Below are 115343 nucleotides of genomic sequence, written 5' to 3'. Positions count from 1 at the left end.
GGCTATAGCATTATCTGATATCGGAAACGATATTTGCTTTTTCACAGATTCAATTTTATCTATCGTTGAAAGTCCAGGAATTCGACTGATCTGTTGTGCAGTGGAATAGATAGTATATAACTCATTTAAAATCCGTTGCGTACCCTGAGTATCTTCAACCAGAATCAATGGTAGCTGCGGGTATAGTTCTGCTCGCTTCCGGTTCGTTTCTTCTTGGTCGACAACCGATAACGAAAATGGCGCCCGAATATCCTTTTCCGGAATCATATTTAATTCTGTTGGATACGGAACAAATAAGAAATCCGGAATTAAAAGGAATAAGAGCGCTAAAAAAGAACCGACTAAAACTGCGACGATTTTTGCTTTGAGCGAAAAGTGCTGCTGCTGATTCTTACTATCGTCTTCGCTCGAATAACTCCTAGTTTTTTTAATAAATCCGCGTAATATCGGTTTTCGCGGTCGAACTTGTTTTTCCCGTTTCAGTTTAATTTTCTTCATACGATTGCCGATAACGGTAACTTTCTGATTAAATGGTTATCCCCCATTTTTTACCTGGTGGGTTGCATATGCTTTAATTATCTCTTGAACCAATTCGTGGCGAACAACATCTTCGCCGCTAAAATATACAAACGATATTCCAGAAATATGTTTAAGAATCGTTTCCGCTTGAACTAAACCCGACCCCTTACCACTCGGTAAATCAATTTGGGTTATATCGCCCGTTATAACCGTTTTCGAATCAAATCCTAACCGAGTCAAAAACATTTTCATCTGTTCACTGGTTGTATTCTGCGCTTCGTCTAGGATAATAAACGAATCGTTTAACGTTCTGCCTCGCATATACGCTAACGGTGCAACTTCAATTATCCCTCGTTCAATAAACTCCTGAACTTTTCGCGGGTCCATCATATCGTATAACGCATCATATAATGGCCGGAGATATGGTGATACCTTCTCATGGATATCTCCAGGAAGAAACCCTAATTTTTCTCCCGCTTCTACCGCAGGTCGAACGAGAATAATCCGTCCGACTTTATCGGTGGTTAACGCTTCAACTGCCATTGCCATTGCTAGATAGGTTTTGCCGGTTCCTGCTGGACCAATAGCAAAAACAATATCATGGTTCCGAATCGATTGGAGATATCGTTTCTGCCCGGGGGTACGTGGATAAATCCGGCCGCGCTTAGATGGAACAACAACATATTCAGTGGTAGATTCATCGGAATTAGTTACGTGCTCTATTTTCGATTTACCGGAACTTTTTACCCGTTGTTCTTCTTCTAATTCTTGTCGAGTCGTGCGGATAATAAACTTTATATCCTGGAGACTGAATGGATGGCGTTCTCGAATTAAGGTGAGAATCTCATCTAATACTTCCGCAACCAGAGAACTATTCGGACTATCTGCTCGAAATCGAACTTCATTCCCACGAACATAAATAGGAATTGAAAATGCCGATTCGATGAGTTTGAGATATTCATTCCGCGGTCCGCACAACCGCATTATCTCTTCGTCTTTAAGGGTGAGTATCCGAAACTCAGTGGTTTTCGAAGTATCCATCTAAATCAAATTCCAAATCTCAGGTTCCAAATTCCTAACCCATGCACAACAATACATACTCTACTGCTAATATTGTCATTCCTATAAAAAACTTCTCGTTGATATTAAAGTTTGAGATTTTGGTTTAAATATAGTATAGCATACGATAAAAAGAATAACAAACAAGCAAAAAAGACAAAATATATTAAGGATACACATATAAATTAAATCATTGATTTTATTATGGTTAACCAAATTCCGGAGTCTGGAATTTGATTTTTTCTCGGCAGTAAAAAATCACAATAAGTAATGGTTAAGTTTCTTCCCAGAATTCAAGTTGGATAGATTGTTCGGTAGGTTTGATTGGCTTAACAATGGCGGCAACAATTCCCGCAAAACTCTGTCGGTTAATTTTTTTACCGTTAACCAGCAAGAAATTTTGTGCGCGTTTGGTGACTACTCCAATTTCCTTTAACTGCGAGATGTCGGTAAAGCGAACGGTTTTCCGTAAATTAACGATCCGTTTTGCTGACTGTGGTCCAATTCCTGGAACACGCAATAATATTTCATAGTCCGCTTGATTGACTTCAACTGGGAAAAAAGCTGGATGGTTAATCGCCCAGACATATTTCGGGTCAGCATCAAGCGGGAGATTCTGCGATTTATCGAAAGTTAATTCCTCTAATCTAAACTTATACTGTCTCAACAAATAATCCGCTTGATATAATCGGAGTTCACGAGTCGGAGAAGTACTCGCTACTTTTTCTAACGGAGTATCTGAAATCGGTTGGAATCCGCTGAAATATGTTCTCCGCAGTTTTTTGGTCTTATACAACCAGTCAGTTGTTTTTAATAATTCTAAATCCGTTTCATTTGCTGCACCAACCACAAACTGGGTGGTTATTCCGGCGTGTAATCTGCCCTGCTCTACAAACGATTGCAACCAATTGATTCGGGTTAATAAATCGTGGTGAAAATCTTTATTACTAGCAATCTGGTTTAACCGATTCGAATTTGGCGCTTCTAAATTAATTGACGACCGACTAGCTAATCTTGTTGCAACATCTACTAATGCATAACTTGTCCCTGGAAGAATTTTTAAATGAATGTACCCGTTAAATTGCTTTTTATTCCGCAGTATATCCGCTGTTTTTATCATTTGCTCCATAGCGCTATCTGCAGTCGGATATACTCCGGAACTCAAAAATAATCCTTTAACCAGTCCAAGTCGATAATATTGCAGAAATATGTCCGCTAATTCTTCTGGTTGGAACGTTATCCGTGGGATATCGCGCGATTTCCGGTTAACACAATAGAAACAATCTTTATTGCAAAAGTTAGTTTGTAGAACCTTAAATAGCGGGATACATCTGCCATCGGACAAGAACGCGGGATATATCATACTATTTGGTAATCCCGTTGACCGACGACGAGCTTGATGATAACTTGGTTTCCCTTGATATGTTCTAGATGAAGAACAACAGATGTCATATTTCGCTGAAGAACCGAGCAGTTCGAGTTTTTGGAAAGTATCCATTTTAAAAAGCAAATCTCAAGTTCAACATCCCAATGTCAAATCAACGTCTTAATCACTCGATATTTAAAATAAATTCTCTTTGAGTATTTAGGATTAAGATTAAATTTGACATTTGGATTTGGGATTTAATTTAGGAACCGGTATACCGCAATTACTTTGCCTTGTATTTGCACTTCTTCAGGAGAAACATATAACGGACCGAGTGTATCATTCGCTGGTTGAAGTCGTATTTGACCATTATCGTGATAGAAATATTTTACCGTTGCTTCATTTTCAATTAATGCAACCACAATATCTCCGTTATTCGCGGTATTCTGAACCCGAGCGATAACATAATCACCGTCATATATCCCGGCATCAATCATACTATCCCCTTTAACTCGCAACGCAAAACAATCCGCTCCACCAGCGACATTCTGTGGTATCGGTAAATACCCGGTAATATTCTGTTCCGCTAGTAACGGACTCCCAGCCGATATCGTTCCAAGAACAGCAACTTGTTTTACAGAATCGAGCATACTTGAACTAGTTTTCCCGACAATAGTTATACCGCGAGAAATATTCGGTATTCGTTTTATATACCCTTTTCGTTCGATAGCAGTTAAATGGTCAACAACTCCTTTCGGCGACTTGATATGAAACTTCTGGCTAATTTCGCTTATTGATGGCGGATATCCTGTTTGGTTTAAAAAATTGGTGATAAAATCTAATATTTGTTTTTGTTTATCAGTTAACTTTTTAGACCGCATAAAAACTTTCCCTCCTTAATATATATGTTCTACATATATTTATACTATATATTTGCGCTGATGTCAAGTAAAATTAATAAATTCCTTACTTTATAATTTATTTTTTGGGAATAATATGGTATGCTATTAGCTATGAAATTATTAAATATCATCATTCAACCCGAAAATTTTAATGCAGAAAAATCTTTAGAACCATCGCCGCTCCCGAATATTGCGGTACAATATAACCATAAACTCATTGACCTACGAGCAGCGTTCGATGTTTATTCAACGGTAGAAGATTTAGAAAAAGAATATCCGTTTTATTTCACTGACCAACTGTTTAATGGAACAATACCATTCTCTGAGCTTATCATTGAGTTTCAGGAGATGCTTGAATTCCTCGAAAAGCATAAGCTCGTTGACCATTTTACCATCACGCAACCGTATCAATATCTCCCGCCGATATTACATCCACGGAAAATAGTTGCGTTAGGCAGGAACTATGCGGCGCATGCGATTGAACATGCCGGAGTTATCCCAACTGAACCGATTATTTTCGCGAAAGCAACCTCATCAATTATCGCTCATGAAGAACCGGTTATCTATAAGAAATATCTAACTCGAGTTGACCCAGAAGCAGAATTAGCGGTTATCATTAGCAAACAAGCGAAAGATGTTTCGGAAGAAAATGCGATGGAGTATGTTGCCGGATATACCTGCTTGAATGATGTTACGGCACGGGATATTCAGTATCAGGATATTGAAAAGAAACATCCGTGGTTCAGGTCGAAAAGTATTGATACCTTTTGCCCAGTTGGCCCCTATTTAGTTACTGCAGATGAAATCAACGGTCAGCCGGAACTCGATATCGAACTGAAAGTTAATGGGGAGACGCGGCAGAAAGATAATACCCGTAGTATGCTATTCAAAATCCCGAAATTGATTTCGTTTATCTCGCAGTATATGACGCTTGAACCTGGCGATATTATTGCTACTGGAACTCCGGAAGGAATGAAACCAGTCAAACCTGGGGATGTTATGGAAGTAACCATCGATCAACTCGGAACGTTACGCAATCCAGTAGTAGCAGAATAATGATAAGCGAATTTCCCGAATGGTCGAAAATGAATCGAATAGGTTTATTCACCGTATCCGATTACGATGGAAAGACTTGCCGAACCGTTTTACCGTCTGGGGTAACAATAAGTAACCGGTTGTTCTTCATCCTAAGATAATTTCCATCAGGCAGAAGGATATCCCCATATTCCCACGATACGGTATCATCAATTTTTTTAGATTCAATATCAATTGCTTTCCACTGGCTACCATAGCGTTTTTCGCGTTCACTATATTCAGCAAACATAATCTTTTTACTATCCGGAGACCATCCTTTAAGTTCCGCATCAAATTTCGGAATCAGTTTTATTTTCTGCATCGTTTCCAAATTCACTAACCATAACTCATAAATATTGCGCGTAGTAGTTCTACCGGTTGTTGGTTCGGTTTGAACCAATTTTTGTCCTTTCTGCAATTGCGTTATTGCGGATATCGCTAACCATTTTTCATCCGGTGACCGAGACCGTGACTTGAACATTAATCCTTCAAAAATCAGTGTGGTTTCTAAAGTATGCAAGTTCAGGAGATACAATTTTTTAGTCTCGCTCGTATCTGTAGCATTTTGTCCTAATAAAATCCACGTTCTATTTTTCGCCATGTTAGGAATCCAGAATTCATCATTTTGAGTGTGTTCCCATAATATATTTCCGTTTAGGGCAATGTGATGAAGAGTCCAAAACTTTTTATCTTTTACTTCATCTAGACTAAGAAGATAAATGGAGTTCCCATCAGGTGCCCAGCGGGGATATGTCCACCAATTAAGCGGTTTTTTGAATTTAATCTCTTCGGTTTTTCCAGTATATATATCAAGGTAATATAGTCTACCTCGAGAATCGAATAGTGAACGGATTGCATACAAAACCTTTCTACTATCAGGTGACCAGTCATGAAAATTTACATAGGTAAAAATCCCGCTTTGTTTAATATAGAATTGCTTAATTTTATATGTTTTGGTATCGAAAATGCCTAGTCTAGTTTTAACCAATCGTGATTCAACTAGATTAAATATCCCACGGTTACCCCCGATAATAAGATATTTTTTATCCGGCGAGACAGGTTCTTTGACGTAGAATAATTCATATCCTTTGCCTGGATATTTCTTATATGAACCGTCCTTTAATGAAATTAACCAATACCGTCCATTAGTAGCATATCTATATTCATTCTTTTTGATGATTCTGCAAATAACGGTATTATTATCAGGTAAGAGTTGAACATTAGATATTTCTGCAACCTGCTCTAATGTAACGGAATCCCAGTTCGATTGAATCAAAATGAGAATGCAAGATACAATTATCAACGTTATCGACAAGAAGGACAACCCGCGGGTAACCCGGTTTTTTACTAATACTAAATCTAACGATTGAAAGATATACCAACTGCTGCAAATAAGTATGATTATTGGAATAAATAATCCGCCATACCATTTATCGGAAAGATAAAATACTTCCGTGGTTATGAACCAAATCAACAAGAAAAACATCGTAAATACCAACGCGCTACCGCCAGCGGCTATGGTATTACTGGTAACGAGTACGGAACAGAATAACGCTACAGCGTAAAATAGGAAACCGACACTAATAAAATCGTTCAATTCCGTTCCCGTGAAATTGAAAAAAGTATCTAAGGAAACCGGTTTAGGTGTTAAATGAGATGTCAATACAATACTACCGATTGTTCCACAAACTAAAATAATACTCAATAATAATCCGATAACCGCCTTATATATCCATAGCCTATTGCGTGAGATAGGCAATATCAGCAAGAACGGTAACGTTTTATGCGCAAATTCTGTAGCAAAGATATTCGCAATCAGCATTGAAATAAATAACGGAACGATGACCAACAAATATTTCGGGTCACTTGCCATACCCACTAATTCGCGGTTGGTGAATGTAATAAAATTAACAAATCCGGCGAATATGATTCCGACGAGAACAATCGGCCAATTTTCTCTAAATTCCTTCCAAAAGAATAATCTCATAATCCAATGGTGCGAATGACAACGATTCAGTTAAATTTGTTTATTCGCATTATTCGCTATCATTAGCATTACTCGTGGTTAATTTAATCTCTGAAATTATTTCTCTAATAAAAAAGGTATCCAGCTTATTAAGAATGTCGGGAGTGCAATCCAAGCGATTTTCTTATACCATTCTTTTCGAAACGGTTGATACCAATAATCCGGAAAACAGAACACTACATGCGATATAATGATGAAAACGACCGATATTGGCATCAACAGGGGAAGGATATATCGCCAATCAAGTTTACCGTAATATTGAAATCCGAAATATAATATTACCAGAACCAGAACCGTCGCAATTTGGGAAGTAACACTGTTTTCGATTGCGGTTCCCATAAATATACTGATTGCAAAACCAGCTAGCGATATATAGAACGCATAGGGAACTACCCTAACTATATCCGCTTCGTTCCAGACCCAATATGCTCCTACTAGCCGATGGAATACGGCTACGATACAGAACGCTCCTGCTATTACTAGGAAACTATACCATACTTTAGCAAACCAGATTCGTGTTCGAGTTGTGGGATGAATAAAAAGAAACTGTAACGTTTTTTTCGCTCGTTCTTCAGAAAATAAAGAACCCATGGTGGCAGATACTATTCCACAAAACCAATAATACCATAATATCCGGATGGCATTATCATATACAACCCAATCTGATTTATTTGGTAAATTGCTCATAATTCTCGTATAAAGAAAAATCCGAAATAACCAGATTAATGCAAAATATCCAGCACAAAACAAAGCTATACCTAAGATAGATAATCGACTTTGCCGCCATTCTTTCCAAAGAAGTGCTGTAAGCATATCGAATAAATCGAATGTCAGCGAATGCATCGAATATGTCATTCGGAATATTCGCTATCATTCGGGTAGATTCGTGGCTGATTAGTTTCTCTTTCGGCAATATTCAACAAAGATATCTTCTAAATTCATATCAATGACTTCAGCGGATTTCGCTCGGAACCGGTTCTGTAACTCCGCAAGTTTCCGGTCATTAAAATCGGCAATGGTTAAAATCAATTCATGTGCGCTTTTTTCAACTCGCAATAGATTAGGAACTGAACCGAGTTCCGGCGGATTCGATTCAAAAATCAATCGCAGTTTTTTCGTCTGTTGTTTCAGCTGTTCCAGTTCGGTTTCGATAACCAATTTCCCGTTATGGATGATACCGATATAATCTGCAACGCGTTCAACTTCGTTGATGATATGCGATGAGAAGAAAACCGTTCTCCCTTCCTGTTCAATCAAATCAACGATACTTTCTAAGAATTCCCGGCGAACGATAGCGTCAAGCCCTGAGGTCGGGTCATCCAGTATCAAGAGTTCCGGTTCATGCGCTAATGCGAGGGTTAACATCACTTTCGCTTGCATCCCGCGAGATAACGTTTTTATCTTTTTCGATTTCGGCAGGTCGAACCGAGTTAGTAAATCTTCAGCGAGTTTGTTATTCCACGTCGGATAGAAACTACCGGTGAACTTGCAGATTTCAGTAACCGTCATCCAACTATACATCGTCTGGTCTTCCGGAACATACCCTACCCGCTTCTTAATCGCAACACTATCTTTGAGCGGATTATATCCCAACACTTCGACCGTTCCATCAGTCGGTTTCAGCAGACCAAGCATCATTTTAATCGTCGTGGTTTTCCCAGCGCCATTTTCGCCGAGAAAACCATAGATACTCCCTTTTTTAACCTGTAAACTGATATGGTCAACCGCAACCGTTTTCCCGAACTTGCGAACTAAATTCTGTGTCTGAATTATATTATCCATAAAAACTCCTTAAATAAAATTAATGGTATAATAAAATCTTCAACCACTAAGACACCGAGATACTAAAAGAATTATTTTATGTTACCTTGGTGTTTTGATGACTTGGTGGTTATCATAAATTAATTTTTTCTTTTTCTTTATCAAATATTTTTTGAATTTCATCTCCTGATAACTTAAAATGATACGCTTGAACCAGAGCACGGTTCAGCATATCAGCGATAATTTTCTCTTTTTCCTCTTCGCTTATCGAAACGTTAATATCGGAAACGAACGTTCCTTCCCCACGTTTCGTGAAGACGATTCTTTCCCGTTCGAGTTCGGTATAAGCTTTTGCAACGGTATTCGGGTTAACGCGAAGTTGGCTAGCGAGTTCGCGAACTGATGGTAATTGGTCACCAGGTCTAACAGCTTCCATCGCAATCGAGTATTTTATCTGATTGATAATTTGCAAATAGATGGGCAATCCACTCGATGGATCGATATTAATATACATAAATTTCACCTAACCTAAAGACGAACAAAACATAGCAATAGTTCACTTTACTACTGTATTATATCACTAATACAGTTGGATGTCAAGCGGAAAATTGATAATTTCATCTTTTATCGCTCGCTATTTTTCAGAGATTCACACTGGAGTTACTACGAACGAGATATTATCTCGTTCGTAGTAACTCCGTATATCATCCGGATACAAATAGGTTGAATTAAATGTAGGATAAAAAGTATTAGATTAACCGAATCAAGTTCAAAACTGTAATCAGCAAAAATGTAGTTGACATTAAATGACTTGATATGCTATGTTATTTCACGAAGTAACCTGAAGTGACATATTTTGCCCTTTAATTGCAGATAACAACAAGTGATAACCGGCTAAGGACTAAACTATGAAACCGTCCCGATATATAGTTTTCGTTCCTGTTGAAGACGGTTATTTAGCGTATAATACGCTCACCCNATCACTTGTATATCTCAATCAGCAGACTAAAGATGTTCTCACCCAATTTCCTGATTCAATTCAAGCTGATGATTCATTAACTCCGCTTATTGAAGAAAAATTCTTAATCCCTGATACCATTGACGAAACTGAAACCATCAGTACTTGGTTAGCTGATATTCGAAATAATAATCACACGTTAAATTTAACGATTTTAACTACCTACGCCTGTAATCTCGCTTGTGTGTATTGCGTTGAAGAAGGAGTAATTCAACCGATATTTATGGATGCGGAAACGCAGAATCGGGTAATTCAGTGGATTCAACAGCAGATATCTGAAAAGCAAATTCGCCAGGTGAGAATTTGCTTTTACGGCGGAGAACCTTTATTAAACCAGCAAGCGATAACAAAAATTAGTTCAACGATATGCGCGTTTTGCGACACCAAGAATATAACTTATCATGCAGAACTCATTTCAAATGGTGTGCTCCTATATAAATCGACAGCAAGAAAACTGGCTGATTGCCGAATAACCCAAGTTAAAGTCACAATCGACGGGAATCGCGAGTTCCATAATCGAAAGCGACCGAGTAAAACCCAGATTGATTCGTATCAAGCGATTTTTGATAATCTTTTAACGTTACCGGAGGAAATTAACCTGATAGTATCCGGAAACTACGATGCGGAAAATATCGCGAGTTTTTCGGAAATGCTCGATGAATTAAAAGAACTGGGATTGACCGACCGCATTAAACATATTTCATTTAAACCGATTCTGAATACAAACCAAAAAACTTCAGCGGTTGCAGCGCAATGCGCGAGTATCTCTTTTGCCGAATCGGATTTATCTGCGATGTTGCATCTTCGGAATGAAGCTAAATCACGCGGATTCTCGGTTCCGGATTATCTGGTTCTCGGTCCTTGCGAATTCAATTTCGATAATAGTCTGGTAATTGACCCGGTTGGGAACTTTTATAAATGCGCAGGGTTCGTTGGAAGACCAGAATTTATCATCGGTGATATCCGCACGGGGTTTAATCAGCGGTATTCAGATTTTATCAATGTTAATGCCCCAAAAGAATGTCTCGATTGTATCTATTTCCCGATTTGCGGCGCTGGATGCCGGTATTGTGCGCAGGTTAAGTTTGGTGATTATACTCAAGTCGTTTGTGAAAAATCTTATTTCGATTCAGTTGGACTAGCCGTATTAAAATCGGATTATGCAACGGTTAGTGTTAACGAAGGGAGTAGTAAATTATGAATGAATAACACCACCGAACTCTGAATTGGGCGTCAGAGTTCAGGTGGGTATATACATCCATCTTCACTCTAGAGCTTTGAGTGAAGAGATAAAACCGAAATTACGGAGAGAGGAGGGAGGTAGGCGTGAAGGTCATAGTCCTTAAAAAAGGCGTAAAACCAGAAAAAGTATGTGCCTGGTTCAAATATTAATACGCCTTTAGCAGATTATTGCTGATATATCTGCAATAATGGGTTGGGAGATGGTATTGGGCGATACCATCTCCTTTTTTTATGCCTTCGGATTACTCCCTCCACTTTCCGTAATTTTAAACATAAAATGTAACCGCGAACACAATTTTGTAACTAATAATACTAGCAGGTGACATAAAATTACATCATTCAAACCCTTGATTTTTCAAGGGGCGCTTTCCTCTAAGTTTATTTCCGAAAATTTTATTTTCTTTTGATTTAATTAAAGTTAAATTCATTCTCGTCATATCAGAACTCTAATTTTATCGCTAAAAAGCATATCAAATCACTCTATGTATTGAATTGGCATATTACGTGCCAATTTTATTTGGTGCATAGTTGTGTTATATGTGGCAATTATGAAAGGCAACATTAACGTATGAAACAAAAAACTACACCGTATCACTTATTTGCATTGAGCAATCATAAAAATCATCAGGCATTTTTAATTTTAACCGGATTTACGCTCATTGAATTATTAATCGTTGTAGCGATTATCGCTATTCTAGCGGCAATAGCGATTCCAAACTTTCTCGCTGCGCAAATGCGTTCGAAAGTTACTCGGGTTAAATCGGAATTACGGTCATTAGCAACCGCTATCGAAGCATATCATGTTGATAATACTGCATATCCGCCATTTGGAGTTCCGCCGGACGATTTAATGTCATACGATATGTGGGTAGTTCAGAGCAGATTAACTACACCAGTAGCGTATATTCGTTCAATTCCATTAGATATATTCCATTATACAAGCGCTTATGATGGAACACGAATACTAACCCCATATGTGTATGTTCAATCGGACGAAGGTTTTCCTGACGAATCCGACCCGATGGATCCAGGGTTATGGCATTATGAATGGAAATGGTTCTTAATGAGTAATGGTCCGGATATGGATAATGACCATGAAGGGATGAACCCAACACCAAGTCAATACGACCCAACGAACGGTGTGGTTAGCGACGGTGATATCTATCGGTATGGTCCATAATTAAAAAGCAAAATTCAAATATCTACTATGCCCCCGTGTATAGCCGAGGTAGTTATAGCCATTTAGGATGATGAAAGTTTATGAAATATTACTACCGAATATTCATTGCAATAACATCAATTGGGATTGCTATATTCCTCGGTTGTTCGTTTATTCAAAATAAGCCGAAACTGAAAACGGTGGTAATTGGCGGCGTGCTCGGAGATAAAATAAATCCAATTCTGGTTGCGGAATCAACCTTAACTGCAATTGAAACAAACATATTTGATGGATTAATTCAAATGAATGACCAGCTTGAGCTCATCCCACATCTTGCGCAACGCTGGCAATATAGTCCCGACCGGAAAGAGTTAACCATTCATCTTCGGGCTGGTGTGAAGTTTCACGATGGAGTGGAACTCACCGCTGATGATGTTAAATTCACCTACGATGCGATTATGCATCCGAAAATAGCCAGTTATTTAGCGAGTGAATTTAATTCCGTTGACCATATCGAAGTTCTCGGTCGGTATCAGCTACGGATAGTTTTTAAAGAACCGAACACAAACTTTCTATACACGATGCGAATCGCTATACTTCCCAAACATCGGCTGACGATAACCGATTTACAGAATCCGAACTTAGCATTTAATCGTCATCCGATTGGTACCGGCCCATTCAAAGTTGAACAATGGATTGATGAAACCTTAATCCTGACCGCTAATCCCGATTATTTTCTTGGAAAACCGAATCTCGACCGAATTATTGTTCGCTCGTTACCGAATCAAACTGTCACCTGGTCGCAGTTGATGACAGAACAAATTGATGTCGCTGAAGGGGTTCTTCCGGAAGATTACAAAGTGCTATTAACTAATCCGAAAATTCAAGGGTATAAAACGCCTGCCCGTTATTATTATATGGTAATACTGAATAATCGCTCACCGTTATTTGCAGATGTTCGTATTCGGAAAGCGCTCAATTATGCGGTGGATAAACAAGCAATGATTGATGAAGTTCTGCTCGGAGAAGGAAGTATTGCTAGGAGTATTTTTCCGCCAGATAGTTCTTTATATAACCGGACGACTCCATCGTTTCAATATCAGCCACGAACCGCACTTAAACTACTTAACGATGCCGGCTGGTCTATTGACAAAAAAACACGACAGCTAAAAAAACAAGGAGTTCCATTTGAATTTACGCTCCTGATTGATGAAGATAACACGCTCAAGCGACAACTAGCACTTATTCTCGACCAGCAACTACAGGAGCTCGGAATTAATCTATATCTGAAATCTTTACCGGTATCTCAGCTGATAAATGAGTATCTACTTCCGAAAAAATTCGATGCCGCGATTGCCGAAATGGACTCACTATATGAAACCAATTTCGGGTATGCCTTCTTCCATTCAGACCAAATCCAAAATGGATTGAACGCGTTTTCATATACTAACAATGCTTTAGATAAAATATATGACCAATTGCAGGTTACGGTTGACCCAGACTTGCGGAAAGATCTAATCGACCAGATTCAATATGAACTAGCGGTAAATCCACCCGGGATATTGTTATTTTTTCCATATAAATTATCCGGTGCGAATACCCGAATTGCTTATATTCATCCACGCAGTAGCGATAATATCTACTGGAATCTAAAAGATTGGGATATTAAATTATAAAACCAAAATCAAATGCGGAAATTCACTGTTCAACATTTATATAACGGAATGCCAAATCCTTGAATGTTGTGGGAGCGTTTTGTGGTTGAATTAAACGCAGATGATGACAGCAAATAACCCCGATTGTAAACGTTGGGAAAGATAACGATAAAATTGGGGATATTAACCCCGAAAAAATGAAATCAATTATGGTTACAAAATTATTCAATCGAATGCGTGAACATCTTATTATTAAAGAATTGCTATTGATAATCCCAGCGGTAGTATTACCCATAATCGGCACAGGATATCTACTCGTTAAAACGAGTCAAACAGCAATACGGCATGCCGTTACTGAATATAACCGGAACGTCACCAACCAAACCGCAAACGAGATCCAACTGTATGTGAGTAATGCAATAAATTTAGTTAAATCTACTGCGGAACTCATCGGAGTTGCACATATGGATAACTGGCAACAGGAAACAATCATTCGAAATATTTCACGCCGATTTAAAGAATTTGAATCGCTCTATATAACTGATACATACGGAAAAGAAATTGTACATAGTTCGCTTGAACAACCATTGTCGAACCTAGCCAATGCTGTTGCGGTACAAAAAGCGCTCGCCGGAAACCTCTATGTTTCTGAAGTATATATTTCTCCCACAACCCATCTACCATATATTCAAATCGCAGCGCCAATTAAACAATACGGAGAAATTTCAGGGGCGCTGGTTGCGGAAGTTAACCTTCGTGGAATCTGGGATTTAGTTGACTCTATTCGACTTGGGAAAACCGGAAAAGCATATTTAACTTCAGCTTACGGTCGGCTGATTGCCCATCCGCGGAAATCATTGGTATTAACCGGCAGGAGTATGATAAATATTCCGATTATTCGATCGGCAACGCTTGGGAAAAATGCTGACGCTGAATATATTTCCGCTGAAGGGATACGAAGTTTGGGAACCAGCGCAATTGTGCCTAGACTAGGTTGGATTTTAGCGATCGAACAAACTACTGCAGAAGCTTTTGCTGGCGCAGCGAAAATGAAACAACAGATTATCGGATTGGTGATTATTTGTACGATTTTAGCCACACTTATCGGATTTATCTCTGCACAACGATTGGTTCATCCGATACAACAGTTGAGTTTCGGCGCACAACAGGTTGCCGCAGGGAACCTCGATTGGCGAACGAAATCCGGACTAAACCGACGGGATGAACTAGGAAAACTTGCATATTCGTTTAATGTTATGACTCAGGAGCTTATTCGTCAGCAAGAAACAATTCGACAAAATGAACGGCTGGTTGTTCTCGGCAAAATGGCGTCGGTTATCGCCCACGAAATTAAGAACCCGATCCAATCGTTGCTCGGATTTACGGAAATGATGAATCAACCGGAAAAATATAATCAACCGGAGTTCCGCGCAAAAATGCAACAAGCATTTTCTCGGGAACTAACTCGATTAAATAATGTACTCAATGAACTTTTAGATTTTGCACGACCACATCCGCTATCGTTCCAGAAAGTGCAGGTTAATAGTATTTTGAACCGAATAATCTATTTAGTCCAGGAACAAGCGAAAAAAACCCAGGTTAATCTGGTGGCACAATTTGATTATTCCTTGCCAATGATTATGGCAGATGAACAAAAACTTGAACAAGTATTTCTCAATATTGTTCTCAATGCGATTGAAGCGATGGCGCTCCAAAAAACTGGACAACGAACGTTAACCATTGCCACCCGTACGTTCACCAAACATACGATTGAATACGTTGAAATTTCTTTTGAAGATACGGGACCGGGCATTGTTGCGAAAGACTTAGATAAAATTTTTACGCCATTTTTTACTACCAAAATGCGGGGTAGCGGACTCGGGTTATCAGTTGCACAACGGATTATTAACGAACATCATGGGATTATCACCGTAGAAAGTCAGCCGGAAGTTAAAACGAAATTCGTTATCCAACTTCCGGTTAAAAATGGTGTTCAGCAATATGCCAAATCGATAAACCCTGATACTAATCAGCATATGAACCTTGCGAAAGGAAATTAAGGTTATGCGATATAACATTCTCGTTGTCGATGATGAAGAAAGTATTCTTGATGCTCTGTATTTCGGATTATCTGATTCAGAATGTGAAGTAAAAGTTTCGCGGAATCCGCAAGAAGCTTTGCAAGTTATTGACAATTCGCATGTTGATTTAACCGTTACAGATATTCGGATGCCGGAAATGGATGGGTTAACTCTGTTAAAAGAAATCAAAAAACGTCATCCGGAAACGGCAGTAATTATTCTCACGGCATTCGGCGCTATTGATTCCGCAGTTGAAGCGATGCGTGCCGGGGCAACATATTATTTTACTAAACCGGTCAATATCAATCAATTACGATTATTTGTTCACCAGATTCTGAAACAGCGCACTCAAATTATTGATGAACTCGGTCGGCATTTTTTAGCGACGATTGAAACGTTAATTACCGCCATTGATGCACGCGACCATCATACGAGCGGTCATTCACAACGAGTAAGTAAAGTTGTAGAAATATTGGCGCGCAAAATTGGATTAACTGGGAAGGAAATTATTTCGTTGCGCCAAGCCGCTTTACTGCACGACATAGGCAAAATTGGTATTAGCGATGCGATTCTTAAGAAAACAACGCCGTTGTCCAAGGAAGAATATGAAATCTGTAAGTTACATCCAGTTATTGGAGCATATATTTTAAAACCAATTGAATTTTTACACGACCGTATTCCGGTTATCTTCTACCATCAAGAACGAGTCGATGGTAAAGGATATCCGCAAGGACTTACCGGAGAACAAATTCCGCTTGGTGCTCGTATCGTTAGTATTGCTGATAGCTATGATGCAATGATTTCTGGACGACCCTATCGTGCTCCGTTAAGTAAATCGGAGTTGATTGCAGAATTTACTCGCTGTGCTGGAACTCAATTTGACCTTCAATTAACCGAGGTATTCCTTAAAATCATCTCTGAAGATAACCATCCGCTTCTCCTGCGAGAATCGCCATCATTGATCAATGGATTGGACTGGAGCTTATTATCTCATATCCGGCTGGAAGAACTGATGCAACAACCTTTCCCTTTCGACCACCTAACGAATTAATGCTGATTTAGTATTATTTTCGTAAAAATCTACAACAACTTGATGCTTAATATTGGTGCATAATCTAGGAGATAGGAACCTCCCATTTTTCAATGATGTATGTTTTGACATTTTTATTTTTTTTATGGTAAACTGAAATAGAACATGGGTATCAAGTTAGACTGCGGTATGAAATACAGCAAAACACATCATTTATTATTGGAAAAATATAAACTCGGGTATGTCTTGATAGTTTTTATCATACTCGGTTCTCTGGCCGTTTGGGCAGACCAAATCCAGCTTCAATCCGGTCAGATTCTTGATGCGGTAATTCTAACCGAACAAGACTCCGGATTACGAGTTCAAACTACAGTAGGGGTTCTCTCTATTCCCCGAAACCAGATTAATTCGATTCGACACGAATCACCAGCAATTGGGTATCTCCGCCTTGCGGAAACGGTAGCTAACGAGCAACAATATGCTACGGCAATTCCATTTTATTTAAAGTCGTTACAATACGACCCTAATAATATTGCTGTCCAAGAAAAAGTTCGCAAATTCCAATTCCTACAACTTCGAAAAACAGAATTGGCTGAGATTGATTCTTTACTAAACGAGCAGAAATATGAAGCGGCAATCAATTTATACCGACACGTTTTACAGGTTCATAATGATAAACCATATTCGACAGAAATGAAAGCTGAACTAGCCAAAATTTATGTTATGTATGCAAAATATTATTATAACCGTTATTTTACTGAAGGGGTGCTAAAAAATCTACGAGAAGCATACCGATTAGATGCGCAGTGTAAAGAGGTTCATCAAATGCTTGCGATAATGCAACGGGATGAAGGTTTAGAAACCTTATCGAATTGGGAACAGGAAAAAAGTTATGAACTCGCGCTCGCGCAAACTGAACAAGAAAAAATTATTGCTGAAACACTTTCCACCGCAATTTCTGATACCGGTCCGGATATTCCCAGTTCTGCGTATTGGGAAGAATTAAACCGACTCGCCTCACTAGAACCGGTTAGACCCGAGCTGGTTAAGCGTCCTACCCTGAATGAAACAGGGTATCCTAGCAAAATTGCGAAATGGTTACATTTGGTGTTACAAGCGTATAATGCGGGACCAAAAGCGGTTGTAGTCTATGATGGTAATGTTCCTTATCAGGAAACTAAAGATTATGTAGTTCGAGTACACCAGTGGTTGAACCAATCGCTCAATGATAATGGGTTTGATGAACTCATTCACCGCTATGCAAAAGCCTATGGATTAGAACCGGAATTGGTTAAGGCAATTATTAAAGTAGAATCGGATTTTAATCCGAAAGCCCGGTCAAATAAAAATGCACGTGGATTAATGCAACTCACACAACATGCTTGGAACGATATGGTTGCATTGCTCGGGGTAAATTGGAATTTTCATCAATCAGCGTATGAACCGGAAAAAAATATTGCCGTGGGTTGCCGGTACCTAGCGTGGCTGAAAACGCAATTCCTGCCAAAATATTTTGATATCTCTAGTTAAATCTCTGTGCTCACAGGAATAGAGTCCGACGTTTAGATTTCTTCAACAGTGATTTTGGTGTTGGTATAAACACAGATGTTCCCAGCGATATTTAACGCTTCAACTGCGATTTCTTTTGCCGATAGGTTGGTATATTTCAATAATGCACGAGCAGCGGCTAACGCATACGCTCCACCGGAACCAATAGCAACTATACCATCATCTGGCTCGATGATTTCTCCATTCCCACTGATAACCAATAAATCCGGTTCGGTGACCTTCCCGGCAACAACTAACATCGCTTCTAACCGGCGTAGCATCCTATCCGTTCGCCAATCTTTTGCTAGTTCAACGGCAGCGCGGCGAATATTCTGATGATATTCAGTAATTTTTGATTCAAACCGGTCGAGTAAAGTAAATGCATCCGCAGCGGCACCAGCAAACCCCACGACGACTTTTCCATCAGCTAATTTCCGTATTTTTTGTGCGTGATGCTTGACCACAGTTTCACCAAGAGTAACTTGGCCATCAGCAGCAATTGCAATCCGGTCATCTTTTTTAACGGCAAGGATGGTAGTGCTATGCCAAGCTAAATGATGCTGCATAAAATTCAACTCCTTTTTTATAAATTTAATTCCTATCGCTTATCCATACGAAATCGACAATGGTATGCTAAGGGATGGCTATCAATAAGAAAAAAGTATTTTTTGCTTGTTAAATTTGTTAAGATATTTTAAGATATTTTGTGTAATTAATGGAATTATATCATTTTTTATTTGACAAGCGTGGTATCTAGTGGTAAATTCATTATATATAGTATAATATAAATATGGAATAATATTAAGGTCATATAATATTCTGCAACTTTAAATAAGTGAATAAAGTGGAGGTATGGTATGAAGATTAACACTGAAAAAACAAAGTTACTTATTATGTTGGCATTAATTTATGTGAGTTGTATTGTATTTAGTAATCTTGCGCTTGCTCAAGAAGAAGGTGTTAGTCCGGGTTTCGTAGGTATAGAACGGGCACGCGCCGTTACTGGCGATAAAATTAAATGTCCACAATGTGGAACCTTGAACGACCCAACTAACACCAATTGTGTTAATTGTGGATATGCATTAAAATCTGGCGGTGGTGCTCCAAGTCCAGCGGTTCCTGCAGAAGAATATCGACGTTTTGAAGCTGCTGCTCCGCAGATTGGTCCTGAAGGAGGAGCTCCAGGTACCCAACCTCAACCGAAAGAAGAAAAACGATATACGGTTAAAGAAGGTGTCCATGAAGTCTGTGTGAAATGTAATAAAGAATTACGGCAACCTAAAAAACGTGAAATCTCCGAATCAGAATTATCCGGTTTTTACGATGACGGTACGCATGGTGACGAAGTTGCTGGCGACGGAATATATAGTAATATAACGGAACAAAAAGACCGACTTTGTGAACAATGCTGGGGACAACTGCAATCGCTGCGTCGTCTGGTTGATTTTGCTAAAAATGATAGTCCGATAGAATTTTATATGGTATATGTAGCGAGTGAAGACCCAGTAACCAATCCGCCGTCACCAATTCCGACCTATGGATATTGGGCATCACGACGTGATGGTACCGACGGTTTTTTTGCTGATTTTACCACCCGAATATTTGCACCATTCAAAGACCCGATTACAAAAGAATTCTATAAACAGTTCCAATGGAGCGCTGAAGAATTAGCGGCTATGGCAGCCGAAAAGAAACGACAACAAATGGAAAGAATGCGCCAGCAAGGAATGCAACCCGGTCAGTATCGAGGAATGGGACCGGAAGGAAACATCCCCATGTATGGAGAAGGTCAGCCGGAACAATATCGAAGTAGTTATTTTGGTGAACGGCACGCTGGGCCAGAATCATTTATTGAAAAATAAGGATTAATGTTTTCAGGAAAGCTGACGGTATTTGGTTGCGATCTTTTTCATAACATAAATGGAAGCGATTGAACGACTCGAAGAAATTATTAAAGAACTAGCGACGATTCGCGAGCTTATCCGCCAGGTAGCATATAGAATTCCGATTGAAGCGGAACAGGAACGAACATTGCTTATTAGTAAGGGTAATATCGCACGGCATATCCAGCCGGTGATAGCGGATTTAGGAAATCGCGATAGCGTTCGTTCAAACTTAATTAAATTATTGCGACAAATAGTTTCGTTAAATCAATTAGCGAATATGGCGGATATGGAACTGCGCACCATAGAAAAATCGCTACATCGTCAGCAATTGTTTCTGTATAAATGGCTTGGAGAACTCCGAGCATAATATAATAACAACTAAAATATAAAAACCGGTGGTACAACAATACATCGGCTGTATGACCGGTATTATGTATTTTCCTATTCGAAATAAATTGCTTTTAATCTTGTTAAAAAATATAAACAAAGATAAAAGGAGATATAAACGTGAGAACTTATCCTAAAACGAATTTACAACCATTAAATATAATAAAAATATTGGTAATATTCGGTTTCGTTATCGGTTGTTTAACCGGTTGTTTGGATAAACAATTTGCAAAATGGCAAATCGGTACGGTAGAAAAATTGGTTCTTAAAGCGAAGGATTATCAAGCAGATATCCATGCTCCAAATAAACTAAAACAAACGGAAGATTCATTAGCTCGGGCAAAACAACTCTATGATGCCGGAAATTATAAAGAATCAAGAACTACGATAAAAACCGCATTGACCCTAGCCAAAGATTTATTTGAAACCACTCGGCAAAAAAAAGCTGAAGCGGATTTCGAACTTGCGGAACGTAAATTTCGAATTGCTACAGAAAATGAAGGTCGTAAAACTGACCCGCAGTTATATGATAAACTCGAAAAAACTCGGGATAAAATGAGAAACGCTCATACCAAAAAGAATTATGATAAAACTATCCAACTCGCTAACGAGGTAACGTCTGGAGTAGGAACATTATTAAAAAATGTTATTGAAGCAGCTAATAAATATGTAAACGATGCAAAGGCGAAACTCGAAGAAGCTCGGTTTAATGAAGCGGAAATCCGGGTTCCGGATGCTTGGACAAAAGCAAAAGATGCAGTTACAGAAGCAGAAAATTTATTGAAGCAAGAGAAATATCTCCTAGCAATAGATAAGGGGAAAAGTGCATTAATTTTAGCGGAAACCGCGGATAATGGCGCTTTAGAGAGCCTAGCGCGGGATGCGGTTGCTAAAGCAGAAAAATTAATGCTTGCGCTCGAGGAAGCTAACGCGAAAAAATATGTGCCAATAGAATATAATTCGATAAAAGGACGTTTTGCGACCGCTTGGAGTCAATTCAATGCGAAAGATTACAAAATTGCTGTATCGGTAGCGAAAATGGTTGAGAACGAAGCGCCGTCAATTCTCGCTAAAGCAGAAAAATTACGTCTTAAAGAAATGTTAGATACAGCCCAAAAAAGTATTGATTTAGTTCGCGCTAACGATGGAGAAAAATATGCTCCGATTTTTTTAGCTGAAGCTGAATCTTTACATAATGAGGCGATTAAAGCATATAATGCGAGTGAATATGACCAAGTAAAAAAATTACTTGATGACATTTCAAATAAAATTGAACGTGCTAATGATCAACTCCGCTTACGGGCTAACGATGAAATCCAAAAAGCGAAACTTGCTATTCAAGACGCACAAGATGCACAAGCGACCATCTATGCTAGTGATCTACTCGCACGCGCTGCATCGTTAGAATCCTTAGCCGAATCGTATTTGGAAAGTAAACAGTATCGAGATGCGATAGTTACTGCGCAAACTACAATTGAAAAAGCTCAGGAAGCCAAAATGGCAGCTATAAAACGCAATGCGGAAATCAGTCTGATTGCTGCAGAAAAAGAAATATCTCGAACGGTTGGCGAAGGTGGAGATCTCTATGCTATTGATGAAATGAAAGAAGCTCGAGCGTTATTAGCTTCAGGTAAAGAAGCGTTAGTCGCGCAACAGTTCACCAAAGCGATTGATATCGCAGGTCAGGTTGAAAGTAAATGTGCAGAAGCGATTACAACTATCCGCAGTAAAGCGATAGCCAAAATCAACGAGACCAATACCCTCATTGCAAATGTAGAAGAAGAAAAATACTTGGTTGCTCGTTATGCCCCCGACCTTTTGAAACAAGCAAAAAATCTACTCGAAGAAGCAAATACAAAACTTGCAGCAAAAAGATACAATTTAGCGTTTGAGAGTGCGGTCGCAAGTCAGAATGTTGCTATTGCAGCAAAAAATAAATCAATCCGACAGCAAATTATTGACCGGACTCCGAACGTGCAACTGCAAATTAACGAAGCGAAATTAGCTGGCGCATACGGTTATGCTATTGAAGCATACGATAAAGCGTTAACGAAACTAAACGATGCACAGACAGACCTGCAAGCAGGGAAATTCGACCTTGCCTTACAAGATATCAATGAAGCTGAACAAGCGGCACAAGATGCATTAAACGGACAAATTCATAAAGCGAGAAAAGCAGTAGCGTTAGCAAAAGAGCTCGGCGCATGGAAATTGGAACCGACTACTTTACAAAACGCGGTAATCCAGTTAGACCTTGCAGAACGCGAAATGAAAGCAAAACGTTACCCGGAATCGTTACGAGCTGCAACCGCAGCGTTAATGCTCGCTGATCGAGCGAGTAAGGATACGAAAGATACGCTCGTTGCTCGGGAAGCTGCTCAGATTGATTTCATGTTATCAAAAGCAGTTATAGCTACTGCTTTTATTCCCCAGCGGGTAAATAGCTTGAAAGAACGAACCGAACAAGCAGTGACAAACTATAAAAAACAGGGACCTGCAGCTTTTATTGCGACAATGACAACTTTCGAAACCATTAAAAATGAAATTATGGGATTAGAGCAACTAGCGCAATCGGTGAAAGAAAAGGAAACCGCAGCCATTCAATCAGCGCTAACTGAACATATGAAACTTGGGGCTAAAGAATATGCAGAATCAGAAATAAAACAGGTTCAAGACGCGTTAAAACTGATGGACATTGCCTATGCAGCAAAAAATTATCAGCAAGCTAAAATTCATCTTAATCAAGCTGAATCTGTAATGAAAACTATTTCTCTTCGTCGCGAAGAAAATAGTTATAAAGTGGCGTTATCTGAGCTGATAAACCGCTGGAACAAAGCGATGGGCGATTTTGATAGTGTGATTCGATTATCTCCGTATATTATGAAGTATTTAAAAGGTGGTGAGATGGCTGCAGCATATAAAGCGATAGAACCTTCGTTCCATTATACGATGTCGTTAAGTGAAGAATTCGTGCGAAGTAGTAAAGGCGATATGCGGATTGACCCATATAAAGGGCTATTGGCTGGACAGATGACTTCATCGAAATTCAAACAGATTATGACAGACCTTGATACGAACGTGAAGCAATTAAATCCGCCACCAACGCTAAAAGAGCTCCATGCATTAGCAGTAAGCGCATTTGCTGAAGCAAAAGTTGCCGCGGATTACTTTGATAAATTTGGTTTTACTGAACAGTATAGCGCAGAAGTTCGGGATAAATTTATTGATAGCGCGTTTAAAAATATCACGGCTGCCTGGGAAAAGAAGTCGCAAATAGATATGATTCTTTACGGTCCAAAACCAGAAAAAAAACCGATTTTTAATGTTCCATTCTATGTTACAGAAATGAAAAAAGATATTAAAGAAGATATTCAAGCAATTAAGTCATTAATTCAGAAGTAAATAATCACACAATTTCAAGATTTAGTTCTGTTAACTAACTCAAGTTGTTGCCAGAACAATAAGTATTATGGGATTAAATACCTTACAAATTGTAGAAATTATTGTTGTCTTGCTCATTATCGGATTCACCTTGTTTATTATGTTCTCGCTGAATCTTTTCAAGAAGGAATAACATATAATCTATGCCGAAAAAGCTTAAACCGAAAGACCGGGAATTGGGGGTCGAATTTGCCGAATTATGGCGAAAGATATCGGAATGTATGGCAAAAGCTTTGCATGAGCCAACTTTTGACCCGCGCTGGGAAGATGAGTATTTAAAACTTGCGATGCGAAGTGCTGAAATTATCGTTCCGGTATCCAATAAACTAGGATTAGAGCCAGGTTTTGTCGATAAAGTAATTTCATTTTTAGAAGAAGTTTTTGCATTACGCTATCTGAAAGAATTGCAAGAATTTCAAATCACTCTGCTCCGTGACCGCTGGTCAGCAGTAAACTTAGAACTAAATCGGGTATTAGGATTGGAAGTAACCCGATTTAAATAACGTTTGTTTCCTTTGCTCCTCCTATCCTACCGAGAAACCCCGCCGAACTAAATCATGGAGATGGATCATTCCAACGGGTTGACCACAATCATTGACTACTGGTAGAACCATAATTCTTCTACCTTTAGGGTTCTCTTCCATAATCCGAACTGCTTCAATGCATCGAGTTGTTGGCGTTACAAATATCGGGTCACGCTGCATAATTTTTGATATGGGTAATGAAAGAAGTTGCCCTTGAAACTCATCTGCCCGTTGAAATAATCGACGGACATCACCATCGGTGATGATACCGATAAGTTTAGAGTCGTCGTCAACGACACTTACCGCTCCGAGTTTTTTTCCAGTTATCTCATCTAACGCCTCACGAAATGTTTGTCGGAAATGAATAACAGGGTTTTCCGCTCCTGTATGCATGACCGCACTTACTTCCATTAATTCTCGACCGATGCTGCCGCCTGGGTGTAATAGTGCAAAGTCTTTCTCTTTAAACTCTTTCTTATGTAATAAGACAACGGCAATGGCATCACCAAGCGCTAATGTTGCAGTGGTGCTTGCTGTAGGTACCAAATTAAATGGGTCTGCTTCTTTTTCAACGCCTATATCCAAAACTACATTACTATTCTTTGCTAAGGTTGAATCCGGGGCACCGGTCATAGCGATAATAGGAACGCCAATTTTCTTTATTACCGGCAGAATATTGATGATTTCATCTGATTCCCCACTGTTTGAAATCGCTAATACCACATCATCGGATGTTATCATTCCCAAGTCACCATGTTCACCTTCTGCCGGATGAAGATAGAATGAAGGGGTTCCGGTACTCGCTAAGGTTGCAGCGATTTTCCGCCCAATATGTCCTGATTTGCCAATTGCGGTTACGATAACTCTACCCTTACAGGCGAGAATCGTAGCAATGGCAGATTCGAACTGTTGATTAAGCTTTGGAATGAGATTTAAAATCGCCGCTGATTCGGTTTCTAAAACTTTTTTTGCTTGGTCGAGAATATTATCCATAATAATTGCGTGGCTAGTTAGATGATAGCTGCGTCAAGAATACTTATTTGGATTTGTTTAAAATATATACCCAATAGACCTACATGATACCTGCCTTGTTTCAACTATCAGTTTTTAATTCGCTTATTCCAGTCGGTTAAGAATTTTTCTATACCAATATCTGTTAAAGGATGGTTCACTAACTGTCGAATAATTTTAAAAGGAACCGTAGCGATATCTGCCCCTGCCATAGCGGCTTCAACAACATGTAATGGATGGCGAATACTAGCAGCAATAATCTGAGTTTGATATCCATAGTTATCGTAGATAGTTTTGATCTGTCGAATTAGTTCCATACCATTATGAGCAACATCATCTAACCTACCAATAAATGGACTAATATAAGTTCCGCCAGCTTTCGCTGCCAACAGAGCTTGAGCCGGAGAAAAACATAACGTTACATTCGTTTTAATCCCTTCTTTTTTCAATCGCTTAACAGCTTTTAATCCTTCAATAATTAATGGGATTTTCACTACAATGTTTTTATGTATTTTCGCTAATTCTATCGCTTCAGAAACCATACTATCTGCTTCGAGACTTATCACTTCTGCACTGATTGGCCCGTCAACAATTTTACATATTTCTTCAATCAGTTCTTTAAAATTTTTTCCTTCTTTAGCGACCAATGATGGATTAGTTGTAACGCCATCAATGATACCCCAACTATTCGCCTCTCGAATTTCATCGAGATTTGCCGTGTCAATAAATAGTTTCATAAAAGATTTCCTCCCTATAATCAAATGGTCTAACGTCAGATGTCCAATTTAAGATTTTCTACTCGGTTTTCTATCGTATCCTTTTTCTTGAATTAAATATTTTCGCAATACATCGAGCGCCTCTTGTGTACTTCGCCATTTAATTAATTCTCGTTCACCCGTAAACGTATATCGGTTACATTGCGGATTTCGATTACGTTCACCAAGCGCGATATACACTAATCCAACCGGTTTTACTGCTGTTCCTCCAGTTGGTCCAGCAATGCCGGTGATTGCAATTCCAATATCTACATTGGTTCTGTCCAACAATCCTATGACCATGGCTAATGCAGTCTGTTCACTTACCGCACCATAGGTCTCTATCGTTTCTGCCGGAACCCCGAGTAATTTCTGTTTTGCTATATTACTATACACTACAAACCCAACTTCGAAATAGTCGGAACTACCGGGAACATTGGTGATCCGATGGCCAAGAAGTCCACCAGTACAGGATTCCGCAGTTGCTAACCGCAACTGATTCTGTCTCAACAAATCACCAACTACGCTTTCTAAGGTGGCATGATCCGTGCCATAGATATACTCTCCTATTCGGGAACGAATTTCTCGTTCAATCCGCTCGAGTTGCTCATCGACGTTTGATTCGAGTTCGGATTTAGCTAATATTCGGATAGCAATTTCGCCTTGTTCCGCCATCAATCCAACATGAGATTCGCCTGTTGTTTGCATTAAATCCTGAATTTTTTCATTTATCGCTGATTCGGATAATCCCACTACTTTCAATATTCGAAATTTCATTATCTGTTGACTTCGATACCGGAGTTCTAATTCAGGACGAACCTGCTCCATCCACATCGGTTGCAATTCCCGCGGTGGTCCTGGCAAAGCAATGATGAGTTTCCCTTGTGTTTCAAGTAATATACCAGGCGCTGTTCCTCGTGAATTGATAAAATATTTTGCTCCTTTGGGAACATACGCTTGCACTCGATTAGTTTCCGGCATTTTTACTCCCGGCCGAATTCGAGTAAAATAATTGGTTATCATTTCGAACAATTCCGGACGAAATTCAAGCGGCACCCCAGCAATTTGCGCAATGACGTCGCGCGTTAAATCATCTTCCGTAGGACCCAATCCGCCACAGAGAATCACTATATCATTCCGGGTTAATGCGATCCGAACAATTTCAATTATTCGCGCTAAATTATCATCTACCGTGGAACGATAGTTAACCTCTATTCCTAATTGATACAATTGTCGCGATAGATATACCGCATTCGTATCCATTATCTGTCCGAGGGTTAATTCGGTTCCTATAGAAACAATTTCCGCTTGCATAATTTTTTTTAAAACACGTTCACAATCTCAATCAGCCAAAATAGTTACCATAATATTTATTGCGGAGAAAACAGCGCTCACAAAAAATTATTTCTTTATATATGGTATAGTACAATTTTCTTTTATCGCAATGAATTCTTATTCTGATATTATACCAGCAAATGCGGTCTTGTAAACAAATGCGTTGCACATAATGATACGTTTGAATTTAACTTTGTAAAAACATCGGCATTATAACGTGTAGTTATAACATTCTCTTATTGTCAACTCAAGTCAATTCAACGCAGGTGTTATTCAACAATCGCTAAAGCGATTGCTACAACATGCGAGTTAATCCGTTTCAGGTTGGTTAATACATCTAGATGAATTTCACTGGTTTCCAGTGATTCTGGTAATCCTGCTTGTAATCGGGCAATATGGGATTGACGAAACTGTCGTTCTAATTCAGCGAAGTCCGGTTTGTTTTCTACTATTTGCTTTGCCAGCATTTTGTCATTGGTTGTGAATGCTGCAATTACCTGCTCAAGATTATTAAGCACTCGCTGATGGAGTTCTTGGATTTCGTTCCAGCCTTGCTGCGAAAACTCAAGTTGTTTTCGCACTTTCTTTTTTGCTAATTCAAGCAGGTTTTTGTCAATAATATCTCCAATATCTTCCAGATTATTAATAATGGTTAATAAAATTACCGAACGATGGGATTGTTCTTGATTAAGATGATGTTGTGATAATTTGGTTAAATACCGCTTGATTTCACGGTCGAATATATCCAGAATATCATCTTTTCTCTGCAAAATTTCAATTTCCTCTTCATTTTTTGCATGAAATGCTGCGCGTGTAGCGATAAACATTTCAGAAACAATTTCAGCCATACGTAATGTTTCTCGTGTTGCCAAACCGAAAGCTAATGATGGCGTATCGAGCATTTTCTCATCTAAGTATTTCGGTTTAACCTCGGTTTCTTTTTCTTTATATTCGGGAATGATTATTGTAACTAATTTCGATAACGGAACCGATAAAGGTAGAAATACGAACGCAATTGCGACATTAAACAGCGTATGTGCGTTTGCAATTTGTCGCGCTGTATCGGAAGCGGTGGCTTGCACCAACAAAATAAAAGGACTGGAAATTGGGTAAAAAATCGCTACGCCAAAAAGTTTAAATAACGCATGCGCTAACGCGACTCGTTTCGCTTCAACGGTATTACCAACGCTAGCAAGCAATGCGGTTGCAGACGTCCCAATATTCGCTCCGTAAATGATCGGCAATGCGAGTGACATCGTCATAAGGTGTTGTTGCGAAAATGCTAATGCTATCGCTATCGCAATCGTAGCCGCACTACTATGGACTAATGCGGTAAACCCTGCGGACAATATCAATAATAATAAGGGCGATTCCGACAATGCAATTAATATATTTTTGAAAATATCACTGCTTCCGAGAGGGATAATCGCAGCGGACATAATTTTAATCGCATAAAAAATCAAACCAAACCCAAAAATCGTTCGCCCGACCGCTTGGATACTTTTCCGTTTCACTCCGAGCATAATTGATATTCCAATACCAATAAATAGAATCGCATAATCGGCAACATTGAATGCTAATAACTGGACGGTAACAGTGCTTCCGATATCTGCACCAAGGATAATCCCAATACTTTGGGGCAAGTTCAATAATCCAGAACTTACCAAACTGATTAAAACAACGGTCGTTGCGGTACTACTTTGTAATAGTGCAGTAACTATTGCTCCGACGGCAATCGCGCGAAGCTTATGGTCGGTTATGGAGATGAGAATATGACGTAACTTAGCTCCAGCGATATATTGCAATCCGTCACCGGCTTGTTTTACGCCGTAAAGGAGGAAACAGATTCCACCAAATAAATAAAATAGTTCGATATTGCTTAGCATTCAATCCCTTTCGCATTATCATTATAAAGTATATAAAATTATACGCAGGAGTTGAATTAATTGCAAATCAAGTCATCGGAGGAAAAATATACTAGTAGAAAAAATATAATAATATAGATTATGATATTTAAATAATATTTAATTTCAAAGAAATAGCGGACAACTAAAAAACCAATAAGATTATTTTATCTATTTTAGTTTTCAATTAAGAATATTTTTAGGTTGACTTATGAACGATTATAAAATAGTTATTATCGGTTGTGGTCCTGGAGGGTATGTCGCAGCGATTCGTGCAGCACAACTAGGTGCAAAAGTCTGCGTTATCGAACAAGATGAAGTTGGTGGAACGTGTCTTAATCGGGGTTGTATTCCAACCAAAACTCTGATAGCGACAACGCAATTGCTGGATAAACTGCACCAAGCGGATGAATTAGGTATTGAAATCCAAGGTATTGTCCGTCCGAATTATGCGAAAATGTTAGCACGGAAAAACAAAGTCGTCGCGATTAACGTTGGCGGGATTAAATCGTTATTTAAAAGTTATCAGATTGAGTTAATTAAAGGAACTGGGAAACTACTCAATCCGCATCAAATTCAAATCACCCTACCCGACGGAACAATTACCCAAATTACTACTGATAACATTATCATTGCGACCGGTTCTCGCCCAGCTGATTTGCCGAATCTCACCCTTGATGGAAATAATATTATCTCTAGCGATATTGCATTAAATTTTTCTGGATTGCCAAAAAGCATGTTGATTGTCGGCGCAGGAGTTATCGGTTGCGAATTTGCGTTTCTTTTCCAGACATTAGGCGTCCAAATAACTGCTGTCGAATTGATGCCACGCCCATTACCAAATGAAGATGAGGAAATCAGTCAGCTTATCGAACGGCAGTTTCAAAAAAGGAAAATTCCTTTATTCACTGCCACCCAAGTTAGCACATTCACTAAACTAGAAAATGGCCTATTGCGAGTGCAATTATCGAACGGCATAACGATTGAAGTCGAAAAAATCCTCGTTAGCGTCGGTCGAAAAGTTAATGTGGATAATCTCGGACTCGCGGAACTTGGAATTCAGCAGAACGAAAAAGGTGCGATTATTGTTAACGATAAAATGGAAACGAATATTCCAGGAATCTATGCTATCGGCGATGTTATTGGAAAACTAATGTTAGCGCATATAGCGTCTAGGGAAGGGATCGTTGCTGCGGAAAATGCTATCGGCGGGCATCGAACGATGGATTATCGCGTTACTCCATGGGGAATATTCACTAATCCGGAAATCGGTAGAGTCGGTTTAACGGAAAAAGAAGCGATAGAACAAGGGTATCAGGTAAAAATCGGTAGATTCCCATTGCGCGCACTCGGAAAAGCGCATGCGGTTAATGAAATTGATGGACTAGTGAAAATCATTGCAGATGCGACTTCGGATAAAATTCTGGGCGTCCATATTTGCAGCGCGCACGCTACTGAATTGATTCACGAAACGGCATTAGCTATGCAGCTTAATGCGACTGCAACCGACCTCAGTAGATTAATTCATACGCATCCGACGTTCGCAGAAGCGATTAGCGAATCTGCTCATGATGTCCACAATCAAGCAATCCATCTGCCTAAAAAGTAGAAAGGAGGTTTATCATACCCCATATAGGTTTAATCAAATAAATTATTACTTTCTTAAATTTCATAATTGTCGTGGAAAAACCTTATGCTTTCTATACAACCAAATCCAGATTTTAATCGGTTAAAAAAAGCGGTTTTTCGGCAAGGTGAACCTGACCGAGTTCCGTTTATTGAATTGTTTGCGGATATAGAAATAATCGAAACGATTCTGGGAGAACCTATTCCTATCCCGCAACCGGGAGATACTGTTGCTGAATTGAACTGGCTAAAAAAGAATGTAGAGTTCCGCTATATAACCGGTTTCGATTATGTCCATCTTAGCCCGCAATTTACGATGGAATTCGCACGAATTCATACCCAGAATACTGCAGAACTCGCTAAATCCGACCGATTTTATATCGATGAAGAAAACGGGATGATTGCAAACTGGCAAGATTTCGAGAACTATCCCTGGCCTAAACCGGAATCGGTTGATTATTCGAGTTTCGAAAAAATCATGCAATTCCTGCCGGAAGGAATGGGAATTATCGGGCAAACGTCCGGAATCCTCGAATACGTTATGTGGTTAACCGGATATACGAAATTCTCCTATCTGCTTTACGATGATGAACCACTCATCCAATCGCTTTTTGATAAAATTGGGAATTTCTTTGTGAGTTTATATCAAACGATGGCGGATTTCGACCATGTCGGAATGTTTTTCATCGGAGACGATATGGGGCATAAACATGGTACGATGATTTCGCCGGAAATGTTACGAAAATATGTTTTCCCCTGGCATAAGAAACTGATTGATATCTGCCACGCTAAAGAAAAACCGATTTTACTTCATTCTTGCGGAAATTTAGATACAGTTATGGATGATATTATTTCCCTCGGATTTGATGGCAAACATTCATTTGAAGATGCAATTATGCCGGTTACCGAAGCGAAAAAGAAATATGGCCACCGAATCAGTATTCTTGGCGGAGTTGATGTTGATTTTCTTTGCCAAGCGGATGAACCGAAGATTCGCAAGTATGTCCGCAACATTCTCCGAAATTGTGCACCTGGTGGCGGATATGCGTTCGGAACGGGCAATAGTGTTGCAAACTATATCCCAGTGCAAAACTACTTAACCATGCTTGATGAAGGCTGGAAATCTGGATTCTATCCTTACAGCTAACCCAAACCCACTATTTTTAAAATTCTCTTAAATATAATCTACTGATTTTATTATAGTTAGACATTCTTGGCTATTCTATTCGGAGATAGAATCTATACTGGAGGAGAACCAGTGTGGGTCAAAGCCTCACTGGTTTCACTCCATTATTCAATTTAATAAAATCTTTTCAGAATAAATTTTTTATGTTTTCAATCCTTGTCTACTTATGATAAAATATTTACTCTTAAAGTATATTTAGGCGTTTAATTTTATCGTTAAACTCTGTGGCCTCTGTGGTTGATTTAGAAAATTTACCGCTCGTCTGGAAAGTGCATCCGTTTAAAGAGCACTGGGTTAAATCAGTAGCATTAGTTTTGTTTTTAATTATTGTTATCGGTATTGTTCAATCGAGTTTCAAAGAACCTTTTTTAACTGGAGTATCGTTCGTAGTTTTAATCAGTTCGTTACTACGGTATTTTTTCCCAACAGAATATCGGATTAATAACGATGGAATTCAGATAACTTTTCTTGGAAGAACAACGCTACGAAAATGGAGCGAGTTTAAAAGTTACTATATCTGTAAAACTGGGGTACAATTATCTCCATTTTCTCGTCCGCATTGGCTGGATACCTTTCGCGGGCATTTCGTTCTGCTGGGTAAAGATAAAGAGGTAATCATCGAGTATATAAAAGCTAGAGTACAAAACGCAGATTTTACTTCTGACTAGATCCAAATGTCAAACACAAGTCAACATCTAAAATCCACAATTGATGATAAAATGGAATCGAACAGATGGTATAAGATAAAACGGAAGTTCAAACAGGCGTTTGCTGTTCAACAGGAGCCATTACCAGCAGATAAGGATTATGCGATTTTGGATAAAGCGGCAGAGTTTATTGTCAAACGTCGGCTAGCAGCACCTGCTATTATCGCGCTGCAATCTATGACCCCGTTAAACTTTATCGGGAGTCAAGCGTTAATAGTTATCGAGCCGTTTTTAAGCCCGTTTTTTAAACAGGAAGATTATCAGAAAATTATCGAAATTCTTGAACATCGGGATGGAATAGAACTTTTCATTCAGCGAATCGAACAAGCAGTACAAGCTGATGCTTCCGAATAGGCATTGATTCAAATGAACATTCATTAATTGGATAGAATCCAATTCAATGTATTAATATCGGTAACGTTATGTATGAGAATCTAAATGTTATCATCGCTACTGATTGTGGCAGTACAACGACTAAAGCGATTCTGATTGAAAAAAAGAATGGTGAGTACCGGCAGACGTATCGTGGTGAAGCGCCGACTACGGTTGAAGCGCCATTCAATGATGTGACCCGCGGTGTTTTAAATGCAATTGCTGAAGTTGAAGAGCTTTCAGGTCGCAAAATCCTTGACGGAGAAAAGATAATTCATCCTGCACAAGGAAACATTGGTGTCGATATATACATTTCTACTTCGAGTGCTGGTGGCGGATTGCAGATGTTAGTGGCTGGTGCGGTCAAAACAATGACAGCGGAAAGCGCACAACGTGCTGCGCTTGGTGCAGGTGCAATTGTTATGGATGTACTTGCGTCAAATGATGGACGACTCCCGCATCAGAAAATCGAACGTATCCGCGGATTCCGGCCGGATATGATTTTGTTATCCGGCGGAACTGATGGAGGAACTATTGCCCATGTCGTTGAACTAGCGGAATATATTGCAGCAGCGAATCCGAAACCACGACTTGGACATACCTTCCGACTTCCAATAATTTACGCCGGCAATAAAGATGCACGACCGGAAGTTGAACGAGTATTAGGCAAAATTGTTGACCTGGTTATAACCGATAATATTCGACCGCAATTGGAGGTAGAAAATCTTTTTCCTGCGCGCCAAAAAATCCAAGAGTTGTTTATGGAACATGTTATGGCTCAAGCACCGGGATATGGAAAACTCAAAGAATGGGTTGAGGTTCCAATTATGCCGACTCCGGCTGCGGTTGGCAATCTTATCGAAACCGTTGCCAAGAAAGAAAATATAAACGTTATCGGCGTTGATATCGGTGGAGCGACTACGGATGTCTTTTCGGTATTCCAAAAAATATTCAATCGAACCGTAAGCGCTAATCTTGGAATGAGTTATAGTATCTCTAATGTTCTCGCTGAAGCTGGGCTCGATAATATTCTTCGTTGGTTACCCTTTGACATCGACCCTGAAGACTTGCGTAACCGGATAAAAAATAAAATGATTCGGCCGACGACTATCCCGCAATCATTAAAAGAACTGATTATCGAACAAGCGATATCTCGCGAAGCACTTCGGCTCGCTTTTGAACAACATAAATCGTTAGCGGTTGGATTAAAAGGAGTTCAACAAGAACGGTCAATTGCTGATTCATTCAAGCAAACCGAATCCGGACAAACGTTAATTAATATGCTGGATTTGCATCTGCTAATCGGCAGTGGCGGCGTGTTATCTCATGCACCGCGTCGGGTACAATCGATGTTAATGATGATAGATGCCTTTCAACCAGAAGGGGTCACGCGATTAGCTGTTGATAGTATCTTTATGATGCCACATTTAGGAGTGTTAGCGAGTGTGAATGACACTGCCGCTACAGAAGTTTGAAAAAGATTGTTTGATAAATTTAGGGACGTGCATTGCGGTTAGTGGCGAAGGGAAATCTGGACAGGACTGTGTCGAGTATAAACTCACTTTCGACGATGGAAACATTATAGAGCATCGGCTACCACCGGGTGAAATAGTTTTGCATCCGCTACCGTTAGAGAAATCAGCAACTATCGAAGTGCGGCCGATGCGAGGATTTAACGTCGGTGAAGGTTCTGGTAAAACGGTCATCCAGAAAGTTACTGGCGGCGTTGTCGGTATTGTGATTGATACACGAGGGCGTCCGTTAAAATTATCTTCTGACCATAAAGAACGACAGGAACAACTGACGAAATGGAATCAAGCGTTAAATGTTTATCCGAAATATTAAAATTTTAAAAACATAAATACGAATGAATAAAATTCAATAATAGGTAAATCAGAAATTCATAATCGCAGCAGAGAGATAAAAATGAGAAGCTAGGTAATAATTATGGCACATGCATATACCCCCGGTTTACAAGTAATGGAACGAACCGTGGTAACGAAAACTCGCACGCTACCGATACCTGGAGAAGTATTAGTTAAACCTGGAGATATAGTTAAGGCGGAAACAATTATTGCCCGAACCGAGCTGCCGAATGAAGTCCTTGCGGTTAACGTTGTTAACCAGTTGAGTATTGCACCGGAAGATATCCACGAATATATGCTCAAAAAAGAAGGTGACTCTGTTCAGGAAGGAGAACCGATAGCGGAAAACAAACCGATTATTAAATGGTTTAAAACCACCGTTAAATCGCCAATAACGGGTACTGTCGAGAGTATTTCGCATATTACTGGCCAGGTTCTTTTACGGAAACCACCACGACACGTTGAACTCTTATCGTATCTGGATGGAGAAGTGAAAGAAATCATACCGGGCTTAGGCGCAGAAATTGTTACTGAAGCAACTTTTATCCAAGGGATTTTTGGTATCGGCGGTGAACGAGCTGGCATTCTCCAAACAGTAGTTAACTCACCTGATGAACCACTTACAATCGATAAACTTCATCCTGAGCTCCAAGGAAAAATTATTGTTGGCGGTTCCTTTATTGATGGTAAAACGTTAAAGAAGGCAATTGAGTTTGGTGTAACCGGAATTATTCTCGGTGGTATTAATGCGCAGGATCTTAAAGAATGGTTAGGATATGAACTCGGGGTAGCGATTACCGGAGATGAAGATGTAACCGCAACGTTAATTATTACCGAAGGATTTGGCAAGATTTCGATGGCACAGCGCACATTTGAGTTATTGAAATCACATCAAGGGAAACGAGCGTCAATCAGTGGTAGAACACAAATCCGAGCTGGGGTTATGCGACCAGAAATAATAATTTCTCTTGCAAAAACTGAGGGTAGTATGGTAAAAAATATTGATTTTTCACAAAGTACTGGCATTAAAATTGGCGACCAAATTCGGGTGATACGCGAACCCTACTTTGGGAAAATCGGCAAAATTATCGCATTACCACCAGAATTACAGCAAATCGAAACGGAAGCAAAGGTACGGGTTCTTGAGGTTGAACTTCTGGATGGACAACGTATCGTATTACCTCGAGCTAATGTAGAAATTATTGAAGGATAAATCCAGAACCTAGAATTTTGAATGAAACATACTCATAGATTCTTTTATCTAATCCTTACCATATTCTTTTTGAGGTTAATTTCTATTGCTATTTCGCAACCCGTTCAACTCGTTCTCCCAGAGAAATTTGAAGCAATTGATACTCCAAACGATGACGGGAAAAGTATCCTTTTGCTTTGGACAATCTCCCCGAGCGATGGTGAGAATGTAAAATATATTATTTCAACTTCATCGAATTCTACCGGACCATTCTTCCCTGTAGATGAAATTAAATCTACTGAATCATATAAATCTGACGCACCAGCTTATTTCGGATTTTCTAAGCTCAATAAGCAATGGCATTTTTACGAAGCAGAAGCCTCAATAGATACGGTTACCAATAAACCGATACAACTCTACTATCAACTGGGGATGAGTCAAGCAAATGATACCACCGTCTATACTCACCCGCACATTGTAACCGCAATTCCGGAACAGAACTGGTTTAAATGGAATAAGTTAAATAATTTTATTCTAACCGCATTATTATTTTTCTTTATCTACTATTTCATTCAGCGCGCTCGAAAAGACCCGAACCTATTTATCCGCCGTATTCCCGGATTGGAAGCAGTTGATGAAGCTATCGGACGTGCTACGGAAATGGGGAAACCGATACTCTACCTTACTGGTGCATACGATATGGATAGTATCTCTACGATAGCGAGTGTAAATATTTTAAGCCATTTAGCGAAAAAAGTCGCAGCGTACGATTCAAGAATAATCGTTCCGTGCCGATATTCGATTGCCATGACTGTATGTCAGGAAGTAGTGAAGGAGGCGTATCTCAACATTGGCAGACCGGATGCATTTAATCCGAATGATATTTTCTATGTCACGGAAGACCAGTTTGGATTTACAGCTGCTGTTGACGGAATTATGGTACGAGAAAAACCGGCAGCGAATTTCTTTTTAGGTACATTTGCTGCTGAATCAATTATTCTGGCGGAAACTGGTGCTTCAACAGGCGCTATTCAGGTAGCCGGAACAGATTCACGATATCAACTGCCGTTCTTCATTGTTGCCTGTGATTATACTTTAATTGGAGAAGAACTGTATGCTGCAAGTGCATATTTATCCCGTGAACCAAAATTGCTCGGTAGTCTTCGCGGCCAGGATGCCGGAAAAATTCTTATTGTTAGCAGTATTTTAATAGGTTCAATATTAAGTACGATATATTACTTTATCCCGAATGAATGGCTATTAATCATCAAATACATGTTTAAGGTATTATAAACTATGGATTTTTTTAAAAGACGCTTACCAACATTAATCGTATTATTCCTCGGATTTGGAATGATTGCTCAATATTTCATTCCATTAAAAATATCTGATTCGATTTTAACTAATGTTACTATCTGGATTCGGTTAATTGCCGCATTTACACTTGTTATCGGCATAGTCAGTTTAATGCGAACCCATTATTTTAAAATTAAACGTCAATCATCAGGCTGGGCATATAGTTTAGTATTGTATATCGCTTTAGTTACAATGGTTATAGTTGGATTTGCTAGAGGGATTCAATCTGGTTCTCCGTTTATGTGGATGTTTGAAAACATTCAGGTTCCGTTAACAGCATCAACTTTTTCTTTAACGGCATTTTTTATATGTTCTGCTGCGTATCGGGCATTTATCGCACGAAATTTTGAAGCTACGGTTATGCTCGTCACTGCGGTGATTATTATGATTGGTCGTATCCCATTTGGTGATATGATTTCACAATCGCTGCCAAAATTTATACCTGGTTTCACTACAATTACCAGTTGGATACTCGATGTTCCGGGTATGGCAGCAGGTCGCGCAATTATGCTTGGTATAGGGCTAGGCGGAATTGCTACATCATTAAGAATAATTTTAGGAATAGAACGAACGTATCAGGGAAAAGATTAAATTGTTCGTTTTAGACTACTGTCCATATAACATATAACCATGGATTGGTTGCGCAAATTATCTAAAATAGATCGGCGAATCATTTTTACGGTGGTAATGGTTGCAATAGCGATCCCGATATTTGTTCCATTAAATCTACCGGTATTTATCACAAAAGAGGTTCGCGGTGTATATGATGAAATTGAAAAGCTGCCGGCTGGAAGTGCGGTAATGTTAGTTTTCGATTACGAACCGGCTGCAACCCCGGAATTAGACCCAATGACTGTCGCAATATTACGTCAGTGTTTTCGAAAAAATCTCCGGGTGATTACCACGACATTATACACGAGCGGTAGCGGGATAGCAGAAAAATGGTTGACTATTATTGGGAAAGAATATGGTAAAGTTGCGGGAAAAGATTATGTCCATTTAGGATATAAATCTGGTGTTTACGCAGTGGTAATTGGACTTGGCGTAGATTTGAAACAAACTTTCCCAAAAGATTACTATGGCAATAATACTTATACCCTTGAAGGATTAAAAGATATTAATTCTTTAAAGGACATTAAATACCTCGTTGTTCTCCACGATGATGCAACTGTATTTACGTGGATAACGTATGGATACGAACGATACGGGATTCGTATTGGAACAGGATGTACTGCGGTTATGGCACCAGGGAATTATCCGGCATTGAATGCGGGACAGATAACCGGGATTATTGGCGGACTTAAAGGTGCGTCTGAGTATGAAAAGCTCGAAGGTTATCGTGGTGCTGGTTCCGCAGGTATGGATAGTCAGTCAGTAATTCATATTTTTATAATCGGGTTAATTGTTTTTGGTAATATAACCTATTTTACTTTACGGAGAAAACAGAAGTAAATTAATTCGCTAAATTCGAGTGTATTCTATGACTGGTTGGGAAATATTTGGAATTTGGCTTGCCGCAGGATTAACCATCGCTATTTATAGCTTTTTATATAAGGATAATCCAGCGTATAAATTAGCTGAACATATTTATGTCGGTATTTCAGCTGGATATACCGTATGTATTGCTTATTTCAATGTTATTGATCCGAATTTGATTAAAGAATTGACTGAAAAACGAAATTTTATTGTTCTTATTCCAGCTGTATTAGGGTTGTTAATGTACAGTCGGTTCTTCAAAAAATTCTCTTGGATTAGTCGAATTTCGATTGCGTTTGTTATCGGTGCGGGAGCAGGAATCAGTGTTCCCAACTCAATTCAGGCGTTACTTTTGAAACATACTAGCGCTACCATCGCTCCACTTTTTTCAAATGACGGATTCCAGATTAATTCTTTGATTATCATTGTTGGAGTTACCGCAGTTTTGATTTACTTTTTCTTTTCTATCGAGCAAGGAAAAGGATTGAAAACCGTTTCGTGGTTGGGGATTATATTTATTATGGTCTCATTTGGTGCTTCGTTCGGATATACTGTTATGGGTCGGGTCTCCTTGGTTATAGGACGAATTAGATTTTTACTTACCGAATGGGCTCCGCTGGTTTTCCAATTGTTTAATTTTGGAAAATGACGTATTCTTAGCTGGTAAGTGGTGTGTTTTTCTTCTGAATACTGTATGCAAATATTACCTATTCAAGACCCGACGGCAATTTTTGTTTTTCTCATCAGTCTGGTTGGATTAATCTTCTGGCTCGGAAAACAGCCAAAGTTACAATGGTTGTTTAAATATCTACCCACCCTAATTTGGACTTACTTCCTACCAATGATTTGTGCGACGATTGGTATTCTGCCCGCAGAATCTGTTACCTATGACTGGTTGAAAAATTATCTTTTGCCAGGGGTATTAATTATTTTACTAATCTCAGCGGATATCAAATCAATACTCAAATTAGGTAAAATAGCTATTCTAATGATGTTAGCAGGAACCATTGGAATCATTCTTGGCGCGCCGATAGCAACGTTTATTTTCCATAAATGGTTACCCGCTGACGCTTGGAAAGGAATCGGTGCATTAGCCGGCAGTTGGATTGGCGGAAGCGCAAATATGATAGCTATCAAAGAAGGATTTGGAACCCCGTCGGAGATTTTCAGTGCTTGTGTGGTTGTTGATACGGTTGTCGCTTATTCTTGGCTGGGCATCATTATCGCACTCTCTGCGTATCAACAAAAAATTGATACCTGGAATAAAGCTGACCGTAGTTCTCTCGAAGAAATCAATTTAAAAATCCAGAAAATTCATCTTGAAAAAAGCAGACCTATTACTGTTACTGATATTACTTCAATATTAGCAATTGCTTTTTGCCTAGGATATGGATGTTTCCAACTGGGAAAAATGATTCCAAATGTGAGTTATATAATTAATCATTTCACCTGGGCAATCATTATTGCCAGTACTATTGGGATCATATTATCGTTTACTAAAGTAGCGGAACTAGAGGCAGCGGGTGCGTCTAAAATTGGATATGCTGGTTTATATCTTATTCTCGCTTCAATCGGTGCTCAAGGTAATTTACGGCACGTCGCTGATTATCCGATTTTTCTTGCTGTTGGTGTAGTCTGGATACTTATTCATGGTCTATGCATGTTTGTCGCGGCACGATGGTTGAGAGCCCCGATGTTTTTCATTGCCACTGGAAGTCAAGCCAATATTGGCGGAACCTCTTCAGCACCGGTAGTTGCATCCATATACCAGAGTTCATTAGCGTCAGTCGGTTTATTATTAGCTATTTTAGGATATATGCTCGGTGTTTACGGCGGAATTATCGCTGGATTACTAGCGAAAATAGCTCAATTCCAATAGTACAGTTTGTTAGTATTCGTGGGTATCTGAAGTGGAAACTGAAGCATGCTGAAAGGTTCCTGATAACTTTAAATAGTTCAGAATGGATTGTGCTGCGCGAATTGAAGCCCCGGGAGAACCTAATTTATTTCTAACTTCTGCTAATTGCAATTTCATCTCCGCCAACCGCTCTGGAGTCAATAACAGGTTAATTGCTTCATCAGCTAATGCCATTGGTGTTAACTGCTTCTGCACTAGTTCCGGAACAATTCTTTTTCCCGCAACAATATTTACTAAGGCTATGTCTGAAATGGTAATTAATCTGCGAGCTATAAATGCAGTAATTGGTGAAACTTTATAGACTACAACCATTGGCGTCCCAATAATTGCCCCTTCCAACGTTGCGGTTCCTGACGAAACTAAAGAAATGTTCGATACTTCGCGGAGTTCATATTTATCTTCGGTGCTAATGATTATTGATTCTCCGGAAGCGCTAATCATAGTGTGGACTAATTCCTGATATTTCTCGCTAATAAGTAATAATACAACCTGAATGGTATTAATTTTCTGGCGAATATGTTTGATTGCTGATAACATTATGGGTAATAATGATTTTATTTCTTGCTCTCTACTCCCGGGAAGCAGGGTCATAATCGGTTGTGCAGCATTTAATCTATATTTCTGGTATACTTCTTCTCGGCTCAACCTTAACTTAACAACATCTAATAATGGATGCCCAACAAATTCTGTTGCTAAACCATATGGAGTATAAAGTTCTTTTTCAAAAGGGAAAATCACCAGCATCTTGTCAACCAACTTAGCAATTTTCTCTATTCGCTTTTTACCCCAAGCCCAAATTTGTGGACTGATGTAATAGATTATCGGAATACCATATTTTTTTATCCGAGCTGTAACCCGTAAATTAAATCCAGGATAATCAACTAAAATGATAACTACGGGTTTTTGTTTTATGATAAGCTGTTCAATTTCATCAAATAATTTCTTGAAATAACCAAGTTGTTTAATCGGCTCCCAAAAACCTACTACCGCTCGGTCAACTAAATTATGGATTAAGATTACTCCTGCTTCTTGCATTCTGTTTCCACCAAATCCAAAAATTTGAACGGTAGGTTCTAATTTTTTTAGTGCATAACAGAGATTTGAAGCATGGAGATCACCGGATTCTTCCCCGGCTATAATGAAAATACGATGTATCATTTTTCAATAAGTGAAATAATACAATAATAGATGCCAAAATTAGATAAAAGGGAAACAAAGTAACATAGGAAACGTAAGACTACACTTTTAAGTTCTTAATTCGTTAGTTTTGTTTTTTCATTAGTTTAATTTCGCGCTTGATTGGAGGTTTAGCGTGAATCAATCGAGTTATTTCCAAAGCTAATTCAAGCGCATCACGTCCGTGTTCTCCAGAAACAATTGGGGGTTTTCCAGCACGAACACAGGATATAAATGATTCCAATTCTAATCGTAACGGTTCTTTTTTTTCAATTGATACTTTTCGTAATAAAATTATTGGTTTACCGTGTTTGACTACTTTGCGATAAATTTTCAGTTCCGGGGTTGCATAATCGAGCGAAAAATAAGCATTCTTCTGAAATATACGGAGTTTTCGCATTTTCTCTGCGGAAACCCGACTCGCTGTAACATTAGCAATACAACCGTTGGCAAAATGAATATGTGCATTAGCGATATCTTCATGGTTGGTTAATACTGGAACGCCAACCGCTTCTATCGCAACCACCGGCGATTTTACCACCGCTAAAATAATGTCTAAATCGTGTATCATTAGGTCAAGAACTACTCCTACATCGCGAACTCGCGCATCGAAAGGAGATAATCGATGTGATTCGATAAACCGTGGTAAACGCAATACTTTCGCTAACTCTCGAACGGCGACATTAAACCGTTCAACATGACCTACTTGTAATATGAGCTTCTCTCTATTAGCAATGCGTACTAACTCAGTTGCCTCTTCCAATGAAGCGGTTATCGGTTTTTCAACCAAACAGTGTATCCCTGCAATCAACAGATCGCGCGTTACAGAATAATGTGCACTCGTTGGAACAACGATACTCGCGGCGTCAAACTTAACTTGCTTCAGTAACTCCTGATGATTAGGAAAGGCTAATGTCTTATATTGGTTCGCTATTGTGGTTGCTTGTAATAAATTGATATCGGCTACACCGACCAACTCGGTTCCGGGTAATTCTGAATAAATGCGCGCATGATGTTGGCCTAAATGACCAACGCCGATAACGGCAACTTTTATTTTTTTCATATTAAAAAATCGAAATCTAATGTTATGGTGCACTTATGCCATACATGCAAAGGTTATGCTGATTTGCTAATTCAATAACCGTTGGTTTATCGAGAATAAGGGTCGCCCCAGATTCTATAGCTAAAACACTGGCTTTAACTGCAACCATTTTTTCTATTGTTCGCTTACCAATTATTGGGATATCAAACCGAATATCCTGTTTAGGTTTGCTTACCTTAACAATAACAACCCCTTCTCCACCAAATTGTGCTGCACGTTCTATGGCCGCATCGGTTCCTTCTATTGCTTCAATAGCTAATACGGCTTGATTCTTAACAACAACACTTTGACCAATATCTACTTCTGCAATATGCTTGGCTATTTTAAATCCAAATTTAATATCAGCCATTTCTTCAGTCGTTGGTTGTCGAATGGTCATAGGACCAGCGTCAGCTAAACCGGATTTTAAGTATAATGTCGCATCCAATAATGTTATTCCTTCTTGAGCTAATTCTTCTGCAACCGCAGATAGCAATGAATCGGTTTGTTTATTGCTAAGTTTGGTTAATAATTTTAATGTTCGCATATCAAAGGTATACGATTTAAAAATAACCGTTTGCGGAACTTTTCCAACAAAAACTGCATAACGAATTTGCTCTTTTTTAAGAAGTACAATGAGTTCATCGAGTTGGCCAAATTTTATCCAATGAACATTCTTTTCCGGAACTAACGTAGCAATTTCAGGGGATGTTATAGTAGGGAAAGCAAAAATAACTAGTTCTATTTGATTTTTTAACGCTTCCTTTGCAAAGAGAATCGGATAATCACTACTCCCTGCAATGAGACCGATTCTTGTAAATGAAGGTGAATTCATACCTTAACGACATATTCCGCGTTTTGAAGCTCGAATAAATTTAACAAAATGAACGATTTCTTGTGAATCACCTAGTTCCTGTTCAATACGGCTAAGTGCGTCTTGCAGTGTTAGTCCTTGCCGATAAAGAATTTTATAGGCGGTTTTTAAGGTATGGATGACTTCTTTCGGAAAATTATGCCGTTGTAATCCAACTGTATTTAAACCATAAGGTCTACTCGGGTCACCAGCAACTTTTAAATAGGGAGGAGTATCTTTGACTACTTTTGAACAACCGCCGGTGATGGAATATTTTCCAATTTGGACAAACTGATGGATGAATACACCACCACCTACAACCGCATAATCTTCAATACATACATGCCCAGCTAACGTAGCTACATTGGCCAATATAACATTATTACCGATGGTACAATTATGCGCTATATGAACATAAGCCATAATCAAATTATTATTTCCAATTTTAGTTATACTACCCGGTTCAGTAGCCCGATTAATGGTTACAAATTCACGTATAATATTGTTATCTCCTATTTCAACATAGGTTTCTCCACCTTTAAACTTCAGATCTTGCGGTGTTCCGCCAATGACAGAACATGAATGCAATCGACAGTTACGACCTATTTTCGTGTAATTCTCAATAACCACATGATTATCAAGAACAGTATCATCGCCTATCGTCACATGTTCTGCAATAATACAATAGGGACCGATAGTAATATTTTTCCCTAATTGTGCTTTCGGATGAATAATTGCTGACGGATGAATATTCACAACATATACTCCTTACTATCAATTAAATTTACTTGTACTACAAAATGTATACAAAATGTAACATAGGACAAACTTTTTGTCAAAGTTTTTTTCTTTTTTTCTGTAAAAATTGTTCTGCGACTTGCAAAAAAACCATATAGGTTGAGGCATCGTAAAGCACAAAATCAATTTCACGTAGTGTAGTTTCCTGCTGACAATGCTCAACAACTTCATGTAGCATTACCTCAGCCGCTGCTCTTGCTGGAAACCCACCAACCCCAGTTCCAATCGCGGGAAAGGCTATGGAAGATAACCGATACTGGCATGCACGAAGTAAACTATTCCGAGTTGCCTGTCGAATTTTATCCGCATCAGTTTGTAAATCTTGTCCCATTCCAGCTGCATGAATGACATATTTGGCTTTTAGATTTCCAGCGGTTGTTACCACCGCTTCTCCTATCGGGATCGGACCAAGCCGGATTGCTTCCTCTTCAATAATTCTACCACCAGCTTGTTTGATTGCCCCAGCAACACCGCCTCCCATCCAGAGATGATTATTTGCCGCATTTACGATTGCATCCGTTGTAAATGTGGTTATATCGCCCTGAAAAAACTTTATTGTAGTTTGGTTAACTCTCCATTCCATATGAGTTATGATCCCGCACTACTAGTAACATTGAGTTTCTCGAATAAAATAGCAGGAGCAATAATATTTCCCACGGTTTCCTGTTCTTGGCTCATAGCTGCAATATGTCGGAACGCATCGTAAATATTTCCCGAAACCATTGTATCTTTTACACGGCCTACTATTTGTCCTTTTTCGATTTTAAACCCTAAGTCTACGTTTACCGAAAAATCTCCTGCTAATAAATTACTCTGTCCACCACCTAATATTTGGTGTACAATAATACCTTCTTGGATGCCGGAAATCAAGGTGGCATAAGGAATCTCTCCGGGATTAATAACTAAATTCGTATATTCTGGTGAAGGGAGATTACTGAATGAACGATGTCCGTGTCCAGTTGAATGGGTATGCATTAACCCTGCAGTCTGTAAATCATAAATATAATGCGTTAATTTCCCTGTATCAACTAAGGTTATTGGACGATGTACTATTCCTTCATCGTCGTATGGCGTTGAATTCACTCCAAACGGTATTGTCGGATCATCGATAATTGTTAATGCTGAATTGAATATTTGCTGTCCTAATTTTCCGGTCATAGGCGAGGTACCCTTTTGAATATATTTACCATTACATCCCATTTCAAATCCATAAAGAATTGAATAAAGCGCCTTCGGAGCAAAAATCACCGGCATTAATTGGGTGGTAACACTCACTTTGTTTTTCGCTGTTTTCATTTTATCTACAAGCCGTATTAACAATTTTTCGGGTAGATGGACTAATTTTCCAGAACTATAATATTCGTCTATCCAAAGGAATCCATCGGGTTCAACTTCTACAGCATTAATAAATTCGGTATAAAGTGTTTTTTGATAATGGACATGTAGTCCAGTTGAATTGATTATTTCAATATTTGCTAACCGCTTAATAATTTCGACATCACATTTTGCTTCTCTAGCGTTCTCTTTAACAAAAGCAACTAACCTTTTACCGCTTTCTACCATTGCATCAACATTACATTGTGCTACGGCTATATCATAGATATCCGAAGCTGGTTTTGACTTATGCAGTTGTTTCCCTGTCGGAAATTGAAACTTTGCTTCTTGTCCATATTTCGCTGAATTAAACGCTTTATTAACTAGTGAAGGTAGATTATCGATATCAGTAGTACTGGAATACCCTATTTTGCCATCTACAATAACTCGCAATCCGATTCCGTTGGTATATCGAGTATACATAACTTTCAATTCATCGGATTTGAATTCTACTTGAGTATCTTCGCTACGAATATGATATACTTCAGCGGAAGATGTCCTATTCTTTGCTAAGTCTAAAACATATTGACTAATATTGGTCATTGTATCCTTCATATTGAATTATATACCACCTATTACAACATTTCGAATTCTAATATGTGGTCCTCCGTCACTTACCGGTAATGGACTTTGTCCTTGCTTACCGCAACCACCAAGACCACCGCGAATCTCTAAATCATTTCCAATTGCATCAATATTCTGTAAGGTCTCAAATACATTGCCACTTAAGATTACATCACGTATCCGTTGACCAATTTTCCCTTGTTTAATTTCATAAGCCTCTTCGGATGAAAAGGTAAACATTTCTAAATTGGTATTTCCTCCTAGTGCTCCTTTAACATACAAGCCATAATCAACTTCACTAATCATTTTATCGAACGAGTATGTACTCGGTTCTATATACGTACAACTCATACGAACTATTGGCGGAAACCGATAAGAAATTGCACGCGCATTACCACTAACTGGTTCATTCATTTTCGCCGCTGTTTCCCGTGAATGAAGGCGTCCCACTAAAATACCATTTTTAATTAAATAATTTTTTTGACCAGGAACACCTTCATCATCAAATTCATAATGTCCTCGTATCCCTGGAATCGTTGCATCGTCAACAACATTTAATTCCGGAACCCCAAATTGTGTGCCAATTCTCATTATCGCTAACATCCGCGGATTATCATAAATATGGTCAGCTTCACTTAAATGGCCAAATGCTTCGTGGATAAACACCCCGGCAAGCTTCTGGTCAATAACGACCGTATACACTCCGGATGTAACCCGTTTGGCGGAAAGCAATCCAATAGCGCGTTCCGCAATTTGTTCTACCATGGGTTCCAAACCTAAAATACTATCATATCCAGTTTCACTAGCCAGAGACTCATAAGCTCGCTGGACGGTATTTCCATCTTTCGCTAAAGCTGATATACTCATTCCGGCAAATAATTTCTCCTGTTCAATTTCGGTTTGCTCGGAATTAAAATAATATTTTCGGGTATACCCATCAGCATAGAGAATGCGAGTGGATTGAATTTGCGGGTAGTGTAATAACTGGCGATTATATCGTTCACAAAGGAACTGTTTCTCCGATAACGGAATACTTCTCGGGTCTAATTTTGGTTGAGCAGAAATAAACGCTTTTTGAGGTTTAACCGGTGCTAATTTGCTTGTTTGATTTCCGATCAATTTAGCCTGATGACAAGCGAGTCGAACATGGTGTTCTAAATTATCGAGTGAATTAAAACTAACAAACCCCCAGCCTCCGTTATGGAATGCTCGTACATTCCCGCCGAAAACATCGGATTCCCCGATATTTTCCAGTTCTTTGCCCATGTAAACCACTTCGGTATAGCTTGTCCGTTGAACTCGGATTTCAATATATTCAGTTGTAGCAACGGTTAACGCCTGTTTAAGTTTTTTTTCCATAAAAGATAAGAAGATTTTTGAATGCCAAAATCACCCAAAAATATAACTTAACTTTAATAAGCTTAGGTTATACAAAAAAATGGTGGGCGATACTGGAATCGAACCAGTGACCTCCGCCATGTCAAGACGGCACTCTAACCAACTGAGCTAATCGCCCACCTTACCAAAATGTAGTTTTATAATTGTTCTAATTTTATTATTATAATATGTTCTTATTACAAAAAGCAACCTGTAATTGGATATCACATTTTTCATACTAAAAATTTTTTATTCTAAACATTATATTGTTTTACAGTTTCAACCAATTTTACCCACCATTGCTGTTCTTTATCGATTTTTTGTACGATACGTTCACCTTGACTTTTTTCCGATGCAATTCCAAATATTGCAGAACCGCTACCCGTCATTAATACGTTTACACAGCCTAAACGAACCAGTTTTTGCTTAACCTCAACCAACTTCGGATATAGATTAAATGTTGTTATTTCAAGACGATTAAATAACAAACAAGCTATTTTCGAACAATTATTTGTTTCTATTGCAGATATGATTTCAGTTGGGTCTTTTTTATTGATTATGGAAGCGATATTGAAATGTTTATACACTGTGGCTGTAGATATCGGAAAATTAGGATAGACAACGACGAATACTAATTCTGGTGTTGGTAGTTGTCGAACTATTCGTTCGCCTTTTCCCAAAGCTAACGCCGTTCCCCCCCGCAGAAAAAATGGCACATCCATACCTAGTTGGCAACCTATTTCAGTGAGTTCATCGTAAGATAAGTTACAATTCCACAGTTTATTACATCCAATCAAGACAGCAGCAGCATCACTACTTCCTCCACCCAATCCAGCACCTATCGGAATGTTTTTTTCTAAATGAATCGATATTCCTTGTTTAACCCCTGTTTTTTCTTGCAACAGCGACGCTGCACGGTACGCTAAATTACATGAATCAATGGGCAATTCTGGTATATTACAGGTAAGGTTAATTTTTTTAGGTTGGATGGTTAACCGAATAGTATCATAGAGATTAATTGTTTGGAGAATGGTTACCAAATCATGATATCCATCGTCTCGGCGAGCTACAATTTCCAAGAATAAATTTACTTTAGCATACGCTTTAAGTAGCATACTTAAAGAAAGAAAGCAGATACAAAAGATTAAATATAATCGGTTCATAAAATCTCTTTGTATCTGCTTTAATCGTCTAATATCAGCGAACTATTACCTATGGCTATTTTTTCTTATGCCGGTCACGACGCCGTCGTTTTTTTAATTTATGCTTTTTAATTTTGTGACGTTTACGTTTTCTTCCGCAAGGCATTCCTTGTTCGCCCTCCTTTCATTGAAATCGATAGTCTTATCGTAGCAGCTTATATAAACTATCAACTATTTCCTGAAGGGTTTTTTCGCTTTTTGCTTCCGCATAACAACGTAAGAGCGGTTCAGTTCCCGATGGACGTATTAATACCCAACTTCCATCTTCAAGAACAAAACAAATCCCATCAACTGTTTTAATTTCTTTCACTCTCAATCCGGCAAAAAGTGTCGGGGTATTTGACCGTAATTGGCTTAAAATCGCTTGTTTCTTTATATTATCAGTTCTTAAATCAATGCGCTGTACGAAATAACTTCCATATTTCTTATAGATATCTTTTAACAATATTCCCAACGATTTTTTCTGATGTGCAATCAATTCAGCGACCAATAAACATGCAATGATACCGTCTTTTTCCGGAACATGGCGATATATACTCAATCCACCGCTCTCTTCTCCACCAATAATAATCTCTTGTTGTGACATCAACTCACCAATATATTTGAACCCAACTGGGGTTTCATATACTTGAATTCCTTTTTCTTTAGCAATAGCATCAATAAGATGAGTAGTCGCAATCGACCGAACAACTGCGCCAGTCCACTTACGCGAATCAATAAGATGGAGAAATAATAGTGCTATCACTTGATTCGGGGTAATATATGTTCCATCAGAATCAATTATTCCAAACCGATCAGCGTCACCGTCTAACGCTAATCCCAAATGTGCGGTCATTTCTTTTACTTTCAACTTCAATTCTTTTAAATTGTTCTCGGACGGTTCTGGGGTTCTCCCACCAAAATAGACATCTCGTTCTGCATGGAGTACCTCTATTTCACATCCGGCTTCTCGTAGGAGCACATCAAGATATCCTTTACCCGTTCCATAGAGAAGGTCAACAACAATTTTCAAGTTTGCTTTTCGAATGCTATCCCAATCTATCTTTTCGCGTATATAAGTTAAATATCGCGATCTGATATCTATCTCTTGTACTAATTTTTTCTCTATCGCTTCTGATAATGGCAGTACATGAGGCGTAGCTCCCGAACTAATCAATTGATTTGCTATCTGCTCAATTCTACTGGTTACTTCAACCGGTGCTGGACCGCCGGTAAATGGCGAAAATTTTATCCCATTATATTCTGGTGGATTATGGGAAGCGGTGATATTAACTCCACCAGCTACCTGCCGAGAAATAATCTCAAACGATATTGCTGGAGTTGGCACATCACGGTCACTTAAATATACTGGGATTCTGTTTCCAGCAAATACTTCCGCACATGTTTTCGCAAATTTATCGGATAAGAAGCGAGTATCATATCCGACAACTACTCCTCGTGTATCTAATTGTTCTTGTTGAAGATACTGTGCGATCGCTTGTGTCACAATACGAACATTAGCGAAGGTAAATTCTTCAGAGATAATCGCCCGCCATCCAGATGTTCCAAAAGATATTTTTGCCATAAATGTTACGACAATATTATAACTCTCATGTAAATTCAGTTTTTTTATTATTACGACTTTGTATTTAAAATTTCCTCTGTAACCCGAGCAACAAGTTTCGTTAATTCCTTTACGTCAACTGTTATTTTACCATTCGTACCCAATTGACCGCATGAAGCACCACAAACAGCACAGAGTGTATTGCTCCTTTCGCAGACTCCTGCCGAACCATAAATATCAAGATTTTCTGCAACCACTTCTTGTACTGCTGATTTTACCGCCATTAAAATATCCGGGAAACTAATGATATTGGGATGTTCCTTGATAATTTGCTTGGTTTTATCCACTGCAGCACGCGACATTTCAGTATAGAAATTAATTTTACTTATTCCAAGTTGAATTGATTTTTTAAAATCCTCTGCAGGGATCCCTGAGCCACCGTGCAATACTAATGGAACTGTTACTCGTTTTCGGATTTCGGATAATCGGTCGAAATCAAGTTTTGGAGTCTGTTTATATAAACCATGCGCATTCCCAATAGCAATCGCTAACGCATCAACTTGAGTTCGCTCAACAAACTGCTGAGCATCTGCTGGGTTGGTATACCACTCTTTCGCTGCTTCTTCGCCGCCGGGACCACCTTCCGCACCACCAACATGACCGAGTTCCGCTTCTACAGTTACCCCAACCGCATGCGCCATTTTTACAACTTCTTGGGTTTGTCTGATATTTTCTTCAAAAGGTAATAATGAACCATCAAACATCACTGATGTAAATCCACAACGAATCGCACGAACTATCGTCTCAAACTTCAATCCATGGTCAAGATGAATTGCTACAGGCACTGTTGCTTGCGTTGCTGCATGTCGAATTAATGGCAGAATAGTTTCCAAATCAATTACATACTTGTTCGTTTGCGTTGCCAATCCGTTTTCCAGATACTTAAAATGGACTTCCGCGATACTTAAAATGACTGGTGACCTTTTACGTTCCGCTGCGGTTAATATCGCTTGCAGAAATTCTAAATTAACAACATTAAACGATCCGACCGCATAATGATTCCGTTGTGCATCCTGTAATATCGCTGCTAGATTTACTAGACTCATAAAGCTAATACAAACAACTATTCAATTATTAATGGGAGGTTCTTATCGTAGTTATCGATTTTGACACGAATAATATACCCGTTTATTCCACAATTTCGGAGAAAAGGGTTCTTTTCTAGTATAAATTTACTAATGACATTAACTTTCTTTCCATCTTTTTCCTGATACGCATTCGGTTTCTTTTCGATAAAATCAGTTAATTTGGTTTTAATAATTAAATCTCCCGATTCGCTTAATTCGATATTATCTGCGCCTTCAAAAATAAATTTAATCTGGTTAGGGTTCTTTCCGCATGCGATATACATGATATACTCTAACTTCCCCTCTGAACCTCGATATACAACATCAATTCCGGAATAGAGATTCTTGTATCGAATTTGTCTAAACGTAGCAAGATTCTGTTTCCACTTTGAAGGGTCGCTACCTCGAAGAATATTCACTTTCCCAGGTAACTCTTCTTCTCCTACTACTTCACATTTCTGATCAACACCGAGAAACCGTTTCTTGAGAACTAACCGGGTCTCTTTTATGGGAACAGTTGATGAGGAAAATGACGGGGGTTTTCTCTCAAACCTGTCTAGCGGAATTAGTATCGTCGTATCAGATGATGGTAGTTCTGGTGGTTTTTCTCGTTTAATAAATTCCATAACTATCGCATCTTTTGTGAAAAACATTGTTCCGGAAGCGTTGGAAACATAATATATTACAGTTGTATCTATTTGACCCTTATTTTCTATAAACGATATTGGCAATTTGCCATACGACTGCAACACTCGGTCTGTTGCCGCCGGATTCATCTCGGTTTTGGTCGGTTCATTTACCGCATAAGTTATAACGCTTAATCCCCAGAGACCGATAATACATATAGATATGATATAACTCTTTATAAAAAATCCCCTACAATTTTTCATTATAATTAATATACTTCTATTTAACGAAAACTGCAAGTCATACCGACGGAATCTAAACTTTGAACTTTGGATTTTGACATTAAGATTTCCTAAAAAGTTGGTGACGCTTTGGTTTTAGGGTTAAAATTTTTTTGCACATAGTAGCAGCAATATGCAAAGTATAAGCGATAACGGTAACGAATTTCTGCTCACTTTTTAGGTACTATGGTATTCTTGGAGAGATCGAACATAAAGTTCTTCCTGTTGTAACGCTTGGATTCCCTCAACTGCAGCGAATGCTGCAGGAATAGTGGTAATAACCGGAATACGATTAGTTATCGCAGTTCTTCGAATTGCGAATTCGTCATATTTAGAAATCTTTCCTAGCGGGGTATTAATAATCAGGTTAATTTTCCCTTCATGAATGAGGTCAACTACATTCGGGCTGCCTTCGTTAACTTTATAAACAAAATCAACTGGTATACCCTGCGCTTGGAGGTAGTGATAAGTACCCCGAGTTGCTCGGAGATAGAATCCAAGTTCAACTAATTTCCTCGCTATCGGAACAATTGCCGGTTTATCCGGGTCATTTACACTAATAAATACGGTTCCTGATTTCGGAAGCGACGAACCCGCTGCAATCTGTGATTTTGCAAATGCAGCGCCAAATCGAGTATCGAGTCCCATTACTTCACCGGTAGATTTCATTTCTGGTCCAAGAATAATATCAACTCCCGGGAATTTAATGAATGGCAATACGACTTCTTTGACAGCAAAATAATCTAAATGTTTCTCCTGGGTAAATCCAAGTTCTTCAAGCGTTTTCCCGACCATGATTTTCGTAGCATATTTGGCTAACGGGATACCGATAGCTTTGCTGACATAAGGAATCGTTCTCGATGCGCGTGGATTGACTTCAAGGACATACACCTTCCCATCTTTAAGAGCATATTGGATATTCATTAACCCAACAACCTTTAACGCTTTTGCCAGTTTATAGGTATATTCTTTAACTGTATCGATTATTAGCGAATTTAACGATCGCGGTGGAATAACACACGCGCTATCTCCGGAATGGATACCCGCTTCTTCAATATGTTCCATAATCGCACCGATAACCGTTCGATTTCCATCACTAATTGCATCAACATCTATTTCCACCGCATTTTCTAGGAATCGATCAATTAATACCGGGTGTTCTTCCGAAGCCATAACCGCTCGTTCGATATATTTTCGTAACGCGATTTCTTCGTAAACTATTTCCATTGCTCGACCACCAAGCACATAGGATGGCCGAACGATAACGGGGTATCCAATACGGGTTGCTACCGCAATTGCTTCGTCAATTGAGCGAGCAGTCCCATTTTCGGGGGTAGGAATATCCAATGCTGTTAATAAAGCACCAAAACGTTTCCGGTCTTCAGCTAAATCGATACTATCTGGAGAGGTACCGAGTATATTCACCCCAGCCTTGGCTAATGGTATTGCGAGATTTAAAGGAGTTTGCCCACCAAACTGAACAATAACTCCTTCCGGTTGTTCAGCTTCAATAATATTCAATACATCTTCTCGAGTTAATGGTTCAAAATATAATCGGTCGGATATATCGTAATCTGTACTGACGGTTTCCGGATTACTATTGACCATAATTGCTTCGTAACCTTCTTCACGGAGTGCCTGAACTCCATGAACACAGCAATAATCAAACTCAATCCCCTGCCCGATTCGATTTGGACCACCACCGATGATGATAACCTTTTTCTTATCCGATTTTTTCACTTCTGATTCTGTTTCATACGTTGAATAATAATATGGTGTATAAGCTTCAAATTCCGCAGCACAGGTGTCTACGACTTTAAAAGTTGGAACAATCCGTTTTTTCTTCCGAAACTGCCGAATAGTCTCTTCATCACTCCGCAGTAAATAGGCAAGTTGAACATCGCTAAATCCATATCGTTTTGCTTCTCGTAATAGTTCGCTGCTGATAATCGGAACCTTTTGTTCTTTAATCTCCTGCGCAGAGTTCGAGTTATTCGGTAATCGATATTTCGCTAGTTTGCGTTCCATTTCAACGATTTGTTTTAGATTCGCCAGAAACCAAGGGTCAATATTCGTAAATTTATGTATCTTCTCGATACTCATTCGCTGCGATAACGCATAATGGATATAAAATAGACGTTCTGGATTAGGAATACGTAGCTTATCAACTATTTTTTCAATCTCGATTGTCCCACGCCCATCGCCACCGAACCCAAATCTACCAATTTCTAATGATCGAATTCCTTTCTGTAATGCTTCTTTAAATGTCCGACCGATGCTCATGGTTTCACCGACCGATTTCATTTGTGTATTCAAAATCGGTTCAGCACCTGGAAATTTTTCAAAAGCGAACCTCGGTATTTTCACCACGCAATAATCTATTGTCGGCTCGAAACAAGCTGGGGTTTTCTTAGTTATATCGTTCGGAATCTCATCAAGTCGATAACCAACAGCAAGTTTTGCTGCTATTTTCGCAATGGGAAATCCGGTAGCTTTTGAAGCTAATGCAGAACTCCGAGAAACACGCGGATTCATTTCAATTGCTACCATATCCCCGTTAACCGGATTTACTGCAAACTGGATATTCGACCCACCAGTTTCTACTCCAATTTCGCGAATAATCGCTATCGCCGCATCTCGCATCTGTTGATATTCTTTATCTGACAAAGTTTGCGCTGGAGCCACTGTGATACTATCACCGGTGTGAATTCCCATCGGGTCAAAATTCTCTATCGAACAGATAATTACCACGTTATCCGCTATATCTCGCATAACTTCTAGTTCGAATTCCTTCCACCCAATAACGGATTGTTCAATTAACACCTGATGTATCGGACTGGTTGCCAATCCCCATTGGACTTTTTCCAAGAAGTCGGTTTCATCATACGCAATACTACCGCCAGAACCCCCAAGAGTAAACGCTGGCCGAATAATATTTGGATATCCAATATCTTTCACTAACTGAAGCGCATCTTCTACCGTGTATGCCAATCCACTTTTTGGTACTTTCAACCCAATATTTTCCATACATTTTTTAAAGAGACTTCGATCTTCGGCTTTTTTAATTGCTTCCGCTTTCGCCCCGATTAACTCAACATTGAATTGTTCTAGGATTCCGTTTTCATAGAGTTCGAGTGAGACATTTAATCCTGTTTGCCCACCGAGTGTTGGTAATAATGCATGTGGTCGTTCTCGTTCAATAATTTTCGCTATAATGTCTGCGGTTATCGGCTCAATATAGGTTCGGTCACCCATTTGCGGGTCAGTCATAATCGTTGCGGGATTGCTATTCACCAGTACAACTTCATATCCTTCTTCCCGCAAAGCTTTACATCCTTGGGTACCGGAATAATCAAATTCGCAGGCTTGACCAATAACGATTGGCCCTGACCCAATGATGAGAATTTTTTTAATATCGGTTCTTTTCGGCATAATTTACATACAAATTTAATTTATTGACTTATTGCAATCGGTTTTTAGGTTGTGATATTCGTTAATTGTTATTAAAAAAGATGTGAATTCTCGATTACCCAGCAGTATAGCCGTTCGATACCTTCTCCAACTTCAATTCGTGGATGCCAATTCAAATCATGTTGGGCTTTTCGAATATCGCTAACATATACTTTTTGGTCACCTGGTCGCCAATCACTAAAATTCGCGGGGATTTCCCGACAGAGAAGTTTTGCTAGATATTCACGAAATTCGAGCCAAGCGGATACGGTGTTATTTGGCCCACCACCGATATTATAAATCTGCCCAGCAGTGATATCAATGTTCGCTACTGCAAGCTGAAATGCTCGAATTAAATCTTCGATAAAAAGAATATCCCGGACCTGTTTCCCATCGCCATAAATAGTTATCGGTTTACCCAGTATCGATGAGATAATAAAATGTGCAACCCATCCCTGGTCTTCGTTTCCGAATTGACGTGGACCATATATACAAGACATACGAAATACTACGGTTCGCAATCCATACATTCGTGCATAGTCGCGAACATACTGATCCGCCGCACCCTTTGAACATCCATATGGTGAATGAAAATCCAACCCACGCGATTCGGCAATTCCAAATGGATAATCTCTAAAACTATATCGTTTTTGCTGTTCAATTACTTTAATATCTTCCAATCCACCGTACACCTTATTCGTTGAAGTAAAAACGAGTATCGGATTACAATTACTCATCCGTGCCGCTTCAAGAATATTCAATGTCCCAAGTGCATTAATTTCAAAATCTTCTCGTGGGTTCAGAATCGATGTGGTTACTGCAACCTGTGCCGCAAGATGAAATATCACCTCTTGTCCTTGCACCGCTTGATTAACCACTTCTTTATTTCGAATATCACCTACTATGAGCTTACATTGATCACCAAATTTTGCTTTAAGCCATTCAACATTTTTTTCCGTTCCTTTACGCGAAAGATTATCGAGTATGGTTACGTCTTCACCTTGTTCAACCAGACGATACACCAGATTACTACCGATAAATCCTGCGCCACCAGTAACCAGTATTTTCTTGCTCACGGATAATTTACCTCCTCAAATATATAAAAAGACTTATTATCTTATCATAAATTTCTATGCTTCGGTTCGGAATAAAAAATCCAAAATTACCAATTGTTTTTCGCTTGCAAACTTGAGGGTACAATGTTACGACTTCTATAGTTAGCTTTTCCCAATGCTAGTATCGTTTCAAGATACCCTTCCGGAACACCAATATCATATCGTTCTCCTTGGATTTCGTAAGCAAAAAATCCTTCTTGTTTCCGCAGCTTTTCCAAAGCAGAAGTTAATTGGATTTCATTTTGTTCCCGCAGATTATGGTCAATATGATATTGTAAATGTTCGAAAATTCTTGGGGTTAAAATATATTGACCAAAAAGGCAAAGATATTGGTTCGTACCTAAACCTTCAACACGAAGATATTTCTGTGCATATTCAATAGTCGGTTTTTCTTTAAATTCCGTTATTTCAAATACGCCCGGATCCGAACAAATCGGTTTTGCGCCGACAGTACCGAACCGATATATAAGCGATTCTGCCGTTCGTAAGACTCCTACTACACTCTTTTGATACCGTTGATATACATTTAGTAATTGTTGCACGCAGGATATCTCGATTTTCGAATGACTAACATGGTCACCAAGGAGCAAGATAAACGGTTCGTGTCCTACAAACTCACGAGCGCAATATACCGCATGTCCAAATCCATCCTGCTTATCCTGATAAACAAACGATATTCGTTTGCCTAACTCTAAAATGTGTTTAGTCTGTTCAATTATAATCGGTTTATTTTGTATCTGTTCAGCAAAATTTGAAGGCAATGGTTGATGAAAAAATTGATGAAATACTGGTTTATCTTCCGGTTGGATAACGATTCCAATCTGTTCTATTCCGGATTGGACTAGCTCTTCAACAATAATCTGGATTATCGGTTTAACCAATCCATCACGGTCAATTACCGGAAACAGTTCTTTTTTTACTATTTTCGTTGCGGGATATAATCGTGTTCCCAAACCTGCTGCAGTGATAACAGCTTTCTTTACCATCGGATATTTCTGTCATAAAACCACGAAACGCTCGGAGAACCACTCCACTTAATTCCCTCGAGTTCCCGTGTTTTCAGGACAGGATTATGGTTATTTTATCATTTTGGTTCTATCGTTAATTCAAAACATTCGACATCTAGTGATTCTGGTAATTTTTTTATCAGTTCTTTTTGTTCTTGCGGGCCTCGAACCACAAATTGCGCGCAACCGTCACCTTGAGACCCAACTCCTTTGCCACCCCAAATTAAGTCTTGAATTGGTGGATAAGATAATACTTGATGAAGCTTCGGAGCGGTTAATTCTCGCGGACTTGCCGGAATCATAAATTCATCGAATAACCGTTGGGCTTCGGTCATCAGTCGTCCTACTTCTTCTGCATCTCCGTCAATAATAGCTTGTTTCGCTTGGATTAAAATCTCCTGATTGATATGACCGAGATAATACCGAACATCTTCAGCTATTTTCCCTTTTGTATTCGGATAACAAGCATTCAAATCCGCTAAAATTTGTTTCGTATCCTTACCTTTTTTTAAATCTACTATGACCATATAAATGGGACGTTGTGGATGTAATTCTTCTATTTCCATATTATCTCCATCAAAGGTCAGAAATACCGGAACCCGACCGTATGCGCATGCCTGATCCATCCGTCCGCAACGTGATGGAGTTAAAATTTCACCGAGATATGCTAGTTCCATTTCACCGCGTTTGGTAAGTTTAAGGTCATAGATATAATTAAATGCTCGTGCTGTTAGTACATTTATCGCTGCTGATGAAGATAATCCTTTTCGAATTGGTAAGTCCATTTTATAACTATCGATAGTTAATCCTTTAACATGATAATTCCGCAAGACATAATACGCTACTCCTGCGATATAGCTAAAAAACCCGCCTCGTTTTGCGGTATCGAACAGAATTTTTTCATCCATTTTAATCCGATTGGGAATACGTTGCCCATCTGGTAACGTCGAGGTCATAATCAACTCATCGGAATTAGGTTTAACCTTTGCATATATTCCTTGGTTTGTTCCCACGATTAAACAATATCCCATTGGGATACTCGAATCGAGCCGACGATATCCTCCTGCCCAATCAGAATGCTCGCCAAATAAACATACTCTTCCCGGAACAAACAAATCAAACTCTTGCATGTATCATCTCCTACTTCACGACAGAGGTCGCAAAGCTCACCAAGCTGACTTTCGACTTCAATTCGAAACATTCTTTGTGGTCTCTGCGTCTCTGTCGTTAATTAATTTTTCTCAAAATATCCCAGAATGCACCTTTATATCCCTGCTCAACAATCGCTTGAACGAGTTTATTATTATCATTATAATTATAATTTCGGTCAATTTTTTTGCGATTCCCGAATAAGAATCTTGGATCGTCTCGAGTCAAATGCTCAATATATTCTTCTATATCATCACCTAACTCCGGGGCAAGATAAAATGTCGGTGGCAATAATTCCGATTCCGATTTTCCAAACAACTGTTTAAATCGGTCAAACATTGGCGTTTGGGGATATATCCGTAATCCTAGGCTTACCCCTACCCGGCTCGGATTAAGCATTTTCAGTTTAGTTATGGTTTCTGTAATCGTTTCTCGGGTTTCTCCGGGAGCACCAAGTAACAAATCAAACATAAACGCGAATCCATATTTATGGCATAATTTTGCTACATTCTCGATATCAGCAAATGTATATTGATTTCCAAGTATTTTCAGCATCTTTTCATTGCAATGGTCAGCAACAAAATCTATGCCAACGCAACCAGATTTCCGTAATAATGCTGCTAGCGGTTCATCAAACGGTACGATATTACAGTAGGTATACCATGTAATTTTATTCCCGAGCCCAGAATGAATCAATTCATTGCAAACCGCAACTGCATGGGTATAATCAACATTAAACTCACTATCGCAGGTATGAAAATAATCTATCCCTTGGGAAACAAGATATGCTACCTCAGCAACAACATCTTTCGGGTTTCGGCACCGAACCTTTCTACCTTTACTCACCGGATCACAACAATATGAACACGGCTGATTACATCCCCGTGTAGTCTCAAATCCAACCATTCCACCTTCTCGATAATATCGAAGGTTATCTATAGTCTCACGGTGCGATAACGAAATTGAATCAATCGGATAAAACTTTGTCGGGTTCCGCTGATATCCGTTTTTAGTTTTATACACCAGATTCGGGATTTCAGAATAATCATACTCTTTCGATATTCGTTCGGCTAACATGGGCAACGCTAATTCACCATCTCCGATTATCCCAAGGTCAACCTCGCAATAAGCAAGCGTTAATTCCGGCATAATCGAGAACCCAACGCCTCCGAGAACTAACGGAGTATCACTATATTTTTTAATCAGGTTGATAATTCCTTTAGTTTTCTCCAAAATAAAATCTTGACTTGCATAATATGAATCATCGATATTTCGAACGGTTACCCCAATTAAGATAAATTCATCGTGTGATACCGTTGACCGAATATCGGATTCGATATCTTTAGAAAACGATAAATCTAATAGACTTACTTCGAACCCGGCATGTTTTAGCGCAACACCAAGATAATCTAATGCTACCGGCGATACAACCGGTTTCATTAGGTTTGGGTTTACCAGCAAAATTTTATTTAACATAAGTTAAAAATCTTAAAATGTTTCGCTAATTCTTGTCAATTCAGAACACTGCAAAAAAACAATAATGTTTTCTGTAAAAATTTAACCGTTAGAACTTATGGATGATATACGGAGTAACTACGAACGAGATAATATCTCGTTCGTAGTTGCTCCAGTGTGGGTTCGGAGATAATAGTAGGTTATTTTGTTTTCCGACAATGATAATATTTGAGTAATTCTGGATTCGGAATTAATGGGTTTGGAATTGGTCGGTTATCAGCTAAAAGTAGCATATAGATACCGCAAAAGAGACTTACTGCATAGTTATGCTCTTTTTCAGCAATTTGTTTCCATTGGATTCGAATAGATTCAGGAGTAGTTTTCCAAGCAGTAGTTGCTTGTCGCATGCGAGACTGCTGGAGTTGGCGCGCTGGAGTTAGCATATATGGTTTTGCTGGTTTGCGCCGAGCATAATCCTGTCGTTCTTTTGGCGCAGCATAGGAAGCGGTTCCTAACGGACCGGATTTAACAAGTTGCAATTTCGGTTCATTATATTTTAATGTCGCCGTAGATAAATCTACCGGAAACAAAACCTGTTCAAACGCTTGATAAACAATCTTCTGCAGCTCTTTTTCTGATTTAACCGATTTTTTTGTTAATTGCTTATACAATCTCGCTGCTACGTCCTCTAATACTGGTATAAAGTTTTTTGTTACCTGAATATAATTAGGGTATGGACGTTTCATAAATATATTTATTCTATATGAGTATATAGATATTTTAATTCGATTTGAGTCAAAATGCAATAGAAATCTGTTAATTCTATGAAGTTGTATTTTAACCACCAGACGAATATGCAGGTTCTTTGAGCAAAAATGGATAGAGTGATTTATGTAACCTTAAATCAATGGATTTGATGAGTCAAGTTTATTTCAGTTTTTGGGAGAAGTATATTGGCTTAAATTTTCGACTTGATATTGATTCTTTCTCAACAACGTAATTATTTCTTCGATATGCGCTTGCCCCCTCGTTTCGAGAATGAAATCTACCTCATTTTCACCTAACGGTGCACTTGGAAATTGGCGATTGTGCGAGATTTCCAAGATATTCGCATTGCAACTCCCGATTAATGTGCCTAGTTTGCCAAGGAATCCAGGACGGTCTGGAAGTCGAACCCGCAGTTTCGCTAACCGGCCATCTTTAACCAATCCTTTTTCAATAATCCGTGATAATAGATTAACATCAATATTCCCGCCACTTAATATACAAACTACCTTTTTTCCTTCCAGATTGGCTATCTTCCGATTCACTAATGCAGCTAATGGAGTCGCTCCTGCACCTTCAGCCACGATTTTCTCGATTTCTAACAGGAGCAGAATCGCATTCGCTATTTCTTCGTCGGTAACGGTAACCATATCATCCACATATCGTTTAACCAGTGGGAAAGTATTGATACCAACCTTTTTAACCGCAATTCCATCAGCTATCGTGCTTGATATCGGAATTTCCGTTACTTGGTTTTTCTCAATTGCAATCGTCATAGAAGGTGCATTATTAGCTTCAACGCCGAAAATTTTAATTTTCGGATTAGTCTCTTTAATTGCTATTGCAATCCCGCTAATCAATCCGCCGCCGCCGACTGGAACCACGACCGCATCAAGCGGTATCGGTTCTTCGAGGAGTTCAAGCCCAATTGTCCCTTGACCAGCGATAACCAACGGGTCATCAAACGCATGGATAAAAATCCGGTTCTCCTGCCGAGCGATCTCTTGAGCATATGCATATGCTTCATCATAATTTTCTCCATGCAAAATAACCCGAGCTTGTTCCCGACGAACGGAAGAAACTTTAATTAGCGGTGTCCCGACTGGCATAACGATAGTTGCTGGGATCGACAGCCGTCGCGAATGGTATGCTATCGCAAACGCATGGTTTCCCGCACTTGCAGTAACCACCCCTTGCTGCTGCTCTTCCTTATTTAACGATAAAAGACGATTTAACGCACCACGCTCTTTGAAACTGCCGGTCATCTGGAAACTTTCTAGTTTATGATAGGTATGACAGCCAGTGAGTTCGGATAGCGTATAAGAATACGGACATGGGGTATGCTGAATCGCATTACCCAGCCTATTTCTCGCATTAATAATATCTGATAAGGTTAACATTGGATTATGCTACCTAAATAAAAATTTCGCGTTGGTTGCTATTATATTATAACCTCTATCGAATAAGCTCAACCACCCAAAATCCGTAATATGGCACATCCTGGTTTGTAGTAATTGTTAACCCATTTTTTTTCGGTTTAACGAGAGCAGCAATTTTCTGGGGTTTAGATAATGGCTTCAAGAGAGTAGAATTTAGCGTTGTATAGTTATCTCGGTTCAATGTTATCATAGGTTTTGCCGGATCCGTTGAACCATTGAGAATAACGATGTATTCTTGGGTTGAACTTTTAAAATGTATTGGCAAGAGATACGGACCGCCTGTAACCAAAGCAGCATAAAATTCACCGTTCGCAAGAAATGAAACCATCCGATGAACTAATATTTGTCGATGATTATTTCTAGGTAAAAATGCTGGATTTGCAACGGCGTAAATTATAACGCGCCCACCAAGTTCATTGGTATATGCAATGATACCAGGCGCAATTCTTTTCATAGTCGGGTCGGTGATAGTAGTCCATTCTTGCGCTGGTTTATGTAAATCAAATAGATATATTTGTGGCGCTTTGTTGATATTAAATGGAAAACCTCGGTTCAATCCAGTCGATTCTACGCCCGTTATCAGCTCGATTGAATAAACACTCTCTTCTCTGGCTACAGTTCCGCGAAATTGCACACCGAGAAATTTACTAAATCCTCGTTCACAAAGTATTCTAGCGCTTAGACCATCTAGCAATAGCCCGTTTTGTAATAGTTGCATCACTTCATCATCGGTGAAAGACCAAATATTACTCCCGAAAATCGCGTTTACTTTCTGTATCCGCGCAGAACAGGGGACACCGAATGGCATGAGGTAAAATCCTGATTCCATCGGGTCAATGTACAATTCATCCATATATTTTCCAGTATGGGTATGGATATATTCCGGTGCATTTTGTTTCCATAAAAAACCGATACCGGTAGTAGATAACGATTTCGAGAACTTATTTTGAATCCAAGTTAAACTCGCTCGTGAGCGATCAAGCAAATTCCCAATTTTTTCCTGGTAGGTTAATGATGTTCCGGTCATCGGGAATAAATTGAGTAGCATATTATCCGAACCATAGAACATACATAACGCCATTTCTGACCAAGTCTGGGTATCAGACTTATTCCAGGTAGTATAAGGAAAATTTTCTATTTCCGGAGTAACTTCACAGGATGATGGTTGAAAATTTTTCTGTAAATCTAGCATCATGATTGCATATGGTTTTTCTTTCCCGCATTGTTCCATATAAGGAGTAAAATGCGGTCGATGCGCTACCTGTCGGTTAATAGATAATGCCGACAACAATTGTTGCCAATCTCTTCCTTCAATTGCATGGTGACTAGGATGTGAACTCATCAACCCTAGTTTTATTTTTTTCTTCCCCTTTTCAAGTACCGCCTGCGTAATCATGGTAGCTACTTCAAGCTGTATTTCTCGCCAGGTTTCCATCCATATTGCTCTCCAAGGATGCGGTGTTCCTGGTTTTAAAATATTTTTCACGATTTCATCCCGATTGGTTGTTCGACCTATTTTCTTTTCGAATCGCTGGATAACTTCCGGTTCAAATCCTCCACCCCACGTCAATGGATTGTGATTGTGATATCTGAAATCATCTTCAATCCATAAGATTCGAAATTTGAGTTCGGCAAATCGGCTATATAAACGAGAAATATACTTTTGCCAGACCGGATCAGCAAATGACGCACAGGCTTTGCTCTTTTCTCCCAAGGGAGAAACTAACGGACGAAATGGATAATCTTCTGGGAATTTTCTACCCCGGTCACAATGTAATACAGTCATCCATAGATTTAAACTGACATCTATCCCATGCTTGCGCAATATATGAGTAACGGTGGTTATATGACGATACCAAATATCTTCTTCTTGGTGAGATAGTAAACCGTTATTCCATTCCTCGGGTGCAATAAACAAAATGACTTCTTCTACATGATGACGACGACAGAACTGAACCAATTGTTTACAATGTTCTTTTACGTTCGTATCGGGTAACACTAAATACCGAAGTTTATAGTTAAACTGGTTACGCATTACAATCTCCTGATTGAAAATAATGTTATAGGAATTCGTTTAAATGCATTACGCGCGTTAGAAATAAACCTGGTAACTTTATCTTGGTCTTTCCTTCCGTTAGCATCTTCAACCCCGGTATGAACATCGACACCTGCTGGGCGAACAAACTCTATCGCTTGCGCGACATTTTCCGGAGTTAATCCGCCGGCAAGAATAATCGGACGAGGTGATATTTCAACTAACCGGCGGCTGATTGTCCAATCATGCGGTTTCCCAGTCGCTCCAGTTGCGCCGGTGTTTGGGTCGTAGGTATCAGTTATAAATGCATCAACGAACGGAGTAAACCGAACGATCTCTGCTGCAAGCTCAGAAAAATTATCTCCGGTAACAATAAGACTCTTGATGATAACCAGATCTGAGTCGAGCGATTTCACCCGAGCCAGTTCTTCACCCGCAATCTTGCCATGGAGTTGAACAATTTTCGTTCCTAATTGCGCACAGAATTCAACGATTTCAATTGCTTTATTTAAGTAAGTGATCAAAACTCCAAACGTTGGCGGTTTCAAAGTTCGAATAATTCGACCAGCTTCTTCTTCAGATAAATCTTCTTCATGCACATCTAGTCGTAATGGAAAACCAAGATAATCCACTCCCCTTGCAATGAGCATCTGCGCTTCAGCAAAATCTTTAATTCCCGCAATCTGGATAATATTGTGCATTAGCTAATTATCATATCGATAATTTGATTTTTTAGCAAGTAAATCTCATTGCTCACACTATGTAATAGTGGTATAATATTTTGTAAAGTTAGAACCGTAAAAACGAAAGAATAAAGTTACTTTTTCGTAGATTTATTTAGTTTCGTTTATTTCTTTTACGTGCCCATAGCTCAATTGGATAGAGCGATAGACTACGGATCTATAGGTTGGGGGTTCAACTCCCTCTGGGCACGCCATTTATTTTAGTAATCATAATTACTTAGATGATAATAAGAAAAATTACCCAACTTAATTTTGTTGTAATCTGGTTTTTCATCGTAATAATTGATGTTACTACTAGTCAAGCGATGTCGAATGGTACCACGCAATCAATAATGACGACAACCTCTACTCCGTTAGCACCGCTCATAATCGCTCCACAACAAATCGAGTTACCCGGTCAGCATTTTGCGTTATCAACCGGGGTTATGTATGTTCCACCTTATTTTCATGCGAAAAAGAAGAACGTTAATCTTCTAATTCATTTCCATGGTGCCTCTTGGGTTGTGGAACAGAGTTTTTATCCAACCGGTAAGAATGCAGTGGTGGTAACGATACCGCTACGCGGACTCTCTGGAGTATATACAGCGAAATATAAAGATAAAAAAGAGTTCGGTCGGTTGTTGACCGAAATTATGGAAACGTTGGATAAAAATAGTATCGTTCATCGTCCACGATTAGGCAGACTCTGTTTAACCTCGTTCAGTGCAGGATTCGGCGCAATGCGAGAAATCCTGCAAGTCCCGGCGTATTATAAGAAAATAACAGATACGGTTTTTCTCGATTCCATCCATGCAGGTTTAGATACTACAACTCATACCCCGCCAGCGGAACAAATGCAAATGTTTCTCCAGTTCGCGCAAGATGCAGTGCGAGGTAAGAAAACAATGTGGATCACCCATTCACAGATTGACCCGAAAACCTATGCCAGCACAACAAAAACCGCTGATTTTCTGATTAAAAAACTTGGATTACAACGTGTCGTGAAGCACGAGGACACCTCTTCTCTATCTCTGGATGAACCGTGGAAAACAATGCGGTTATTATCTACAGTTGATCAAGGGAATTTCCACGTTCGCGAGTTTGCTGGTGAAACCGGACAAGACCATATGAACCATTTCTATACGATGGGAAAATATATCGCACAGACTTCGTTACCAAGTATTTTAGATAAATAAATATTCATTTAATTCACGTAATTCACGATCGCAAAGAAAGGAAATAAAGTATGACCCCAACCATTCGCCAGGTTAAAGAATCGGAACGACAGTTAATAGCAGAAATATACAATAATAGCTACAAAACCGGTTTAGAAATCGGTCAACAATGGGCGCAGAATTCGGTATTATCGAATACCCGTGCGATATTTGAAGGAAAACATATTGTTAGTATAATCCAGATAATCCCGTATAAAATCTGGGTTGGCGGAAACGTTATTTCGATGGGCGGTATTGGAGGAGTTGCAACTCGAGCAGATTGTCAGGGAAAAGGATATGCGGGAGCGCTTATGCGGGATAGTGTGCGTGATATGCGAGAACATAAACAATGGACTTCGATTCTTTATCCATTTTCGCATGCATACTATCGTAAATTTGGTTGGGAACTCTGCGGGCATCGGTATGTATATCGTGAATTTAAACAAGATGGAATTCGACCGTTTGATGAGAAGAAGTTAGTTCGATATTGCGAACCGGAAAAAGAAATACCGCTTTTAGATAAAATCTATTCGCAATACGCGATGAAATATAATCTTTGCGTTCAACGAACGAAAGAGTTATGGATAAAAAAAATCGAGCAGATTATGAAAGAAAAAGGGCAAGGATATATTATTGAAGATAACGGCGAACCGATTGGATATCTCCTGTGCACCCATAATCGAGTAGAATTCGGCCACGAATGTATCATTAAAGAATTCGCTTGTTTGAATTTAACGGCGTATAAAGCGTTATTCGGATTCATGCAGCAGTTGCCAAATAATATTTCCCGATTTCAATTATTTACTCCATACTATCCAATACTCTGGAAACATTTTCGCGAACCGTTTTCCGCAAAAATCGCTATGGAACCAGTTTTTCAATTCCGGGTAGTTGATGTTCAGAAAGCGGTTGAACTCCGTGGATATCCCCCACAAGCACAAGGCAAGGTCATTTTTTCAATTCAAGACGATTGCGGAGATTGGAATATCGGTCCGTGGGAACTTGATATTGAAGCGGGTAAAGCAGCAATTCATAGAACGACAAAAACGCCGGAGTTCTGTTGCACCATACAAACATTTTCAGAGCTTTATTCCGGCTATCGGTCAGCGGAAGAGTTAGCGATTGATGGAAAATTGGAAATCAAGAGACCTGCTAAATTGTCGTTCTTAAACACCGCATTCTTCGATAAACCAACCCATATTCTAGATTACTTCTAAAAAAATTGAAAGTTTTAATCTTTGTGCGACGGATACAGTACACACCAAATTGGAATTTTGAATTTTCTCGAATATGACATATATCCTCCGTATCCTCAATCAAGCGCGTAAATATCAGCATAAAATGATTTTAGCGATATTAAGTATGCTGATATTAACCGCAGCGGAATTAGTGGCACCGTTAGTCGTTCGACAACTTGTTGCGATAATTCAGAAACTGGAATCGCTCGGTCAATCCGGCTGGGGAATGATAAATCAACTCGCTTTGCTCGCACTCGGATTATATATCCTGCGGGCGCTTGCCAGTTTCGGTAACGTTTTTCTAGCGCATCAGGTTGGTTGGGGCACGTTATCCGATATTCGCGTTCAACTATATGAACATTTGCAAAAACTTTCGTTACGATATTATCATGACCGACAGACAGGACAAATTACTACGCGAATGATTAGCGACCTTGCAATGATTGAAGAGCTAATCTCCCATGCGATTCCGGATATCATTACTTCAATTATTCTCTTCATCGGAGCGACATCAATACTATTCTGGCTTGATTGGCGACTAGCATTAGTCACCTTGATTCCAATACCGATCCTTGTATATCTGGTTCGAAATTATGGGAAAAAAGTCCATACCGCATATCATGCTGCTCAACAGAAACTTGCTGAAATCGGCGCAAAAATGCAGGATAATCTCTCCGGCATTTCGGTTATCCAATCGTTTAATCGGGAGGAATACGAATTAGAACGGTTCGAAGAGAAAAGCATTGCCCATTATCAGTCAACGATGAAAACGATTTGGTTTCTTGCCACTCGATTCCCGCTGGTTGAACTTACTGGAAGTATTGGTATGATTCTCGTTATTTGGTACGGTGGAAAACTCGCGTTACTCGGACAATTATCTATTGCCAATCTGGTTGCCTTCTTTTTATACCTGCAATATTTTTATCGGCCAATACTCCAACTTGGGCGAGTAGTTGACACGGTCCAACGAGCGGCAGTTGGTGGAAAACGAATCTATGAAATCATTGATACTGAACCTGATATTAAGGATACTAAACATGCACAAAAACCGAAATTGACCAAACATGATATCGAATTCCATAACGTCACCTTTGCTTATAAACCCGGATTTCCGGTCCTTTTGCATGCATCGTTTCGAATTGAAGACGGAGAGACCGTAGCGCTGGTTGGTTCTAGCGGTGCTGGAAAAACTACCATTATCAATCTTATCCCACGATTCTACGACCCGAATGAAGGAAAAATCACATTATCCGGTTATGATTTACGGGATTTATCAGTTAGTTATCTGCGGTCAAAAATCGCTCTGGTCTTGCAGGAGGTATTTCTATTCACTGGAACGGTTAAAGAAAATATTGCATATGGTAATTTAAAAGCCACTGAAGCAGAAATCATCGCCGCTGCGAAAGCAGCGCATGCACATGAATTCATTTTAGAGTTACCCCAGCAATATGATACGGTAATTGGTGAACGTGGAGTTAAACTTTCCGGTGGGCAGAAACAGCGGATTTCGATTGCGCGTGCTATTCTAAAAAATGCGCCGATTCTGATACTCGACGAAGCGACGTCATCGGTTGATTCTGAAACGGAACTATTAATCCAAGATGCGTTAAAAAATCTTACCGCAAATCGAACTAGTATCATTATTGCGCATCGGTTATCAACCATCCAGCATGCGGATAAGATTATTGTACTTGAAGATGGGACAGTTGCGGAAATAGGAACCCATCAAGAACTTCTCGATGCAAACGGTATCTATTCGAGACTCTATAATCTACAATATAGATTAAGCCCAATATTCTAGGAAATAAATAAGCTAAGGGAAAAGGAAATTAGAGCAAATTAAGAAAATAATGATATAATTTTCTACAGTTGCATATAACCCTAAAATTCACTCAAGGAGGTGAAAAATGTGAAAAATAATATTATTGTAATAGGTTTCATTGTTCTTATCGGATTATTCTTTTTCAGTTGCGCACAGCAGCAAACAAATGTTATTCGAATTGGATTCGCTGCACCCTTAACTGGTGACCAAGCAGAAATTGGGATTGATATGAAAAATGGAGTATTAATGGCGATAGAAGAAGCGAATGCTGCTGGTGGTGTTCTGGGGAAAAAACTCGAACTTGTTCCGATGGATGATAAACATGACCCGAAAGAAGCAGTTGCCGTTGCGCAAAAACTCATCACTGACCCAACAGTGGTAGCGGTTGTTGGCCATTTAAACAGTAACTGTTCTATTCCTGCGTCGAAAAAGTATCATGAAGCGCAACTGGCAATGATAACGCCATCATCAACGAATCCGGAATTGACGTTACAGGGATACCCTGAAATATTTCGCATGTGTGCAACGGATTCATTCCAAGGTCCGTTCGGTGCGGAATTCGCAATTAAAGAACTCGGGAAAAAGAGAATTGCTATCCTGCATGATAAAAGTCAGTATGGTCAGGGGTTAGCTGAAGAATTCCGTAAAGGAGTTCATCAATTAGGATTAAAAGAAATCTTATTTGAAGGAATAACGCAAGGAGACCGTGATTTTACGGCAATATTAACCAAGATTAAATCCAAAAATCCGGATCTGGTTTATTTTGGTGGCATGTATCCGGAAGCGGGATTACTTGCAAAACAAATGAAAGAACTTGGTATGCAAACCCAATTTATGGGCGGCGATGGATTATATGTTCCTGGATTTCTTGATATCGCTGGAAAAGCAGCAGAAGGAACAATTATAACGTTTTCAGTTCCATCTTGGGATAAAGTCGAAACGGCAAAACAGTTTATCAATAAATTTACTGCTAAATATGGTGCCATAAAAACCTACGCACCCTTTGCATACGATGCAGCGAATATCATTATTGACGCAATAAAACGCGCTGGAACAACCGACCGAGCAGCGGTAGTTAAAGCAATTCGTGAAACGAAAGATTTCAATGGCGTAGTCGGAATAACTAATTTCGATGAACATGGTGATACCACCAATAAAGCTATGTATGTTTATATCGTAAAAGAAGGGAAATTCGTCCAAATTAAATAAAAAATAAACCACAGATGACTCAGAGCACGACCTACACAGTATCCAAATAAATGGGCAAATTCTGGGCAATCTGTGGTTTTTATTTCTAGGATAAAACAATGCGGTGGGTTCTTATCATTATCGGATTTAGCTTCGTCGTTATTATCCCATTACTACTTCCTGGATTTATCTTGACTCATGATATGTATTTTCCGTTATTTCGGCTCTATGGAATAGAACAATGTTTTAACGAAGGACAAATTCCACCGCGCTGGGTTTCTTCATTTGCACTTGGATATGGTTATCCGTTTTTTAATTTTTATGCTCCACTTGCATATTACATAGCTTATTTACTCTATCTCGCGGGATTGGGCTATGTGTATTCGATCCATGCAACTGTTATACTCGGATTTCTGCTTGGCGGTATTGGCGTTTATTTCTGGGTGAAAGAAATTCTCCACAATAACCTTGCTGGATTAGTTGCTGCTATCGTTTATGTTTATTTCCCTTATCATCTGGTACAGGTTTATGTCCGTGGAGATATTTCTGAATTCATTGCGACTGCATTTTTCCCTTGGGTCTTATTCTTCTTTTATAAATTATGGCAAGGGAACACAAAGTTCACTCCGTGGTATCTGCTTAGTGCAAGTTTATCTTATGCAGCAGTCATCCTAAGCCATAACATTATGGCTATGGTCTTTACTGCATTTCTGCTCGTTTATATTATTTTTCTCATTTTTACAAAGGGAAAAAAATTCCTAACACCTACTACTTACTGCTTACTAGGGTTATTATTTGGTTTAGGTTTTAGCGCCTATTTCTGGCTTCCAGCATTAGCAGAAAAACAATTCGTTTCAGTTGAAAATCTGGTTACCGCTGCGGATTATCGCAACCACTTTGTTTCGTTAGTTGACCTAGTCAATCCCCGTTGGGGATGGGGAGGCAGCGAACCCGGTGCAATTAATCGAATGTCGCTCCAACTCGGACTAGCCCCGATACTACTTTCATGTATCTCATTATTTTTTATATTGAATAACGCTAAGTTGGATTTATCGCTTGTCAAGAAACAATGGTATTGGTTCTCTTGGATATCACTACTCGGATTAATCTTTTTAATGTTACCGATAAGCAAATTCATTTGGGCGGTCATTCCCTTGATGAAATATATTTTATATCCTTGGCGATTATTAGCCTTAACCGCTTTACCATTAACATTATTAAGTGGTGCTACTATCGATATAATCCGGACGAAATATATATCGCCAAAATTGAGTGCTATGATAGCACTAATTATAACGATATTACTTTCGTCAATTTATTTACACCACCGTAGTATCCCGGTTCGTGAAACAGAGTTAACTCCGGAATTTATCTGGACTTGCGAATCAGTTCAAAAAAGTTACGGGACGACAATGAGCAATGAATATCTTCCGCAAACTGTCAATCGGATGCCGAATAGTTTTGCGGATAGTCCGATTTCAACTATTGCTGGGAAAATGGTTATTCAACCGCAAACGATTACCGGAACAAATCGTTCCTGGTTTATTATCGCGGAATCACCGAGCGTGGTTCGATTAAATACATTTTATTTTCCGGGATGGCAGGTTGAACTTGATGGGACTAAATATGCTTTTGAAACTGATAGTTATGGATTAATGCTTATCGCAATTTCATCTGGAAACCATCAAATCAATCAAGTTTTCACTCAAACTTCAATACGAAAAATTAGCCATTGCGTAAGTATATTTTCCCTCATAACTTTCTTCCTAGTTGCAATTATCCTGTTCAGTACAATCAAACCTAAATGTTAGAGCTCGATTTATCAAGTCCAGACGATATAATATCTGCCCAAAGTTAATAACTTACTCTATCCTTAAACTTAATTTCTAGAATGCACTCAAACACGAAGTCAAATACTATGCGGTAATCATCAGAGATTTTCCAGTCATTTCCTCAGGTTGTGGAAGTTGTAGGAGTTCTAATATTGTCGGTGCAATATCCGCTATGGTTCCATCATTACGGAGTTGAATTGGTTCTTGTAATCCGATAATGATAAAAGGCAACGGAGAATTTAATGCATGATTCGGTGGTTGGCGAATAGCGGAAATTTCTTCAGCACCTCCTAGTTCACTGGTTATGATAACAACTCCATATTGCGATAAAACAGAATTAACAACTATACCAATTTGTTCATCAACCGTTTCAACTGCTCTTTTAGTTGCAGATAAATCACCGGTATTCGCAACCAACGCCAGATTCGCATAATTGATTACAATAAAATCATACTTCCCCGACTGTATCTGAACTAATGCCGATTCCGTAATTTTACGCGCGCTCATTTCCGGTTTTAAAGCATACGTTTCGGTTTTCGGCGAATGTATCAGAATCCGATCTTCACCAGCGAATTTAGTCGGTCGCAATCCATTAAAAAAATAGGTTAGATGCGCAAACCGTTCGGTCTCACCGAGTCGGAGCTGGCTTAATCCATGGTTACTAATAACTTCACCGAGCGAGTTACATATCTCTTGTTTCGGGAAAACCGCTGGAACCAAATCTATAGTATCATAATGGGCTAAGGTTATATACTCTGCTTGCGGAACTTTTCCCCGCGCAAAATACGGAAACTCATCTGCAGTTAAACTGGTTAATAGTTGAATCAGTCGATCTCCTCGAAAATTGAACATTATCACCGTATCCCCATCTCGTATTCCAGATCCAGAATTCGAATCATTCGAGTTTCTAGGTCGGTTTTGAAATCGCTCGTTTATCACCTTTGGTAACATAAATTCATCATTCTCTTGCTGCTTATATGCATAACTGATAGCTCTCGATGCACTTGGAAACGCTAATCCTTTCCGTTCAACAAAAAGTTGATACGCTAACTGTGTACGTTCCCACTGCTGGTTCCTATCCATCGCATAATACCGACCTATTAGACTTACGATTTGTCCTATCCGTAATTCTTTCAATTTCATCTCAACCTCAGATAAATACTCTTTTCCGGTTTTACCCACAGTATCTCTACCATCAAGAATAGCATGGATATATACACTTTTCACTCCTATTTCTTTCGCTAACGTTAATATCGCATAAAGATGGTCTAGATGACTATGAATTCCGGCATCTGATATTAACCCAATACAATGGAGTCGGGTGTTTTCCTGTTTAACACGCTTAAACGCTGAAATTAATATCGGATTAGTATAAAAACTTCTCTCATGAATAGCATTATTGATTCTAACCAATTCAGAAGCGATAAATCTACCAGCACCTACATTGACATATGCCCATTCTGGTGTTCTCAGAACAGGTTCAGCAGGATTAGTTATTTGTGTTGCGGGATAACTCTTCAAAAACGCATTGAAATTGGGAATAGCAGCGCTCGCAATCGCATTATTAGGCTTATTCCTACCCATTCCCCACCCACTACAGATAATTAGAACTATTGGTTTATATCTTTTCATATCAACGAACGTGCGAATTAAGCGGATATAAAAACAGCGGGCATAATCAGACCCGCTATTATATTGTCATTCCAAACTACAAATCAAATTCCAAACAAATAGGCTATTCGTCTTTATGCTTCGTAATATTATCTATCAGCATTCGATCAAGGTCTTTGGCAGCATTATATCCCATACGTTTTAATCGTTGATCCATCGCTCCAACCTCAATCAGAATTGAGATATTTCGACTCGGCCGAACCGGAATCGTCAATAATGGTAACTCAACATTCAGGATTTCAATAGTTTTCTCAGATAACCCTGTTCGATCGTATTCTTTGTGGTCAGACCACTCTTCCAACTGGATAACTAAAGAAACACGTTTTCGCGTTCGAACTGCACTCACTCCGAAAAGATTTCGGATATTAATTATCCCTAATCCGCGAATTTCCATATGATACTTAATAATATCGGAACCATAACCCATCAGCACATTTCCAGCAATACGGTCAATATGTACAACATCATCTGCAACTAATCTATGTCCGCGATGGATTAACTCCAATGCCGTTTCACTTTTTCCGATCCCAGATGGGCCTAGTATTAATACGCCAACCCCATAAATATCTACTAGTACCCCATGCACGGTTGTATGCGGAGCAAATTTTACTTCCAAATAGTTTGAAAGTAAACTAATAAACCGAGTTGTTTGCAACTGGGTTCGAAAAATACAAGTTTGTTTCCGATTTCCTAATTCGATCAATTCTGATGGTGGCGCCAATCCGGTAGTTACAACAAAACATGGTGTTTTCTCATTAAATAAATGTTCAAATCTATCCCATCGGTCTTGTTCGGGTATGGTATTGATATAGGTAAGCTCAGTTAGTCCAATAACTTGAATGCGTTCATAGGCGAAATATTCGAGAAAACCGGATAAACCTAATTGTGGTCGGTGTAAATCTGAAGATGTGATTTTTTTATTTAATCCGGCTTCTCCAGCAACCAGTTCTAATTGTAATTCTTTTCCTTCTTCATCTAACAAATCCCGAACGGTTATCTCAGGCATAATTCACAAAATCAGAAATTCGAATATCGAAATACGAAACTACCAACTAAAACTCAAATCAGAACATAAAATAATACTCTAATTTTCTGTTTATCCCATCGTTGATTTTCGTTCCGAGATTCGAATTTACTGAAAAATTATTCTCGTTCAATTAATCCAAAATTACCGTCTTTCCGACGATAAATAACATTGAGTTCGTTCGTTTTATCATTGACAAAAACCAAAAATATTTGGTTGGTTAAATCTAATTGCATAGCTGCTTCATCAATAGACATTGGTTTTGACGCCAGCCGGCTTGATTTAATTATTTGCGGTTCGGTTTTTTCTGGTTCTAATTCTTCGGGCGTGATATAACTATAAACAAAGCCAACCTCTTTCTTATCATAAGTTCTCTTACGATGCCGTGTCAATCGCTCTTTATATTTCTGGAGTTTCCGCTCAAGTTTATCAACAACATTATCTATTGAAGCATAAATATCTGATGTTTCATCACTACTCGCGATGTTCAATCCATTTGCATCGATATTAACTTCGGCTATCTGTCGATGTTTTTCTCCAATTAAGGTTACTCGAACTTCTAAAATATGATTAAAATATTTCTCTAATCGTTTAATCTTCTTTTCAACATATTCTTTAATTGGTGCAGTTATCTCAATATGTCGGCCTGTAATAACAATCTGCATAATGGTTATGCTCCTTACCTAAGTTAAATATTAAACTTTTCTCCAAGGTATATTTCTCGTGCTTTTTCATCATTTATTAGCTCCTGCGCACTGCCTGAAACCAATACTTTCCCCTGATGAATAATATATGCACGGTCGGTTATAGCTAACGTATCTCGGACGTTATGGTCAGTAATCAGAATCCCAATCCCTCGCTGTTTTAAATCCTGAATCAAAGTCTGAATTTCAGCAACGGTGATCGGATCAACCCCTAGGAATGGTTCATCTAATAAAAAATATTTCGGTGAACCAAGTAAAGCTCGTGCAATTTCTAGACGACGTCGTTCTCCACCAGATAATGTTTCCGCTTTATTTTTCGCTACTTGCTCTAATCCGAGTTCTGCAAGTGACTCGTTTACTTTTTGTTTCCGTTCTGATACGGTTAAATTTGTATATTCTAAAATTGCTAATAGATTCTGTTCAACGGTTAATTTACGAAAAATTGATGGTTCTTGTGATAAAAACCCTAGCCCTGCCCGAGCTCGCCGATGTAATGGTAAATGCGTTATATCTTCATCTTGTAGTCGAACTAATCCAGAATCCGGTCTTATTATACCCATAATGATATGAAATGTGGTGGTTTTTCCGGCGCCATTCGGTCCAAGCAATCCAACTATCTGACCAGGTTGAACTTCTATATCAACGCCATCAACAACTCGCCGATTCCGATATGACTTCACTAATTGTTGCGCAGTTAAACCAGCCATGTTTTAAATGCAGACTTAACGCCTCAAGTCAAAGTTAAATCTAAGGATGTTCGGAGGTAAAATTTCGGATCGCAGACTGATTTTCAATCAGTTCCTTTGTCGATACTATCTGATATCTTGTAGATATATACTCAAGCATCTGATGAAATAAGATTAACCTAACTTTGAGCGGTTTACAAACCCATTTAATTTTTGGGATACGGTCGTCAACAAAATCATCAACCAAATCTACTCCGTGAAATACATAAATTAAAGGCAACCCTAATCGTGATATCTGATTTACTGCACTAGCGAAATATCGCCATCCAATCCGACTTGCAAAACTACTATGTATTGGCGTTCGAATATATGGATATACACTAACTGGTACTTCCCATAGCGATGAGTTTCCTTTTTTCCAAAAGCGATTTAAATCCGGATGATAAATCGTTTGTGGAGCCCTAGCATATTTAATTTTACCATAACTAGCTGAAGGTGAAAAATGGAGTAAGGCCATTCCTGATTCAACCCACCGAATCAACCATGACCAATGCGTCGGTAAAATCGAAGAATCATATTGATAGCCTAATTCTGTTAATACCATTAATGTTTCGGTATCAATTGCATAAGCGGGTGAGCGAAATCCCCTGACTATTTTCCCAGTTATCTTACGGAGAATTCTATCCGCGTTTAAAATCTCATTTCGCTTATCCGCTGTCGATAGTAAAGAAAAATTTAGAGGATGCGAATAACTATGATTAGCTATTTCATGTCCAGCATCAACCAATCGCTTCACCTGGTTGGCAACCTCAGGATTTTCTAAATCGCTACCGACAACAAAAAAAGTCGCATGAATATTATAGCTATGAAACAGTTCCAGAAATCGAAATATACTCTGGCTAAATACTATATCTGGATAATGCGCGACCTCAATTCGATGATATTTAAATATTGTCCAAATTCCATCAAGGTCTACTTGTATCGTAGCGAACATTCAAACTCCAGTAAAACAATGTTTCTTCCAAAGTACTGGGCGGGAAACTGATAGGCATTACTATCATTGATGTTACATTATCAAATTTTTTATTCTGGTCTCGCTTCTTCTTTACTTTCTTTTTTCCCAATAAGGTGTATCAACGCAAATGCAATAGTAAATAATAAACAAGTATCAGTAAAACGGAGAAACGCACTAGCAGTGATCCCAAATAACCAAGGAATATTGGCTGAACCACTCTCAAAGTAGAATAACCGCGCTATAATCCCGAGTAAAATAGAAACAAATGCTGCCCGTAAAAAAATTTTTGAAAACATCCCGCTTAATGATTCCATTAATTTCTCCCTCCCTTCTAAAAGGTAACCGAACCGAGAACTTGGTGAATGGACGAATAGGTAATAAAATCTTTTCCTCCGATTTTCAGAACAGCAATTTATCTTTTTCTATAGTTCATCAACGAATCGACTATCTAACGACCGGAATATAATGATACCAAACCATAATATTATCAAAGCGATTGCAAAAGTTATTCCTAAAAACCAAACCCATTCATTGAAGCTCGGCCCGAAAGTTGCCATAGTATTGTATTCATTACCCAGCAATGCTTTGCGATATCCAGTGATTAGGGGAACTAACGGATTCAATAAATAAAGGTTGTAGAATGGCTCAGACAAATGCTGCTTAGCTAAACTTATTGGGTAAAAGATTGGGGTTAAGTAAAACCACGCGGTCATTATGGCATCAAGAATTGCTGCCGTATCTCGAAAAAAAACGTTTATTGACGCGGTAATCAAACCCAGTCCAGTAATAAAAATGAAGTGAATCAGGAGAAGTAAAGGAAGCCAAAAAATAGACCATGATATTGGAACGCGAAAAATGATCAGGAAAATAAAGAGAATTATAAACGATAATAATAAATTTATTAATTCTGCAATTATGGCAGATAACGGAAATACTTCTCGCGGTAGTTTAACTTTTTTAATCAAATTTGCGTTGGCAATTAAAGAGTGCGTAGCATTATTGATACCGGTTACATGAAATCCCCAGGGTAATAATGCACATAGTAAATAGAGTGGATACACAACATTCATATCTATTTCAAAGCGGAACACCTTTGAAAAAACGATGGTGAGTATGACCATAGTAAACAAAGGACGAATTAAAGACCAGAGGAAACCCAGTGTCGCGACTTTATATCGTGCTTTTAAGTCGCGTTGCACTAAACTCCATAAGAGTTCACGATATACAATCATCTCCTGAATAAGCCGTAACATAATATATGAGTTCCGAAAATTTTCACCGATAATAAACTGAGGGCTAACCAATCATCGATATATCTAGTCTCACAATTAAATCTTTGGTATAATAAAATACTATCCTATAACTATTTTATAAGAGAATGCCTCGGTTAGCAAAAGAAAAAAATAAATTAGCATGCCGGCGGATTAAAGTTAAACTTGATAAACGTAGCTATTATATTCTGATACAGCCGGGAATTATCAATCTAGTCGGCGAACACCTTTTGCAATTTGGGTTCAGTAAAAGGATTGGTATTGTTACTAATCCTACTGTTGGCAAATATTATGTGGAACCAGTGGAATGTTCTTTATTACGTGCAGGATTTAAGCCGAAACTCTATTCAATTCCCGATGGTGAAGAATATAAAAATCTTGACGTTGTCCGTGACATATATACACGACTGGTACTCGATGAATTCGACCGAAATTCAGCACTTATTGCACTGGGGGGAGGAGTCATTGGCGATATAACTGGATTTGTTGCTGCAACGTATCTTCGTGGAATACCTTTTATTCAGATACCAACAACACTTCTTGCCCAAGTTGATAGTAGTGTCGGTGGGAAAGTCGGGGTAAATTTACCTTTAGGTAAAAATCTCATTGGCAGTTTCTATCAACCGAAGTTAGTTCTTACCGATCCGAACGTTTTATTTACATTACCTGAACGCGAATTTCGGGCTGGGTTAGCTGAAGTTGTTAAATATGGGGTTATTTACGATGCCGTTTTTTTCGCATGGCTAGAACGCAATATCTCAAACATAAAAAAACTTGATGCATCATGTCTAACGTATCTCATAACGCGATGTTGCCAAATTAAAGCCGAGGTCATTAGTCAAGACGAAACTGAACAGGGATTACGCGCTATTCTTAATTTCGGCCATACAATAGGGCATGCAATAGAAACGTTAACAAATTATACGCAATATCGACATGGAGAAGCAGTGGCTATAGGAATGGTTGCTGCCGGAAAATTGGCTCACAATTTATCGTTATTTGATAGACATCAGCTCCAACGATTACAAGATTTATTAGTTAATATTGGACTACCAATTCAGCTTCCCCACTTGGCAATATCCAAATTTTTAGATACAATATATCGAGATAAAAAAGTCCGTAACCAGAAATTACGAATGGTGTTGCCGAAAAAAATTGGTTTAGTTACTTTAGTTGATAATATTTCCGAAAACAAATTAAAAAAAATCATCCATCCGTTATAACATCTTTTATACAATGAAACGATATAATATTTTAGTAATCCACGGACCAAATCTACAGTTATTAGGACTCAGGGAAAAACAGATATATGGCACAGTTACAATTTCGGAAATAAATAAAGCACTAAAAAAATTAGCGCGTGAGAGTCATGCAGAATTAAAAATTATTCAAGCAAATGATGAGGGAACGATTGTCGATACCATTGATTCACTTGGACTTAATTGGGCAGATGGGATATTAATTAATCCGGCAGCTTATACACATACCAGCATCGCTATTCGGGATGCAATAGTCGCAACAAACCGACCTACCATAGAAATCCATTTATCGAATATTTATGCACGGGAATCGTTCCGACATAAATCGTATATAGCACCGGTTGCTGCTGGGCAAATATCAGGATTGGGATTGGACAGTTACCTATTCGGACTTCAGGCATTATTAAACATCCTATCGAAAAAGGAGAACCAAAAAATAAAAAATAAAAATAAACTTGATGTTTAACAATATTAAAATTAAATTTAATGTTGACAAATCGGTTAGATTGGAGTAAGTTATTATTACTATAAAGTATTTAGCAGAACATCATATTTTCCTTGGTTCTAATTCCAAAACTCTATGAAAATAGGTAAACGAGAAAAAATAGTTATTATTTTAATCAGCATGCTATTGGTCATAACGTTGATTCATTTTCTGTTATATCGTCCCCAATCAAATGCGCTATCCGAGGTAAATAAAAATTGGCAAGCTGCCGCTGCACAATATCAAGAATATTACAAATATGACCTTTCTCCAAAAGAATTAACTCTCATTAAAGATGAAGTTGATAGATTAGAATATAACTATGATTCCGCAAAACAATTGCTTCATATCAATCACAATTTTGATACCACTAGAGGTATTCAAGCGATTTTAGACGCATTACAAACCCTTAAACAAACCGAAAAAAGCGCAATAAAAACTACCGTAAAAGTTTTTGCGAATTGGAATATAACTGATGATGTTCCTGGACTAGACCCAAAACGTATTCCGGACTATCTCGATGACTTAAAAAGCAAAAAAGCAGTGTTACGCTTACCCAATCTCGACCCAACACTAAAACAAGAGTTTACAAGTAAATATTTCGAAATAAAACGGAAATTAGGATTTAATATGGTGGAATTGAACCAAATGCCACCGATAGTTTCCTATCTTAAACAATTAAAAATTTTTAATTTTATCAAATCTAATCTAGGCGATTATAAAATTTCAGAAAAAGAATTATTTGATTTACTAGAAATATCAACCGAGGATAAAAAAGATATTAAAAGCTATCTATTTATCTTACATAATGCTAATGAACTATTAAAACTCGCTATTGACTCAGAAGTAGAGAATGTAATGGCAATCAATTTATATAATGAAGAACCTATATATCGCGAATCGGAGAAACCAGCTGCACCAGCGCCAACGCAACCGCAACCAGGAGTATTCCCCGGGTTTCCTGGCGGACCAGCAGGCATTGAAGGACCAGCGTTACCGCCAGAATTAGCCGGACCTGGTGCTCCCGGTATGGGACCAGCTGGTGCTCGTGGACGATTCCCTGGGGGTTTTCCTGGATATGCTCCACAACAACCACAACAACCAACAACTCCTCAAGCTAAACCGATAGCTACTGCATGGCCCATTGAAATTAAGTTAAAAGCGAATAATCTAGCATTTAATAAATTTCTCTATGCAGTATCAAATATTCCAGCATTAGCTGAACTGAAGGAAATCGAAGTTCAAGCGAAAGAAGAAGGAAAAGTTGAGGTACGGTGCAAAATTTATTATTATACCGGATTTACCGCTATTTAATTTGCTTCAATTATCATAAATTTCTACCTAATCAATTTCCCATACACTGATTCCCAAAAGATTATCAACCGCATAAGAATATTCCATTACTCTATTTTATTATTACTAATTTAGGGTAAAATTACCATTAATACAATTTAATTATACTATCGTCTATTATGGTTTTAGATACTAAACGAATTATCGTTCGTAATTCATTTTATACGGTGCTAAACGACATTATTAATATCCCGCTAAAACTGATTTTAATCAGTTATATGATTCGGCAACTCGGATTAGCCGAATACGGTATTTGGTCGTTACTCGGTGTTCTTGGCGGGCAAATCGCCCAGATGTCGTTAAGTGTTCCGCAAGGAATAATAAAGTATGTTCCGGAATACTATGCTAAAAAACAATACGCTAGAATCAATCAGTTACTGTCTTCTGCTGTTATTCTTTATTTCCTCCTAGGATTGATAGTTTTCGGTATCGCAATCATCGCCCAGACCTGGATATATACTGATTTATTTCATATTTCTTCAACCCAATATGGTTATTATACTTTTGTTTTCTGGGGAGCTGTCCTTGTTTTTATCGGAAACCAGATTTTTGGTATATTTCCCTCACTGCTAAACGGACTTCAACGGATGGATATCGTTTCAAAAATCAGTATGGTATCTAATATTGCTGAAGTTATCCTATCATTAATCGTATTATATCTCGGTTGGGGATTGTTTGGGTTAGTCGGATTAATGGTAGTTGTTGATAGTTTAACTATTTTAATCTATATCATTTTTGCAAAATATTTATTTAAACCATTGCAGATACGATTGTCACTATTTGATTTGGTAGAATTAAAAAAGATATTAAAATATAGTTTACAACTGCAGGTTTCCGGAATTGCCAGTCAAGTGGTAGTTGATTTACCAAAAGTATTTATCAGTTATTATCTTGGCACCGCAGCGACTGGGATTTATGATGTTGCCTTGAAAGTAGTGGCGATACTCAGGAAATTATTGATGCGATTAATTAGTCCGATTATGCCAACCGCATCGGAATTGTTTGCATTGCAAGAAAATACAATGATTCGACGGCTATTTCAACAATCGTTACGGTATTTATATCTTGTGGGATTTCCGTTATTTGCTTTCATCTTTGCTTTTGCGAGAGAACTCGTTCATTTCTGGTTAGGAGCAGGAGTTGACATAACTATAGCGGCATCAACCATGCGGTGGTTAGCTGTGTGTTTCTGGTTAAATCTCACTGTAATACCTGCAGCATACCTGCTAAACGGAATAGGAAAACCGAAATACGGAATGTATAGTGCAGTATTGACATTAATCTTGATGGTTTTCCTCACGCCATATGCAATCTATTTTTTAAAATATACCGGTGCGGTTATCGCAGTTTTTCTTTCTTGGGGATTGAGCGCAATTGTATTACATTATAACTTCTTCCAGACCATGAAATTTTCTTTACGCGCCATACCTATAAAACCAACAGTTTATTATCCGTTGCAAATTATTATAGTTACTGGTATATGTTATTTTATAAATCGTTTATTACCAATGCAATTAAGCTTTTTTATTCCGATTATTTTTGTTACTTTTATTGGCTATTCTTTTCTTTTATTCTGGTGTAAATATATTGAATTATATGATGTTGAATTGATACAACCTTATATACCGAATCGGTTGTTTCTCATCTTACGTCGAATGGTAACGTAAAAATCGGTACAATGCGAATTTTACATTTGATTAGTTCATCGAATATTGGCGGGTCGCCTATACATACTCTACTGCTCTGCCAGGAATTAGAAAAACTCGGATGTAAAACCTTAATTATTTCTCCACAAAACGGTTCCTTCGAATCGGAAATAAAAAAAAGTGGTATTGAATGGATTCCGATGGATTTAAACGCACCATTCCGGATTTCCTTATATAACCAGTTATCACAAATGATTTTACAGAAACAGATTGATATAATTCATACGCACGAATTGAAAGCAGATTTTATTGGTTTCATCCTTGCATGGAAAACTCGACGTCCGTTAATTACCACAATACATAATATGATTAATAAGGGACCGCTTCCTAATTGGAAAAAATACGTTTATATATGTTTAACTCGGCTCATTGCTACTCGTCAGAACAAAATTATTGCGGTCTCTGACGCTGTCCGACACAATACGATTGATAAATTAAAAATTCCTGGCGATAAAGTGATTACCATTCGAAATGGTACGAAAATATTAGAACTTAATCCCGCGCTGGATAAACCTTCCATTTTACGAAATCTCGGATTACTCCCAAACAAACCGGTAATCGCGTTAATCTCACGGCTTATTCCGAAACAAAAAGGACATACCTATTTTCTCCAGGCAGCAAAACTAATTTTAAAACAGAACCCGAAACCACAATTTCTCATTATTGGTGATGGGACAATTCGTAAATATTTGGAAGTATTGACCCAGCAACTTGGGATACAATCGGATGTTCATTTTGTCGGCTGGCAACACAATATTTTTGATATTCTGCAGAGTATAGATATTTGCGTAGTACCTTCGCTCTGGGATCCGCTACCTCGAATAGTATTGGAAGCAATGGCAGCGGGGATACCTGTCGTTGCCAGTAATGTCGATGGGATACCCGAAGCGGTGATAGATGGAGTAACGGGAATCCTAGTTCCCCCAGCCAATGCACAGAGATTAGCGGATGCATGTTTAACATTATTAAACCATCCTGAGAAAGCAAAACAAATGGGATACGCTGGTCGCAACCGTGCAATAGCTGAATTTAGCAGCGACCGGCATGCGCAAGAAGTTTTGAAAGTCTATGAAGAAATACTCTCCTTAGATCAGCATTCATGAAATGAAACTGGATGATAACTAATATACTAATTTTTCTTTTATTTAGGATTTAAACATTCGTAATTTGTGTCGAATTTCAATATTTGGATTCATTGAATTATGCATATTTGCTTATTATCGCGCGCTATACCAATTCATCACTATGGCGGTCTAGAAACGCATACATTTACTCTAGCGCACGCATTACAACATCGTGGGCATAAAATTACTATAATTACTTCTGCTCAATTCACTCCATCCGCAATTAACAATCCGCCATCCGCAATTAATATTGTTTATATTCCAAAGACAAAACCCGGACGATATTCTTTGTCCTTTTTTAGAGAATCAGCAAAATTAATAAATGAATTGGATAAACAAGAGTCGTTCGATATCATCCATGCACAGGGATTCGCTGGGTTCGGATATATGTTTAAAAAAACTAAACCGTTGGTAGTTACCATCCATGGCACATTAACTTCTGAAACACTTTTGTTTACTAAAAAGTTTTCATTATCTCATCTCTGGAAACATCGTAACCGGTTAGGAGTTACCCCATTATATCATCAATTATTAACCCGGGCTGATGCGATTGTAGTAGATAGCTATTTTTCAAAACAATTGCTTCTGAAAGACCAAAAGCATATCAAACCAAAATTATCGGTTGTTTATCTAGGGATAGATACCGCTTATTTTCAGCCGCATAATAAATCGGACGCAAAACAGAAATTCGGATTCTCATCAGATTTAACTTTACTTGCTTTCGGAAGAATAATTGAAAGTAAAGGATTCCAGATTCTCCTTGAGGCAGTTATCAATCTCAAAGATATCCCATATCAACTTATTATTGCTGGAGAAGGACCATATCTTATTAAGCTAAAAGAGAGAGCGAAAACCAGAAAACTTACCCAACAAGTACGATTTTTAGGAAAAGTATCAGAAGCAGAATTACCATACTTGTATAGTGCAGCAGATATTTTTATAATTCCAGAACTAACCGCACCTGCGTTCGGGCTCGTTGCGGCAGAAGCGCTAGCTTGTGGAACACCTGTTATCGCCTCGAATACCGGTGCTTTACCAGAAGTGGTTACTCCAGAAGTCGGAATTTGTATTCCTGCAGGCGATACTGATAAACTAGCAAATGCGATTCGGGAATTATATCAGAATAAAGAGAAATGGAATCAGATGAGATATTCTGCACGTACCCGAGCGGAAACAATGTTCACTGTTGACCGTATGGCGGAAGAAACGGAAAGAATCTATAAAAGCATATGTAAAATATAAACTTAGCGATGCGAAATTAAATTATGCTTATTTCAAAGTTTTTATTGACAAGTCTGGCTTTACTTTGTATGTCTTTAGTCTCTATGTTTTTATTTTCGCTTCGGATTTCGGTGGTCGATACTCGGATTTTATAAAATATGAATATTTTATATTTAACTTATAACAGCGTAATGACTCTCGGTATATTACGATCACAGGTTGAGACCCTCCTAAAACTGCTTTCTACGAAATATCCGAACGATTTGAAGTTTACTCTGATTACCGTCGAACGGTGGAAAGAATTTCTAAACCAAGCATTGAAATCCACATTTCGCAAAGAACTAGCTCAATCCGGAATTCGAGTTATCATTATTCCCCGTTTTCTTTCTGAATCTCTAAGGATGGATAGCGCAAATAAATCTTTCTGGCAGCGAGTTTGGTCAAACTTAGCTTTGCTTATTGATTTAAACTTGTTAGGTTGGATTACGTTGTATACTCTTCTTCGATATCAGATCCAGATTATTCATACCCGCAGTTATATCCCAGGAATAATCGGCGTATTCTGCAAAAAGTTGCTGCGGAAGAAGTTCATCTTCGACCCGCGGGGCTTAATTCCAGAAGAACTCGCGTTAGCACAAGGTTGGCAGGAATCCCACCGAAAATATCGAGTTTGGAAACACATTGAAAAATGGCTGCTGAAGAATGCGGATAGGGTTTATGTTCTCTCGGAACCGTTTGCCCAACATTATCAGAAAATTATTCCAACTTTAAAACCGCTTATCACGCCATGTTGCGTTGATATCAACCACTTTAGTTATAATTCTGAAAAGCGGATAGCATTACGAAAAAAGTTAGGGGTAGAAGATAACCTGGTAGTTGTTTTTACCGTAGGTGCGTTTGTTCCCTATCAATATCTTGAGGGCGGGATACAACTATTCCAGCACATTCTAAAACTGCGCACTGATGCGCTTTTATTCTTATTAACTCCTGATAAAGCCAAAATTCAAAATTATTTACAGAAAGTTTCTGATTTCGATATACGGATTTTGGATTTAATTAAGTCGTATACTCCCGAATTCAAGGAGATGCCTGATTATCTCTGCGCATGTGATATCGCATTGTTGGTTCGGTTCCCCTCGATAATTAGCAAAGTCGCGTCTCCAGTGAAATTTGCGGAATATCTGGCATGTGGGGTGCCGGTTATCGCATATCCGAATATTGGAGATACCCAGACGATTATCGAACAGGAACAGGTAGGTATTGTGATTGACCTGCACAATGAAAGTTATACTATCCTACAGTTACAGAAATTATTAGTCCATCTCGCTGACCGAGAAACACTCGCTTCCCGCTGCCGAACTACGGCTATCAACCATCTTTCTTGGGAGAAATATTTAGACCTTTACTATACTACTTACCAAAACTTATTATAGCCCAGACTAATCCACCTGAAGCGGAATTAAAACTGATTAGAATTAAACCTATCTGCGAAGTTGAAAACTCTGCGTTGATCTGTAGCAAAATTAAAATTAGGATTATCTGAATTAGTTCGCTTTTTCTGTACAAATTCCCAAACTTTTTTGAAAAGAGGCAAGAAATTCTTAACTTTGGTTTTTTCAAATTCTTCTTTTTGAAAGTATCACTAATAAAATGGCCAAAGGATGATTTTGATAAATCGTTCGAATGATTTCTGGGCAAGGGACAGCATTTTTTCGAAATAGAATATTCCGAGAATCCCCCAAATCGTCGGAAGAATCCATACCGCATGGATTAAAATGATGCTGATAAACTTCCATTGCTTAGCAGCAGAAGCCATTAAAATCAAATCGAGAAAAACATAGAGGAAAATAAACGAAATGAATCCACCGAATATTGCGGAGATGATAAACCGGAAAAAAATATGCATCAGCGAATTAAACTCTGATTTAGCTCTTTTTTTAATCAACAGCATAATTGAATCAGATTAGGTTAATCTGCGCAGTTTTTATCTCTGAATTTCTCTTCCTGTAAAGAAGAATCATGTAATCTTAGCAAGATACAAGATACTAAAGTGAGATATATGGATGTCTGTTATTTCTATATCTTATTCCCTTAACTCTAGAAATCAAATTTGGTCAAGAAATATTGCGCTAATGATTGATAATTATAGAGTTATAAGGAAAATCCCAGGTGTTTTTGTTTCAAAGGTTAAAAGGAATCTGGGAAACATTATCTTGCGCTTTCAGGTTCTTCATTGCCATAAAAAGATACATCGCATAGACGATTATATAGAGCCATATAAAGAGGGGATTTGGTCGACCGACTAGCACGTATATCAAATCGAGGATAACCGGAGCGGTAAGCGCATAAATCCCAATATTTACCAGTTGTGAATATTTCAGGTTGGTTTTCATGGTATTATTTAAACTTAGGGTGAACAAACTGAATATGAATATCTGCAACCATTTAACAACAATCTGATAGAAATATAATCCAATTGGTAATGCTATCCAAAGAACAATAATTGCAATTTTCGTCCATTGTTCAATGGTTTGTTTATTAATTACCATATCTGGAAACTGTGATAATTCATAGATTCGACTCACCAGTTCGCTTTCTTTAACAATCAGACTGTTTTGGGTTAAAAGCATCCCACCCTGATAAATAGTATCAATCGAGGTATATTGGCCAGTAGTATCAATCATTATAATAAAGGTTTCATCTTTATAGACGATATATGGCTGCTGAACGTTAACCTGCGCTTGTCCATTAACAATCCTAATTTCCGGCAGATATTGTTTCGCGATTTTATTCCCTTCATAAATCACCTGTTGCAGTTTCGTTCCATAATATACCGTGAGAATGAGTGCAACGATTAGGAGTAATAGCGAAAGATAAAGAATCGATTTCCAAACCTTTTGCTTAGCGATTTCCTGATAAAACTTGAAATTAAAACAACTTTGTGGAATCGAATTAAATATTCCCTGCGGTTTACCATCCATATGTTTATCTCCTATAACGAATAATTTGATATGTAACAATTTTATAATACAAAGTCACTATATTCCAATGCCTTATCTCGATGGTTGTAAGGTTAACAACTAAAAACCTACAACTAATAACTGATAAACCTATTCTTTCGTGTTATAATTTTTAAGGATTTTTCTGTATAATCTGCTGTTAATACCTGTTAATCTATGGGGGTTGGGGTATGTCTCAAAATCTTGGATTAAGCTTATTCATTATTTCCAGCTTCATAATCGCTATTACCGTTCAGGCAGAACCCGCAGCTATCAGTTATACTTTGGATAATGGAATGACAGTCGTGTTGAAAGAAGTACATACCGCGCCGGTGATTGCGATGCAGATGTGGTGTAATCGCGGGAGCATCCATGAAAATGAATATCTTGGGTATGGGATATCGCATTTTATGGAACATATGCTGTTCAAAGGAACAGAAAAACGGAAGGTGAACCAAATCGCGCAAGAAATTCGGGAAGCTGGCGGTGAATTGAACGCGTATACCTCAATCGACCGGTTGGTATTCCATATTGTTATCGGCAGTAACCACTTTGATACTGGACTTGATATTATTGCTGATGTAACCATGCACTCAACGTTTGAACCCGCAGAATTTGAAAAGGAAAAACAAGTTATTCTAAAAGAAATTAATATGAATCTTGACGCACCGGACCGAATTGTTAGCCGATTATTTTGGAGCACAGCGTATTCTGTTCATCCCTATCGGCATCCGGTCATCGGATATCGTGAACTGTTTACGCAAGTTACACGGGATGATTTGGTTAAATATTATCAGCGGACATTCGTTCCAAACAATCTAACATTGGTTATCGTAGGCGACTTCAAAATGGAAGAGGTAAAACCGAAAATCGAATCTGCATTTAAAGAGTTCACTCGGAAAGAGCTAGCACCAATCTATATTCCTGAAGAGCCACCACAGATCGGGTTACGGCGCGCTGAAGTTGAAAAAGAGGTTAATCAGACTTATTTAGAAATGGGATATCATATCCCGAGCATTTATAGTGACGACGTATATCCGCTGGATGTTCTTGCCGTTCTTCTCGGTGAAGGGAACAGTTCTCGATTGTATCAACAGATTAAGGAGAAATTAGGACTAGTTCATTCGATTAATGTTTGGTCATTAACGCCGACTTATCCAGGAATATTTGGTATCTCTGCAACGCTGAATGAAGAAAAACGGATTCACGCAGAATCAGCGATTTTTGATGAAATCAAAAAAATTCAAACTCATCCTATTCCGGATACAGAATTACTTAAAGCGAAAAAAATGATCGCAAGTTCGTTTATTTTCCGACAAGAAACAGTTCAAGGACAAGCAGGACAATTGGGAAATGATGCGGTAACGATGAATAACATTCATTATTCTGAAACTTATCTCGATAAAATTCGGCAGGTAACTGCAGAAGATGTTCAACGAGTAGCGATAAAATATCTGCGACCAGAGAATCTCACAATTGCAGTGTTAAAACCTAAAACTGAATCTGAGATTCAGAAGACAGAAGTGAGAAGTCAGCAAGAAACGGAAAGAAAAAAAATTAAAAAGGTTATACTTCCAAGTGGCTTAACGGTTCTAATTAAAGAGAACCATGATTTACCGTTAGTTAGTATTCGTCTTGTTTTTAAAGGTGGAGTGGTGTATGAAACTGACCAAAATAACGGAATTTGCAATTTGCTCCAACGAATGTTATTAAAAGGCACAAAAAACCGAACCGCAGAACAAATTGCAGAATCAATCGCACAGGTTGGCGGTAAGATTGATACCTATAGTGGAAATAATTCGTTTGGCGTAACCATTGATATTTTAAAAGATGATTTATCTCTTGGATTAGATATCCTATCTGATATTGTCTTAAACCCGATTTTCCCAGAATCAGCGTTGGAAATTGAACGCCAGCATGTTCTTGCGGCTATCCGCAGTCAGGAAGATGACGTTTTCCCAGCTGCAATGAAATTACTCCGCGAAACTTTGTTCACAGTCCACCCCTACCGTCGTTTAACTATTGGAACGGAATCAACTGTTGCCACTATTACCCGGAATGATATCATCCAATTCTACAAACAACTTTGCGTTCCGAAAAATGCGGTACTTGCGATTTTCGGTGATATAAGTACAGAAACGGTTCTCAATCAAATCCAAAAAGTATTTGAGTCCTTTGATACCCCAATAATTCCCTACCGGGAAGAAATAACCGAATCACCGATTACTGCTATCCGCACAACTACAAAAACCAAAGAAAAACAGCAAACAGTTATTCTCATCGGCTACCATGGAATAAAAATTACTGATCCTCGAAGATATACTAGTGAAGTTATGAATGCAATCCTATCCGGACAAGGATCCCGGTTATTTGATACTATTCGTGAAAAACAAGGGTTAGCATATTATGTTGGTATGATACCGGTTCTTGGTCTAGATCCCGGAATGTACATTTTCTATGTTGGTACTGAAACGGATAAAATTGAAATTGCAATTAAAAGTATACTCGCTGAAATCGAACGAATTAAATCTGAGGATGTGACCGATGAAGAATTGATTCGCGCAAAAAAGGAACTTATTGGAAATAAGGCGATTGATACACAAACGAATTCTGCACAAGCGTTCGAATCTGCTCTCGATGAACTGTACGGACTTGGTTATGACAATCTTGACCAATACGCTATGCGGATTAATGCGGTAACAAAAGATGATATCCGTAAATTAGCTAACGATCTTTTTAAACCGAATGCTTATGCATTGGTCGTAGTTAAACCCAAATCAAAAAATCACGCTATCTTAAACGGACAAACTTCAGAATAGGACTCCACATAAAAGTCAGTTGTATCAATTTTGTGGTAGATTTGATAGTTAAGAAATCTATTAACTGCCGATCAATTTCAGTTTATAAAGAATAAAAAAGCAAACTTATCAATGGTGAGTTTGCTTGTTATAATATTCTTGTTTTCATTTAAATGAAATTGTTGGAAAATAAATTTTTCTATCAAATTAATTTCGCAACTTCATTTGCCCAATAGCTGATAATAATATCCGCACCTGCTCGTTTAATACTAGTGAGAATTTCGAGTACCACCTGTGATTCATCAATCCAACCTTTTTCTGCCGCTGCTTTAACCAACGAAAATTCGCCGCTAACATTATATGCAGCAATTGGAATATTAAATGTCTGTTTTGCACGAGTAATAATATCCAAATACGCGAGCGCAGGCTTTACCATAACGATATCTGCTCCTTCTTCGATATCGAGCGCAATTTCACGTAATGCTTCTCTTGCGTTTGCTGAATTCAACTGGTAACTTTTGCGGTCACCGAATTGCGGCGCAGAATCTACTGCTTCCCGGAATGGCGCATAAAATGCAGACGCAAACTTCGCGGAATATGCTAGTATCGGAATATCAGAATAATTATGTTCATCTAATATCTTTCGGATAGCAGCAACACGTCCGTCCATCATATCTGATGGGGCAACAATATCCGCACCAGCATTCGCATGGGATAATGCGGTTTGTGCAAGGATAGCAAGCGTCGTATCGTTATCCACCTGTCTATCCTTGAGTATACCGCAATGCCCATGGCTGGTATATTCGCATAAACACACATCGGTAATAACGATAAGTTCTGGTACCGCAGATTTAATCGCACGAACTGCTTGTTGAACAATTCCATCATCAGCATATGCACTGGATGCTTTTTCGTCTTTTTTTGCTGGAAGACCAAATAATAGAATTGCCGGAATCCCCAGCGAATATGTTTGTTGAGCGGCGGTAACCAATTCATCAATTGAAAGGCGGAAATTGCCCGGCATAGATTCAATCGGCAGCTTAATTTTTTTCCCAGGACAAACAAAATATGGCATAACGAAATGGTCAATAGATAATTTCGTTTCCTGAATAAATTTGCGAAGTTGTGGAGTTTTCCGCAAACGCCGTAATCGTTGTACTGGAAATGGCATATATATTTATTTTCCTTTCAATAAATTATCGCAAGTATTATAGCATAATAAAGAACTATATAAGCATCAGACGTAACCATATAGATTTCAATGATTTTTATAAAATAATCCATAATGACATTAAAAATAAACATTAAAATATACATATTATGACATTTAAAGTATAATTAAAATTTGACATTTTATAAATATTTTTGTTAAAATATATATTTGTCTATAATATGCAAAAGTCATTGGTAAAATACTTTACTGTCTTCAAAAAACCGCGCTTATTGTCAAACTTTTTTCCCCTCGCTGATGTTCAATTAGGTAAATTTTACCACAATGGACGGGATGATGCTAATACCCCGATCTCGTATTACTAAAAACATCTCTAACTTAATGTACTTATCAATTAAAGCCGTAAAATTCATATCCCCAACTAGGAGGTTTATATATCAATGAAAAAAGAGGATACCCTTCCCATTCGTAGCCGGAGCCGGTATAGTTTTGCCCGATTAGAAGATGTGATCGACATGCCGAATTTAATTGAAATTCAACAGAAATCGTATGAAGAATTTTTACAGCAAACAGTGCCACCAGAAAAACGGAAGGATATTGGTCTCCAAGCTGCATTTCGTTCGATATTCCCAATTGAAGCCATATCAGCTAGCGGTGATAAAACCACGCTTGATTTTACCAGCTATTCAATTGGAGACCCAAAATATACTATTGAAGAATGTATGGATCGGGGCATGACCTATGCAGCACCAGTGAAAGTAAAATTTCAGCTTATTGTCCGAAAAATGGATAAGGCCACCGGAACCCAATATATTAAGGATATTAAAGAGCAGGAGCTATACTTAGGCGAAATCCCGTTAATGACACCTACCGGAACATTTGTTATTAATGGAGCAGAACGGGTTATTGTAAGTCAACTCCATCGTTCTCCAGGTGTATCTTTTGGAACAGAACAACATCCAAGTGGACGCCCAATATTAACCGCGAGATTAATTCCGACCCGAGGTGCCTGGTTAGAAATGGAACTAGATGCCGCAGATTTAATTACTGTATCGATTGACCGCAGGCGCAAATTTTATATTACCACGCTATTACGCGCATTTGGGTATAATTCAGACGAAGAACTTATTGCTGCGGTATACCCTACCAGAGAAATTAAACTAGACACTGATTTACGTGATATTTTCGCAATGAAAGAACCATATCGTATTGCAGAGGATGTGGTAGATATGGAAACCGGTGAAGTTGTTGCGGAACCGCCGCAGAAAATATCTGAAGAAATGGTTAATCAGCTCCGTAAGCTTGGTATTAAAAAAGTAAAAATTATTGATATTGATTTTAGTAAATCTAATCAATGTTTTTTAAAAACATTAGAAAAAGACCCCTATAAAACGAAAAACGATGCTTTGATCGAATTATATCGCAGGATACGACCTGGAAACCCACCTTCCCCGAAAAGTGGTCAGCTTCTTCTAGAGACAATGTTTAGTAATTCTAAACGATATGATTTAGGAAAAGTAGGTCGTGTGCGCTTAAACCGAAAATTGGGATTAACCGGCGACAGTGATGATCGAATTCTGCATAAAGAAGATATTGTTGAAATTCTAAAACATCTTCTTCGCCTTAAAGATGGTGAAGATATTATCGATGACATAGACCATCTAGGCAATCGGCGAATACGCTCCGTAGGAGAATTATTAGAGAATCAGATTCGAATGGGATTAGCAGCTATGGAACGGGGGATTCGTGAACGATTAAGTATTCTTGATTTGGATAGTGCGATGCCCCATAATCTAATAAATCCGAAACCTGTTTTTGCAGCTATTCGAGATTTCTTCGGACGAAGTCAATTATCCCAGTTTATGGACCAAACGAACCCACTAGCGGAATTGACAAATAAACGTCGGTTAAGTGCGTTAGGACCCGGTGGATTAAACCGCGAACGCGCTGGGTTTGAAGTGCGTGACGTTCATTATACTCACTATGGTCGCATTTGTCCTATTGAAACCCCAGAAGGGCCAAATATCGGTTTAATTTCTTCACTTGCAACATTTGCGCGAATTGACGAATTTGGATTCATAGAAACGCCCTATCGTAAAGTTATTAAAGGTCGAGTGACAAATGAAATCGAACATCTCACCGCCGATCAAGAAGAAAAATATTTTATCGCTCAAGCTAATGAACCTCTGAAAGAAGATGGTCGGTTCCAGAACGAAATGATTTATGTTCGACACCGAGGTGAATTCACTCGAGTTACCCGAGATAAGGTAAATTTTATGGATATTTCACCGAAACAATTGGTTAGTGTTTCCGCAGCATTAATTCCGTTCCTTGAACATGATGATGCAAACCGTGCACTGATGGGTAGCAATATGCAACGGCAAGCTGTTCCTCTTCTTCGCACCGAAGCACCATTAATAGGTACAGGAATTGAACATAAAGTTGCGGTAGATTCTGGTTCTTGCATAACCGCAAAATCCGATGGAATTGTAACTTATGTTTCCAGTGATATGATTGTTATCGAAGAAAACACTGAACCAAGTCGTGCTCCATATCTTCCTGCCAAACATCAAGTTTACCAATTGCGAAAGTATAACCGAAGTAATCAGAGTACGTGCATTAATCAACGGGCGGTAGTGAAACCTGGCGATAAGGTTAAAAAAGGTCAGATTATTGCTGATGGTCCCGCAATTGACCATGGCGAATTGGCGCTTGGTAGAAATGTTCTAGCTGCATATATGCCGTGGTACGGATATAATTTTGAAGATGCCATTATTGTCTCGGAACGTTTAGTTAAAGATGATATTTTTAGTAGTGTCCATATTGAAGAATTTGAGTTAGAAGCGCGGGATACTAAACTCGGTAAAGAAGAAATTACCCGAGATATTCCTAATTTAGGCGAAGAAGCGTTACGGAATCTGGATGAAAATGGGATTATTCGGATAGGAGCTGAAGTCCGCCCGAATGACATTTTGGTCGGTAAAGTTACCCCGAAGGGTGAAACGGAATTATCGAGTGAAGAAAAATTATTGCGAGCCATTTTTGGTGAAAAAGCTGGGGATGTTCTCGATGCTTCTTTACGCTTACCGCCAGGAAATGAAGGAATTGTTATCGATACAAAAGTATTTTCTCGTCGGGAACGAACCACTGTTGCTGAGAAAAATGAAGAAGCTCGATTGATTGATGAAGCAAAAAAAGCTCGAGATAAACAGGTTAAACATATTCGGGAAGAAACTAAAAAACGGATTCGTAAATTGTTTGGTCAAAAAATTAAATCGCCGATTTATATTCCAGGACAACGCAAAGCTTTGTACAAACCAGGAGATGAAATTAACGCTGAGTTTGTTGATTTACTGCGTGAAAAATTTAACCAGGGAATATTAAAACTTCCGGCCACCGTAATAGAAGCGCTTCGCGAAAACTGGGAGTTTGAAGAGAAACAAATTGCAGAAGCTGAACAACAATTTCAGAAAAAGTTAGACCAAATCCGTAATGGTGATGAGTTACCTCCTGGAGTAGCAAAACTTGTTAAAGTGTATGTTGCCAAGAAGCGAAAATTAACCGTTGGAGATAAACTTGCCGGCCGACACGGAAATAAAGGGGTGGTTGCTAAAATTGTACCTGAAGAGGATATGCCATATTTAGCTGATGGAACGCCGGTGGATATTATTCTCAATCCATTGGGAGTACCTTCACGTATGAATGTGGGCCAAATTTTAGAATTGCATCTTGGCTGGGCCGCAGCAAAAATGCACGACCCCGAATGTCCTAAAGCAAATGCAAAACATAAAGAAAAAGCAGAAACAGCTGAATCGATTTCTCCACGATGTACCGAATGTGGTGGATTACATGTGGCCAGTCCGGTTTTCGATGGAGCTCGAGAAACAGAATTGGAATCGGGTAAGCATTTGAAAAAACATGACTCCATTAAAGATTGGCTTAAAAAAGTTGGGCTTCCCGAATCCGGTAAAACGATACTTTATGACGGATTAACAGGCGAACCTTTTGATAATGAGATTGCTGTTGGATATACCTATATCATGAAGTTAGCACATTTAGTTGATGATAAAATCCATGCTCGTTCTATTGGCCCATATTCTTTAGTTACCCAGCAGCCGTTAGGTGGAAAAGCGCAATTTGGTGGACAACGTTTTGGTGAAATGGAAGTTTGGGCACTTGAAGCTTATGGCGCTGCGTATACTTTACAAGAATTACTTACCGTGAAATCAGATGATGTGCAAGGAAGAACCAAAGTTTACGAATCGATAGTTAAAGGTGAACATACTGCAGCCCCGGGTATTCCAGAATCGTTCAATGTATTGGTCAAAGAATTGCAAGGATTGGGACTTCAGATAGACGTGTTATCAAAAAAACGCGGAGAAACGGGCGGAACAGAATTGAAATCAGAAATATCGACGAATATAAGCGACTCAGCTATATCTGGAACCGAAATGTTTGTGGATGAATCAAAACCACAGCCAGTACCTGGAATAAAAAAATAAAATAAATGGGACTTCTCAATTTGCCTAGATAAAAACATAACCCAATCACACCATAAAATTTATTTTATAATGAGTGAGGTAACCTATGCAATCAAATATAAAACTTGAAGCTGGTTCATACCAAGTAAACGATTTTCATCGGTTTATTGCTGCAGGGAATACCATTAATGAAATTGATGCAATTAGAATTAGTATCGCTAGTCCGGAACAAATAATTCAGTGGGTCCGAAGACAATGTCGTCAAACTGATAAAGAAGGTTTTTGTCGTTGTATTAAATCGAAAAAAGATCAACAGCTTTGTTCTTTTGGAGAAGTTAAAAAGCCTGAGACTATAAATTACCGAACGTTTAAACCGGAACGAGATGGATTATTCTGTGAACGGATTTTTGGTCCGGTTAAAGATTGGGAGTGTTCTTGTGGAAAGTATAAACGGATTAAATATCGGGGAATAGTCTGCGAAAAATGTGGAGTCGAAGTTGCGTTATCAAAAGTGCGTCGGCAACGAATGGGATACATTAAACTGGCGGCGCCTGTATCCCATATCTGGTTTTTCAAGGGGACTCCGAGTCGAATTGGTAATTTATTAGATTTAACGCTCGCAAGTTTAACTCGGGTATTGTATTTTCAAGAATATATTGTTATCGATCCGAAAAATACTCCTCTCCAGAAAAAACAATTGCTCACCGAAGATGAATACCAAGCAAATGTTGACAAATTTGGTAAAGATGCTTTTGTAGCTATGATGGGAGCCGAAGCAATTAAAATTTTGCTATCAGAAATAGATTGTACAGCATTAGCAAAAGAATTATTTGCGCAAATGAAGGAGACTACTTCAACGCAAAAACAAAAAAAGATTATTAAACGGCTTCGGGTAGTTGAATCGTTTCGAGATAGCGGCAATCGTCCTGAATGGATGATATTAGACGTTATTCCCGTCATTCCCCCTGATTTACGGCCACTGGTAGCCCTTGATGGGGGACGATTTGCTACCTCCGATTTAAATGACCTTTATCGTCGAGTGATTAATCGGAATAATCGGTTGCGTCGGTTAATGGAAATCAATGCGCCGGAAGTAATTTTGCGAAATGAAAAACGGATGCTACAAGAAGCCGTAGATGCCTTATTTGATAATGGTCGTCGCGGAAAACCGATTAAAGGACAAAACAATCGACCATTAAAATCACTTTCTGATATGTTGAAAGGTAAACAAGGCCGGTTTCGGCAGAATTTACTTGGAAAGCGGGTTGATTATTCAGGTCGTTCCGTTATCGTTGTCGGACCAGAACTCAAATTCAATCAGTGCGGATTACCAAAGAAAATGGCGCTTGAACTATTTGAACCATTCATTATTAAACAACTTGAAAAAATAGGGAAAGCAAATACGATAAAAAGTGCAAAAAAACTCATTGAACGCGAAGATCCTGTTGTCTTCGATGTGTTAGAAGAAGTTACAAAAAAACATCCTGTACTACTAAACCGTGCACCTACGTTGCATCGGTTAGGCGTGCAAGCTTTTGAACCGGTGCTTGTTGAAGGAAAAGCTATCAAGCTTCATCCAATGGTCTGCACTGCATTTAATGCTGATTTCGATGGTGACCAGATGGCTGTCCACGTTCCCCTATCGAAAGAAGCGCAAATCGAAGCACGGGATATCATGCTTTCAACGTATCATATTCTCTCCCCGCGAGATGGAAAACCAATTGCTTCGCCAACTCAGGATATTGTTCTCGGTTGCTATTATCTAACTAAAGAAAGACCGGGAGCTAAAGGTGAGGGTAAAATATTTTCATCATTTGATGAAGCAGTTTATGCGTATGAGCATAAACTGGTCGATTTACACGCAAAAATTAAAGTACGGCTACCCGATGAAAATAATCCTACCCAAAGAAAAGAATGGATAACCACTGTGGGTCGGATATTGTTTCATCTCTCACTACCTGAAGGAATTTCTTTCTTTAGCGATAAACCGTATGCAAATTGCTTATTAAATAAAAAGAAATTAAGTATGATGGTGGGCGATTATTGCAAGCAATATGGAAATCAGAAAACAGCTATTTTACTAGATGAATTGAAGAGCCTGGGATTTAAATATGCGACTCGTGCTGGAATTAGTATTAACATTGATGATTTAAAAGTTCCGCCGAAAAAAAATGAGATATTAGAACGAGCTAAAAAAGAAGTTGATAAAGTTACACAAGACTATACCCGAGGTCTGGTGACGAATACTGAACGATATAATAAGATTATTGATATTTGGTCACACGCTACTGAAGATGTAGCTACAGCAATGTTAGCTGAATTAGAAAAAGTTAATGACGGATTTAATTCTGTTTTTATGATGGCAGATAGTGGCGCACGGGGATCACATTTACAAGTTCGTCAGTTAGCAGGAATGCGTGGGTTAATGGCAAAACCAATGAAAAAACTTACTGGTGGTGTGGGTGAAATTATCGAACAACCTATCGAACGGAACTTCCGAGAAGGATTAACAGTGCTTGAATATTTTATTTCGACCCACGGTGCCCGAAAAGGACTTGCCGATACCGCGTTAAAAACTGCTGATGCTGGATATTTAACCCGACGACTGGTTGATGTCGCACAAGACGTAACAATTATTGAAGAAGATTGCCATACCATCAAAGGTATTGTAGTTCAGGCAATTAAAGAGTCCACACCAAAAGGGGTTCGGGTTTTAGAAACTCTTGCAGACCGGGTTCTTGGTCGAGTTACTCTAGAAGATGTTATTGATCCTATTAGCGGCAATATAATTGTTAAAGCGGATACGCTAATTGATGAAAACCTAGCGCAAGCTATTGAAGAAGCAAATATTGAAGCGGTAACTATTCGTTCAGTATTAACTTGTGAGACCTTACGGGGAGTATGTCAAAAATGCTACGGTGCTGATTTATCTACTGGAAAATTAATTGCAATTGGAGAAGCGGTTGGAATTATTGCTGCCCAGTCTATTGGCGAACCAGGAACACAATTAACCTTGCGGACATTCCATATTGGAGGTACTGCTGCTCGGAAATTGGAAGGATGGTATGAAGCTAGTGCTCCCGGAATTGTCAAATATCGGAACTTGCAAACAGTTACCAATCCACAAAATAAACATGTTGTGCTCAATCGTGGTGGATCGATAGTTATCCTTGATTCTGACAACAAGGTTATTCAGGAGTTTCGTGATATTAGTTATGGGGCAACGATTTCTGTTGCTGATGGTGAAAAGGTTAATAGTGGTGAACGTGTTGTCGTCTGGGACCCACACAATATACCTATTTTTACTGATGTAGAAGGAATCGTTAGATTCAAAGATATTATTGAAGATAAAACCATGAAAAAGGAATTTGACGAATCTACCGGGGTAAGCAATCGGGTTATTATTGAACATAAAGCGGAATTACATCCAGAAATACAAATTCTTAATCCAGCTAATCCAAAAGAAATACTCAATTCGTATCCATTACCAAGCGGATGTTATCTTGCACATGAATCCGAGGTAGATGATGGAAAACGAGTTTATGCCGGACAAGTTTTAGCTCGTATTCGCAAAGCAAAAACTGTTTCCCGAGATATCACCGGTGGTCTACCCCGAGTCGCAGAACTTTTTGAAGCACGACGCCCGAAAGAATGTGCACTTATTGCTGAAGTTGATGGCGTGGTTGAACTTGCGGGTATTTCTAAAGGAACCAGACGCATTATTATCAAGGCAGATAATGGACTTGAATATGCTTATAACATTGCTCTCAATCGGCACGTAAACGTTCGCTCTGGAGAACATGTTACTGCAGGAGAACGTCTGACTGATGGGTCGGTTGACCCTCACGATGTGCTTCGTATCCAAGGAGAAAAAGAAGTACAACAATTTTTGTTAAATGAAATTCAAGAAGTTTATCGTGTCCAAGGAGTTTCTATCAATGATAAACATATCGAAATTATCATCCGACAGATGATGCGAAAAGTTACGGTTGACGATATTGGAGATACCCGGTTTAAGTTTGGGGATGAAGTCGATAAATATACGTTCAGGGAAGAAAATGCACGAGTCGCTAAACTCGGCGGAAAACTGGCTGATGCTAAACCAAAATTGCTCGGGATTACCAAAGCGTCGCTCGAAACCGAATCGTTTATATCTGCCGCTTCTTTCCAAGAGACAACACGTGTCCTCACAGAAGCAGCTTCTGCTGGTCGAATTGACTTTCTCCGCGGTTTGAAAGAAAATGTTATTATGGGAAGACTTATTCCTGCAGGAACTGGTCTTCCCCTTGCTGATAAAGCAAAATACCTTGAAGCTAAACTCAAGGAATTAGATCGTAGAACACCCACACCATCCCCTACAATATCAGAAACAATACAATCTGAATCCGAAAGAGAAGTAGAGGTTGATGTATCAAAATCTTAATAGATATCTAACCCTGAATTCGAATTCAAAATTACACTACGTGGTTTGCGGGAGTTTTCCTCCCGCTCCACTCTACCATTAAAATTTTTTGCGCCATCATTTCTACATATGATAGGCTAAATATCAGACCATAAAAACAAAAACGCAGAGGCACAAATTATCTAACCATCCAATCACTGCCTGCCGCTACATAAGATTGGCTAAACCATGGCTTCCCTTTCTTGTTTTATGTTTCTTTTGACTTTTATCTCTAGATTCTAAATTTTATTTACCTGTTCTGCGGACATAAATATGTTCAGCAATTTCCTGTTCCATTGCTAATTGCATTTCTCCAACTTGAATGACGTAGGCGGGATACGTTTGATGGAGCCTAACTTTACTGCCTGGAACTATTCCTACCGTTAATAACCGATGAATTTCGGGATGATTTTGAGTTAATACATAAGCAACTCGTCCAGATTCACCCGTACTCAACCGCGATAACGGAACGATGATACTGGTTATTTGAACTTCTGCGCGACGACAACAATCACCCATCGGAATCTGACTACCATGGGGACATTCTTGTGGATGACCGAGCAAGGTGCAGATGCTTTGTTCTACTTCGAGCGAAATTATATGTTCAAACTCACAAGCATCTGAATCTACCTCTGTTTTTGGACGTTCTAAAATATCTACAAGTAACCGTTCAGCTAATCGCTGTCGCCGAATAATACTTATTGCTTGTTGAATTCCCATCGGAGTTAACTGGATATTGGTGCCACTTTTTTTTATTAGACCATCGTGTTCCATGTAGCGAATTACATCTTCACTGATCTGTTTTGAAATAGGAACAAATTGATCGGGATGTTTTTCCGGATGCAATTTAACCAATTCAAATTGTTCCCAAATTATGCTTAATGCTTCTTCGACCAATTTATTATCCATATAACGATTCTCTCCTCGTTCTTTAAAATCCAATTGATTTTAAGATACTATTTAATAAACCGCTAAAAATAATTGCATACAATATAACACTGCAAAATATTATCATCCCCCACTTGATTCCCTGCTCTTTGATGGTCACGAAAACCTGCGCAATACAGGGAATAAATAAGGTTATCGCAACGGCACTGACTACTATCTGCCGGTTAGATAACAGACCTTGCTGCGCCATAATTAATAATCCGGCAGCGCCATAATCCCGCCGAAGAAATCCAATGAAAAATATTTGGGTAACTTTTTTCGGCAATTCGAGAAATCCAACAACAATTGGGGATGTAAGCTGTTCGAACCAACGTAATACCTGAATCGTATCTAAGAAAAATAAGATTAGTGTACCTAGGATAAATAATGGAACTGCTTCTTTTATGTACCATAGAATTCTCGTCCCAGTCTTCAAAAAAATATTTTTGAATTGAGGTAATCGTAATGGCGGTAGTTCGATCAAAAAATTACTTCGTTTGCCGGGAATAAATTTCTCAGCAACAGCGCCCACGATTAATAGAGAAACAAGAATTGAACTCAACCAAACTAGCATTGCCTGCCAGGATAGAGCACTTAACATTGCTAATATCACACCAAGTTGAGCGGAACACGGTATCGCTAATCCTAATAGAATTATCGCAAGCAGCCGTTCTTTTTTGGTATCTAAAATTCGTGTAGTTAATACTGCCATTGTTCCACAGCCGAGCCCTAAAACTAGTGGAAGCACAGCTTTACCATGGAGACCTATACGACGCAGGATTCGCTGGCTCATAACAGCTAATCGCGGTAAATAACCGGAATCTTCTAGGAACCCAAAAAAAATAAAAAATGCGGTTACAATCGGAAATATTATGGCAAACGCATAGGTTAACGCCATAGTAACTAATCCGTATTCGCCCACTAACAATCGCTGAATAAACGAACTCGGAATGTTGTGATAAACTACTTGCGATATAAATGGATTTAGATATTTGTTGAATACTGTGTTATGCAAAAAGTCCACTCCAACGCCTGCAGCTAGTTTACCAACAAATTGATACATCAGATATAAAATCATGATACCGATTCCAGTTCCCCAAAACGGATGTAGTGTTAATCGATTTAATGCTTCTCGAATAGCGGTGCGTTTTAGTTTAACAAATTTAGCTACCTGATTGACTAACTCCTCTGCAACGCTAGACTGTTTTTCAGTTATTATGATGGACAAAGGTCTTGTAAATGATTCCTGCATCTCATGAATAATAGTTTGGAGTTCAACTTGTTGCGCTTCAGTTAAGCAAATAATCGAAGGGTTATTTTCTAAAATGGTATCATCTCCGCTTAACAACATAATTGCGATACCGCGTTTATTTTGAACTGTCGGTGGTAGCAATAATTGAATTTTTTTTAGCGCAGATTCAATCTTTTCACCGTAGTTTACAGTAAATTTACTATTCCCCCTTATAGGTTGAGTGCTTTGGTTATATTTTAAATTTGATATCGTTGATTTTAGGTCATTAATTCCCTCAGCGGTAATCGCAACCGTTTCTACAACTGGTATTTGGAGTTTTGTTGAAATCGCAGCAACATTTATCTGAATTCCACGTTCTTTCGCTTCATCGGCCATATTGAGGACCAACACCAAAGGAAGTCCTAACTCCAGTAATTGGAATGTTAAGATTAGAGTTCGTTGCAGATTCTTGCTATCTCCAACCTGTACAATATATATGTCCGGACGGGATAACAAAATATTTCGAGTAACGCGTTCGTCTTCCGATTCCGGAATTAGACTATTTATTCCTGGAGTATCAATAATCCGATATTTCTCTCCTCCAAATTTTCCTATGCCATCAGAAATTTCAACCGTGGTCCCCGGATAATTTGATACTGTAACATATTTCCCAGTTAAATGCCGAAAGATAACACTTTTACCGACATTCGGATTTCCAACCAGAACAACCGACGGTAACAAATCGTTAATTGCTATTGATTGCTGATGATGGAACATAACCTATACGGTTAAATATTAAATATTTATTAAATTAAAGCTAGCCACGCGAGCTGAGCTTTTTTGGTTTTTGCGTCTTGACATTTACTGTTTTTTTGGATTTTGTTGATATTTGACATTGTTTACAGTAGCCGTAGATTTCCAATTTATGGTTTTCTGCTTGAAATTCATGTTCTCGAACGATTAGTTCTTGCAACGATTCAATATCGGAATTAACGAACTCAACTGATTTCCCACAGGATAAACAAATTAGATGGTCATGATGCGGATGTGCATAGTGATGTTCGAACCGGGTAATCCCGTCGCTAAAACTTATTTCTCGCGCTAATCCTGCATCAGTTAAAAGTTTTAAGGTTCGATAGACAGTACTATAACCAATACTCGGATGCTTCGGCTTCAGCTGCAAATATAGTTCTTCAGCGGTGATATGCTGTTCTCGTTTTAAAAATGCATTCAATATAATTTCTCGCTGTTTAGTTTTTTTCAACTGCTGATTTCCTAAATGACTGATGAACAGCGCTTTTACATTAGGGTTATGTTTCATCAGATATCCTCCAGTAAAACCTAACTATTGTTATTTGATTTTGAATTTCATATTCAATTCTATAATACATGAGTATTTTTGTCAAATATTATTATCTCGTAATATCAAATAATGTCAAACGCTAAGACCCATAGCTCAATTCAATAGTAAATGCTTAAGAGTTGAGATTATGAAACGCTCTCACTCAATACATGTTTTTTCCATAGTGTTATTCAAATTGAAGACTTGACTAAGCTATGGTTAGTTATGGTTATATACTGGAGTTAGACCGAACGAGTTCATATCTTGTTCGGTCGAAATACAGTATAAATCAATGAGCAAGGGTTATCCAGTTGACGAATAAATGTTAGTCCAAAATGAAGAAGATTAAGCAGGAAAAGATAGCGAATCAGCGAATCGAGATTCGAATTCCGGATGTAACGCAAGTTCAAAATGGCGGGTTTTTTTAGCTATTTCAAGCGTTTCTCTTCTTTTAGCTAACGATAATAGCGCGAGTTTCGCTCCGCAACTTGCGGCATTCCCTATTGAGATAATCTTTTTAGATAATGATTTCGGAATCAATCCAATCGCGAGCACACTTTCCGGAAGAATATAATGACCAAATGCGCCAGCGAGAAGCACTTCATCAATTTGGTCATCACCGATATTAAGCTGCTTTTTTAAGATTTCGATACCGGTCGCAATTGCACTTTTCGCTAGCTGAACCTCACGGATATCTTGTTGTGTTAAATAGATATTCTTGGTTGTACAGATAACAAATTTATTTCCTTTTTTCTCTTCGATAATGCGGTTTTTAATTCGTTCACTGATATTTTTTCTAAGTTCATTTCTACCAATAATCCGTCCGCTAGCATCAATGATCCCAAGATTAACCATGATTGCAACCGCGTCAATAATCCCAGTCCCACAAATTCCGCACGGCGGCTGGTTTTCAATGGTGCTAATCCGAATATCTCCATTTTCAATCCAAACATGGTCAATAGCTCCGCTTGCAGCACGCATTCCTTGTTCAATATGGGCAGCTTCAAATGCAGGACCTGCAGCTGCTGAACAACATAATAGTTCATTTTTATTCCCTAAAACAATTTCACTATTCGTCCCCAAATCAATGATTAACCTTGTTTTTGTCGAATTATGACTATCTGTTGCGAGAATAACTCCTACTGTATCCGCTCCAACAAATCCTGCAATATTTGGTAAAATATAGACAGTTGCTCGCGGATTGACCGATCTTATACGTAACTCTGATGCTGAAACTTCGAATCCAAACTTAAATATCGGAACATAGGGTAAAGTACCTAATGTCGCTGGAGAAAGATTTAAAAATAAATGCTGCATGGTAGTATTGCCAACCACAGTCAATTCATAGATATGATTTCGATTAATTTTGGCTTGTTTACATAGTGTCTGAATGATATGATTAACCACATCAACGATTTTATGATGAAGCTGATTAGTTCCGTTCACTTCCTGTATTGCAAACTGGATACGGGAAACAACATCTGCGCCGAAAATAGATTGCGCATTCATTTCAGCTGATACTGCTAGTTCTTTTCCGGTAGTCAAGTCAAGTAAGGTTCCAACAACAGTGGTCGTTCCGATATCAAATGCTATTCCATAACAATGGTTCACAGTATTTCCCGGTTCGATATCAATGAGTTTTCCATCTGCGGTTAAGGTGACTGTTATTCGATAATTCGATTCCCGCATTACCCGAGATATTTTTGATAAAATGGTTCTATCCTGCTGAAAAGACAAAGTTGCATTCTCTAACTTTTCCGATAGAATTTCCCAATCTGATTTTTGATGAGCGAGATTCGGTGGGTCTAAAATAAGAAAATATTTTTTAATATTTGGGTCCGGTACAATATTAATTTCTAGCCCGGTATGTAATATTTTATGTTGTAATTCCCGAATCGGTTCGGGTATAAAAACTTCAATATCGCGATTAACAAACACCTGACATGCTAGCCGCCAACCTTCCTGCCATTCTTGTTCTGTAAAATATTCCTTCCCAATCGGTGCATCATTATAATCGATGGGCAAAATATGGACTCGACATTTCCCGCAGCTCCCATGACCACCACAGGGAGTATCTAAATATACGCCTGCCAGTTCAGCAGCTTGAATTAGTTTGGTATGTTTAGCTACTTTAATTTTTTTATTATTTGGTTGAAAAATGATATGAACCATTTATTGTATATTATTTGTGTATGGAAACCAACTTTATTATAACTCACTACGTGAATAAAAAAGAGAGTAACGCTACATATTTATTGACGTTACTCTCTTGAATATATTTGGCTATTAAAAATTTATTTAATTCCGCCGTTGCACCCATCTCTTGATTACTGGATCCCATTCCCAATGATATCCTGGTTTAGGAGCAAATGCCGGTTTCGGTGGAATCGGTTCCGGAGGAGGTGGCTTAACGCCAGGCGGTGGTGGCGGTGGTGTAACTATTCTAACTTCCCAATGACCAGGAACCCAAATCTTTTTTACTGGATCCCAAAATCCCGGTACCCAAACTTTCCCTTCAGGAACGATTGTTATTTTAACCCAAGCTCCTTTAATCCACTTTTTTAATACCGGATCCCAATATCCTGGTTTCCATTCAAACGGTCCTTCGGGAGGCGCTGGTCGCAATACCCATTTCCCAGGAACCCATTTCCAATACCTTCTTAATTTAGGAGGCGCTGGTGGTGGACCTGGTGGAGGTGGTGGTACTCCTGGATGCCATGCTACTTTTGGTTCCCAATGCGCGGGTTCCCAAACCCAAACTTTTCCAGCTGGAGGTGGATATGGTGGTTGTCCTTCCTGAGCAAAAACCTGAGCGAATATTCCAAACAGTAAAATTGCTGCCATTAAAAAACTTAAACGCAACTTCATCGTTATCCCCCCTTTCATTTCAAACTATATTTAAATTAATTGGCTGAATAAAGTATACTATCTAATACCTTTTTTTTCAATAGGGAAATTAAGATTTTTTTCTTTTATAAAATGCAAAATTTATACCAATTTTTATTTCTCAGAATTTTCTCGCATTATCTTTGAACGATTTTATTATTTTTCAATAAATAATTCTATGCTAAAATGAAATTAACTATTTACAAAAGGAATAGTATATGTTTAACATTTTTTAAATCCAATGAATAGATATCCTATTTTATTAACAACAATCTGTGTCATTTTTTATTGTCAATCCTGCGGACAAGAAAAACAATCTACAGGCAAGATTGATTATCCTAAATTACGGGAACAAATGGTTCAACAGCAGCTTATCGCACGTGGAATCCAGGATACAACTGTTCTTGCAGTCATGCGAAAAGTTCCTCGACATCTTTTCGTTCCTGAAAAATATCGCGCCGAAGCTTATAATGATTATCCTCTTCCAATTGGAGAAGGACAAACTATTTCCCAACCATATATCGTTGCGTTGATGACAGAATCACTGAAATTAAAGCCACAAGAAAAAGTACTCGAAATTGGTACCGGCTCAGGATATCAAGCAGCAGTATTAGCTGAAATAACGAAAAATGTTTACACTATTGAAATCTTACCGTCATTAGCAACTACTGCAGCGAAACGGTTGACCGAACTTGGATATACTTCCGTTAAAGTAAAATGTGGAGACGGATATCAGGGATGGAAAGAATACGCACCGTTTGATGCGATTATTGTCACCTGTGCACCTGAAGATATCCCAAAAGCGTTGGTTGATCAATTAAAAGATGGCGGACGAATGGTTATCCCGGTTGGAGAAATTCCAAACCAGATGCTTTATTTAGTCGAGAAACGAAAAGGTACAGTTGTACGAAAAGGTATTATCCCGGTACTCTTTGTTCCTATGGTACATGGAAAATAAGTTCTTATTAGAGAGAAATCTGAGCAGATAACGTTATCTTTTACTCAAATAGCCACCAGAATCGATTGACTTCTGTTGCTGCCGGAGTAACCACAAAAGTTACTGGTAAATACTGCGGACTATTTAATGCACCATTAGCGGTAATAGTAATTTGACCATTATATATATCTTGGGTTAATGCCCCAACTTTAACACCTACTTGAGCAGTTTGTACACCGAATGCATCTACTGAGCCTGAAGTAGGATTGATATATAACCACGTCGCATTTGTTGTTGCTGACCAAGTGAAACTTGGCGAACCGTCATTAAATATCTGAATCGTTTTCGGTGCTGGATCAGAACCACCTTGTGATGTGGTAAAGCTCATTGAAGTTGGCAGAATTCGCAAACTCGCTTGCGGCGGAGTAACTACAAAAATTACTGTTACAGTCTGCGGGCTATACAACGCTCCCGAGGCTGTGATAATAACCTGGCCAGTATAGTTCCCATAAGTTAAACTGCCCAGGGTTACCCCAATTTGGACTGTTTGTACTGCGTAAGCATTTACAATCCCAGAAGTTGAACTGATATATAACCACGATCGATTCCAACTCGCTGACCAAGTGAAACTTGGTGAACCATCATTAAATATCTGGAGCGGTTTCGTCGCGGGATTAGAAGTGCCTTGTTGAGTCGTGAAACTCATGGTTGTCGGCAGAATGCGCAAACTCGGTGCTGCTGAAATAGCGCTGATAGTAACATTATCTATCCAAGTTCCTTCCGATGACGTTGGGTTCCCAGCATGATTTTCGCGAAACCCGATTTGGAATGCTCCGGAAATCGGTCCTCCAGCAGGGATTGCCCCGGTGTAAATAGAAATATTATTTATTTTTGCAATAAGTTGATTACTTGCTGGATTGATTGATAACGCAAATGTTGTCCAGCCGCCATCAGGTGCACCAGTTGATGCTCGACTCAACGAACCTAACAGCACCACCTTTTCGGTATCCATATTGTCATTGGTTGCATAAACAAATTCAAATATTCCTGGATGGTCAGGTCGTCCATCGTTCAATCCCACCCCATTGCGGTTCTCATAAATTAACCAATACCCGGTTTCATATCCGCTATAATCATCATAGGTATCGCTAGTAAAGAAAGTGCTACCTTGTCTTCCACAAATTCCGACCGCTATCGCCTGCGTTGTTGCCGTTGATGCAGGAATATAGATTTCCCCGGTAACAGTATATCCGGTACTATTTTGTCCAAGAGCGGCATCGCCGATGAATCCTATTACCCCTCCGCCAGCAGTATCAACGCAACGATATGCATTGCCGCCACTTGGCGATGCTGGTAATCCAGCTGAAGTCGGATTGGTTAAATGAATTGTATCGTAAGTTTGATATAACGAAAATGGTGCCGATGAAAAATCATAATTGCTACCTAATGGAACCGAGTTACCATTTGGAGCACCCGGTGTTGCCGGCATAACGGAAAAATCGTTTCCATTGATGTAAGTATCTTTCCCATCAGGATACCGACCCATAGTATAAGTACTACCTAAACTATTAGTTCCAGTAGCAATTTCACCTAACCACGGATATCCATTCTGTGTAACCCCGAGTGTTTGCTTTCGAATTAAATCATCCAGACCACCAAACGCTTCATATACGACTGAATCATATACACAACCATTAGCCACATTGTAAAGCTGGAGTCCGGTTGGGTCATCATTTGGAATGTTATCTACGGAGGTGCTAAATCCGGATGTATAATCGACATTAGGTGTACCAGGATCACCAATGACGAAATAACCGTATCCAGCACCATCATCGGGAATTGAATATCCGGTTAAATTAAACGATGCAGTAACCGCACCTTGGGTTCGTTCGAAAATGCGAAGTTGCATTCCGTTCGGAAATGGACCTGCTGGTCCATAAATTTCAATAAACTCTTGTGCAGGATTGGCATATCGGAATTCGTTGATTACATAGTTCTTTCCACTAGGATTCGTATGGAGATAAGACAATTCATCAAAATAAACTGAACCAGAACCTGCACCGCCTCCTTCTATCAGGAATCCGATAAACGCGATATCTTTTGTACCAGTAGTAGATGAATCAAGAATTCCGTCCCCGTCAATAAACGCTGGTTCATTAGTATTATAAGCATGAATCTGTGTCGGGTCGGTTAAATCCCATTCCATTAATTGCCAACCAACTGTGGTGAGTGAAATCGGATTTGATTTTTCTAATTCACGCTGGTTATCCATCAGAATCATTGCAACTGACCGACCAGAATATACGCTGGGTATATAAAGATACGCACGAAATTTAGAGTTTCTATCCGTATATGCTTTAGCCGAATTGATATCTGTTACCGTAGTATCAGACCCATCATTGAGTATCTCATGTCGGAAAAATAGTTTGTTACCGGAAGCATTTTCAAAATCAAAGGTTACTTGCATTGCTTTATCCGAATTAGCTGGTTTACCTGTTCCTGCTGGAGCAGCTGCAATAGCACGGGCGGAATCGCTATCAGTATCACCGATAGTATCCGGCGATTCGTTCGGGTCACGCCATCGTAAATCTAAATCTACCAAACCATTCTGCGCTTCAAATTTTTCAAATAAATAGTTTCGTTCACCTGGTGGCGTAAAAATTTCCTCACAGAGTTGATATGGTTGACCATACGTTCTTGTTCGAGAGACAACCGATTTTGTTATCGGGTCATACGATGTCCCTTCACATAACCAGTATAATGACCAAAACCCTACTCCACGTAGACGTTTTCCATTATGAATTCCACTAGAATCTTGCCAACTTTTCGTTAGGCGAATTTTATATTCTAACGATTCCATATCATCCCAAGTAACACAATGCGTGGTACTGCTCGTATAAGTATACCAAGCTACTTCATCACCGCGTCGATAATTATTGATGTATGGTCCGCCATAAGTCGGCTCTAATGTGGTATCATATAATCCATCTGAAAACCCAATTGAAGTTGCGCTCGTTCCGGTACCATTATATACATTGGTTCCTGTCCAATCTCGACCATATAGTGAAATAACTAGAACACACTTATCAGCAGGTAATCCAGCATCAAGATAATTATTCACTTGGGGTACAAAATTATCGCAATCAGAAATTGCATGTGCGGTTAACCCTGAACCCCAATCGTAACAACTATATAGCATATAATCTATATAATCTTTTATTGCAGGAATATCCCAATAAGTAGAACTATAAATCGCATGCGTATAAACACTCAACTCTTTCGGTGGATTCACCGATTTTAATGCTGTGTAGAGGTCTTTAATAAACTGGGTTATCCCATTTCTTGTCGTTGTATTCCAACTAAATTCTAAATCAAGACTAACCCCAGCACAATAGGAATCAGTGGTAACTTCCGCCATAATATTGTTAATCAGAGTTCGGCGTAATGTTGAATTCTGCATTACAATAGGTAGTGTCGTATCATCATCAAAATTTTTATTACGCACCACCATTACTACTTTTACACCGTTGAGCTGCGCTGCACCACCAGATTTAAATGCTGTTGGACGATTATCCCATGAAGTTAAATTGATATTTCCAGTTGAATCAAAATCAATAAATGTATATCCGATATGAGTTAACGCATGCCAGCGATAATGATATTCATAACCATCGACCTGCTGATATCCGAAGACAATACAATTCGTATCCGTACTTGGAGCACCGGCACTCACTATTGGCGGAACAAATTCTGGTCTCGGTTGTTTTAAAGCTTCCTGAATTTCTGGTTCTAATTCGATTTTGAGTCCTTTAGTCATATCATAGTGTTCACCATGGATAGAATGCGTTTGGATAACCGCACCATCTGTTTGGGTGGATTGTATCATAAATTCTTGAGCATAACTAGGAATAAACAATACTACAAAACTTATACCTAATATCAGGAATAAGATTCTCTTCATTATATTTCTCCGGTGATAAAAGAAGTCAATGGATTGATCATAATCTATTAAAAGGCTTATTCATCATACCTCATTCCATTGTATATTTTTATTAGTATATCACAAAGACATAGAATTTAGCCACAATAGTAATTGACGAATAATGAAACCAAGTTAAGGGTGCATCATTTTTAGAAATATTAGATGAAAACCGAGTTCCACAGCCGAAAAGATAAATAAAAAACGCCATTAGCATAATTTCTAATGGCGTTGATCAATAAAATCCCGGCAACGGCCTACTCTCACGCGCAGTCTCCCACGCACTACCATCGGCGCTGAAGGGCTTAACTTCCGTGTTCGGGATGGGAACGGGTGTTTCCCCTTCGCTATAGTCACCGGGAAAATGGATTTCGTTTCATTCGTTATTGAAGCCAGAGCAAATAATATGGTCAAGCCGCACGACGGATTAGTACGGATAAGCTCAGTAGATTACTCTACTTACACATTCCGCCTATCAAACTCGTAGTCTTCGAGTCGTCTTCAGGGTTCTGATGTTGCCACCAGAACACGGGAGAATTTATCTTGGGAGCAGCTTCATGCTTAGATGCCTTCAGCGCTTATCCCATCCGAACATGGCTACCCAGCTGTGCCGCTGGCGCGACAACTGGTGCACCAGAGGTTCGTCCATCCCGGTCCTCTCGTACTAAGGACAGCTCCTCTCAAATTTCCTACGCCCGCGACGGATAGGGACCGAACTGTCTCACGACGTTCTGAACCCAGCTCGCGTGCCGCTTTAATGGGCGAACAGCCCAACCCTTGGGACCTACTTCAGCCCCAGGACTGTCTCTTATACACAT

At 38.7% G+C, this 115343-nt stretch carries 83 protein-coding genes, 2 tRNA genes, 2 rRNA genes and 4 pseudogenes (1 of these 91 running past the window's edge); 39 read left to right on the top strand and 52 right to left on the bottom strand.

Annotation, left to right across the window (positions count from 1 at the left end; translation table 11 throughout):
• The 4 genes from N3A72_04500 to lexA all read right to left on the bottom strand — a co-directional run.
• Positions 1–498, bottom strand: the beginning of a protein-coding gene (locus N3A72_04500) for an HDIG domain-containing protein (protein ID MCX7918865.1). Its footprint begins 1800 nt before the window's first position; the window shows 498 of its 2298 coding nt (coding positions 1–498); its start codon is at positions 496–498; the stop codon falls past the left edge of the window.
• A 36-nt stretch (positions 499–534) separates the two neighbouring features.
• On the bottom strand, positions 535–1560 hold the full coding sequence (locus N3A72_04495; GenBank protein MCX7918864.1) for a PhoH family protein: 1026 nt from the start codon (positions 1558–1560) through the stop codon (positions 535–537).
• A gap of 292 nt (positions 1561–1852) precedes the next feature.
• Complete coding sequence (locus N3A72_04490; protein MCX7918863.1) at positions 1853–3076, bottom strand: putative DNA modification/repair radical SAM protein; 1224 nt, start codon at positions 3074–3076, stop codon at positions 1853–1855.
• A 125-nt stretch (positions 3077–3201) separates the two neighbouring features.
• Positions 3202–3825 (bottom strand): transcriptional repressor LexA, encoded by a 624-nt coding sequence (gene lexA / locus N3A72_04485; GenBank protein ID MCX7918862.1) that lies wholly within the window; start codon positions 3823–3825, stop codon positions 3202–3204.
• Between the two features lie 132 nt (positions 3826–3957).
• Here lexA and N3A72_04480 point away from each other — a divergent pair, with 132 nt between their 5' ends.
• A complete protein-coding gene (locus N3A72_04480) occupies positions 3958–4902 on the top strand; it encodes a fumarylacetoacetate hydrolase family protein (protein MCX7918861.1) in 945 nt (314 codons plus the stop codon).
• Between the two features lie 61 nt (positions 4903–4963).
• On the opposite strand, the gene N3A72_04475 is transcribed toward N3A72_04480, so the two are convergent.
• The 4 genes from N3A72_04475 to N3A72_04460 all read right to left on the bottom strand — a co-directional run bounded on the left by N3A72_04475 (position 4964) and on the right by N3A72_04460 (position 9221).
• Positions 4964–6907 carry an ABC transporter permease gene (locus N3A72_04475; GenBank protein ID MCX7918860.1) on the bottom strand — a complete coding sequence of 648 codons (1944 nt, stop codon included), beginning with the start codon at positions 6905–6907 and terminating at the stop codon, positions 4964–4966.
• 96 nt (positions 6908–7003) lie between these two features.
• Positions 7004–7801, bottom strand: coding sequence for a hypothetical protein (locus N3A72_04470; GenBank protein ID MCX7918859.1), 798 nt, complete (start codon positions 7799–7801; stop codon positions 7004–7006).
• 39 nt (positions 7802–7840) lie between these two features.
• The gene (locus tag N3A72_04465; protein MCX7918858.1) at positions 7841–8728 is read right to left on the bottom strand and encodes an ABC transporter ATP-binding protein; all 888 of its coding nucleotides are present in this window, start codon (positions 8726–8728) and stop codon (positions 7841–7843) included.
• A gap of 112 nt (positions 8729–8840) precedes the next feature.
• Positions 8841–9221, bottom strand: a complete 381-nt coding sequence (locus N3A72_04460; protein MCX7918857.1) for a GntR family transcriptional regulator — start codon at positions 9219–9221, stop codon at positions 8841–8843.
• Between the two features lie 394 nt (positions 9222–9615).
• Here N3A72_04460 and N3A72_04455 point away from each other — a divergent pair, with 394 nt between their 5' ends.
• The 6 genes and pseudogenes from N3A72_04455 to N3A72_04430 all read left to right on the top strand — a co-directional run bounded on the left by N3A72_04455 (position 9616) and on the right by N3A72_04430 (position 18422).
• Complete coding sequence (locus N3A72_04455; GenBank protein ID MCX7918856.1) at positions 9616–10926, top strand: SPASM domain-containing protein; 1311 nt, start codon at positions 9616–9618, stop codon at positions 10924–10926.
• A 678-nt stretch (positions 10927–11604) separates the two neighbouring features.
• Positions 11605–11688 (top strand): annotated as a pseudogene (locus N3A72_04450) (prepilin-type N-terminal cleavage/methylation domain-containing protein).
• A gap of 539 nt (positions 11689–12227) precedes the next feature.
• The gene (locus tag N3A72_04445; GenBank protein MCX7918855.1) at positions 12228–13802 is read left to right on the top strand and encodes an ABC transporter substrate-binding protein; all 1575 of its coding nucleotides are present in this window, start codon (positions 12228–12230) and stop codon (positions 13800–13802) included.
• Positions 13803–13990: 188 nt separating this feature from the next.
• Complete coding sequence (locus N3A72_04440) at positions 13991–15841, top strand: cache domain-containing protein (GenBank protein MCX7918854.1); 1851 nt, start codon at positions 13991–13993, stop codon at positions 15839–15841.
• A 4-nt stretch (positions 15842–15845) separates the two neighbouring features.
• Positions 15846–16913 carry a response regulator gene (locus tag N3A72_04435; GenBank protein ID MCX7918853.1) on the top strand — a complete coding sequence of 356 codons (1068 nt, stop codon included), beginning with the start codon at positions 15846–15848 and terminating at the stop codon, positions 16911–16913.
• 168 nt (positions 16914–17081) lie between these two features.
• Positions 17082–18422, top strand: a complete 1341-nt coding sequence (locus tag N3A72_04430) for a transglycosylase SLT domain-containing protein (protein MCX7918852.1) — start codon at positions 17082–17084, stop codon at positions 18420–18422.
• Between the two features lie 32 nt (positions 18423–18454).
• Here the strand turns inward: N3A72_04430 and hslV are convergent, their stop codons facing one another.
• The gene (gene hslV, locus N3A72_04425) at positions 18455–19006 is read right to left on the bottom strand and encodes an ATP-dependent protease subunit HslV (protein MCX7918851.1); all 552 of its coding nucleotides are present in this window, start codon (positions 19004–19006) and stop codon (positions 18455–18457) included.
• Between the two features lie 291 nt (positions 19007–19297).
• Between hslV and N3A72_04420 the strand changes: the two genes are divergently transcribed.
• The 4 genes from N3A72_04420 (at position 19298) to N3A72_04405 (ending at position 24657) form a co-directional block, all read left to right on the top strand.
• Positions 19298–20302 carry a zinc ribbon domain-containing protein gene (locus N3A72_04420; GenBank protein MCX7918850.1) on the top strand — a complete coding sequence of 335 codons (1005 nt, stop codon included), beginning with the start codon at positions 19298–19300 and terminating at the stop codon, positions 20300–20302.
• 58 nt (positions 20303–20360) lie between these two features.
• Positions 20361–20693: a hypothetical protein gene (locus N3A72_04415; GenBank protein ID MCX7918849.1), complete on the top strand. Its 333-nt coding sequence runs from the start codon at positions 20361–20363 to the stop codon at positions 20691–20693.
• Between the two features lie 140 nt (positions 20694–20833).
• Entirely contained in the window at positions 20834–24115 is a 3282-nt protein-coding gene (locus N3A72_04410; GenBank protein MCX7918848.1) for a hypothetical protein, read from the top strand.
• A gap of 182 nt (positions 24116–24297) precedes the next feature.
• Entirely contained in the window at positions 24298–24657 is a 360-nt protein-coding gene (locus N3A72_04405; protein MCX7918847.1) for a hypothetical protein, read from the top strand.
• A 21-nt stretch (positions 24658–24678) separates the two neighbouring features.
• On the opposite strand, the gene N3A72_04400 is transcribed toward N3A72_04405, so the two are convergent.
• From N3A72_04400 to N3A72_04385, 4 genes are all read right to left on the bottom strand, one after another.
• On the bottom strand, positions 24679–25671 hold the full coding sequence (locus N3A72_04400) for a KpsF/GutQ family sugar-phosphate isomerase (GenBank protein MCX7918846.1): 993 nt from the start codon (positions 25669–25671) through the stop codon (positions 24679–24681).
• Positions 25672–25778: 107 nt separating this feature from the next.
• The gene (fsa, locus tag N3A72_04395) at positions 25779–26426 is read right to left on the bottom strand and encodes a fructose-6-phosphate aldolase (protein ID MCX7918845.1); all 648 of its coding nucleotides are present in this window, start codon (positions 26424–26426) and stop codon (positions 25779–25781) included.
• A 48-nt stretch (positions 26427–26474) separates the two neighbouring features.
• Positions 26475–27758 (bottom strand): competence/damage-inducible protein A, encoded by a 1284-nt coding sequence (locus N3A72_04390; GenBank protein MCX7918844.1) that lies wholly within the window; start codon positions 27756–27758, stop codon positions 26475–26477.
• A 290-nt stretch (positions 27759–28048) separates the two neighbouring features.
• A complete protein-coding gene (locus N3A72_04385) occupies positions 28049–29665 on the bottom strand; it encodes a Na/Pi cotransporter family protein (GenBank protein MCX7918843.1) in 1617 nt (538 codons plus the stop codon).
• 229 nt (positions 29666–29894) lie between these two features.
• Here N3A72_04385 and lpdA point away from each other — a divergent pair, with 229 nt between their 5' ends.
• The 11 genes and pseudogenes from lpdA (at position 29895) to N3A72_04330 (ending at position 41342) form a co-directional block, all read left to right on the top strand.
• Positions 29895–31292, top strand: coding sequence for a dihydrolipoyl dehydrogenase (lpdA, locus tag N3A72_04380; protein ID MCX7918842.1), 1398 nt, complete (start codon positions 29895–29897; stop codon positions 31290–31292).
• Positions 31293–31376: 84 nt separating this feature from the next.
• Positions 31377–32456 (top strand): uroporphyrinogen-III decarboxylase-like protein, encoded by a 1080-nt coding sequence (locus N3A72_04375; protein MCX7918841.1) that lies wholly within the window; start codon positions 31377–31379, stop codon positions 32454–32456.
• 272 nt (positions 32457–32728) lie between these two features.
• Positions 32729–33163 carry a hypothetical protein gene (locus N3A72_04370; protein MCX7918840.1) on the top strand — a complete coding sequence of 145 codons (435 nt, stop codon included), beginning with the start codon at positions 32729–32731 and terminating at the stop codon, positions 33161–33163.
• Between the two features lie 6 nt (positions 33164–33169).
• A complete protein-coding gene (locus N3A72_04365) occupies positions 33170–33556 on the top strand; it encodes a hypothetical protein (protein MCX7918839.1) in 387 nt (128 codons plus the stop codon).
• A gap of 68 nt (positions 33557–33624) precedes the next feature.
• Positions 33625–35419 (top strand): annotated as a pseudogene (locus N3A72_04360) (glutamate mutase L).
• A gap of 102 nt (positions 35420–35521) precedes the next feature.
• Positions 35522–36652, top strand: coding sequence for a hypothetical protein (locus N3A72_04355; GenBank protein MCX7918838.1), 1131 nt, complete (start codon positions 35522–35524; stop codon positions 36650–36652).
• 69 nt (positions 36653–36721) lie between these two features.
• Positions 36722–37924 (top strand): hypothetical protein, encoded by a 1203-nt coding sequence (locus N3A72_04350; GenBank protein MCX7918837.1) that lies wholly within the window; start codon positions 36722–36724, stop codon positions 37922–37924.
• A 3-nt stretch (positions 37925–37927) separates the two neighbouring features.
• Positions 37928–38578, top strand: a complete 651-nt coding sequence (locus N3A72_04345) for a hypothetical protein (GenBank protein ID MCX7918836.1) — start codon at positions 37928–37930, stop codon at positions 38576–38578.
• A gap of 39 nt (positions 38579–38617) precedes the next feature.
• Complete coding sequence (locus N3A72_04340; protein ID MCX7918835.1) at positions 38618–39439, top strand: hypothetical protein; 822 nt, start codon at positions 38618–38620, stop codon at positions 39437–39439.
• Between the two features lie 28 nt (positions 39440–39467).
• Entirely contained in the window at positions 39468–40112 is a 645-nt protein-coding gene (locus N3A72_04335) for a hypothetical protein (protein ID MCX7918834.1), read from the top strand.
• Positions 40113–40157: 45 nt separating this feature from the next.
• Positions 40158–41342 carry a DUF819 family protein gene (locus N3A72_04330; protein ID MCX7918833.1) on the top strand — a complete coding sequence of 395 codons (1185 nt, stop codon included), beginning with the start codon at positions 40158–40160 and terminating at the stop codon, positions 41340–41342.
• Positions 41343–41351: 9 nt separating this feature from the next.
• Here the strand turns inward: N3A72_04330 and lpxB are convergent, their stop codons facing one another.
• From lpxB to N3A72_04225, 21 genes and pseudogenes are all read right to left on the bottom strand, one after another.
• Positions 41352–42539: a lipid-A-disaccharide synthase gene (gene lpxB / locus N3A72_04325; protein ID MCX7918832.1), complete on the bottom strand. Its 1188-nt coding sequence runs from the start codon at positions 42537–42539 to the stop codon at positions 41352–41354.
• Between the two features lie 103 nt (positions 42540–42642).
• Entirely contained in the window at positions 42643–43620 is a 978-nt protein-coding gene (locus N3A72_04320; GenBank protein ID MCX7918831.1) for a Gfo/Idh/MocA family oxidoreductase, read from the bottom strand.
• Between the two features lie 22 nt (positions 43621–43642).
• On the bottom strand, positions 43643–44473 hold the full coding sequence (gene lpxI, locus N3A72_04315; GenBank protein ID MCX7918830.1) for a UDP-2,3-diacylglucosamine diphosphatase LpxI: 831 nt from the start codon (positions 44471–44473) through the stop codon (positions 43643–43645).
• A 3-nt stretch (positions 44474–44476) separates the two neighbouring features.
• A complete protein-coding gene (gene lpxA, locus N3A72_04310; protein MCX7918829.1) occupies positions 44477–45247 on the bottom strand; it encodes an acyl-ACP--UDP-N-acetylglucosamine O-acyltransferase in 771 nt (256 codons plus the stop codon).
• 79 nt (positions 45248–45326) lie between these two features.
• Positions 45327–45872 carry a macro domain-containing protein gene (locus N3A72_04305; protein ID MCX7918828.1) on the bottom strand — a complete coding sequence of 182 codons (546 nt, stop codon included), beginning with the start codon at positions 45870–45872 and terminating at the stop codon, positions 45327–45329.
• Between the two features lie 5 nt (positions 45873–45877).
• A complete protein-coding gene (locus N3A72_04300; protein MCX7918827.1) occupies positions 45878–47218 on the bottom strand; it encodes a TldD/PmbA family protein in 1341 nt (446 codons plus the stop codon).
• Between the two features lie 6 nt (positions 47219–47224).
• A complete protein-coding gene (locus N3A72_04295; GenBank protein ID MCX7918826.1) occupies positions 47225–48586 on the bottom strand; it encodes a TldD/PmbA family protein in 1362 nt (453 codons plus the stop codon).
• An 80-nt stretch (positions 48587–48666) separates the two neighbouring features.
• Positions 48667–48743: transfer RNA gene (locus N3A72_04290), tRNA-Val, on the bottom strand.
• A 115-nt stretch (positions 48744–48858) separates the two neighbouring features.
• A complete protein-coding gene (ispE, locus tag N3A72_04285; protein MCX7918825.1) occupies positions 48859–49767 on the bottom strand; it encodes a 4-(cytidine 5'-diphospho)-2-C-methyl-D-erythritol kinase in 909 nt (302 codons plus the stop codon).
• Between the two features lie 181 nt (positions 49768–49948).
• Entirely contained in the window at positions 49949–51370 is a 1422-nt protein-coding gene (locus N3A72_04280; GenBank protein MCX7918824.1) for a phosphoglucomutase/phosphomannomutase family protein, read from the bottom strand.
• 197 nt (positions 51371–51567) lie between these two features.
• Positions 51568–52455: pseudogene (locus N3A72_04275) on the bottom strand (class II fructose-bisphosphate aldolase).
• Positions 52456–52472: 17 nt separating this feature from the next.
• Positions 52473–53366 carry a hypothetical protein gene (locus N3A72_04270; GenBank protein MCX7918823.1) on the bottom strand — a complete coding sequence of 298 codons (894 nt, stop codon included), beginning with the start codon at positions 53364–53366 and terminating at the stop codon, positions 52473–52475.
• A gap of 195 nt (positions 53367–53561) precedes the next feature.
• Positions 53562–56816: a carbamoyl-phosphate synthase large subunit gene (gene carB, locus N3A72_04265; protein ID MCX7918822.1), complete on the bottom strand. Its 3255-nt coding sequence runs from the start codon at positions 56814–56816 to the stop codon at positions 53562–53564.
• Positions 56817–56887: 71 nt separating this feature from the next.
• Positions 56888–57910: an SDR family NAD(P)-dependent oxidoreductase gene (locus tag N3A72_04260; GenBank protein MCX7918821.1), complete on the bottom strand. Its 1023-nt coding sequence runs from the start codon at positions 57908–57910 to the stop codon at positions 56888–56890.
• A gap of 86 nt (positions 57911–57996) precedes the next feature.
• The gene (locus N3A72_04255) at positions 57997–58935 is read right to left on the bottom strand and encodes a sugar phosphate nucleotidyltransferase (protein MCX7918820.1); all 939 of its coding nucleotides are present in this window, start codon (positions 58933–58935) and stop codon (positions 57997–57999) included.
• A 98-nt stretch (positions 58936–59033) separates the two neighbouring features.
• Positions 59034–60086, bottom strand: a complete 1053-nt coding sequence (locus tag N3A72_04250; protein MCX7918819.1) for a GHMP kinase — start codon at positions 60084–60086, stop codon at positions 59034–59036.
• 97 nt (positions 60087–60183) lie between these two features.
• Entirely contained in the window at positions 60184–61581 is a 1398-nt protein-coding gene (locus tag N3A72_04245) for a radical SAM protein (GenBank protein MCX7918818.1), read from the bottom strand.
• Positions 61582–61760: 179 nt separating this feature from the next.
• Positions 61761–62231, bottom strand: coding sequence for a hypothetical protein (locus tag N3A72_04240; protein MCX7918817.1), 471 nt, complete (start codon positions 62229–62231; stop codon positions 61761–61763).
• 261 nt (positions 62232–62492) lie between these two features.
• Positions 62493–63725 (bottom strand): threonine ammonia-lyase, encoded by a 1233-nt coding sequence (ilvA, locus tag N3A72_04235; protein ID MCX7918816.1) that lies wholly within the window; start codon positions 63723–63725, stop codon positions 62493–62495.
• Positions 63726–63780: 55 nt separating this feature from the next.
• The gene (locus N3A72_04230; GenBank protein MCX7918815.1) at positions 63781–65799 is read right to left on the bottom strand and encodes a hypothetical protein; all 2019 of its coding nucleotides are present in this window, start codon (positions 65797–65799) and stop codon (positions 63781–63783) included.
• A complete protein-coding gene (locus N3A72_04225; protein MCX7918814.1) occupies positions 65799–66500 on the bottom strand; it encodes a phosphoribosylanthranilate isomerase in 702 nt (233 codons plus the stop codon). Before N3A72_04225 ends, N3A72_04230 begins: the two co-directional genes overlap by 1 nt.
• Positions 66501–66659: 159 nt before the next feature.
• Between N3A72_04225 and N3A72_04220 the strand changes: the two genes are divergently transcribed.
• The 6 genes from N3A72_04220 (at position 66660) to N3A72_04195 (ending at position 73794) form a co-directional block, all read left to right on the top strand.
• Positions 66660–66736 (top strand) — tRNA-Arg (locus tag N3A72_04220).
• Positions 66737–66763: 27 nt separating this feature from the next.
• The gene (locus N3A72_04215) at positions 66764–67717 is read left to right on the top strand and encodes a hypothetical protein (protein ID MCX7918813.1); all 954 of its coding nucleotides are present in this window, start codon (positions 66764–66766) and stop codon (positions 67715–67717) included.
• Between the two features lie 50 nt (positions 67718–67767).
• Positions 67768–68952, top strand: a complete 1185-nt coding sequence (locus N3A72_04210; GenBank protein ID MCX7918812.1) for a GNAT family N-acetyltransferase — start codon at positions 67768–67770, stop codon at positions 68950–68952.
• A 73-nt stretch (positions 68953–69025) separates the two neighbouring features.
• The gene (locus N3A72_04205) at positions 69026–70774 is read left to right on the top strand and encodes an ABC transporter ATP-binding protein/permease (protein ID MCX7918811.1); all 1749 of its coding nucleotides are present in this window, start codon (positions 69026–69028) and stop codon (positions 70772–70774) included.
• Between the two features lie 108 nt (positions 70775–70882).
• Entirely contained in the window at positions 70883–72004 is a 1122-nt protein-coding gene (locus N3A72_04200) for a branched-chain amino acid ABC transporter substrate-binding protein (protein ID MCX7918810.1), read from the top strand.
• Positions 72005–72102: 98 nt separating this feature from the next.
• Entirely contained in the window at positions 72103–73794 is a 1692-nt protein-coding gene (locus N3A72_04195) for a 6-pyruvoyl-tetrahydropterin synthase-related protein (protein MCX7918809.1), read from the top strand.
• 105 nt (positions 73795–73899) lie between these two features.
• On the opposite strand, the gene gpmI is transcribed toward N3A72_04195, so the two are convergent.
• The 7 genes from gpmI to N3A72_04160 form a co-directional block, all read right to left on the bottom strand.
• Positions 73900–75447 (bottom strand): 2,3-bisphosphoglycerate-independent phosphoglycerate mutase, encoded by a 1548-nt coding sequence (gene gpmI, locus N3A72_04190; protein MCX7918808.1) that lies wholly within the window; start codon positions 75445–75447, stop codon positions 73900–73902.
• Between the two features lie 103 nt (positions 75448–75550).
• Positions 75551–76492 (bottom strand): HPr(Ser) kinase/phosphatase, encoded by a 942-nt coding sequence (gene hprK / locus N3A72_04185; GenBank protein MCX7918807.1) that lies wholly within the window; start codon positions 76490–76492, stop codon positions 75551–75553.
• A gap of 137 nt (positions 76493–76629) precedes the next feature.
• On the bottom strand, positions 76630–77175 hold the full coding sequence (gene raiA, locus N3A72_04180) for a ribosome-associated translation inhibitor RaiA (GenBank protein ID MCX7918806.1): 546 nt from the start codon (positions 77173–77175) through the stop codon (positions 76630–76632).
• Positions 77176–77198: 23 nt separating this feature from the next.
• On the bottom strand, positions 77199–77921 hold the full coding sequence (gene lptB / locus N3A72_04175; GenBank protein MCX7918805.1) for an LPS export ABC transporter ATP-binding protein: 723 nt from the start codon (positions 77919–77921) through the stop codon (positions 77199–77201).
• Between the two features lie 40 nt (positions 77922–77961).
• Positions 77962–78894, bottom strand: coding sequence for a polysaccharide deacetylase family protein (locus N3A72_04170; GenBank protein MCX7918804.1), 933 nt, complete (start codon positions 78892–78894; stop codon positions 77962–77964).
• 89 nt (positions 78895–78983) lie between these two features.
• A complete protein-coding gene (locus N3A72_04165; GenBank protein ID MCX7918803.1) occupies positions 78984–79229 on the bottom strand; it encodes a hypothetical protein in 246 nt (81 codons plus the stop codon).
• A 108-nt stretch (positions 79230–79337) separates the two neighbouring features.
• Positions 79338–80168, bottom strand: coding sequence for an ABC transporter permease (locus tag N3A72_04160; GenBank protein MCX7918802.1), 831 nt, complete (start codon positions 80166–80168; stop codon positions 79338–79340).
• A 125-nt stretch (positions 80169–80293) separates the two neighbouring features.
• Here N3A72_04160 and aroB point away from each other — a divergent pair, with 125 nt between their 5' ends.
• The 7 genes from aroB (at position 80294) to N3A72_04125 (ending at position 88766) form a co-directional block, all read left to right on the top strand.
• Positions 80294–81409: a 3-dehydroquinate synthase gene (gene aroB, locus N3A72_04155; protein MCX7918801.1), complete on the top strand. Its 1116-nt coding sequence runs from the start codon at positions 80294–80296 to the stop codon at positions 81407–81409.
• Between the two features lie 13 nt (positions 81410–81422).
• Positions 81423–81911, top strand: a complete 489-nt coding sequence (gene aroQ, locus N3A72_04150; protein ID MCX7918800.1) for a type II 3-dehydroquinate dehydratase — start codon at positions 81423–81425, stop codon at positions 81909–81911.
• A 114-nt stretch (positions 81912–82025) separates the two neighbouring features.
• A complete protein-coding gene (locus N3A72_04145; GenBank protein ID MCX7918799.1) occupies positions 82026–83243 on the top strand; it encodes a collagen-like protein in 1218 nt (405 codons plus the stop codon).
• Between the two features lie 158 nt (positions 83244–83401).
• Positions 83402–84949: an oligosaccharide flippase family protein gene (locus tag N3A72_04140; protein ID MCX7918798.1), complete on the top strand. Its 1548-nt coding sequence runs from the start codon at positions 83402–83404 to the stop codon at positions 84947–84949.
• 11 nt (positions 84950–84960) lie between these two features.
• Positions 84961–86091: a glycosyltransferase family 4 protein gene (locus N3A72_04135; protein MCX7918797.1), complete on the top strand. Its 1131-nt coding sequence runs from the start codon at positions 84961–84963 to the stop codon at positions 86089–86091.
• A gap of 99 nt (positions 86092–86190) precedes the next feature.
• Positions 86191–87354 (top strand): glycosyltransferase family 4 protein, encoded by a 1164-nt coding sequence (locus N3A72_04130; GenBank protein ID MCX7918796.1) that lies wholly within the window; start codon positions 86191–86193, stop codon positions 87352–87354.
• A gap of 137 nt (positions 87355–87491) precedes the next feature.
• Positions 87492–88766: a glycosyltransferase gene (locus tag N3A72_04125; GenBank protein MCX7918795.1), complete on the top strand. Its 1275-nt coding sequence runs from the start codon at positions 87492–87494 to the stop codon at positions 88764–88766.
• 209 nt (positions 88767–88975) lie between these two features.
• Here the strand turns inward: N3A72_04125 and N3A72_04120 are convergent, their stop codons facing one another.
• Both N3A72_04120 and N3A72_04115 read right to left on the bottom strand, forming a co-directional pair.
• On the bottom strand, positions 88976–89284 hold the full coding sequence (locus tag N3A72_04120) for a hypothetical protein (GenBank protein ID MCX7918794.1): 309 nt from the start codon (positions 89282–89284) through the stop codon (positions 88976–88978).
• A 229-nt stretch (positions 89285–89513) separates the two neighbouring features.
• On the bottom strand, positions 89514–90314 hold the full coding sequence (locus N3A72_04115; GenBank protein MCX7918793.1) for a DUF1189 domain-containing protein: 801 nt from the start codon (positions 90312–90314) through the stop codon (positions 89514–89516).
• Between the two features lie 209 nt (positions 90315–90523).
• On the opposite strand from N3A72_04115, the gene N3A72_04110 reads away from it, so the two are divergent.
• Positions 90524–93151 (top strand): insulinase family protein, encoded by a 2628-nt coding sequence (locus N3A72_04110; protein ID MCX7918792.1) that lies wholly within the window; start codon positions 90524–90526, stop codon positions 93149–93151.
• 181 nt (positions 93152–93332) lie between these two features.
• On the opposite strand, the gene hemB is transcribed toward N3A72_04110, so the two are convergent.
• Positions 93333–94301 carry a porphobilinogen synthase gene (gene hemB, locus N3A72_04105; protein ID MCX7918791.1) on the bottom strand — a complete coding sequence of 323 codons (969 nt, stop codon included), beginning with the start codon at positions 94299–94301 and terminating at the stop codon, positions 93333–93335.
• A gap of 440 nt (positions 94302–94741) precedes the next feature.
• On the opposite strand from hemB, the pseudogene rpoB reads away from it, so the two are divergent.
• Positions 94742–98665, top strand: a pseudogene (gene rpoB / locus N3A72_04100) (DNA-directed RNA polymerase subunit beta).
• A gap of 223 nt (positions 98666–98888) precedes the next feature.
• Complete coding sequence (gene rpoC, locus N3A72_04095) at positions 98889–103205, top strand: DNA-directed RNA polymerase subunit beta' (GenBank protein MCX7918790.1); 4317 nt, start codon at positions 98889–98891, stop codon at positions 103203–103205.
• A gap of 264 nt (positions 103206–103469) precedes the next feature.
• Here the strand turns inward: rpoC and N3A72_04090 are convergent, their stop codons facing one another.
• The 5 genes from N3A72_04090 to N3A72_04070 form a co-directional block, all read right to left on the bottom strand.
• Complete coding sequence (locus N3A72_04090) at positions 103470–104132, bottom strand: metal-dependent transcriptional regulator (GenBank protein MCX7918789.1); 663 nt, start codon at positions 104130–104132, stop codon at positions 103470–103472.
• A 22-nt stretch (positions 104133–104154) separates the two neighbouring features.
• Complete coding sequence (feoB, locus tag N3A72_04085) at positions 104155–106158, bottom strand: ferrous iron transport protein B (protein ID MCX7918788.1); 2004 nt, start codon at positions 106156–106158, stop codon at positions 104155–104157.
• Positions 106159–106198: 40 nt separating this feature from the next.
• The gene (locus tag N3A72_04080) at positions 106199–106702 is read right to left on the bottom strand and encodes a transcriptional repressor (GenBank protein ID MCX7918787.1); all 504 of its coding nucleotides are present in this window, start codon (positions 106700–106702) and stop codon (positions 106199–106201) included.
• A gap of 366 nt (positions 106703–107068) precedes the next feature.
• Positions 107069–108895, bottom strand: coding sequence for an ASKHA domain-containing protein (locus tag N3A72_04075; protein ID MCX7918786.1), 1827 nt, complete (start codon positions 108893–108895; stop codon positions 107069–107071).
• A 126-nt stretch (positions 108896–109021) separates the two neighbouring features.
• Positions 109022–109591, bottom strand: a complete 570-nt coding sequence (locus N3A72_04070; protein ID MCX7918785.1) for a hypothetical protein — start codon at positions 109589–109591, stop codon at positions 109022–109024.
• 373 nt (positions 109592–109964) lie between these two features.
• Between N3A72_04070 and N3A72_04065 the strand changes: the two genes are divergently transcribed.
• Positions 109965–110567, top strand: a complete 603-nt coding sequence (locus N3A72_04065) for a protein-L-isoaspartate(D-aspartate) O-methyltransferase (GenBank protein ID MCX7918784.1) — start codon at positions 109965–109967, stop codon at positions 110565–110567.
• 40 nt (positions 110568–110607) lie between these two features.
• Here the strand turns inward: N3A72_04065 and N3A72_04060 are convergent, their stop codons facing one another.
• The 3 genes from N3A72_04060 to N3A72_04050 all read right to left on the bottom strand — a co-directional run.
• Positions 110608–114507 carry a glycosyl hydrolase family 18 protein gene (locus tag N3A72_04060; GenBank protein ID MCX7918783.1) on the bottom strand — a complete coding sequence of 1300 codons (3900 nt, stop codon included), beginning with the start codon at positions 114505–114507 and terminating at the stop codon, positions 110608–110610.
• Between the two features lie 262 nt (positions 114508–114769).
• Positions 114770–114886: ribosomal RNA gene (gene rrf, locus N3A72_04055) — 5S ribosomal RNA — on the bottom strand.
• A gap of 45 nt (positions 114887–114931) precedes the next feature.
• Positions 114932–115343 (bottom strand): 23S ribosomal RNA (locus N3A72_04050); the annotation flags it as partial.

The organism is bacterium, assembly GCA_026416715.1.
GTDB lineage: Bacteria > UBP4 > UBA4092 > JAOAEQ01 > JAOAEQ01 > JAOAEQ01.
The sequence above is the reverse complement of the archived record's forward strand: the minus strand, read 5'-3'. Positions and strand labels throughout refer to the sequence as shown.

Coding starts and splice junctions, on each gene's coding strand:
- N3A72_04495 (MCX7918864.1), bottom strand. CDS start 1,560: ATGGATACTTCGAAAACCACTGAGTTTCGGATACTCACCCTTAAAGAC.
- N3A72_04490 (MCX7918863.1), bottom strand. CDS start 3,076: ATGGATACTTTCCAAAAACTCGAACTGCTCGGTTCTTCAGCGAAATAT.
- lexA (MCX7918862.1), bottom strand. CDS start 3,825: ATGCGGTCTAAAAAGTTAACTGATAAACAAAAACAAATATTAGATTTT.
- N3A72_04480 (MCX7918861.1), top strand. CDS start 3,958: ATGAAATTATTAAATATCATCATTCAACCCGAAAATTTTAATGCAGAA.
- N3A72_04475 (MCX7918860.1), bottom strand. CDS start 6,907: ATGAGATTATTCTTTTGGAAGGAATTTAGAGAAAATTGGCCGATTGTT.
- N3A72_04470 (MCX7918859.1), bottom strand. CDS start 7,801: ATGACATATTCGATGCATTCGCTGACATTCGATTTATTCGATATGCTT.
- N3A72_04465 (MCX7918858.1), bottom strand. CDS start 8,728: ATGGATAATATAATTCAGACACAGAATTTAGTTCGCAAGTTCGGGAAA.
- N3A72_04460 (MCX7918857.1), bottom strand. CDS start 9,221: ATGTATATTAATATCGATCCATCGAGTGGATTGCCCATCTATTTGCAA.
- N3A72_04445 (MCX7918855.1), top strand. CDS start 12,228: ATGAAATATTACTACCGAATATTCATTGCAATAACATCAATTGGGATT.
- N3A72_04440 (MCX7918854.1), top strand. CDS start 13,991: ATGGTTACAAAATTATTCAATCGAATGCGTGAACATCTTATTATTAAA.
- N3A72_04435 (MCX7918853.1), top strand. CDS start 15,846: ATGCGATATAACATTCTCGTTGTCGATGATGAAGAAAGTATTCTTGAT.
- N3A72_04430 (MCX7918852.1), top strand. CDS start 17,082: ATGAAATACAGCAAAACACATCATTTATTATTGGAAAAATATAAACTC.
- hslV (MCX7918851.1), bottom strand. CDS start 19,006: ATGCAGCATCATTTAGCTTGGCATAGCACTACCATCCTTGCCGTTAAA.
- N3A72_04420 (MCX7918850.1), top strand. CDS start 19,298: ATGAAGATTAACACTGAAAAAACAAAGTTACTTATTATGTTGGCATTA.
- N3A72_04415 (MCX7918849.1), top strand. CDS start 20,361: ATGGAAGCGATTGAACGACTCGAAGAAATTATTAAAGAACTAGCGACG.
- N3A72_04405 (MCX7918847.1), top strand. CDS start 24,298: ATGCCGAAAAAGCTTAAACCGAAAGACCGGGAATTGGGGGTCGAATTT.
- N3A72_04400 (MCX7918846.1), bottom strand. CDS start 25,671: ATGGATAATATTCTCGACCAAGCAAAAAAAGTTTTAGAAACCGAATCA.
- fsa (MCX7918845.1), bottom strand. CDS start 26,426: ATGAAACTATTTATTGACACGGCAAATCTCGATGAAATTCGAGAGGCG.
- N3A72_04390 (MCX7918844.1), bottom strand. CDS start 27,758: ATGCAAGCGGAAATTGTTTCTATAGGAACCGAATTAACCCTCGGACAG.
- N3A72_04385 (MCX7918843.1), bottom strand. CDS start 29,665: ATGCTAAGCAATATCGAACTATTTTATTTATTTGGTGGAATCTGTTTC.
- lpdA (MCX7918842.1), top strand. CDS start 29,895: ATGAACGATTATAAAATAGTTATTATCGGTTGTGGTCCTGGAGGGTAT.
- N3A72_04375 (MCX7918841.1), top strand. CDS start 31,377: ATGCTTTCTATACAACCAAATCCAGATTTTAATCGGTTAAAAAAAGCG.
- N3A72_04365 (MCX7918839.1), top strand. CDS start 33,170: ATGTCAAACACAAGTCAACATCTAAAATCCACAATTGATGATAAAATG.
- N3A72_04355 (MCX7918838.1), top strand. CDS start 35,522: ATGGCACATGCATATACCCCCGGTTTACAAGTAATGGAACGAACCGTG.
- N3A72_04345 (MCX7918836.1), top strand. CDS start 37,928: ATGGATTTTTTTAAAAGACGCTTACCAACATTAATCGTATTATTCCTC.
- N3A72_04340 (MCX7918835.1), top strand. CDS start 38,618: ATGGATTGGTTGCGCAAATTATCTAAAATAGATCGGCGAATCATTTTT.
- N3A72_04335 (MCX7918834.1), top strand. CDS start 39,468: ATGACTGGTTGGGAAATATTTGGAATTTGGCTTGCCGCAGGATTAACC.
- N3A72_04330 (MCX7918833.1), top strand. CDS start 40,158: ATGCAAATATTACCTATTCAAGACCCGACGGCAATTTTTGTTTTTCTC.
- lpxB (MCX7918832.1), bottom strand. CDS start 42,539: ATGATACATCGTATTTTCATTATAGCCGGGGAAGAATCCGGTGATCTC.
- N3A72_04320 (MCX7918831.1), bottom strand. CDS start 43,620: ATGAAAAAAATAAAAGTTGCCGTTATCGGCGTTGGTCATTTAGGCCAA.
- lpxI (MCX7918830.1), bottom strand. CDS start 44,473: ATGAATTCACCTTCATTTACAAGAATCGGTCTCATTGCAGGGAGTAGT.
- N3A72_04305 (MCX7918828.1), bottom strand. CDS start 45,872: ATGGAATGGAGAGTTAACCAAACTACAATAAAGTTTTTTCAGGGCGAT.
- N3A72_04300 (MCX7918827.1), bottom strand. CDS start 47,218: ATGAAGGATACAATGACCAATATTAGTCAATATGTTTTAGACTTAGCA.
- N3A72_04295 (MCX7918826.1), bottom strand. CDS start 48,586: ATGGAAAAAAAACTTAAACAGGCGTTAACCGTTGCTACAACTGAATAT.
- ispE (MCX7918825.1), bottom strand. CDS start 49,767: ATGAACCGATTATATTTAATCTTTTGTATCTGCTTTCTTTCTTTAAGT.
- N3A72_04280 (MCX7918824.1), bottom strand. CDS start 51,370: ATGGCAAAAATATCTTTTGGAACATCTGGATGGCGGGCGATTATCTCT.
- N3A72_04270 (MCX7918823.1), bottom strand. CDS start 53,366: ATGAAAAATTGTAGGGGATTTTTTATAAAGAGTTATATCATATCTATA.
- carB (MCX7918822.1), bottom strand. CDS start 56,816: ATGCCGAAAAGAACCGATATTAAAAAAATTCTCATCATTGGGTCAGGG.
- N3A72_04255 (MCX7918820.1), bottom strand. CDS start 58,935: ATGGTAAAGAAAGCTGTTATCACTGCAGCAGGTTTGGGAACACGATTA.
- N3A72_04250 (MCX7918819.1), bottom strand. CDS start 60,086: ATGCAAGAGTTTGATTTGTTTGTTCCGGGAAGAGTATGTTTATTTGGC.
- N3A72_04245 (MCX7918818.1), bottom strand. CDS start 61,581: ATGTTAAATAAAATTTTGCTGGTAAACCCAAACCTAATGAAACCGGTT.
- ilvA (MCX7918816.1), bottom strand. CDS start 63,725: ATGTTAACCTTATCAGATATTATTAATGCGAGAAATAGGCTGGGTAAT.
- N3A72_04230 (MCX7918815.1), bottom strand. CDS start 65,799: ATGCGTAACCAGTTTAACTATAAACTTCGGTATTTAGTGTTACCCGAT.
- N3A72_04225 (MCX7918814.1), bottom strand. CDS start 66,500: ATGCACAATATTATCCAGATTGCGGGAATTAAAGATTTTGCTGAAGCG.
- N3A72_04215 (MCX7918813.1), top strand. CDS start 66,764: ATGATAATAAGAAAAATTACCCAACTTAATTTTGTTGTAATCTGGTTT.
- N3A72_04210 (MCX7918812.1), top strand. CDS start 67,768: ATGACCCCAACCATTCGCCAGGTTAAAGAATCGGAACGACAGTTAATA.
- N3A72_04205 (MCX7918811.1), top strand. CDS start 69,026: ATGACATATATCCTCCGTATCCTCAATCAAGCGCGTAAATATCAGCAT.
- N3A72_04195 (MCX7918809.1), top strand. CDS start 72,103: ATGCGGTGGGTTCTTATCATTATCGGATTTAGCTTCGTCGTTATTATC.
- gpmI (MCX7918808.1), bottom strand. CDS start 75,447: ATGAAAAGATATAAACCAATAGTTCTAATTATCTGTAGTGGGTGGGGA.
- hprK (MCX7918807.1), bottom strand. CDS start 76,492: ATGCCTGAGATAACCGTTCGGGATTTGTTAGATGAAGAAGGAAAAGAA.
- raiA (MCX7918806.1), bottom strand. CDS start 77,175: ATGCAGATTGTTATTACAGGCCGACATATTGAGATAACTGCACCAATT.
- lptB (MCX7918805.1), bottom strand. CDS start 77,921: ATGGCTGGTTTAACTGCGCAACAATTAGTGAAGTCATATCGGAATCGG.
- N3A72_04170 (MCX7918804.1), bottom strand. CDS start 78,894: ATGTTCGCTACGATACAAGTAGACCTTGATGGAATTTGGACAATATTT.
- N3A72_04165 (MCX7918803.1), bottom strand. CDS start 79,229: ATGGAATCATTAAGCGGGATGTTTTCAAAAATTTTTTTACGGGCAGCA.
- N3A72_04160 (MCX7918802.1), bottom strand. CDS start 80,168: ATGTTACGGCTTATTCAGGAGATGATTGTATATCGTGAACTCTTATGG.
- aroB (MCX7918801.1), top strand. CDS start 80,294: ATGCCTCGGTTAGCAAAAGAAAAAAATAAATTAGCATGCCGGCGGATT.
- aroQ (MCX7918800.1), top strand. CDS start 81,423: ATGAAACGATATAATATTTTAGTAATCCACGGACCAAATCTACAGTTA.
- N3A72_04145 (MCX7918799.1), top strand. CDS start 82,026: ATGAAAATAGGTAAACGAGAAAAAATAGTTATTATTTTAATCAGCATG.
- N3A72_04140 (MCX7918798.1), top strand. CDS start 83,402: ATGGTTTTAGATACTAAACGAATTATCGTTCGTAATTCATTTTATACG.
- N3A72_04135 (MCX7918797.1), top strand. CDS start 84,961: ATGCGAATTTTACATTTGATTAGTTCATCGAATATTGGCGGGTCGCCT.
- N3A72_04130 (MCX7918796.1), top strand. CDS start 86,191: ATGCATATTTGCTTATTATCGCGCGCTATACCAATTCATCACTATGGC.
- N3A72_04125 (MCX7918795.1), top strand. CDS start 87,492: ATGAATATTTTATATTTAACTTATAACAGCGTAATGACTCTCGGTATA.
- N3A72_04120 (MCX7918794.1), bottom strand. CDS start 89,284: ATGCTGTTGATTAAAAAAAGAGCTAAATCAGAGTTTAATTCGCTGATG.
- N3A72_04115 (MCX7918793.1), bottom strand. CDS start 90,314: ATGGATGGTAAACCGCAGGGAATATTTAATTCGATTCCACAAAGTTGT.
- N3A72_04110 (MCX7918792.1), top strand. CDS start 90,524: ATGTCTCAAAATCTTGGATTAAGCTTATTCATTATTTCCAGCTTCATA.
- hemB (MCX7918791.1), bottom strand. CDS start 94,301: ATGCCATTTCCAGTACAACGATTACGGCGTTTGCGGAAAACTCCACAA.
- rpoC (MCX7918790.1), top strand. CDS start 98,889: ATGCAATCAAATATAAAACTTGAAGCTGGTTCATACCAAGTAAACGAT.
- N3A72_04090 (MCX7918789.1), bottom strand. CDS start 104,132: ATGGATAATAAATTGGTCGAAGAAGCATTAAGCATAATTTGGGAACAA.
- feoB (MCX7918788.1), bottom strand. CDS start 106,158: ATGTTCCATCATCAGCAATCAATAGCAATTAACGATTTGTTACCGTCG.
- N3A72_04080 (MCX7918787.1), bottom strand. CDS start 106,702: ATGAAACATAACCCTAATGTAAAAGCGCTGTTCATCAGTCATTTAGGA.
- N3A72_04075 (MCX7918786.1), bottom strand. CDS start 108,895: ATGGTTCATATCATTTTTCAACCAAATAATAAAAAAATTAAAGTAGCT.
- N3A72_04070 (MCX7918785.1), bottom strand. CDS start 109,591: ATGAAGTTGCGTTTAAGTTTTTTAATGGCAGCAATTTTACTGTTTGGA.
- N3A72_04065 (MCX7918784.1), top strand. CDS start 109,965: ATGGTTCAACAGCAGCTTATCGCACGTGGAATCCAGGATACAACTGTT.
- N3A72_04060 (MCX7918783.1), bottom strand. CDS start 114,507: ATGAAGAGAATCTTATTCCTGATATTAGGTATAAGTTTTGTAGTATTG.